The organism is Amycolatopsis sp. lyj-23, from assembly GCF_046549135.1.
Lineage (GTDB): Bacteria > Actinomycetota > Actinomycetes > Mycobacteriales > Pseudonocardiaceae > Amycolatopsis.
The window spans coordinates 57,672-173,014 of sequence record NZ_JAJPWN010000019.1; the positions used below are offsets into that span (position 1 = coordinate 57,672).

The 115,343-nt window shown below is 72.4% G+C and carries 61 protein-coding genes and 3 pseudogenes (2 of these 64 cut by a window edge); 50 read left to right on the forward strand and 14 right to left on the reverse strand.

The window, feature by feature from the left end; genetic code table 11:
- Positions 1 to 491, forward strand: the 3' portion of a protein-coding gene (rplA, locus tag ACLJPY_RS38650) for a 50S ribosomal protein L1 (protein ID WP_103351772.1). Its footprint begins 229 nt before the window's first position; only the last 491 of its 720 coding nucleotides appear in the window; the start codon falls outside the window, past its left edge; the stop codon is at positions 489 to 491.
- Between the two features lie 70 nt (positions 492 to 561).
- Positions 562 to 1,335, forward strand: a complete 774-nt coding sequence (locus ACLJPY_RS38655; protein WP_410595950.1) for an alpha/beta fold hydrolase — start codon at positions 562 to 564, stop codon at positions 1,333 to 1,335.
- Here the strand turns inward: ACLJPY_RS38655 and ACLJPY_RS38660 are convergent.
- Positions 1,332 to 2,192, reverse strand: a complete 861-nt coding sequence (locus ACLJPY_RS38660; RefSeq protein ID WP_410595951.1) for a hypothetical protein — start codon at positions 2,190 to 2,192, stop codon at positions 1,332 to 1,334. The two genes, ACLJPY_RS38655 and ACLJPY_RS38660, sit on opposite strands and share 4 nt — an antisense overlap.
- A gap of 312 nt (positions 2,193 to 2,504) precedes the next feature.
- On the opposite strand from ACLJPY_RS38660, the gene rplJ reads away from it, so the two are divergent.
- The 35 genes and pseudogenes from rplJ (at position 2,505) to ACLJPY_RS38835 (ending at position 81,891) form a co-directional block, all read left to right on the forward strand.
- Positions 2,505 to 3,059: a 50S ribosomal protein L10 gene (gene rplJ / locus ACLJPY_RS38665; protein WP_354821090.1), complete on the forward strand. Its 555-nt coding sequence runs from the start codon at positions 2,505 to 2,507 to the stop codon at positions 3,057 to 3,059.
- Between the two features lie 50 nt (positions 3,060 to 3,109).
- Entirely contained in the window at positions 3,110 to 3,496 is a 387-nt protein-coding gene (gene rplL, locus ACLJPY_RS38670) for a 50S ribosomal protein L7/L12 (protein WP_361082004.1), read from the forward strand.
- A gap of 411 nt (positions 3,497 to 3,907) precedes the next feature.
- Complete coding sequence (locus ACLJPY_RS38675) at positions 3,908 to 5,080, forward strand: ABC transporter ATP-binding protein (protein WP_410595952.1); 1,173 nt, start codon at positions 3,908 to 3,910, stop codon at positions 5,078 to 5,080.
- Positions 5,081 to 5,118: 38 nt separating this feature from the next.
- A complete protein-coding gene (locus ACLJPY_RS38680; RefSeq protein ID WP_003060268.1) occupies positions 5,119 to 5,871 on the forward strand; it encodes an MlaE family ABC transporter permease in 753 nt (250 codons plus the stop codon).
- A gap of 4 nt (positions 5,872 to 5,875) precedes the next feature.
- Positions 5,876 to 6,712 (forward strand): MlaE family ABC transporter permease, encoded by an 837-nt coding sequence (locus tag ACLJPY_RS38685; RefSeq protein WP_072474798.1) that lies wholly within the window; start codon positions 5,876 to 5,878, stop codon positions 6,710 to 6,712.
- Positions 6,709 to 8,034 (forward strand): MCE family protein, encoded by a 1,326-nt coding sequence (locus ACLJPY_RS38690; protein WP_410595953.1) that lies wholly within the window; start codon positions 6,709 to 6,711, stop codon positions 8,032 to 8,034. The genes ACLJPY_RS38685 and ACLJPY_RS38690 overlap by 4 nt, the downstream gene beginning before the upstream one ends.
- Positions 8,031 to 9,059 (forward strand): MCE family protein, encoded by a 1,029-nt coding sequence (locus ACLJPY_RS38695; protein ID WP_410595954.1) that lies wholly within the window; start codon positions 8,031 to 8,033, stop codon positions 9,057 to 9,059. Before ACLJPY_RS38690 ends, ACLJPY_RS38695 begins: the two co-directional genes overlap by 4 nt.
- On the forward strand, positions 9,056 to 10,042 hold the full coding sequence (locus ACLJPY_RS38700; protein ID WP_410595955.1) for an MCE family protein: 987 nt from the start codon (positions 9,056 to 9,058) through the stop codon (positions 10,040 to 10,042). The genes ACLJPY_RS38695 and ACLJPY_RS38700 overlap by 4 nt, the downstream gene beginning before the upstream one ends.
- The gene (locus tag ACLJPY_RS38705; RefSeq protein ID WP_410595956.1) at positions 10,039 to 11,238 is read left to right on the forward strand and encodes an MCE family protein; all 1,200 of its coding nucleotides are present in this window, start codon (positions 10,039 to 10,041) and stop codon (positions 11,236 to 11,238) included. Before ACLJPY_RS38700 ends, ACLJPY_RS38705 begins: the two co-directional genes overlap by 4 nt.
- Positions 11,235 to 12,413, forward strand: a complete 1,179-nt coding sequence (locus tag ACLJPY_RS38710) for an MCE family protein (protein ID WP_410595957.1) — start codon at positions 11,235 to 11,237, stop codon at positions 12,411 to 12,413. The genes ACLJPY_RS38705 and ACLJPY_RS38710 overlap by 4 nt, the downstream gene beginning before the upstream one ends.
- A complete protein-coding gene (locus ACLJPY_RS38715) occupies positions 12,413 to 13,678 on the forward strand; it encodes an MCE family protein (protein WP_410595958.1) in 1,266 nt (421 codons plus the stop codon). The genes ACLJPY_RS38710 and ACLJPY_RS38715 overlap by 1 nt, the downstream gene beginning before the upstream one ends.
- Positions 13,679 to 13,714: 36 nt before the next feature.
- Positions 13,715 to 14,293, forward strand: coding sequence for a hypothetical protein (locus tag ACLJPY_RS38720; RefSeq protein ID WP_410595959.1), 579 nt, complete (start codon positions 13,715 to 13,717; stop codon positions 14,291 to 14,293).
- A gap of 78 nt (positions 14,294 to 14,371) precedes the next feature.
- Entirely contained in the window at positions 14,372 to 15,364 is a 993-nt protein-coding gene (locus ACLJPY_RS38725; protein ID WP_410596062.1) for a hypothetical protein, read from the forward strand.
- 74 nt (positions 15,365 to 15,438) lie between these two features.
- Entirely contained in the window at positions 15,439 to 16,431 is a 993-nt protein-coding gene (locus ACLJPY_RS38730) for a Gfo/Idh/MocA family protein (protein WP_410595960.1), read from the forward strand.
- On the forward strand, positions 16,428 to 17,207 hold the full coding sequence (locus ACLJPY_RS38735; protein WP_410595961.1) for a Gfo/Idh/MocA family protein: 780 nt from the start codon (positions 16,428 to 16,430) through the stop codon (positions 17,205 to 17,207). The genes ACLJPY_RS38730 and ACLJPY_RS38735 overlap by 4 nt, the downstream gene beginning before the upstream one ends.
- Positions 17,208 to 17,397: 190 nt before the next feature.
- The gene (locus tag ACLJPY_RS38740; RefSeq protein WP_410595962.1) at positions 17,398 to 17,613 is read left to right on the forward strand and encodes a DUF5988 family protein; all 216 of its coding nucleotides are present in this window, start codon (positions 17,398 to 17,400) and stop codon (positions 17,611 to 17,613) included.
- 32 nt (positions 17,614 to 17,645) lie between these two features.
- Complete coding sequence (locus ACLJPY_RS38745; protein WP_410595963.1) at positions 17,646 to 18,836, forward strand: cytochrome P450; 1,191 nt, start codon at positions 17,646 to 17,648, stop codon at positions 18,834 to 18,836.
- A gap of 41 nt (positions 18,837 to 18,877) precedes the next feature.
- Positions 18,878 to 33,070, forward strand: coding sequence for a type I polyketide synthase (locus ACLJPY_RS38750; RefSeq protein WP_410595964.1), 14,193 nt, complete (start codon positions 18,878 to 18,880; stop codon positions 33,068 to 33,070).
- 33 nt (positions 33,071 to 33,103) lie between these two features.
- Complete coding sequence (locus ACLJPY_RS38755; protein WP_410595965.1) at positions 33,104 to 48,190, forward strand: SDR family NAD(P)-dependent oxidoreductase; 15,087 nt, start codon at positions 33,104 to 33,106, stop codon at positions 48,188 to 48,190.
- A 10-nt stretch (positions 48,191 to 48,200) separates the two neighbouring features.
- Positions 48,201 to 53,456, forward strand: a complete 5,256-nt coding sequence (locus ACLJPY_RS38760) for a beta-ketoacyl synthase N-terminal-like domain-containing protein (protein ID WP_410595966.1) — start codon at positions 48,201 to 48,203, stop codon at positions 53,454 to 53,456.
- Between the two features lie 38 nt (positions 53,457 to 53,494).
- Entirely contained in the window at positions 53,495 to 58,594 is a 5,100-nt protein-coding gene (locus ACLJPY_RS38765; RefSeq protein ID WP_410595967.1) for an acyltransferase domain-containing protein, read from the forward strand.
- 49 nt (positions 58,595 to 58,643) lie between these two features.
- Positions 58,644 to 68,897 (forward strand): annotated as a pseudogene (locus ACLJPY_RS38770) (beta-ketoacyl synthase N-terminal-like domain-containing protein); the annotation flags it as partial.
- A gap of 10 nt (positions 68,898 to 68,907) precedes the next feature.
- Complete coding sequence (locus tag ACLJPY_RS38775; RefSeq protein WP_410595968.1) at positions 68,908 to 69,690, forward strand: arylamine N-acetyltransferase; 783 nt, start codon at positions 68,908 to 68,910, stop codon at positions 69,688 to 69,690.
- 21 nt (positions 69,691 to 69,711) lie between these two features.
- Positions 69,712 to 69,900, forward strand: coding sequence for a hypothetical protein (locus tag ACLJPY_RS38780; RefSeq protein WP_410595969.1), 189 nt, complete (start codon positions 69,712 to 69,714; stop codon positions 69,898 to 69,900).
- Positions 69,897 to 70,952: a 3-dehydroquinate synthase family protein gene (locus ACLJPY_RS38785; RefSeq protein WP_410595970.1), complete on the forward strand. Its 1,056-nt coding sequence runs from the start codon at positions 69,897 to 69,899 to the stop codon at positions 70,950 to 70,952. Before ACLJPY_RS38780 ends, ACLJPY_RS38785 begins: the two co-directional genes overlap by 4 nt.
- Positions 70,949 to 72,271 carry a 3-deoxy-7-phosphoheptulonate synthase gene (locus ACLJPY_RS38790; protein WP_410595971.1) on the forward strand — a complete coding sequence of 441 codons (1,323 nt, stop codon included), beginning with the start codon at positions 70,949 to 70,951 and terminating at the stop codon, positions 72,269 to 72,271. Before ACLJPY_RS38785 ends, ACLJPY_RS38790 begins: the two co-directional genes overlap by 4 nt.
- 19 nt (positions 72,272 to 72,290) lie before the next feature.
- On the forward strand, positions 72,291 to 73,082 hold the full coding sequence (locus ACLJPY_RS38795) for a shikimate dehydrogenase family protein (RefSeq protein ID WP_410595972.1): 792 nt from the start codon (positions 72,291 to 72,293) through the stop codon (positions 73,080 to 73,082).
- Positions 73,083 to 73,221: 139 nt separating this feature from the next.
- Positions 73,222 to 74,388 (forward strand): 3-amino-5-hydroxybenzoate synthase, encoded by a 1,167-nt coding sequence (gene rifK, locus ACLJPY_RS38800; protein ID WP_410595973.1) that lies wholly within the window; start codon positions 73,222 to 73,224, stop codon positions 74,386 to 74,388.
- On the forward strand, positions 74,385 to 75,455 hold the full coding sequence (locus ACLJPY_RS38805) for a Gfo/Idh/MocA family protein (RefSeq protein ID WP_410595974.1): 1,071 nt from the start codon (positions 74,385 to 74,387) through the stop codon (positions 75,453 to 75,455). The genes rifK and ACLJPY_RS38805 overlap by 4 nt, the downstream gene beginning before the upstream one ends.
- A 12-nt stretch (positions 75,456 to 75,467) precedes the next feature.
- The gene (locus tag ACLJPY_RS38810; RefSeq protein WP_410595975.1) at positions 75,468 to 76,166 is read left to right on the forward strand and encodes an HAD-IA family hydrolase; all 699 of its coding nucleotides are present in this window, start codon (positions 75,468 to 75,470) and stop codon (positions 76,164 to 76,166) included.
- A 4-nt stretch (positions 76,167 to 76,170) separates the two neighbouring features.
- Complete coding sequence (rifN, locus tag ACLJPY_RS38815) at positions 76,171 to 77,070, forward strand: kanosamine kinase (RefSeq protein ID WP_410595976.1); 900 nt, start codon at positions 76,171 to 76,173, stop codon at positions 77,068 to 77,070.
- Positions 77,071 to 77,696: 626 nt separating this feature from the next.
- Entirely contained in the window at positions 77,697 to 78,461 is a 765-nt protein-coding gene (locus ACLJPY_RS38820; protein ID WP_410595977.1) for a PIG-L deacetylase family protein, read from the forward strand.
- Positions 78,462 to 78,549: 88 nt separating this feature from the next.
- Positions 78,550 to 79,482 (forward strand): alpha/beta hydrolase, encoded by a 933-nt coding sequence (locus ACLJPY_RS38825; protein ID WP_410595978.1) that lies wholly within the window; start codon positions 78,550 to 78,552, stop codon positions 79,480 to 79,482.
- Positions 79,483 to 79,583: 101 nt separating this feature from the next.
- The gene (locus tag ACLJPY_RS38830) at positions 79,584 to 81,089 is read left to right on the forward strand and encodes an MFS transporter (RefSeq protein ID WP_410596063.1); all 1,506 of its coding nucleotides are present in this window, start codon (positions 79,584 to 79,586) and stop codon (positions 81,087 to 81,089) included.
- 73 nt (positions 81,090 to 81,162) lie between these two features.
- Positions 81,163 to 81,891, forward strand: a complete 729-nt coding sequence (locus ACLJPY_RS38835) for a TetR/AcrR family transcriptional regulator (RefSeq protein ID WP_410595979.1) — start codon at positions 81,163 to 81,165, stop codon at positions 81,889 to 81,891.
- Positions 81,892 to 81,948: 57 nt separating this feature from the next.
- Here ACLJPY_RS38835 and ACLJPY_RS38840 read toward each other — a convergent pair whose 3' ends face one another.
- Genes ACLJPY_RS38840 through rfbH form a run of 3 tightly spaced genes read right to left on the reverse strand, consistent with a single transcriptional unit; the run spans position 81,949 to position 85,823 of the window.
- On the reverse strand, positions 81,949 to 83,160 hold the full coding sequence (locus ACLJPY_RS38840) for a cytochrome P450 (RefSeq protein ID WP_410595980.1): 1,212 nt from the start codon (positions 83,158 to 83,160) through the stop codon (positions 81,949 to 81,951).
- Positions 83,161 to 83,190: 30 nt separating this feature from the next.
- Positions 83,191 to 84,456 carry a cytochrome P450 family protein gene (locus ACLJPY_RS38845; protein ID WP_410595981.1) on the reverse strand — a complete coding sequence of 422 codons (1,266 nt, stop codon included), beginning with the start codon at positions 84,454 to 84,456 and terminating at the stop codon, positions 83,191 to 83,193.
- Positions 84,457 to 84,515: 59 nt separating this feature from the next.
- On the reverse strand, positions 84,516 to 85,823 hold the full coding sequence (rfbH, locus tag ACLJPY_RS38850; RefSeq protein ID WP_410595982.1) for a lipopolysaccharide biosynthesis protein RfbH: 1,308 nt from the start codon (positions 85,821 to 85,823) through the stop codon (positions 84,516 to 84,518).
- Positions 85,824 to 86,021: 198 nt separating this feature from the next.
- Between rfbH and ACLJPY_RS38855 the strand changes: the two genes are divergently transcribed.
- Together ACLJPY_RS38855 and ACLJPY_RS38860 are read left to right on the forward strand one after the other, a co-directional pair.
- Complete coding sequence (locus ACLJPY_RS38855) at positions 86,022 to 87,167, forward strand: glycosyltransferase (protein WP_410595983.1); 1,146 nt, start codon at positions 86,022 to 86,024, stop codon at positions 87,165 to 87,167.
- A 30-nt stretch (positions 87,168 to 87,197) separates the two neighbouring features.
- Positions 87,198 to 87,821 carry a dTDP-4-dehydrorhamnose 3,5-epimerase family protein gene (locus ACLJPY_RS38860; protein WP_410596064.1) on the forward strand — a complete coding sequence of 208 codons (624 nt, stop codon included), beginning with the start codon at positions 87,198 to 87,200 and terminating at the stop codon, positions 87,819 to 87,821.
- A 171-nt stretch (positions 87,822 to 87,992) separates the two neighbouring features.
- On the opposite strand, the pseudogene ACLJPY_RS38865 reads toward ACLJPY_RS38860, so the two are convergent.
- From ACLJPY_RS38865 to ACLJPY_RS38875, 3 genes and pseudogenes are all read right to left on the reverse strand, one after another.
- A pseudogene (locus ACLJPY_RS38865) lies at positions 87,993 to 88,096 on the reverse strand (IS5/IS1182 family transposase); the annotation flags it as partial.
- A gap of 80 nt (positions 88,097 to 88,176) precedes the next feature.
- The gene (locus tag ACLJPY_RS38870) at positions 88,177 to 89,472 is read right to left on the reverse strand and encodes an aspartate aminotransferase family protein (RefSeq protein ID WP_410596065.1); all 1,296 of its coding nucleotides are present in this window, start codon (positions 89,470 to 89,472) and stop codon (positions 88,177 to 88,179) included.
- 2 nt (positions 89,473 to 89,474) lie between these two features.
- Complete coding sequence (locus ACLJPY_RS38875; RefSeq protein WP_410595984.1) at positions 89,475 to 90,476, reverse strand: Gfo/Idh/MocA family protein; 1,002 nt, start codon at positions 90,474 to 90,476, stop codon at positions 89,475 to 89,477.
- Between the two features lie 265 nt (positions 90,477 to 90,741).
- Here ACLJPY_RS38875 and ACLJPY_RS38880 point away from each other — a divergent pair, with 265 nt between their 5' ends.
- Complete coding sequence (locus ACLJPY_RS38880) at positions 90,742 to 92,109, forward strand: NDP-hexose 2,3-dehydratase family protein (RefSeq protein ID WP_410595985.1); 1,368 nt, start codon at positions 90,742 to 90,744, stop codon at positions 92,107 to 92,109.
- Positions 92,110 to 92,163: 54 nt separating this feature from the next.
- Here the strand turns inward: ACLJPY_RS38880 and ACLJPY_RS38885 are convergent, their stop codons facing one another.
- From ACLJPY_RS38885 to ACLJPY_RS38900, 4 genes are read right to left on the reverse strand one after another with little or no spacing between them, the layout of a single operon-like run.
- On the reverse strand, positions 92,164 to 93,666 hold the full coding sequence (locus ACLJPY_RS38885; protein WP_410595986.1) for a bifunctional 3-(3-hydroxy-phenyl)propionate/3-hydroxycinnamic acid hydroxylase: 1,503 nt from the start codon (positions 93,664 to 93,666) through the stop codon (positions 92,164 to 92,166).
- 7 nt (positions 93,667 to 93,673) lie between these two features.
- A complete protein-coding gene (locus ACLJPY_RS38890; RefSeq protein WP_410595987.1) occupies positions 93,674 to 94,879 on the reverse strand; it encodes a phthiocerol/phthiodiolone dimycocerosyl transferase family protein in 1,206 nt (401 codons plus the stop codon).
- Positions 94,876 to 95,628, reverse strand: coding sequence for a thioesterase II family protein (locus tag ACLJPY_RS38895; protein WP_410596066.1), 753 nt, complete (start codon positions 95,626 to 95,628; stop codon positions 94,876 to 94,878). The genes ACLJPY_RS38890 and ACLJPY_RS38895 overlap by 4 nt, the downstream gene beginning before the upstream one ends.
- Before the next feature lie 50 nt (positions 95,629 to 95,678).
- Entirely contained in the window at positions 95,679 to 96,947 is a 1,269-nt protein-coding gene (locus ACLJPY_RS38900) for a cytochrome P450 family protein (protein ID WP_410595988.1), read from the reverse strand.
- Between the two features lie 268 nt (positions 96,948 to 97,215).
- On the opposite strand from ACLJPY_RS38900, the gene ACLJPY_RS38905 reads away from it, so the two are divergent.
- The 3 genes from ACLJPY_RS38905 to ACLJPY_RS38915 are packed head-to-tail and all read left to right on the forward strand — an operon-like array spanning position 97,216 to position 99,661.
- Positions 97,216 to 98,034 (forward strand): 27-O-demethylrifamycin SV methyltransferase, encoded by an 819-nt coding sequence (locus ACLJPY_RS38905; RefSeq protein ID WP_410595989.1) that lies wholly within the window; start codon positions 97,216 to 97,218, stop codon positions 98,032 to 98,034.
- A 14-nt stretch (positions 98,035 to 98,048) separates the two neighbouring features.
- Entirely contained in the window at positions 98,049 to 98,753 is a 705-nt protein-coding gene (locus ACLJPY_RS38910; protein WP_410595990.1) for a thiamine pyrophosphate-dependent enzyme, read from the forward strand.
- Positions 98,750 to 99,661 carry a transketolase family protein gene (locus ACLJPY_RS38915; protein ID WP_410595991.1) on the forward strand — a complete coding sequence of 304 codons (912 nt, stop codon included), beginning with the start codon at positions 98,750 to 98,752 and terminating at the stop codon, positions 99,659 to 99,661. Before ACLJPY_RS38910 ends, ACLJPY_RS38915 begins: the two co-directional genes overlap by 4 nt.
- Positions 99,662 to 100,025: 364 nt before the next feature.
- On the opposite strand, the gene ACLJPY_RS38920 is transcribed toward ACLJPY_RS38915, so the two are convergent.
- A complete protein-coding gene (locus ACLJPY_RS38920) occupies positions 100,026 to 101,288 on the reverse strand; it encodes a cytochrome P450 (protein WP_410595992.1) in 1,263 nt (420 codons plus the stop codon).
- 188 nt (positions 101,289 to 101,476) lie between these two features.
- On the opposite strand from ACLJPY_RS38920, the gene ACLJPY_RS38925 reads away from it, so the two are divergent.
- The 4 genes from ACLJPY_RS38925 to ACLJPY_RS38940 all read left to right on the forward strand — a co-directional run bounded on the left by ACLJPY_RS38925 (position 101,477) and on the right by ACLJPY_RS38940 (position 111,984).
- Positions 101,477 to 101,932: a type II 3-dehydroquinate dehydratase gene (locus ACLJPY_RS38925; RefSeq protein ID WP_410595993.1), complete on the forward strand. Its 456-nt coding sequence runs from the start codon at positions 101,477 to 101,479 to the stop codon at positions 101,930 to 101,932.
- 574 nt (positions 101,933 to 102,506) lie between these two features.
- On the forward strand, positions 102,507 to 103,760 hold the full coding sequence (locus ACLJPY_RS38930) for a helix-turn-helix transcriptional regulator (RefSeq protein WP_410595994.1): 1,254 nt from the start codon (positions 102,507 to 102,509) through the stop codon (positions 103,758 to 103,760).
- A gap of 720 nt (positions 103,761 to 104,480) precedes the next feature.
- Positions 104,481 to 107,984: a DNA-directed RNA polymerase subunit beta gene (locus ACLJPY_RS38935; RefSeq protein WP_410595995.1), complete on the forward strand. Its 3,504-nt coding sequence runs from the start codon at positions 104,481 to 104,483 to the stop codon at positions 107,982 to 107,984.
- An 88-nt stretch (positions 107,985 to 108,072) separates the two neighbouring features.
- A complete protein-coding gene (locus ACLJPY_RS38940) occupies positions 108,073 to 111,984 on the forward strand; it encodes a DNA-directed RNA polymerase subunit beta' (RefSeq protein WP_410595996.1) in 3,912 nt (1,303 codons plus the stop codon).
- A 143-nt stretch (positions 111,985 to 112,127) separates the two neighbouring features.
- Here the strand turns inward: ACLJPY_RS38940 and ACLJPY_RS38945 are convergent, their stop codons facing one another.
- On the reverse strand, positions 112,128 to 112,316 hold the full coding sequence (locus ACLJPY_RS38945) for a hypothetical protein (RefSeq protein ID WP_410595997.1): 189 nt from the start codon (positions 112,314 to 112,316) through the stop codon (positions 112,128 to 112,130).
- Between the two features lie 85 nt (positions 112,317 to 112,401).
- Here ACLJPY_RS38945 and ACLJPY_RS38950 point away from each other — a divergent pair, with 85 nt between their 5' ends.
- A complete protein-coding gene (locus tag ACLJPY_RS38950) occupies positions 112,402 to 113,907 on the forward strand; it encodes a hypothetical protein (protein ID WP_410595998.1) in 1,506 nt (501 codons plus the stop codon).
- Positions 113,908 to 113,977: 70 nt separating this feature from the next.
- On the opposite strand, the pseudogene ACLJPY_RS38955 reads toward ACLJPY_RS38950, so the two are convergent.
- A pseudogene (locus ACLJPY_RS38955) lies at positions 113,978 to 114,076 on the reverse strand (Lrp/AsnC family transcriptional regulator); the annotation flags it as partial.
- A gap of 98 nt (positions 114,077 to 114,174) precedes the next feature.
- On the opposite strand from ACLJPY_RS38955, the gene ACLJPY_RS38960 reads away from it, so the two are divergent.
- Together ACLJPY_RS38960 and ACLJPY_RS38965 are read left to right on the forward strand one after the other, a co-directional pair.
- Positions 114,175 to 114,816 carry a zinc ribbon domain-containing protein gene (locus tag ACLJPY_RS38960; RefSeq protein WP_410595999.1) on the forward strand — a complete coding sequence of 214 codons (642 nt, stop codon included), beginning with the start codon at positions 114,175 to 114,177 and terminating at the stop codon, positions 114,814 to 114,816.
- Between the two features lie 308 nt (positions 114,817 to 115,124).
- Positions 115,125 to 115,343: the beginning of a hypothetical protein gene (locus ACLJPY_RS38965; protein WP_410596000.1), read on the forward strand. It continues 1,629 nt past the right edge of the window; the window shows 219 of its 1,848 coding nt (coding positions 1–219); it begins with the start codon at positions 115,125 to 115,127; its stop codon lies beyond the right edge, outside the window.

The window sequence follows — 115,343 nt, forward strand, 5'->3', positions numbered from 1 at the left end:
TCTTCGCTGTCGGCGACAAGGCCGCCGAGGCCGAAGCCGCCGGCGCGGACGCGGTCGGCACCGACGAACTGATCGAGCGCATCCAGGGTGGCTGGCTCGACTTCGACGCCGCGATCGCGACGCCGGACCAGATGGCCAAGGTGGGCCGCATCGCCCGCATCCTCGGCCCGCGCGGCCTGATGCCGAACCCGAAGACCGGCACGGTGACCCCCGCGGTCGCGAAGGCCGTGCAGGACATCAAGGGCGGTAAGATCAACTTCCGCGTCGACAAGCAGGCCAACCTGCACCTGGTGATCGGCAAGGCTTCCTTCGACACCGAGAAGCTGGTCGAGAACTACGCGGCGGCGCTGGACGAGATCCTCCGCGCCAAGCCGTCGTCGGCGAAGGGCCGCTACCTGAAGAAGGTCACCTTCACCACCACGATGGGCCCGGGCATCCCGGTCGACCCGCTGCGGACCCGCAACCTCCTCTCCGAGGAAGCTGCGGTCTGAGTTAGAGATCACCAGAAAGGGCGTCCCCGCGTGCTGCGGGGGCGCCCTTTCTTCGTGTCTCATGGACGGCATGCCGACTTTCGCGTCGTTCGACGGGCTCCGGTTGAACTACACGGTGTGGGAGGGCGACGGCGCCCACCGCCCGGTGCTGCTGCAGCACGGGTTCGCCGCGGACACGAACGCGAACTGGATCGCCACCGGCGTCGTCGCGGCGTTGCGGTCGGCCGGCTTCACGGTGATTTCGCTGGACGCGCGCGGCCACGGCCGGTCCGAGAAGCCGCACGACGAGTCCCGCTACACGTCGGACACCATGGCGCAGGATGTGTCGGCCCTGCTGGACGAGCTCGGCCTGGACGAGGTGTCGATGGTCGGCTACTCGATGGGCGCGATCATCGCCCTGACGGCGACGGCGGCGGACAAGCGCATCCGCTGCCTGGCCACCGGCGGCGTGGGCTCGGGCATCGTCGACTTCGGCGGCGTCGACCTGCGCGTGGTGAAGCCGGCGGACATCGCTTCGGCCCTGCTGGCGGAGGACCCATCGACGGTCCCGCCGTCGGGAGTCCCGTTCCGCCTGCTGGCGGACGCGGTGGGCGGCGACCGCAAGGCCCTGGCGGCGGTGGCGCTGGCTTCGCGGGAAGGCCGCTTGAACCTGTCGTCGATCGGCGTGCCGACGCTGGTGCTGGCGGGGGAGCAGGACCAGCTGGCGGCGGAGCCGGAGAGGCTGGCGGCGGCGATCGCGGGGGCGCGGTTGGTGCGGATCCCGGGCGACCACATGACGGCGGTGGTGTCACCGGCGTTCGCGGAGGCCCTGGTGTCGTTCCTGTCGGCGCCGCACCCGCGTTAGCGGCTGGTCGGCGTCGGCGGCGGGCAGGGGGTCGGCTCGTTGGTGTGCGCCGTGATGAGCCACTGGCTCTTCTCGACCTTCTGCACGGTGAAGGCGCCGAGCGCGGGGCCGCCGTGGATGCCGAACCGGCACGAGCTGATCGTGAAGGTGTCGCCCGGGATCGGCTCCGAGACGTACGACGGCATCGATTCGGCGTAGTCGTTCTTGTTCTTGACCTGCCGGTTGAGCTCGTGGACCGCCACCTGGCAATCCGCATAACCGAGGTCCTGGGCGAACTTCTGCTGGACGTCTTCGCGCATCCGCCCGCACGCCTGCGGGACGAGGTTCTGCGCGACGGCGTCGTAGACCTCGCGGACCGCCTCGTACGGGCTGGTCGAGAGGATGTGGTTCGTGTGGTAGGTCCCGCCGCCCTCCTGGGCGAGCTGCGCGGAGCTCTTGCCGGAGTCGCTGGGGAAGAAGTGGTTGTACAGCCAGGTACCCGCGAGGCCGAGGATCACCAGGGCGAGCGCCCAGGCGATGACCTTCTTGCCCAGCCACGCCAGCCACCGGGGCGCCCGACGGCGCTCGACCGGGACCAGCTGGTAGCCCTCGGGGATCATCGGCGGCCGGCCACCTTGCTGCGGGACCGGCTGCGATGGCGGAGCCTGGACGACGCCCGCGTCGGGTGCCGGGGCCGGCTGGTTGCCCTGCTGGGCCTGGGTGAAGCGCAGGTAGTCCTGGAACTGCTGGAACTGGCGGAACTGCTCCACCTGCGCCGGGTCCACCGGGGGCTGAGGAGGAGGCGCGGCGGCGGGCGGGTTCGGGCCCGCCGGTTCGAGTTCCGAGCCCGGCTTTCCGTCATCGCGCTGCTCCGCCACGTCACCATGATGCCCTCCGGAGCACGGGAACGAACCCCCGGACGCCCTAAACGCAGGTCAGGACCGGACCCCGAGAAAGCCTTGACAACCGAAGGGGTATAGTTGACGACAGTTCTACCGAAGACCGCTGGTTTTCCCCGTCAACCCGGGGAACGAAGGTCCCGCATCACGCCGGGCGGCCCGCGCAGGAGGAACGAGGCCGGGCACCCAGGTGCCCGATGACGCCCCGCGCCTGTCTGCGCGTGGGCGTTTTGTCGTTTCGCAGGGCCCCTCGAACGCCAGTGGAAACACTAGCCAAGAGAGGAGGCGACCATGGCGAAGCCCGACAAGGTGGCGGCCGTCGCCGAGATCGCGGAGAGCTTCCGCACCAGCTCGGCCACCGTCGTTACCCAGTACACCGGCCTCTCCGTGTCCCAGCTGTCCCAGCTGCGCCGCGCTCTCGGCACCAGTGCCAAGTACCGGGTCGCGAAGAACACCCTGGTCAAGCGGGCGGCCGAGGACGCCGGCATCCAGGGTCTCGAGAACCTGTTCGTCGGCGCGACCGCCATCGCCTTCGTCGAGGGTGAAGCTGTCGACGCCGCCAAGGCGCTTCGCGACTTCGCGAAGGACAACAACGCGCTTGTGATCAAGGGCGGCTACATGGACGGCCGTGCGCTGTCCGTGGACGAGATCAACCGGATCGCCGATCTCGACAGCCGTGAGGTCCTGCTCGCCAAGGCGGCGGGCGCGTTCAAGGCGAAGCTGTCCCAGGCCGCCGCGCTCTTCCAGGCGCCGGCGTCCCAGGTCGCCCGCCTGGCTGCGGCGCTGGAGGAGAAGCAGCGCGAAGCCGCCGGTACCGAAGCAGCCGAAGCACCCGCCGAGAGCTGAACCACCCCCCACCCCGAACGTCTCGTTCGTTTTTCTGAGAGGAAGCCATCATGGCGAAGCTGAGCACCGCCGAGCTGATCGACGCCTTCAAGGAGCTGACCCTCCTCGAGCTGTCCGAGTTCGTCAAGGAGTTCGAAGAGGTCTTCGACGTGACCGCCGCCGCGCCGGTCGCCGTCGCCGCTGCCGCTCCGGGTGCCGCCCCGGCCGCCGCCGCCGAGGAGCAGGATGAGTTCGACGTCATCCTCGAGGGCGCCGGCGACAAGAAGATCCAGGTCATCAAGGTCGTCCGCGAGGTCGTCTCGGGCCTGGGCCTGAAGGAGGCCAAGGAGCTGGTCGAGGCCGCTCCCAAGGCCCTCCTGGAGAAGGTCGACAAGGAGGCCGCCGAGGCCGCCAAGGAGAAGCTCGAGGCTGCGGGCGCCAAGATCTCCATCAAGTGATCTCCGGCGCGCAAGCGCCACAGCATCACAGCACCACCTCGAGAAAGGGCGGGCATCCACTGCGGATGCCCGCCCTTTCCGTGTCTACGACTTCCTGAGCTGCGCCCGGGCCGCACCCCCTAGGAGCGGTGTCCGGATCTCCCCAGGGTCCCTAAATCGTGGCTCCGGGGCTGCTCGGACCTGCGTTGTTGGCCCGAATGGGCTACCGTGCTGGCCATTGGCGATCACGGCGGGATGACGATGGACCTGGGGCTGGCCAGAAAAGAAAACTGGTGAGTAACCTGTTCGCACTCGGCTCGTTGCACCTGGTTGACGCGGGTTCGTGGGCGCCACCGGCCCGCATCCGCCGCCGGCGTGGGTGGCAGGGTGTGGCAGCGGGCGCAATGACGCGGAACAGCTCCTGGAGGTGCGATGGGTGCCGAGGTGGTCATCGAAGGTCTGACGAAGTCCTTCGGTAAGCAGGCCATCTGGCGGGACGTCACGTTGACGCTCCCCCCGGGCGAAGTGTCGGCCATGCTCGGCCCGTCGGGGACCGGCAAGTCGGTCTTCCTCAAGTCGATGATCGGGCTGCTGAAGCCCGACCGCGGCCGCTGCGTGATCAACGGCGTCGACATCGTCACCTGTTCCGAGCACAAGCTCTACGAAATCCGGAAGCTCTTCGGCGTCCTGTTCCAGGACGGCGCGTTGTTCGGCTCGATGAACCTCTACGACAACGTCGCGTTCCCGCTGCGCGAGCACACGAAGAAGTCCGAGACGGAAATCCGCCGGATCGTCCTCGAAAAGCTCGACATGACCGGGTTGAACGGCGCCGACAAGAAGCTTCCGGGCGAGATCTCCGGCGGGATGCGCAAGCGCGCCGGCCTGGCCCGCGCGCTGGTGCTCGACCCCGAGATCATCCTGGTCGACGAGCCGGACTCGGGCCTCGACCCGGTCCGCACCACCTACATCTCGCAGCTGTTCCTCGACGTCAACGCGCAGATCGACGCGACCTTCCTGATCGTCACGCACAACATCAACCTGGCCCGCACGGTGCCGGACAACCTCGGCATGCTCTTCCGCAAGGAACTGGTCATGTTCGGCCCGCGCGAAGTGCTGCTGACCAGCGAAGAGCCGGTCGTCAAGCAGTTCCTCAACGGCAAGATGCAGGGCCCGATCGGCATGTCCGAGGAGAAGGACAGCGCCCAGATGGCCGCCGAGCAGGCGATGTTCGAAGCCGGCCACCACGCCGGCGGGGTCGAGGACATCAGCGGCGTCCCGCCGCAGATGCAGCCGACGCCGGGCGTGCCGGCCCGGATGGGGGCCGTCCGCCGGAAGGACCGCGTCATGGAGGTCCTGCACCGGCTCCCGCCGGCCGCGCAGGAGAGCATCATCGAGTCGCTGAGCCCCGAGGAGCAGCGCCACTACGGCGTGCGGCCGCACCGCGGGCAGCCGCAGCAGGTCGGGGCGCGCCCGCAGGGTGACGGCGTCCCGAACCAGCACCACGGCCAGCTGCCCGCCGACCAGGTCGCGCGCATCCCGGGCGGCCAGCCGCCGAGAACCGGCACGCACCGGATGCCACCGAACAACGGGCCAGGTGGCCGGTGAGCTCTCCCGCAACACAGGCGAAGATCCCCGGGATCGGGATGCTCCGAGAGACCGGGAACCTGTTCGCTCTCGGCCTGGACATCGTCCGCGGCCTGTTCCAGCGCCCGTTCCAGCTGCGGGAGTTCATCCAGCAGTCGTGGTTCATCGCGAGCGTGACCATCCTGCCGACGGCCCTGGTGGCCATCCCGTTCGGCGCGGTCATCTCGCTGCAGTTCGGTTCGCTCGCCCGCCAGCTGGGCGCGCAGTCCTACACCGGCGCGGGCTCCGTGCTCGCCACCGTGCAGCAGGCCAGCCCGCTGGTCACCGCGCTGCTGGTGGCGGGCGCGGGCGGCTCCGCCGTCTGTGCCGACATCGGCGCGCGGACCATCCGCGAAGAGATCGCCGCGATGGAGGTGCTCGGCGTCTCCGCGGTCCAGCGGCTGATCGTGCCGCGGACCCTCGCCATGATGCTGGTCGCGCTGCTGCTCAACGGCATGGTCAGCGTGATCGGCGTGCTCGGCGGCTACTTCTTCAACGTCGTGCTGCAGGGCGGGACGCCGGGTGCGTACCTGGCGAGCTTCTCCGCCCTCGCGCAGCTGCCCGACCTCTGGGTCGGCGAGATCAAGGCGCTGATCTTCGGGTTCATCGCCGCCGTCGTCGCGTCCTACCGGGGTCTGAACCCCTCCGGCGGCCCGAAGGGCGTCGGGGACGCGGTGAACCAGTCGGTGGTCATCACGTTCCTGCTGCTGTTCGTCGTGAACTTCGTGATCACCCTGATCTACCTGCAGATCGTGCCCGGAAAGCTGGACTAGCGCCATGACGTTCCTCCAGGGCGCCAAGCGCGTCGCCAACCGTCCTCTGCAGACGCTGGACACCCTCGGTGACCAGATGTCGTTCTACGGCCGGGCACTGCTGTGGACGCCGCGGACCATCCGCCGCTACACCAAGGAAGTCCTCCGGCTGCTGGCCGAGGTGAGCTTCGGTTCCGGCTCGCTGGCGGTCATCGGCGGCACGGTCGGTGTGATGGTCGGCCTGACGCTCTTCACCGGTGTCCTCGTCGGCCTGCAGGGCTACTCAGCGCTGAACTCGATCGGGACGTCGGCCTTCACCGGCTTCCTGACCGCGTTCTTCAACACGCGCGAGATCGCGCCGCTGGTCGCCGGGCTCGCGCTGTCCGCGACCGTCGGGGCCGGCTTCACCGCCCAGCTGGGCGCGATGCGCATTTCCGAGGAGATCGACGCCCTTGAAGTCATGGGCGTGCCGAGCCTGCCGTACCTGGTCACCACCCGGATCATCGCCGGGTTCGTCGCGGTCATCCCGCTCTACATCATCGGCCTGCTGAGCTCCTACCTCGCGTCACGACTGGTCGTCATCTACATCTACGGCCAATCCGCGGGCACGTACGACCACTACTTCGACCTCTTCCTGCCACCGCAGGACGTGCTCTATTCGTTCATCAAGGTGCTGCTGTTCAGCGTCCTGATCATCCTGTCGCACTGCTACTTCGGGTACCGGGCCACCGGTGGCCCGGCCGGTGTCGGCGTCGCGGTCGGCAAGGCCGTGCGGCTGTCCATCGTCACGGTGTCGATCATGAACTTCTTCATCGGGTTCGCCATCTGGGGAACCGACGTCACGGTAAGGATCGCGGGATGAGGACGCTCCGACGCAGGCTGCTCGGCCTGCTGCTCGTCGCCGTGATGGTCGGCGGGGTGGCGCTGTCCATCGCGCTCTACGACAAGGCGTTCACGCCGGTCGTCACGGTCAAGCTGGAGGCCGACAAGATCGGCAACCAGCTGATCAAGCAGTCCGACGTCAAGGTGCGCGGGCTGATCGTCGGCTCGGTGCAGGACATCGTCGCCACCGACCACGGCGCCGAGCTCACCCTGGCGCTCCAGCCGGACTCGGCGAAGCTGATCCCGGAGAACGTCTCGGCGCGGTTCCTGCCCAAGACGCTCTTCGGCGAGCGGTTCGTCTCGCTGGAGCTCCCGAAGGACCCCTCGGCGAAGACGTTGAGCAACGGCGACGTCATCCCGCAGGACCGCACGTCGAGCGCGGTCGAGCTGGAGCAGGCGTTCTCCCACCTGATGCCGGTGCTGCAGGCGGTCCAGCCGCAGAAGCTGTCGGCGACGCTCACCGCGATCTCGACGGCGCTGTCCGGCCGCGGCGACCAGCTCGGCGACACGCTTTCCCAGCTGGGCACCTACATCGGCGAGCTGAACCCGCACGAGCCGGAGCTGCAGCACAACCTCAAGGCGCTCGCGGAGTTCTCCGACCACCTCAAGGACGCGGCCCCGGACCTGGTGCAGAGCCTGGACAACCTGAGCACGACGACCCGGACCGTGGTCGACGAGCGGCAGAACCTGAGCACCCTCTACGGCAGCCTCACCCAGGCCTCGGTGGACCTGCAGACGTTCCTGCAGAACAACAAGGACAACATCATCTCGCTCGTCGACACCGCCCGGCCGACGGCCGAACTGCTGGCGAAGTACGCGCCGGAGTACCCGTGCGTGATCTCCCAGATGGCGAAGAACGTGCCGCTGATCGACCAGGCGCTCGGCAAGGGCACCAACCAGCCCGGCCTGCACGCGACGATCGAGATCATCGTGCCGCGCGCGCCCTACCAAGCCGGCAAGGAAGAGCCGCGGTTCGACGACAAGCGCGGCCCGCGCTGCTACGACATCAAGGACATCCCGAAGCCGTTCCCGTCCGAGCCGCCGGACGGCGCGTTCAAGGACGGCACCATCCACCAGGCCGCGCCGAAGAGCGCCGGCGACGGCCTCAACCCGGCCAAGTTCAAGGCCGACGCGGCCGGCAACGGCGGGTCCGGTGGTGATCTGGCGTATTCGACGGCGGAGCAGGGCTTCCTGGCCGACCTGCTCGGCCCGCAGCTGGGCATGACCGCGGCCGACGTCCCCAGCTGGAGCGCGCTGCTCGTCGGCCCGCTGTACCGGGGTGCGGAGGTGACGGTCAAGTGAGGGGCCTGCTCGCACCGCTGATCAAGCTCGGCATCTTCGTGGTCGTCACCGTGCTGTTCACCACGATCCTCGGCATCAGCATCGCCAACATCAACACCACCAGCACCAACGCCTACAAGGCGCGCTTCACCGACGCGACGCTGCTGCTGCCCAACGACGACGTCCGCATCGCCGGCGTCCGGGTCGGGCAGGTCAAGGACGTGCACATCGTCGACAAGCGGCAGGCCGAGGTCGAGTTCGAGGTCGACGCCGGGCGGACGCTGCCGGCCGGGGTCACCGCGCAGATCAAGTTCCGCAACCTGGTCGGCCAGCGGTACGTCTCGCTCGGCGAGGGCGCCGACACCTCCGGCAAGACCCTGCAGCCGGGCGGCACCATCCCGCTGGAACGGACCACGCCGGCGCTGGACCTGACCGAGCTGTTCAACGGCTTCAAGCCGCTGTTCACCGCGCTCAACCCCGAGGACGTCAACAAGCTGTCCTACGAGGTCATCCAGGTCCTGCAGGGCGAGGGCGGCACCGTCGAGAGCCTGCTGTCGCACACGGCGTCGCTGGCCACCACGATCGCCGACAAGGACCAGGTGATCGGCGAGGTCATCGACAACCTCAACTCGGTGCTCGACACGGTCAACGCGCACACCCCGCAGCTCAACGACCTGATCGTGAAGCTGCAGCAGCTGGTGTCCGGGCTGGCCGCCGACCGCAAGCCGATCGGCGACGCGATCGAGAGCCTCGGCAACCTGGCCCAGACGACGTCCGGGCTGCTCGGCGAGGTGCGGGAGCCGCTGAAGAACGACATCAGCGCGCTCGGCAACCTCACCCAGCAACTCAACAAGAACGAGCCGGAGCTGGAGCACTTCATCCAGTTCCTGCCGACCAAGGTGAGCACGCTGACCCGCACCGCGGACTACGGCTCCTGGTTCAACTTCTACGCCTGTGAGTTCTCCGGGAGCGTGAGCTTGCCGCCACTGATCAACGACGTCGCCCTGCCCCTGATCCCGGCGAACCGGGCGAGGTGCTCGGGATGAAGTCGTTCCAGAAGCGCAACCCCGTGCCGATCGCGCTGGTCGGGATCGTCGTGCTGGCGCTGGCGTTCACCGCCGCGCTCAACTCCGACGACCTGCCGGTGATCGGCGGCGGCACCACCTACAGCGCCGAGTTCAGCGAGGCCTCCGGGCTGCAGAAGGACAACGACGTCCGGATCGCCGGCGTCAAGGTCGGCAAGGTCAGCGACATCGAGCTCGACGGCGCGTCGGTGAAGGTGTCGTTCAAGGTCAAGGACGCCTGGCTGGGCGACCGGACCAGCGCCGCGATCAAGATCAAGACGCTGCTCGGGCAGAAGTACCTGTCGCTGGACCCGCAGGGCGAGAACGCGCTGAACCCGGGCACCGGCATCCCGCGGGACCGCACGATGGCGCCCTACGACGTGCTCGACGCCTTCCGCGGGCTGTCCCAGACGGTCGACAACATCGACACCAAGCAGCTGGCCCAGAGCTTCGACACGATCTCGCAGACCTTCGCCAACACCCCGCAGGACGTGCGGGGCGCGCTGTCGGGGCTGTCGAAGCTGTCGGACACGATCGCCTCGCGCGACCAGCAGCTGTCGAACCTGCTGGCCAACACCCGCGAGGTGTCGCAGACGCTGGTCGACCGCGACGCCGAGGTGCAGAAGCTGCTCACCGACGGCAACAAGCTGCTCGACGAGCTGTCCCGGCGCGAGGACGCGATCACCGCGCTGCTCAACGGCTCCCGCGAGCTGGCCACCCAGCTGCAGGGCTTGATCGACGACAACGGCAAGCAGCTCGACCCGGTGCTGACCCAGCTCGACCAGCTGACGTCGATGCTGCAGCGCAACCAGGACTCGCTGGCCGAGGGGCTCCAGAAGTTCGCGCCCTTCATCCGCGTCTTCACCAACACCATCGGCAACGGCCGCTGGTTCGACAACTACATCTGCGGCCTGCTCCTGCCGTCGATGGGCCCGATCAACGAAGAGGGGTGCTACACGAAATGAGTGACACCCGCTCCAGTGCCAGTCCCTTCGGGCAAGCCCTGACCAGGGGCTTCACCATCGCCGTCGTGCTCGCGCTCGTCGTCGCCGGCGGGATCTGGTGGACCCTCAAGGACGCCGGCCGCAACCACCTGACCGCGTACTTCGCCGGCGCCGTCGGCCTGTACGAGGGCAACAGCGTGCGGATGCTCGGCGTCGACATGGGCACGGTCACCAAGATCACGCCGATGGGCAACCAGGTGAAGGTCGACTTCGAGTACGACCGCTCGGTCGCCGTCCCGGCCGACGCCAAGGCGCTCATCGTGGCGCCGTCGCTGGTGTCGGACCGGTACGTGCAGCTCGCTCCGGCCTACACCGGCGGCCCGCGCATCTCCGACGGCGCGGTCATCGGCCTCGACCGCACCGAGGTGCCCCTCGAAGTCGACCAGCTCGCCTCGAGCCTGGCCCGGGTCAGCGAGACCCTCGGCCCGAACGGCGCCAACAAGACCGGGTCGCTGTCGAACCTGCTCAACACCGCGGCCGCCAACGTCGACGGCAACGGCCAGGCCCTGCACGACACGATCACCAAGCTCGGCCAGGCGGCCGGGACGCTGGCCGGCAACAAGGACGACCTGTTCACCACCGTCCAGAACCTCGGCCGGTTCTCGCAGACGCTGGCCGACTCCGACAAGCAGGTCCGCAGCTTCGAGAGCCAGCTCGCCGACGTCAGCGGCTACCTGGCGTCCGAAAAGGACAACCTGGCCGCGACCGTGCAGCAGCTGGGCACGACGCTCACGGCGGTGCAGTCGTTCATCGACCAGAACCACGACCGGCTCAAGTCCAATGTGGACAAGCTGGCCGGCATCACGAAGGTCCTCGTCGACCAGCGCAGCTCGCTCGCCGAGATCCTCGACGTCGCCCCGGTCGGCCTGAGCAACCTGGTCAACACCTACAACGGCGCGGCAGGCACGCTCGACGCCCGGCCGAACCTCAACGAGCTGACCCAGCCGCCGCTGGTGATGATCTGCCGCCTCCTCAAGCAGGTCGGCACCAAGGGCATCCCGGACGTGCTCGGCAACGCCTGCGAGAGCATCGCCGGCGTCGTCGACAAGGTGATCCCGCTGCCGTCCGTGGCGCAGACCGTGCAGGCCCTGCAGTCCGGTCAGCTGCCGCCGCTGCCGCTGCCCATCGCCGGGCAGCTCTACGGAGGTGGCCAGTGAAGAAGCTCCTGACCGTCGGGGTGCTGGTGACGGCGTCCGCGCTCGCGGTGTCCGGCTGCTCCTTCAAGGGCATCTACGACCTGCCGCTGCCCGGTGGCGCCGACCTCGGCGACCACCCGTACACGGTGAACGTCGAGTTCAAGGACGTGACCGACCTGACCCCGCAGGCCGGGGTGAAGGTCGACGAGGTACCGGTCGGCCGGGTCGAGAACGTCGGGCTGACCAAGGACGGCTGGCACGCGCTGGTGACGCTGAAGGTCAACGGCGACATCAAGCTGCCGGCCAACGCGCTCGCCAACGTCAAGCAGTCCAGCCTGCTCGGCGAGAAGTACGTCGAGCTGGCCTCGCCCGGTGCCGACCAGGCGCACGGCAAGCTCACCGACAACGCGACCATCCCGCTGGCCCGGACCAACCGCAGCGTCGAGGTCGAGGAACTGCTCGGGGCGCTGTCCCTGCTGCTCAACGGCGGTGGGGTCGACCAGCTCAACACGATCACCAAGGAGCTCAACAAGGCCACCTCCGGCCGCGAACCGGACATCAAGGCGCTGCTGGACAACGCGAACCTGCTGGTCACGAACCTCGACCGGCAGTCGCAGAACATCACCCGGGCCATCGACGGGCTGAACCGGCTCTCCTCGACCCTCAACGACCAGAAGGACAAGCTGGTCGGCGCGGTCGACCACCTCGGGCCCGGGCTCGGCGTGCTGGAGCAGCAGCGCGGCCAGCTGGTGACCATGCTGCAGGCGCTCGACAACCTCTCCGGCGTCGCCACCGACACGGTGAACAAGTCGCAGAAGGACCTCGTCGCCGACCTGAAGGCGCTGACGCCGACGCTGCAGAAGCTCGGCGAGGCGGGCAACGACCTGCCGAAGGCCCTGGAGCTGCTGCTGACGTTCCCGTTCACCGACCAGGCGGTCAACGGCGTCAAGGGCGACTACTTCAACCTGTTCGCGAAGGTGGACCTGAACCTGAAGACCATCGTCGAGAACCTGGGCAACAGCAGGCAGAACGCGCTGTCCGGGCAGCTGCCGCTGGCCGGCCTGACCGGCGGGGTCCAGGGCACGCCGGCCAACCAGCCGCCGCCGCTGCCGATCCCCGGCGCCGGGCAGCAGCCCGCGCAGTCGAAACCGGGCCTGGGCAACCTCTTCGGGCTCCTGCCGGGAGGTGCGGGCTGATGCTGATCCGCCGGACGAAGATCCAGCTGATCGCCTTCGTGGTGATCTCGGTCGTCGCGATCGTCTACGCCCTGGTCCGGTTCGCCGGGCTCGGCACGGTGTTCGGGAACAGCGGCTACACGGTGAAGCTGCAGCTCAACGAATCGGGCGGCATCTTCACCAACGCCGAAGTCACCTACCGCGGCTACAACATCGGCCGGGTCGGGGAGATGCGGCTCACCCAGACCGGGCTCGAGGCCGACCTGAACATCGACCCGTCGGCGCCGAAGGTGCCCGCGGACCTCGACGCCGTGGTCGCCAACCGGTCGGCGGTCGGCGAGCAGTACGTCGACCTCAAGCCGAAGGCCGACCAGGGCCCGTACCTGGCGGCCGGCTCGGTCATCCCGGCGAACCGGACGACCACGCCGGTCAGCACCGACCGGCTGGTCGGCGACCTCGACTCGCTCGCCGCGTCGGTCCCGGTCGACTCGCTGCGCACGGTCGTCGACGAGTCCTACGACGCCTTCCGCGGCACCGGCGGCGACCTGCAGAAGCTGCTGGACACCGCCCGCAGCTTCACCACGACCGCGCAGCAGTACCTGCCGCAGACGATTCAGCTGCTCGACGCCGGCGGCCAGGTGCTCGACACGCAGAACGCCGAGGCGGCGAACTTCGCCTCGTTCAGCAAGAACCTCAACGAGCTCACCGGCACGCTGAAGAACTCCGACGGCGATCTGCGCAAGCTCATCGGGATCACCCCGCAGGTGGCGTCGCAGATCAGCCAGGTGCTGGCCGAGTCGGGCCCGGGCCTGGGCGCGCTGACGGCGAACCTGCTGACCACGGCCAACCTGACCGTGACCCGCCTCGACGGGATCGAGCAGGGCCTGGTCACCTACCCGGCGCTGGCCGGGGCGGCGAGCAGCGTCGCCCCCGGCGACGGCACCGCCCACCTCGGCCTGGTGCTGAACCTGTTCAACCCGCCGGCCTGCACGAAGGGGTACATCCCGTACTCGCAGTTCCGCACCGGGAACGACCTCACGCCGCGGCCCGCGGCCGAGAACGCGTACTGTGCCGAACCGAAGGGCAGCCCGATCAACGTCCGCGGGGCGCAGAACGCGCCGTACGGCGGGGTGCCGGTCGCGCCGTCGGACAGCGACGTCGCGGCCAACGCGAACCGGCCCGCCGAAGAGCTGGCCGAGGAGCGGAACACCCGGGGCGTTCCGGGCATCGTCGGCAGCCCCGGCGTCAGCCTGAACAGCCTGGGCTCGCTGCTCGGCCTGTCCTGACGGGGATTTGATGACCGTTACCTACTCTGGAGTGTCATGAGCACGGACGAGCCGGCCGCCACGGCGGTGGAGGACGAGCAGTCCTCGCCGACGCCGCCGAAGGACCCCTCGCGGACCCTGGTCCTCGGTGCCGGGGCGCTGGCGCTGGCCGCCCTGATCGCCGCGGCGTTCTTCGGCATCCAGTGGTGGGCGGCGGCGGCCGACGACAACGCCGGGCTGGCGGCTTCGCGCGAGGCCGTCGTCAAGGCGGGCACGAACGCGCTGAAGGCCTACACCGAGGTCGACTACACCGACCTCGACGGCTTCTTCGCCCGGCAGAAGGCCGTGTCGGACGACAAGATGGCCCAGCAGATCGACCAGTCCGCGCCGACGTTCCGCAAGGCGCTGTCGGACGCCAAGACGAAGGTCACCACGGACGTCCAGGACATCGCCGTCGAGGAGTTGGACGACCACGAAGGCAAGGCCAGCTTCCTCGCCGCCATCGCCACGACCGTTACCCAGGGGGACAAGAGCAGCGCGAAGCCGCTGCGCCTCGAAGTCTCGATGACCCGGGTGGGCGAAGAGTGGAAGCTGTCCGGCATCGACAGCGTCCCGCTCGTCGCGGCCGGCCAGTAGTACAGAAGGAGCCTCGTAGTGCCCCCCTCCCGCCGCCAGCCGCCGCGCACCACCCCGACGCCGTCGCGGCGTCCCCGCGTGGCCGGGCTGCGCAAGCCTTCGGTGGACGAGTCCGCCGCCGAGCGGACCGGCCAGCTGCCCGCCGTCCCGCCCGCCGAGCCGCGGAAGCCGCGGCCCCGGCCGGCCCCGCGTCCGGTGCCCCGGCCGGCCGCCGAGCCCGAGCCGTACGAAGCCGACTCCGGGCGGCTCGACTCGGCACCGGCCGAGGACACGCAGGTGTTCGCGGCGGTCGAGTCCGACGCCGGTGTCGAAGCAGACGCCGGTGCCGAAGCCGAGCCGCAGGTCGACGCCCTCACGGGCGAGCCGGCGGCCGAGGAAGCCCCGGCGCGGCCGGCCCCGCGGCGCAAGAAGCGGGACAGCGGGATCGCGAAGCCGACGGAGGAGTCCGAAGTCCCGGTCGCCGACGCGGCGGCGGAGAAGCCCGCGGGTGCGAAGGTGCCGAAGCCGTACCTGGTGGCGGGTGCGCTGGTGCTGGTCGCGCTGGTCCTCGGCGGCCTGGCGTTCTGGTTCCACAGCAAGGCCCAGGAGATCACCTCGGCGACGAGCAACACGGCGCTGCTGGACGTCGCCAAGACGGCCCAGGTCAAGGACGCGGTGTCGAAGGCGGCCGAGTCGCTGTTCTCCTACGACTTCAACAACATCAAGAAGACCGAGGACGCGGCGAACGACCTGCTGGCCAACGACGACGTCAAGGCCAAGTACAACTCGCTGATGGGCGAGGTGAAACGGCTGGCGCCGCAGCAGAAGATGATCGTGACGTGCAAGGTGACGCGCGCGGCGGTGATCATGCTCAACGGCGACCTGGCGAAGGTGATGGTCTTCGTCGACCAGACCTCCACCCGCACGGACACGAAGAAGACGACGGCGGGCACGGCCCAGCTCCACCTGAACGCCCAGCTGCAGGGCGACAAGTGGAAGATCACCGACATGGACACCTACAACGCCCCGAAGGTCCCGTCGGCGTCGACGGCACCCTCGTCGGCGCCGGCGTCCCCGTCGCCCTCGAAGTAGCTCCGACCAGGGCGGTTCCCGAACTACCCACGTTGGTAATGGCTCCTGCCGCACGCGTGGGCGAGTCTCGGTACGTGACGACGTTGCGGCAGCCCGAGGTGGCTCTGATCGGTGCGGGGCTGATCGCCCGCCTGCACCTGGAAGCGTGGCTCGGCGCGGGGGCCGCCGTGCGGGTGTACTCCGACGACGGCCGGGGCGGCGAGCTCGCGGCGGAGTTCGGCGCGACGGCCGTGGGGTCCTTGCCCGAGGCGCTGGACGGCGCCGACGCGGTCGACATCTGCACGCCGACGGCGAGCCACCGCGAGATCGCCCTGACCGCCATCGCCGCCGGCGTCGGCGTCGTGTGCGAGAAGCCGCTCGCGGCCAGCGCCGAAGAGGCCGAAGAGATCGTGGCCGCCGCCGAGGAAGCGGGAGTGCGGCTCTACGCCGCCCACGACGTGCGGTTCGCCGCGCCGTACGCCCGGCTGCACGAACTCGTCGCGAGCGGGAAGCTCGGCGAAGGCGCGATCGGCCGGTTCTCCTTCTCCGCCTACCACCCGCGGCCCTGGACCGGGACCGCGTCCGCGCGGTCGGGCGGCATCCTGACCGACCAGCTGCTGCACGGCGCCGACCTCGCCCACTGGGTCTTCGGGGACGTCGTCCGCGTGCACGCCTGCTACCAGGGCGACATCGCCACCCCGGCGCCCGAGGGGGCCGTCGCGACCGGAACCGCCGTGCTGACCCACGCCAGTGGCGCCATCAGCCAGGTCGTGAGCCGGTGGACCGCCACCCCGCGCCCGCCGGTGCGGGTCGCCTTCCACGTATCCGGCACCGGTGGGACGGTGAGCTACGACTCCGAGTGGCCGCAGGAGGTCCGGGTGGTCGACGGCGTGGCCGAGAACTTCGCCTACGGCGGGCCATCGGTGTTCGCCACCGAAATGCGGGAGTTCGCCACGGCCTTCGCCGGCGGTCCCGAGCCGCGCATCGGGGCGGCGGACGCGCTGGCCGCCGTGCGGATCATCCACGCCGCCGCCGAGTCCGCGTGGACCGGGCGGGCCGTCGAACTTCCGGTGAGGGGAGCAGCGTGAAGGTCGCCATCCTGTCGTCCACGCCCGGGCACCACGCCAAGGCGGTTCGCGGCCTGCCGGACGTCGAAGTCGTCGCCGCGGAAACGTGGGACGCGGTCGAGCCGGTCCGGCGGGCGGCCGAAGCCGGCGCGCGCGTGCTGTGCGAATACCCGTCCGCGGCCAAGGAAGCGGACCTCAAGGCCGTCGTGGACGCCGGGGGCGACCGGCTCGCCTTCGCGTCCCCGGCCTGCCACGGCGAGGCGTTCGCCGTGGTGCGCCGGGGAATCGCCGGCGGCGGCATCGGCGAGCTCACGACCGTCCTCGGCTCGGTGACGACGAGAGCGGACGCGGTGCTGGGTGCCGCCGCGCCGTACCTGCTGGACCTGGCGGACGCCGTCCTCGGCGGCGAGCCCGCGCAGCAGGTGTACGCCCAGACCAACACCATCCTCAATGGACGGAACGCGGAAAGCGCGGCGGTGCTGACCGTCCGGTACCGCAGCGGGAAAGTGGCCTCGTTCGACTGCCGCCGCAGCGCGTCGGGGACGGGACGGCCCGCCGTCACCTTCATCGGGGACAAGGCGAGCGTGCAGTACGACGCCGGTCCGCGGCTGCTCGACGGCGAGCGCCCGGAACTCGGCGGCGAAGACCTGAATGCGTTGCTGCTCAAGGACTTCGTCGGCTCTGGAGAATGGCCAGGACCGGACGGCCAGGCCGCACTGAGGACGTTCCGGATCATCCAGGCGGCCTACGAATCGGCGCACACCGGGCAGCCCGTGGACCTGCCTCCCGGCGGCTGACACGGCTTCTTTTCGACGGGGCTTTCTCCTGCGTGGCAGGGGAAAGCCCCGTTTTCGTGCGGCCGCGGCGGGGCACCGGATGGCTCTACCAGAGTGAGGGATGTCGCCTTCCGGCGGCTCGCCTAGCCTGAATCGAGAACGAAAAGACTGCTCTGTGCCGGGAGATTCGGCGAAACAGGTGGAGGCCGCGATGAGTGTTACGCAGGTGAAAATCGCGTTGAGCGGTGGACCGGCCGAACTGGCACTGGCGCACCGCAGCGTCGACGCCGCCGCACTGGAGAACACGCTCAAGATCCGCCACGGCGCCGGTTACGAGCACTTCGTGCACGGCGGGGAGTTCCAGGCCGTCGACGGCTGCGAGATCGCGGTCTTCCGGTGGTCGCACCGCACGAAGATCGCCGAATAAGCACCAGCGGATCTCCCCCGGGAAAGGTTTCCATGACCGACGCAATTTCGTTCGAGGTTCCGTGGGCGCGGACCGACAAGTTCGACCCGCCCGCGGTGTTCGACTCGCTGCGCGAAGAGCGTCCGCTCGCGAAGATGGTCTACCCGGACGGGCACATCGGCTGGATCGTTTCCAGCTACGAACTGGTCCGCGAAGTCCTCAGCGACCCGCGGTTCAGCCACAGCTGCGAAATCGGCCACTTCCCGGTGACGCACCAGGGCCAGGTCATCCCGACCCACCCGCTCATCCCCGGCATGTTCATCCACATGGACCCGCCCGAGCACACGCGGTACCGCAAACTGCTGACCGGTGAGTTCACCGTCCGCCGCACCAGCAGGCTGATCCCGCGCGTCGAGGCCGTGGCCGCCGAGCAGATCGAGGTCATGCGGGCCAAGGGTGCCCCGGCCGACATCGTCACGGACTTCGCCAAGCCGCTCGTCCTGCGGATGCTGGGCGAGCTCGTCGGACTGCCGTACGAAGAACGCGACCGGTACGTGCCGGCGGTGACGCTCCTGCACGACGCGGAGGCGGATCCGGCCGAGGCCGCGGCCGCCTACGAGGTGGCCGGGAAGTTCTTCGACGAGGTCATCCAGCGGCGGCGCGAGCAGCCCGCCGACGACCTCATCAGCTCGCTGGTCGGCGAGGACCTGACCCAGGAAGAACTGCGCAACATCGTCACCCTGCTGCTGTTCGCCGGGTACGAGACCACGGAAGGCGCGCTGGCCACCGGCGTCTTCGCGCTGCTGCACCACACCGACCAGCTCGCGAAGCTGCGGGCCGAGCCGGAGAAGCTCGACGCCGCGATCGAGGAGCTGCTGCGCTACCTGACCGTCAACCAGTACCACACCTACCGCACCGCGCTGGAGGACGTGAAGCTGGACGGCGAGCTGGTCAAGAAGGGCGACACGATCACGGTGTCGCTGCCCGCGGCCAACCGCGACCCGGCCAAGTTCGGCTGCCCGGCCGAGCTGGACATCGAGCGCGACACCTCCGGCCACGTCGCCTTCGGCTTCGGCATCCACCAGTGCCTGGGCCAGAACCTGGCGCGCATCGAGCTGCGGGCCGGGTTCACGGCGCTGCTGCGGGCGTTCCCCGAGCTGCGGCTGGCCGTCGGCGCCGACGAGGTGCCGTTGCGGCTGAAGGGTTCCGTCTTCTCGGTGAAGCAGCTCCCCGTCTCCTGGTGAGCGGCCCTTCCCCCCGATTCACCGAAAGGATCTGCGGCACAGTGCGCACCGATCTCATCAAGCCACTTCACGTCGCACTCCTGGAGAACGCGACCCGGTTCCCCGGCAAGGTCGCCTTCGCCGACGACCACCGGGCGCTCACCTACGACGACCTCGAGGCGCGGACGCGCCGGCTGGCCGGCCACCTGGCCGCCCTCGGCGTCCGGCACGGGGACCGGGTGGCGATCTGCCTCGGCAACCGCGTGTCCACTGTGGAGAGCTACTACGCGGTCCTGCGCGCGGGTGCGGTCGGCGTGCCGCTCAACCCCGGCTCGGCGACGGCCGAGCTGGCGCACCCGCTGACCGACAGCGGCGCCACGGTGGTCATCACCGACACCGCGCAGGCGGCCCGGCTGCCGGTCGCGCCGGCCGTGCGGCTGCTGGTGACCGGCGACGACGTCCCGGCGGGCGCGCACTCCTACGACGAACTCGCCCGCCGCGAACCCGGCCGGCCCGCGCCGGACGACCTCGAGCTCGACGAGCCGGCCTGGATGTTCTACACGTCGGGGACGACCGGGCGCCCCAAGGGCGTGGTGTCGACGCAGCGCAACGGCCTGTGGTCGGTCGCGTCCTGCTACGTGCCGTTCCCCGGGCTGAGCGACCGGGACCGGGTGCTCTGGCCGCTGCCGCTGTTCCACAGCCTGTCCCACATCGCCTGCGTGCTCTCGGCCACCGTGGTCGGCGCGACCGTCCGGATCGCGGACGGCAGCTCCGCCGACGACGTGATGCGGCTGCTGCAGGTGGAGGACTCGACGTTCCTGGCCGGCGTGCCCACGACCTACCACCACCTGGTGCGGGCCGCCCGGCAGCGCGGGTTCTCCGCGCCGAGCCTGCGGATCGGCCTGGCCGGGGGCGCGGTCCTCGGCGCCGGGCTCCGCCGCGAGTTCGAAGAGACCTTCGGCGTCCCGCTGATCGACGCCTACGGCAGCACCGAGACGTGCGGGGCCATCACCATGAACCCGCCGGACGGCGCCCGCGTCGAGGGCTCGTGCGGCCGGCCCGTGCCGGGCGTCGGCGTGCGGCTCGTCGACCCCGAAACCGGGCTCGACGTCCCGGCCGGCCAGGAGGGCGAGGTCTGGGTCAAGGGGCCCAACGTCATGCTCGGCTACCACAACAGCCCGGAAGCGACCGCCGCGGCGATGCGGGACGGCTGGTTCCGGACCGGTGACCTGGCCCGCCGCGACGACGACGGCTACTTCACCATCCGCGGCCGGATCAAGGAGCTCGTCATCCGGGGCGGGGCGAACATCCACCCCGGCGAAGTCGAGGCGGTCCTGCGCACGGCCGACGGCGTCGCCGACGCGGCGGTCGGCGGGGCACCGCACGACACGCTCGGCGAGGTGCCGGTCGCCTACGTGATCCCCGGGCCGTCGGGGTTCGACCCCGCCGCCCTGATCGGCAAGTGCCGCGAGCAGCTGTCCGCCTACAAGGTGCCCGAGCGGATCGTCGAAGTCGCCCGCATCCCGCGGACGGCGTCGGGCAAGATCCGGCGCGGCCTGCTGGCCGACGAGCCGGGCGAGCTGCGGTACACCGCGGCCGAACACGCGGAGGAGTCCCGGCAGGCCGACGCGGCCGTCGCGGCGGCGCTGCGGACGCGACTGTCTGCTTTGGACGAGCGCGCCCAGGCCGGGCTGCTGGAAGAGCTCGTCCGCACCCAGGCCGCCGAGGTGCTGGGACAGCCCGTCCCGGCCGGACGCGCGTTCCGCGACCTCGGCTTCACCTCGCTGGCCATCGTCGAGCTGCGCAATCGGCTGACGGAAGCCACGGGGATGTGGCTGCCCGCCAGCGCCGTCTTCGACCACCCGACGCCGTCGGCGCTCGCCGCCCGCGTCCGGGACGAGCTGCTCGGGATCACCCGAGCCGTCCCCGAGCCCGTGGTGGCGGCCGACCCCGGCGAGCCGATCGCCGTCGTCGGCATGGCCTGCCGGCTGCCGGGCGGCGTGGCTTCGCCCGAGGACCTGTGGCGGCTGGTGGCCGAGCGCGTCGACGCCGTCTCGGAGTTCCCCGGCGACCGGGGCTGGGACCTGGACAGCCTGCTCGACCCGGCCCGCGAACGCGCCGGGACGTCGTACGTCGGCCAGGGCGGGTTCCTGCACGACGCGGGGGACTTCGACGCCGGCTTCTTCGGGATCTCGCCGCGGGAAGCCCTGGCGATGGACCCGCAGCAGCGGCTGCTGCTGGAGACGTCGTGGGAGGCCCTGGAAAACGCCGGGGTCGACCCGATCGCCCTGAAGGGCACCGACACCGGCGTGTTCTCCGGCCTGATGGGCCAGGGGTACGGGACCGGGGGCGCGGTGGCGCCCGAACTCGAAGGCTTCGTCACCACCGGTGTCGCGTCGAGCGTGGCGTCCGGGCGGGTGTCGTACGTGCTGGGCCTGGAAGGCCCGGCGGTCACCGTCGACACGGCGTGTTCGTCGTCGCTGGTCGCGATGCACCTGGCCGCGCAGGCCCTGCGGCAGGGCGAGTGCTCGATGGCCCTCGCCGGCGGGGTCACGGTGATGGCGACGCCGGGTTCGTTCGTGGAGTTCTCCCGCCAGCGCGCGCTGGCGCCCGACGGCCGGTGCAAGCCCTTCGCGGCGGCCGCCGACGGCACCGGCTGGGCCGAGGGCGTCGGCGTGGTCGTGCTGGAGCGGCTGTCGGTGGCCCGGGAGCGCGGGCACCGCGTGCTGGCCGTGCTGCGCGGCAGCGCGGTCAACCAGGACGGCGCTTCCAACGGCCTGACCGCGCCGAACGGCCTCTCGCAGCAGCGGGTCATCCGCCGCGCGCTGGCCGCGGCCGGGCTGGTCCCGTCCGAGGTGGACGTCGTCGAGGCGCACGGAACCGGCACGACCCTGGGTGACCCGATCGAGGCGCAGGCCCTGCTGGCGACCTACGGCCAGGAGCGGGAGCAGCCGCTGTGGCTCGGCTCGCTCAAGTCGAACATCGGGCACGCGCAGGCGGCCGCGGGGGTCGCGGGCGTGATCAAGATGATCCAGGCCCTGCGGCACGAGGTCCTGCCGCCGACGCTGCACGTCGACAAGCCGACTGCCGAGGTGGATTGGTCGGCCGGTGCGGTCTCGTTGCTGACGGAAGCGCAGGAGTGGCCGCGCACCGGACGGCCGCGCCGGGCCGGAGTCTCGTCCTTCGGCGTCAGCGGGACGAATGCGCACCTGATCATCGAGGAAGCACCCGCCGAAGAGCCGGTGCCGACCCCGGAAGCGCCCGTGGTGCCGCTGGTGGTGTCGGCGCGCAGCACGGCGGCGCTGTCCGGGCAGGCCGAGCGGCTGGCGGCGTTCCTCGAAGGGGACGTCTCGCTGACCGAGGTGGCCGCCGCGCTGGTGTCGCGGCGTGCGGTGCTGGACGAACGCGCGGTCGTCGTGGCCGGTTCGCGCGAAGAAGCCGTGGCCGGGCTGCGGGCGCTGAACCCGGCCGGTTCACCGGCGCCGGGCAAGGTCGTGTGGGTCTTCCCGGGTCAGGGGACGCAGTGGGCCGGGATGGGCCGTGAGCTGCTGGAAGAGTCCCCGGTGTTCGCCGCGCGGATCGCCGAGTGCGCGACGGCGTTGGAGCCGTGGATCGACTGGTCGCTGGTCGACGTCCTGCGGGGCGAGGGCGAGCTGGACCGCGTGGACGTGCTGCAGCCCGCGTGTTTCGCGGTGATGGTCGGGCTGGCTGCCGTCTGGGAGTCCGTGGGTGTGCGGCCGGACGCCGTCGTCGGGCACTCGCAGGGCGAGATCGCCGCGGCCTGCGTGTCGGGCGCGCTGTCGCTGGAAGACGCGGCGAAGGTGGTGGCCCTGCGCAGCCAGGCCATCGCGGCGGAACTCTCCGGCCGGGGCGGGATGGCGTCGGTCGCCATGGGCGAGGACGACGTCGTCCCGCGGCTGGCGGACGGGGTCGAGGTCGCCGCCGTCAACGGCCCGTCGTCGGTGGTGATCGCCGGGGACGCTCAGGCCCTCGACACGACCCTCGAAACCCTGTCCGCAGAAGGCATCCGGGTTCGGCGGGTGGCGGTGGACTACGCGTCCCACACCCGGCACGTCGAAGACATCGAGGACACCCTCGCGGAGACCTTGGCCGGGATCGGCGCGCAGGCGCCGGCCGTGCCGTTCTACTCCACCGTCACCGGCGAGTGGGTGCGCGAAGCCGGGGTCCTGGACGGCGGCTACTGGTACCGGAACCTGCGCAACCAGGTCCGGTTCGGGGCGGCCGCGACGGCTTTGCTCGAGCAGGGCCACCAGGTGTTCGTCGAGGTCAGTGCGCACCCGGTGCTGGTGCAGCCGATCAGCGAACTCACCGACGCGGTCGTCGGGACGCTCCGGCGTGCCGACGGTGGCCTGCGCCGGCTCCTGACCTCGATGGGCGAGCTGTTCGTCCGCGGCATCGACGTGGACTGGACGGCGGTGGTGCCCGCCGCCGGGTGGGTCGAGCTGCCGACCTACGCCTTCGACCACCGGCACTACTGGCTCGAACCGGCCGAACCGACGGCGGCCGGGGACCCGCTCCTGGGCACGATCGTCGGCACGCCCGGCTCCGACTGCCGCACCGCCGTGGCGCGGTGGACGCGCCGCGCGCTCCCGTGGGCGGCGGACGGCCTGGTGCCGAACGCGGCGCTGGTCGAGGCGGCCATCCGGCTCGGCGACCTGGCCGCCACCCCCTTCCTCGCCGACCTGACCGTCGACGTGCCGGTGGTGCTGCCGCCGCGCGGTGGCCGGGACGTCCAGCTGCTCGTCGGCGAGCCCGGCGAGCAGGGACGCCGGCCGATCGAGGTCTTCTCCCGCGAGGCGGACGAACCGTGGACGCGGCACGCCCACGGCACGCTTGCTCCCGCCGTCGCCGAGGTGACGGACCCGGCGACGGCGGGAGACGCCACCGACGTCACCGTCGAAGGACTCCGAGACGCCGACCGCTACGGCATCCACCCCGCGCTGTTCGACGCCGCCGTCCGCACGGTCGTCGGCGACGACCTGCTCCCGTCCGCCTGGACCGGCGTGTCGCTGCTGGCCGCCGGGGCCACGACGGCGACCGTGACGCCGACGGCGACCGGCCTGCGGCTGACCGACCCGGCCGGACAGCCGGTCCTGACCGTCGAATCCGTGCGCGGCACGCCGTTCGCCGCCGCGCAGCAGAGCACCGACTCGCTCTTCCGCGTCGAGTGGCCGGAGATCCCGCTGCCCGCCGCGGCCGAAGCCGACGTCGTCACCCTCGAAGCCACCTCGGTCGAGGAGACGCTTTCCGCGCTCCAGACCTGGTTGGCGGACCCCGCGGAGACCCCGCTGGCCGTGCTCACCGGCGACTGCGCCGAGCCCGGGGCCGCCGCGATCTGGGGCCTGGTGCGCTCGGCGCAGTCCGAGCACCCGGGCCGGATCATCCTGGCCGACCTCGACGACCACGCCGTCCTGCCCGCCGTCGTGGCGAGCGGCGAACCGCAGGTGCGGGTGCGCGGCGGCGTCGCTTCGGTGCCGCGGCTGGCCCGGGTTTCGCTTGGTCAGGACGCGCGCCCGCTCGACCCGGACGGCACCGTCCTGATCACCGGCGGCACCGGCACGCTCGGCGCGCTGACCGCCCGGCACCTCGTCACCGCCCACGGCGTCCGGCACCTCGTGCTGGTCAGCCGCCGCGGCGAGGCGCCCGGACTCCGCGACGAACTCACCGCGCTCGGCGCGACCGTCACCATCGCCGCCTGCGACGCGGCCGATCGCGCGCAGCTCGAAGCCGTGCTGGCGGCGATTCCGGCCGAGCACCCGCTCACCGCCGTGATCCACACCGCCGGCGTCCTGGCCGACGGCGTCGTCTCCGAGCTCACCCCGGAGCAGCTGGAGACCGCGCAGCGGCCGAAGGCGGCCGCCGCCCGGCTCCTGGACGAGCTGACCCGGGACGCCGACCTCGCCGCGTTCGTGCTGTTCTCCTCCGCGGCGGGCGTGCTGGGCAACCCCGGCCAGGCCGGCTACGCGGCGGCCAACGCCGAGCTGGACGCGTTGGCGCGCAAGCGGAACAGCGAAGGCCGGCCCGCGGTCTCCATCGCCTGGGGTTACTGGGCGGCGGTCAGCGGGATGACCGAGCACCTCGGCGCCGCCGACCTGCGGCGCAACCAGCGGATCGGGATGTCCGGCCTCCCCGACGGCGAAGGCATGGCCCTGCTGGACGCGGCCATCGGCACCGGCGGCGCGCTCGTGGCGGCCAAGTTCGACGTCGCCGCCTTGCGGGCGACGGCGAAGTCCGGTGGCGCGGTGCCGCCGCTGCTGCGCGGCCTGGCCCCGCTGCCGCGCCGGACGGCGGCCAAGACGGCGTCGCTGACCGAACGGCTCGCCGGGCTGGACGAGGCCGGGCGGACCGCGGCCCTGCTCGACCTGGTGCGGCGGCACGCCGCCGAGGTGCTCGGCCACCCCGGTACCGACGCCGTCCACATCGGACGGACGTTCAAGGACGCCGGGTTCGACTCGCTGACCGCGGTGGAGCTGCGGAACCGGCTCGCCGCCGCGACCGGGCTCACCCTGTCCCCGGCGATGATCTTCGACTACCCGAAGCCCCCGGCGCTCGCGGACCACCTGCGCGGCAAGCTGTTCGGGACGGCCACCGCCCGGCCGGCCGAGATCGGGACCGCGGCGACCGAGGAGCCGATCGCGATCGTCGCGATGGCCTGCCGCTTCCCCGGCGGCGTCCACAGCCCGGAGGACCTCTGGCGGCTGGTCGCCGACGGCGGCGACGCCGTCACCGAGTTCCCCGCCGACCGCGGCTGGGACACCGAGCGGCGCTACCACGAAGACCCCGACCACGAAGGCACCACGTACGTCCGGCACGGCGCCTTCCTCGACGACGCCGCCGGGTTCGACGCCGCCTTCTTCGGCATCTCGCCCAACGAGGCCCTCGCCATGGACCCGCAGCAGCGGCTGCTGCTCGAGACGTCCTGGGAGCTGTTCGAACGGGCCGCGATCGACCCGACCACCCTGGCCGGGCAGGACATCGGCGTCTTCGCCGGCGTCAACAGCCACGATTACAGCGTGCGGCTGCACCAGGCCACCGGCGTCGAGGGCTTCCGGCTCACCGGCGGCTCGGCGAGCGTCCTGTCCGGCCGCGTCGCCTACCACTACGGCGTCGAAGGCCCGGCCGTCACCGTCGACACCGCTTGCTCGTCTTCGCTGGTGGCCCTGCACCTGGCGGTCCAGGCGCTGCAGCGCGGCGAGTGCTCGATGGCGCTGGCCGGCGGCGTGATGGTGATGGGCACGGTCGAGACCTTCGTCGAGTTCTCGCGGCAGCGCGGGCTGGCGCCGGACGGCCGCTGCAAGGCGTTCGCCGACGCCGCGGACGGCACCGGCTGGTCCGAAGGTGTCGGGCTGCTCCTGGTGGAGCGGCTGTCCGAGGCGCGGCGCAAGGGCCACCAGGTCCTGGCCGTGGTCCGCGGTTCGGCGGTCAACTCCGACGGCGCGTCGAACGGCTTGACCGCGCCGAACGGCCCGTCCCAGCAGCGCGTGATCCGCAAGGCGCTGGCGGCTGCCGGTCTGTCCACTTCGGACGTCGATGCGGTGGAGGCGCACGGCACCGGCACCACGCTCGGCGATCCGATCGAGGCCGAGGCGCTGCTCGCCACCTACGGCCAGGACCGCGCGCAGCCGCTGTGGCTCGGGTCGGTGAAGTCGAACCTCGGGCACACGCAGGCCGCCGCCGGGGTCGCGGGCGTGATCAAGATGGTCATGGCCATGCGCCACGGCGTCCTGCCGAAGACGCTGCACGTCGACCGCCCGTCGTCCCACGTGGACTGGTCGGCGGGTGCGGTGGAACTGCTGACCGAAGCCCGGGACTGGCCGAGCACCGGCCACCCGCGCCGGGCGGGCGTGTCGTCCTTCGGGATCGGCGGGACGAACGCGCACGTCGTCATCGAAGAAGTCCCGCAGCCGGTCGTGACGCCGGAACCGGCGCCCGCCGAGTTCCTGGTGCCGGTGCTCCTTTCCGCGCGTTCGGCCGCCGGGCTACGCGGGCAGGCCGCGCGGCTCGCCGGGTTCCTCGGCGCTGACGTGCGCGTCCCCGACGTCGCCCACGCCCTGGCCACGACCCGGGCCCAGCTCGACCACCGGGCCGTCGTCCTGGCCTCCGACCGGGACCAGCTCCGCAGCGACCTCGCCGCCTTCGGGCCCGGCGTCGTGACCGGGACGCCGGTCGACGGCAAGCTGGCTGTCCTGTTCACCGGTCAGGGCAGCCAGTGGGCCGGGATGGGCCGTGAGCTGTCCGAAGCTTTCCCGGTCTTCCGCGAGGCCTTCGAGGCCGCGTGCGAAGCCGTGGACGCGCACCTGAACGAGCGTCCGCTGCGCGAGGTCGTGTTCGCCGACAGCGCCCTGCTCGACCGGACGATGTACACCCAGGGCGCGCTGTTCGCCGTCGAAACCGCGTTGTTCCGGCTCTTCGAGTCCTGGGGCGTGCGGCCGGACCTGCTGGCGGGTCACTCGATCGGCGAGCTCGCCGCCGCGCACGTGTCCGGGGTGCTGGACCTCGCCGAGGCGGGGAAACTGGTCGCCGCGCGCGGCCGGCTGATGCAGGCCCTGCCCGCGGGCGGCGCGATGGTCGCCGTCCAGGCGACCGAGGACGAGGTCGCGCCGCTGCTCGGTGCCGCCGTCTGCGTCGCCGCGGTCAACGGCCCGGACTCGGTGGTGCTCTCCGGCGCCGAGGACGCTGTGCTCGCCGCCGCGGCCGAACTGGCGGGCCGTGGCCGCAAGACCCGGCGGCTGACGGTCAGCCACGCCTTCCACTCGCCGCTGATGGACCCGATGCTCGAGGAGTTCCGCGCGGTCGCCGAAAGCCTGACCTACCGGGCGGGTTCGATCCCCGTCGTCTCGACGCTGACCGGCGAAGTCGCCGCGCTCGACACCCCGGAGTACTGGGTCGGCCAGGTGCGCAACGCGGTGCGCTTCAGCGACGCCGTCACCAAGCTGAACGCCGAAGGCGCGACGACGTACCTCGAGCTCGGTCCCGGTGGGGCCTTGGCCGCGATGGCGCTCGGCACGCTCGGCGGCCCGGAGCAGAGCTGCGTCGCGACGCTGCGCAAGAACGGCGCCGAGGTGCCCGACGTCCTCACCGCGCTCGCGGAACTGCACGTCCGCGGGGTGGCCGTGAACTGGACCGAGGTCATCGACCGGCCGGGGACGGCGGTCGGGACCGTGCTGCCCACCTACGCCTTCCAGCACGAGCGGTATTGGGTCGGCACCGACGAGACCCGGGAAGTTGCCCCGGCCGCCGAGCCGATCGCCGCCCGGCCGGTGGCGGACGTGCTCGACCTGGTCCGGGAGAGCGCCGCGGTGGTGCTCGGGCACCGGGACACGAGCGCGTTCGACGTCGACCGGTCCTTCAAGGACCTGGGCTTCGACTCCCTCAGCGCGATCAAGCTGCGCAACCGCCTGCGCGACTTCACCGGCGTCGAGCTGCCCAGCACACTGATCTTCGACTACCCGAACGCGGCCGTCCTGGCCGAGCACCTGCAGGCCGAGCTCCGCGGTGAGCGCCCGGCGGCACCGGTCGTCGTGACGCGGGACGTCTCCGACGAGCCGATCGCGATCGTCGGCATGAGCACCCGGCTGCCGGGTGGCGCGGACAGCCCCGAAGAGCTGTGGAAGCTCGTCGCGGAAGGCCGGGACGCGATCTCCGGCTTCCCGGTCGACCGCGGCTGGGACCTTGACGGCCTCTACCACCCGGACCCCGCCCACGCCGGCACGAGCTACACCCGTTCGGGCGGCTTTCTGCACGACGCGGCCCAGTTCGACGCCGGGCTCTTCGGCATCTCGCCGCGGGAAGCCCTGGCCATGGACCCGCAGCAGCGGCTGCTGCTGGAGACGTCCTGGGAGGCCCTCGAACGCGCTGGTGTCGACCCGCTTTCGGCGCGCGGCAGCGACGTCGGCGTCTTCATCGGGATCGTCCACCACGACTACGTGACGCGGCTGCGCGAAGTGCCCGAAGACGTCCAGGGCTACACGATGACCGGCACGGCTTCGAGCGTCGCGTCCGGCCGGGTGGCTTACGTCTTCGGCTTCGAGGGCCCGGCGGTCACCGTCGACACGGCGTGCTCGTCGTCGCTGGTGGCCATCCACCTGGCGGCCCAGGCGCTGCGGCAGGGCGAGTGCTCGATGGCGCTGGCCGGCGGCGCGACCGTGATGGCCAGCCCGGACGCCTTCCTGGAGTTCTCGCGCCAGCGTGGCCTGTCCGCCGACGGCCGCTGCAAGGCGTACGCCGAAGGTGCGGACGGCACGGGCTGGGCCGAGGGCGTCGGCGTGGTCGTCCTCGAACGGCTTTCGGTGGCCCGGGAACGCGGCCACCGCGTCCTGGCCGTGCTGCGCGGCAGCGCGGTCAACCAGGACGGTGCTTCCAACGGCCTGACCGCGCCCAACGGGCCGTCGCAGCAGCGGGTGATCCGCGGCGCGCTGGCCAGCGCCGGGCTGGCACCGTCCGAAGTGGACGTCGTCGAAGGGCACGGGACCGGGACCGCGCTGGGTGACCCCATCGAGGTCCAGGCGCTGCTGGCGACCTACGGGCAGGAGCGGGAGACGCCGCTGTGGCTGGGCTCGCTGAAGTCCAACATCGGGCACACGCAGGCGGCCGCGGGGGTCGTCGGGGTGATCAAGATGGTCATGGCCATGCGGAACGGTGTCATGCCGGCCACCCTGCACGCCGACGAGCGCACGAGCCAGGTCGACTGGTCCGCGGGCGCGCTCGAGGTTCTCAGCGAGGCCCGGGAGTGGCCGCGGAACGGCCGCCCGCGCCGCGCGGGCGTCTCCTCCTTCGGCGCCAGCGGCACGAACGCGCACCTGATCATCGAGGAAGGCCCCGCCGAGGAACCTGCCGCGGAAGCGGCGGCGTCCGTGGTGCCGCTCGTGGTGTCCGCGCGCAGCACCGGTTCCCTGGCGGGCCAGGCCGCCCGGCTGGCGACGTTCCTCGAAGGTGACGTCTCGCCGGCGGCCGTCTCCCGTGCCCTGGTCTCGGGCCGGGCGACGCTGAACGAGCGCGCGGTCGTCATCGCGGGCTCGGCGAGCGAGGCGCAGGACGGCTTGCAGGCACTGGCCCGCGGGGAGAACGCGCCCGGTGTCGTGACCGGGACCGCGGGCAAGCCCGGCAAGCTCGTCTGGGTCTTCCCCGGCCAGGGGTCGCAGTGGACGGGCATGGGCCGGGAGCTGCTGGACTCCTCGCCGGTGTTCGCCGAGCGGATCGGCGAGTGCGCGGCCGCTCTCGAGCCGTGGATCGACTGGTCGCTGCTGGACGTCCTGCGCGGCGACGCGGACCTGCTGGACCGCGTCGACGTCGTGCAGCCCGCCAGCTTCGCGATGATGGTCGGCCTCGCCGCGGTGTGGTCGTCGCTCGGGGTCGTTCCGGACGCCGTGCTGGGCCACTCGCAGGGCGAGATCGCCGCCGCCTGCGTGTCCGGGGCGCTGTCGCTGGACGACGCGGCGAAGGTGGTCGCGTTGCGCAGCCAGGCGATCGCCGCGGAACTGGCCGGCCGCGGCGGGATGGCCTCGGTCGCGCTGAGCGAGGAAGACGCGGTCGCGCGGCTGGCGCCGTGGGTCGACCGGGTCGAGGTGGCCGCGGTCAACAGCCCGTCCTCGGTCGTCGTCGCGGGGGACGCGCAGGCGCTCGACGAGGCACTGGACGCGCTGGCGGGCGACGGCGTCCGCGTGCGGCGGGTCGCGGTGGACTACGCCAGCCACACCCGGCACGTCGAGGCCATCGAAGAAACCCTGGACCAGGCCCTGGCCGGGATCACCGCGCAGGCGCCGGAAATCCCGTTCTACTCCACCGCCCTGGGCGAGTGGATCGAAGACGCGGTCGTCGACGGCGGCTACTGGTACCGGAACCTGCGGCAGCAGGTGCGGTTCGGGCCGTCGGCCGCGGACCTCGCCGGGCGCGGGCACACGACGTTCCTGGAGATCAGCGCCCACCCGGTGCTCGTCCAGCCGCTGAGCGAGCTGAGCGACGACACCGTCGTGACCGGGACGCTGCGCCGCGACGACGGTGGCCTGCGCCGCCTGCTGGCGTCGGCGGCCGAGCTCTTCGTCCGCGGCGTGGCCGTGGACTGGACCGCGGCGCTGCCCGCGGCCGGCTGGGTCGACCTGCCGACGTACGCCTTCGACCGGCGGCACTTCTGGCTGCACGAAGCCGAAGCAGCGGAGGCCGCCGAGGGCGCGGACGGCGAGTTCTGGACCGCGATCGAACAGTCCGATATGGACAGCCTGGCCGAGCTGCTCGACCTGGTGCCCGAGCAGCGCGGGGCGCTGTCCACCGTGGTGCCCGTGCTCGCGGAGTGGCGCGACCGGCGTCGCGAGCGCTCGACCGCGGAGAAGCTGCGGTACCAGGTCACCTGGCAGCCGCTGGAGCGCGAAGCCACCGGCGTCCCGGGCGGGCGCTGGCTGGCCGTCGTCCCGGCGGGCACGCCCGACGCGCTGCTGACCGAGCTGACCGGCCAGGGCCTCGACCTCGTCCGGCTGGAGGTCGAGGAAGCTTCGCGGGAGCGGCTCGCCGAGCGGCTGCGGGCGGTTCTGGCGGACAACGACCTCACCGGCGTGCTGTCGCTGCTCGCGCTCGACGGCGGCCCCGCGGACGCCACCGAGGTCACCGCCTCGACGCTCGCCCTGGTCCAGGCCCTGGGCGACACGAACACGTCCGCGCCGCTGTGGTGCCTGACTTCCGGCGCGGTGAACATCGGCATCCAGGACGCCGTGACGGCACCGGCTCAGGCGGCCGTGTGGGGCCTCGGCCGCGCGGTCGCGCTGGAGCGCCTCGACCGGTGGGGCGGTCTCGTCGACCTGCCCGCCGCGATCGACGCGCGCACGGCGCAGGCCCTGCTCGGTGTCCTCAACGGCGCCGGCGGGGAAGACCAGCTCGCGGTCCGGCGCTCCGGCGTCTACCGCAGGCGGCTGGTCCGCAAGCCCGTGCCGGAGTCCGCGGCGAGCAAGTGGGCCCCCCGGGGCACGGTCCTGGTGACCGGCGGCGCCGAAGGGCTCGGCAGGCACGCGTCGGTCTGGCTCGCGCAGTCCGGCGCCGACCGGCTCATCGTCACCGGCCGGGACGGCGGCGAAGAACTGAAGGCCGAGCTGGCCGGGTTCGGCACCGCGGTCGACTTCTGCGCCGACACCGACCGGGACGCGATCGCGCGGCTCGTGGCGGAGTCGGAGGTCACCGCCGTGGTGCACGCGGCCGACATCGCGCAGACCAGCTCCGTCGACGACACCGGGCGCGCCGACCTCGACGAGGTCTTCACCGCCAAGGTGACCACCGCGGTGTGGCTGGACCAGCTCTTCGAGGACACCCCGCTCGACGCCTTCGTCGTGTTCTCCTCCATCGCCGGCATCTGGGGCGGCGGTGGCCAGGGCCCGGCGGGTGCGGCGAACGCCGTCCTCGACGCGCTGGTCGAGTGGCGCCGGGCCCGCGGCCTCAAGGCGACGTCGATCGCCTGGGGTGCCCTGGACCAGATCGGCATCGGCATGGACGAGGCCGCCCTCGCCCAGCTGCGCCGCCGCGGTGTCCTCCCGATGCCGCCGCCGCTGGCGGTCACCGCGATGGTGCAGGCGGTCGCCGGCAACGAGAAGGCCGTGGCCGTGGCCGACATGGACTGGGCCGCGTTCATCCCGGCGTTCACCTCGGTCCGGCCCAGCCCGCTGTTCGCGGACCTGCCGGAAGCGAAGGCGATCCTCCAGGCCACGCAGGACGACGGCGAAGACGGCGACACGGCGTCGTCGCTCGCGGACTCCCTGCGGGCGGTCCCGGACGCCGAGCAGAACCGGATCCTGCTGAAGCTGGTCCGCGGGCACGCCTCGACCGTGCTCGGCCACAGCGGCGCCGAAGGCATCGGCCCGCGGCAGGCGTTCCAGGAGGTCGGCTTCGACTCGCTGGCCGCGGTCAACCTCCGCAACAGCCTGCACGCGGCCACCGGGCTCAAGCTGCCCGCGACGCTGATCTTCGACTACCCGACCCCGGAGGCACTGGTCGGCTACCTGCGGGTCGAGCTCCTCCGCGAGGCCGACGACGGCCTGGCGGGCCGGGAAGACGACCTGCGGCGGGTCCTCGCCTCCGTGCCGCTCGCCCGGTTCAAGGAGGCGGGCGTGCTCGACACCCTGCTCGGCCTGGCCGACACCGGCACCGGCACCGACACGGCGGCGGAGACCCCCGAACCGGCCGCCGGCGACGCAGAACTGATCGACGCACTGGACATCTCCGGTCTCGTGCAACGGGCCCTCGGGCAGACGAGCTGACCGCCGATGGCGAACGAATCGTGGAGGAAGAACATGTCCGCGCCGAACGAGCAGATCGTTGACGCACTGCGCGCCTCGCTGAAGGAGAACGTCCGCCTCCAGCAGGAGAACGCCGCGCTCGCCGCGGCCGCGGCGGAGCCCATCGCGATCGTCTCCATGGCCTGCCGCTACGCCGGCGGGATCCGCGGCCCGGAGGACTTCTGGAAGGTCGTGTCCGAAGGCGCCGACGTCTACACCGGCTTCCCGGCCGACCGCGGCTGGGACGTCGAGGGCCTCTACCACCCGGACCCCGACAACCCCGGCACGACGTACGTGCGGGAAGGCGCCTTCCTGCACGACGCCGCCCAGTTCGACGCGGGCTTCTTCGGCATCTCGCCGCGCGAGGCGCTGGCCATGGACCCGCAGCAGCGGCAGCTCCTGGAAGTGTCCTGGGAGACCCTCGAACGCGCGGGCATCGACCCGCATTCGGTGCGGGGCAGCGACATCGGCGTCTACGCCGGGGTCGTGCACCAGGACTACGCCCCCGACCTCAGCGGGTTCGAGGGCTTCATGAGCCTGGAGCGCGCGCTGGGCACCGCGGGCGGCGTCGCGTCCGGCCGGGTCGCCTACACGCTCGGCCTCGAAGGCCCCGCCGTCACCGTCGACACGATGTGCTCGTCGTCGCTGGTGGCGATTCACCTTGCTTCACAAGCACTTCGCCGTGGCGAATGCTCGATGGCCCTCGCGGGTGGCTCGACCGTGATGGCGACGCCGGGCGGGTTCGTCGGCTTCGCGCGCCAGCGGGCGCTGGCCTTCGACGGGCGCTGCAAGTCCTACGCCGCGGCCGCCGACGGCTCCGGCTGGGCCGAAGGTGTCGGCGTTGTCCTGCTGGAACGGCTGTCGGTGGCGCGCGAGCGCGGGCACCAGGTCCTCGCCGTCATCCGCGGCAGCGCGGTCAACCAGGACGGCGCGTCCAACGGCCTGACCGCCCCGAACGGTCCCGCTCAGCAGCGGGTCATCCGCAAGGCACTGGCCAGCGCCGGGCTGTCACCGTCCGATGTGGACACCGTCGAGGGCCACGGCACCGGCACGGTCCTCGGCGACCCGATCGAAGTCCAGGCGCTGCTGGCCACCTACGGCCAGGGCCGCGACCCGCGGCAGCCGCTCCTGCTCGGCTCGGTGAAGTCGATCGTCGGGCACACGCAGGGCGCGTCCGGCGTGGCCGGCGTGATCAAGATGGTGCAGTCGCTGCGGCACGGGAAGCTGCCGGCGACCCTGCACGTGGACGCGCCGACCCCGCAGGTCGACTGGTCGGCCGGGGCCATCGAGCTGCTGACCGAGACCCGGGAATGGCCGCGCGGGGACCACCCGCGCCGCGGCGGCATCTCGTCGTTCGGCGCCAGCGGCACCAACGCGCACCTGATCCTGGAAGAGGCGCCCGAGGAAGAGCCGGTGACGCACGAGCCGGCGGCGGGAGTGGTGCCGCTGGTCGTGTCGGCCGCGACCGCCGCTTCGCTGGCCGCGCAGGCCGGTCGGCTGGCGGAGTTCGTCTCCGACGAGGTGCCGCTGGCCGATGTGGCCGGGACGCTGGTGTCCGGCCGCGCGGTGCTGAGCGAGCGCGCGGTCGTCGTGGCCGGGTCGGCCGAAGAGGCCGTCACCGGGCTGCAGGCGCTGTCCCGCGGCGAAAGCGCGCCCGGCGTGCTCGCCGGCCGCGGCTCGGGTGCGCCGGGCAAGGTCGTCTGGGTGTTCCCCGGCCAGGGGACGCAGTGGGCCGGGATGGGCCGCGAGTTGCTCGACGCCTCGCCGGTGTTCGCCGCCCGGATCGCCGAGTGCGAGACCGCGCTCGGCCGGTGGGTCGACTGGTCGCTGACCGACGTCCTGCGCGGCGACGCCGACCTGCTGGACCGGGTCGACGTCGTGCAGCCGGCGAGCTTCGCCGTGATGGTCGGGCTCGCGGCGGTGTGGGCTTCGCTCGGCGTCGAGCCCGAGGCCGTCGTCGGTCACTCGCAGGGCGAGATCGCGGCCGCGTGCGTGTCCGGCGCGCTGTCGCTGGACGACGCCGCGAAGGTGGTCGCCCTGCGCAGCCAGGCGATCGCCGCCCAGCTGGCCGGCCGCGGCGGCATGGCTTCGGTGGCGCTGAGCGAAGAAGACGCGGCCGCGCGGATCGAGCCGTGGGCGGGCCGCGTCGAGGTCGCGGCGGTCAACGGGCCCCGGTCCGTGGTGATCGCCGGCGACGCCGAGGCCCTCGACGAAGCCCTCGACGCGCTCGACGACCAGGGCGTCCGGATCCGGCGGGTCGCGGTGGACTACGCCTCCCACACCCGGCACGTCGAAGCCGCGCGTGACGCCTTGGCCGAGATGCTCGGCGGGATCCGCGCGCAGGCCCCGCAGGTGCCGTTCTACTCGACCGTCACCGGCGGCTGGGTCGAAGACGCCGACGTGCTCGACGGCGGTTACTGGTACCGCAACCTCCGCCGCCAGGTGCGGTTCGGCCCGGCGGTGGCCGAGCTGGTCGAGCAGGGCCACCGGGTGTTCGTCGAGGTCAGCGCGCACCCCGTGCTGGTCCAGCCGATCAACGAACTCGTCGACGACGGCGAAGCCGTGGTCACCGGGACGCTGCGGCGCGAGGACGGCGGCCTCCGGCGCCTGCTGGCCTCGGCGGCCGAGCTCTTCGTGCGGGGCGTGACCGTGGACTGGGCCGGCGTCCTGCCGCCGTTCCGGCGCGCCGACCTGCCGACGTACGCCTTCGACCACCAGCACTACTGGCTGCGGATGGGCGATTCGGCGACCGACGCGGTGTCGCTCGGCCTGGCCGGCGCCGACCACCCGCTGCTGGGCGCGGTCGTGCCGCTGCCGCAGTCCGACGGGCTGGTCTTCACCTCGCGGCTGTCGCTGCAGTCGCACCCGTGGCTCGCCGGGCACGCGATCGGCGGGGTCGTGCTGATCCCCGGCACGGTCTACGTCGACCTCGCGCTGCGCGCCGGTGACGAACTCGGCTTCGGCGTCCTGGAAGAGCTGGTCATCGAGGCGCCGCTGGTGCTGGCCGAGCGCGGCGGGGTCCGCGTGCAGGTCGCGGTGAGCGGCCCGAACGAGACCGGCTCGCGCGCGGTGGACGTCTTCTCCGTGCGGGAAGACGGTGACGACTGGACCCGGCACGCGACCGGCCTCCTCGGCGCGTCCACGGCCCGGGAACCGGAGCGCTTCGACTTCGCCGCCTGGCCGCCCGCCGGCGCGGAACCGGTCGACGTCGAGAACTTCTACTCCGATCTGGTCGAACGCGGGTACGCCTACAGCGGCGCGTTCCAGGGCATGCGGGCGGTCTGGCGCCGCGGTGGCGAGGTCTTCGCCGAGGTCGCGCTGCCCGAGGACCACCGCGAGGACGCCGGCAAGTTCGGCCTGCACCCCGCGCTGCTCGACGCCGCCCTGCACACGAACGCCTTCGCCAACCCGGATGACGACCGCAGCGTCCTGCCGTTCGCGTGGAACGGCCTGGTCCTGCACGCCGTCGGGGCGTCGGCCCTGCGGGTGCGGGTCGCGCCGGGCGGGCCGGACGCGCTGACGTTCCAGGCCGCCGACGAGACCGGTGGCCTGGTCGTCACCATGGATTCGCTGGTGTCCCGCGAGGTGTCGGCCGCGCAGCTGGAGACGGCGGCGGGCGAAGAGCGCGACACGTTGTTCCAGCTCGACTGGGTCGACGTGCCCGCGGCCGAAAGCGTGGCCACGGACCACGTCGAGGTGCTCGAAGCCGCCGGCGGCGAGCCCCTGGACCTGACCAGCCGGGTGCTGGCGGCCGTGCAGACGTGGCTCGAAGGCGCGGCGGACGACGCGCGGCTGGTCGTGGTGACCCGCGGTGCCGTCCGCGAGGTGACCGACCCCGCCGGTGCCGCCGTGTGGGGTCTGGTCCGGGCTGCCCAGGCCGAAAACCCCGGCCGGATCATCCTGGTGGACACCGACGGCGAGGTGCCGCTCGGTGCGGTGCTGGCCACCGGTGAGCCGCAGATCGCGGTGCGCGGTGGCACTTTCTCCGTCCCGCGGCTGTCCCGGGCCGCCGGTGAGGTGCCGGAGGCGCCCGCGGTGTTCCGTCCGGACGGGACGGTGCTGCTCACCGGCGGCACCGGCTCGCTGGGTGCGCTCGTGGCCAAGCACCTGGTCGAGCGGCACGGCGTCCGGCGGCTCGTGCTCGCCAGTCGCCGGGGCGTGGCCGCGGAAGACCTCCTCACCGAGCTGACCGAGCAGGGCGCGGAAGTGGCCGTGGTCGCGTGCGACGTCGCCGACTGCGACCAGGTGGCCGCGCTGCTGGCCGAGCACCGCCCGACCGCCGTCGTGCACCTGGCCGGTCTGCTCGACGACGGCGTCATCGCGGCCCTGAACCGGGAGCGGCTGGCCGGGGTGTTCGCGCCCAAGGTCGACGCCGTCCAGCACCTCGACGAACTGACCCGCGACACCGACCTCGACGCCTTCGTCGTGTTCTCCTCCGCGGCCGCGCTCATGGGCTCGGCCGGCCAGGGCAACTACGCGGCGGCCAACGCCTTCCTCGACGGCCTGATGGCCGGGCGCCGCGCGGCGGGCCTGCCGGGCGTCTCGCTGGCGTGGGGCCTGTGGGAGCAGGCCGACGGCCTGACCGCCCACCTCAGCGCGACCGACCAGGCCCGGATGAGCCGCGGCGGCGTGCTGGCCATGACCCCCGCCGAGGCCCTGGACATCTTCGACATCGGCCTGGCCGCCGAGCAGGCGCTGCTGGTGCCGATCAAGCTCGACCTGAAGACCCTGCGCAACGGCGGGGAGGTCCCGCACCTGCTGCGCGGCCTGGTCCGCGCGAGCCGCCGGGTGACGCGGACGGCCGCCGCGAGCGGCGGTGGCGGGCTGGTCCAGAAGCTCGCCGGACGCCCCGCCGAGGAGCAGGAAGCGGTGCTGCTGGGCATCGTCCAGGCCGAGGCGGCCGCGGTGCTCGGCTTCGCTGCGCCCGAACTGGCCCAAGGCACCAAGGGTTTCAGCGACCTCGGCTTCGACTCGCTGACCGCGGTCGAGCTGCGCAACCGGCTGAGCGCGGCGACGAGCGTCAAGCTGCCCGCCACGCTCGTCTTCGACTACCCGACGCCGGTGGCGCTCGCCCGGCACCTGCGCGAAGAACTGGGCGAGACGGTCGCGGGCGCCCCGGCCACGCCGGTGACGACCACCGCGGACGCGGGAGAGCCGATCGCCATCGTCGGCATGGCCTGTCGCCTGCCGGGTGGGGTCATGAGCCCCGACGACCTCTGGCGGATGGTCGCCGAAGGCCGCGACGGCATGTCGGCCTTCCCCGAAGACCGCGGCTGGGACCTGGAAGGCCTGTTCGACTCCGACCCGGAGCGCCCCGGCACGGCGTACATCCGCCAGGGCGGCTTCCTGCACGAGGCCGCGCACTTCGACCCGGGCTTCTTCGGGATTTCGCCGCGTGAGGCGCTCGCCATGGACCCCCAGCAGCGGCTGCTGTTGGAGGCGTCCTGGGAAGCCCTGGAACGCGCGGGCATCGACCCGACGAAGGCCCGCGGCGACGCCGTCGGCGTCTTCTCCGGCGTCTCCATCCACGACTACCTCGAGTCCCTGAGCAACATGCCCGCCGAACTCGAAGGGTTCGTCACCACGGCCACCGCGGGCAGCGTCGCCTCGGGCCGCGTCTCCTACACCTTCGGGTTCGAGGGCCCGGCGGTCACGGTCGACACCGCGTGCTCGTCGTCGCTGGTCGCGATCCACCTCGCCGCGCAGGCGCTGCGGGCGGGGGAGTGCTCGATGGCCCTGGCCGGCGGCGTCGCCGTGATGGGTTCGCCGATCGGCGTCATCGGCATGTCGCGGCAGCGCGGCATGGCCGAGGACGGCCGGGTCAAGGCGTTCGCCGACGGCGCCGACGGCACGGTGCTCTCCGAAGGTGTCGGCATCGTCGTCCTCGAACGGCTTTCGGTGGCCCGCGAGCGCGGCCACCGCGTGCTGGCGGTCCTGCGCGGCAGCGCGGTCAACCAGGACGGCGCTTCGAACGGCCTGACCGCCCCGAACGGGCCGTCGCAGCAGCGGGTGATCCGCAGCGCGCTGGCCACGGCCGGCCTGCAACCGTCCGAAGTGGACGTCGTCGAGGCGCACGGCACCGGCACCGCGCTCGGTGACCCGATCGAGGCGCAGGCCCTGCTGGCCACCTACGGCAAGAACCGCGAGACGCCGTTGTGGCTCGGGTCGCTGAAGTCGAACATCGGCCACACCCAGGCCGCCGCGGGCGTCGCCGCCGTCATCAAGATGGTCCAGGCGCTGCGGCACGACGCGCTGCCGCCGACCCTGCACGTGCAGGAGCCCACCAAGCAGGTGGACTGGTCCGCGGGCGCGGTCGAGCTGCTGACCGAGGGCCGCGAGTGGGCCCGCAACGGCCACCCGCGCCGGGCCGGCGTCTCGTCGTTCGGCATCAGCGGCACCAATGCGCACCTCATCCTCGAAGAGGCCCCCGCCGAGGACACCGCCGAGGCGGACGCGCCCGACGGCGTGGTACCCGTGGTCGTTTCGGCGCGCAGCACCGGATCCCTGGCGGGCCAGGCCGCGCGGCTGGCGGAATTCCTCGACGGGGACGTCTCGCTGACCCGCGTGGCCGGTGCGCTGCTGGCGACCCGCGCGACGCTGACCGACCGGGCCGTCGTCGTGGCGGGCTCGGCCGAGGAGGCCCGGACGGGCCTGACCGCGCTCGCCCGCGGCGAGAGCACGGCGAACCTGGTGACCGGCACCGCCGGGATGCCCGGCCGGACCGTCTGGGTGTTCCCCGGCCAGGGGACGCAGTGGGCCGGGATGGGCCGGGAGCTCCTGGAAGTGTCCCCGGTCTTCGCCGAGCGGATCGAGGAGTGCGCGGCTGCGCTGGAGCCGTGGACCGACTGGTCCCTGCTGGACGTCCTGCGCGGCGAAGGCGACCTGGATCGGGTCGATGTGCTGCAGCCCGCGTGTTTCGCGGTGATGGTGGGGCTGGCTGCCGTGTGGGCGTCGGTGGGTGTCGTGCCCGACGCCGTGCTGGGGCACTCCCAGGGCGAGATCGCCGCGGCCTGCGTTTCGGGTGCACTGTCCCTTGAGGACGCCGCGAAGGTGGTCGCCCTGCGCAGCCAGGCGATCGCGGCGGAGCTGTCCGGCCGCGGGGGCATGGCGTCGGTCCAGCTGGGCCACGACGAGGTGGCCGCCCGGCTGGCGCCGTGGGAGGGCCGCGTCGAGATCGCCGCGGTCAACGGCCCGGCCTCGGTGGTCATCGCCGGGGACGCCGAAGCGCTCACCGAGGCCGTCGAGGCCCTCGGCGGACGGCGGGTGGCGGTGGACTACGCGTCCCACACCCGGCACGTCGAGGACATCCGCGACACCCTCGCCGAGGCACTGGCCGGGATCACCGCGCAGGCGCCGGTCGTGCCGTTCTACTCGACCGTCACCGGCGAGTGGATCACCGAATCCGGCGTCGTCGACGGCGGCTACTGGTACCGGAACCTGCGCAACCAGGTCGGCTTCGGCCCGGCCGTCGCCGCGCTGATCGAGCAGGGCCACGGCGTCTTCGTCGAGGTCAGTGCCCACCCGGTGCTGGTCCAGCCGATCAGCGGCATCAGCGACGAGGCCGTGGTCACCGGGACGCTCCGGCGCCAGGACGGTGGCCTGCGGCGGCTCCTGACCTCGATGGCCGAGCTGTTCGTCCGCGGTGTCCCGGTCGACTGGGCCACGACGGCGCCGCCCGCGCGCGTCGAGCTGCCGACGTACGCCTTCGACCACCAGCACTTCTGGCTCAACCCGCCCGCCGCGGCCGATGCGCCCGCACTGGGCCTGGCCGGGGCCGAGCACCCGCTGCTGGGCGCGGTGCTCCCGCTCCCGCAGTCCGACGGCCTGGTCTTCACCGCGCGCCTTTCGGTGCGGTCGCACCCGTGGCTGGCCGACGGCGTCCCGAGCACTGCCCTGGTCGAGCTGGCCGTGCGAGCCGGTGACGAAGCCGGGTGCCCGGTCCTCGACGACCTGATCGTCGAAAAGCCGTTGGAGCTGCCCGAAAGCGGTGGCTTGCGTGTGCAGGTCGTGGTGAGCGGCGAGCGCACGGTCGAGGTGTATTCGCAGCGCGAAGGGGACGAGGACTGGACCCGGAACGCCACCGGGCACCTGTCCGCCACGGCTCCGGCGCACGAGCCGTTCGACTTCACCGCCTGGCCCCCGGCCGGCGCCCAGCAGGTCGACGGCGGCTGGCGGCGCGGCGAGGAGATCTTCGCCGAGGTCACCGTGCCGGAGGACACCGGCGCGTTCGGTATCCACCCGATGCTGCTGGACGCGGCCGTGCGTCCGCTCCTCGCGGACGAGGAGCAACCGGCGGAGTGGCACGGCTTGGTCCTGCACGCCGCGGGCGCCTCGGCCCTGCGGGTGCGGCTCGTGCCCGGCGGTGCCCTCCAGGCGGCGGACGAGACCGGCGGCCTGGTCCTCACCGCGGATGCGGTGACAGGCCGGGACCTCTCGGCCGGGAAAACCCGCGCCGGATCGCTGTACCGGGTCGACTGGACCGAAGTGTCCATTGCGGACAGTGCGGTGCCCGACGGGGTCGAGGTGGTCGAAGCCTTCGGTGAGGAGCCCCTCGAACTGACCAGCCGCGTGCTGGAAGCCGTGCAGGCGTTCCTCGCCGACGCGGCGGAGGAAGCCCGGCTGGTCGTGGTGACCCGCGGTGCGGTCCGCGACGTGACCGATCCCGCCGGTGCCGCCGTGTGGGGCCTGGTGCGGGCCGCGCAGGCGGAGAACCCGGACCGGATCGTGCTGCTCGACACCGACGGCGAGGTGCCGCTCGGCGCGGTCCTCGCCTCCGGCGAGCCCCAGCTCGCCCTGCGTGGCGGGAAGTACTTCGTGCCCCGCATCGCCCGCGCGGACCAGAGCGAGGACGCGGTGTTCCGTCCGGACGGGACGGTCCTGATCTCGGGTGCCGGTGCGCTCGGTGCCCTGGTGGCCCGGCGCCTGGTCGAACGGCACGGCGTGCGGAAGCTGGTGCTGGCGTCCCGGCGCGGCCCGGACGCTGACGGCGTGGCGGAGCTGGTCGCCGAGCTGGCCGCGGACGTCTCCGTGGTCGCCTGCGATGTCTCCGACCGCGCCCAGGTGGCCGCGCTGCTCGACGAGCACCGCCCGACCGCCGTGGTGCACACCGCCGGTGTCCTCGACGCCGGCGTCATCGAGACCCTCGACCGCGAGCGGCTGGCCCGGGTGTTCGCGCCCAAGGTCGACGCCGTCCGGCACCTCGACGAGCTGACTCGCGACCGCGACCTCGACGCCTTCGTCGTCTACTCCTCGGTTTCCGCGGTGTTCATGGGCGCGGGCAGCGGCAGCTACGCCGCCGCCAACGCCTTCCTGGACGGCCTGATGGCGAACCGCCGGGCGGCGGGCCTGCCCGGGCTGTCGCTGGCGTGGGGCCTGTGGGACCAGAGCACCGGCATGGCGGCGAACACCGACGAGGCCACCCGCGCCCGGATGAGCCGCCGCGGCGGCCTGCAGATCATGACGCAGGCCGAAGGCATGGACCTGTTCGACGCCGCCCTCGGCTCGGCCGAGCCGCTGCTGGTGCCGGCCAAGCTGGACCTGCGCGGGGTGCGTGCCGACGCCGCCGCGGGCGGTGCCGTGCCCCACATGCTGCGCGGCCTGGTCCGCGCGGGCCGTCAGCAGGCCCGCACCGCGTCCACTGTGGACGGCGGACTGGCCGGCCGGCTGGCCGGGCTCACCCCGGCCGACCAGCTCACCCTGCTCCTGGACGTGGTCCGGGCGCAGGTGGCGGCCGTGCTCGGGCACGCCGACGCGAGCGCCGTCCGCGTCGACACGGCGTTCAAGGACGCCGGGTTCGACTCGCTGACCGCGGTCGAGCTGCGCAACCGGATGCGGACCGCCACCGGGCTCAAGCTGCCCGCCACGCTGGTCTTCGACTACCCGAACCCCCAGGCGCTCGCCCGTCACCTGCGCGAGGAACTCGGTGGCGCGGCGGAGACGCCGGTCGTCACGGCGGCCGCGAAGGCCGACCTCGACGAGCCGATCGCCATCGTCGGGATGGCGTGCCGCCTGCCGGGCGGGGTCGCCGGGCCCGAAGACCTCTGGCGGCTGGTCGCCGAGGGCCGGGACGCGGTCTCGGAGTTCCCCACCGACCGCGGCTGGGACACCGACGGCCTCTACGACCCGGACCCGGCCCGCCCGGGCAAGACCTACACCCGGAACGGCGGCTTCCTGCACGAAGCCGGCCTCTTCGACGCGGGCTTCTTCGGGATCTCGCCGCGCGAGGCCGTCGCCATGGACCCGCAGCAGCGGCTGCTGCTGGAGACGTCCTGGGAGGCCATGGAAGACGCCGGGGTCGACCCGCTGTCTCTGACGGGCAACGACGTCGGCGTGTTCACCGGCATGTTCGGCCAGGGTTACGTCGCCCCGGGGGACAGCGTCGTCACCCCGGAGCTGGAGGGCTTCGCGGGCACCGGCGGGTCGTCGAGCGTGGCTTCGGGCCGCGTGTCGTACGTGTTCGGGTTCGAAGGCCCGGCGGTGACGATCGACTCGGCGTGCTCCTCTTCGCTGGTCGCGATGCACCTCGCCGCCCAGTCGCTGCGCCAGGGCGAGTGCTCGATGGCACTGGCCGGCGGGGCGACGGTGATGGCGAACCCCGGCGCGTTCGTGGAGTTCTCCCGCCAGCGCGGCCTGGCCGTCGACGGGCGCTGCAAGGCGTTCGCCGCCGCGGCCGACGGCACTGGCTGGGCCGAAGGTGTCGGCGTCGTCGTGCTGGAACGGCTGTCGGTGGCGCGGGAACGCGGTCACCGGATCCTGGCCGTGCTGAGCGGCAGCGCCGTCAACCAGGACGGTGCGTCGAACGGCCTGACCGCGCCGAACGGTCCCTCGCAGCAGCGGGTGATCCGCCGGGCGCTGGTGAGCGCCGGGCTGGCACCGTCCGATGTGGACGTCGTCGAGGCGCACGGCACCGGGACCACCCTGGGTGACCCGATCGAGGCGCAGGCCCTGCTGGCCACCTACGGCCAGAACCGTGAGACGCCGTTGTGGCTCGGGTCGCTGAAGTCGAACATCGGGCACGCGCAGGCGGCCGCCGGGGTCGCGGGCGTGATCAAGATGGTCCAGGCGCTGCGGCACGAGGTCCTGCCGCCGACGCTGCACGTCGACGAGCCGACCCCCGAGGTGGACTGGTCGGCCGGGGCGGTCGAGCTGCTTACCGAGGCTCGCGAGTGGCCGCGCAACGGCCGCCCGCGCCGGGCCGGGGTGTCCGCGTTCGGCGTCAGCGGCACGAACGCGCACCTGATCCTGGAGGAGGCGCCCGCGGAAGAGCCGGTGCCCGAGGTGTCCAAGCTGCCCGAGGTGCCCGTGGTGCCGGTCGTGGTTTCCGCCCGCAGCACTCCTTCGCTGGCCGGGCAGGCCGGACGGCTCGCTTCGCTCCTCGACGGTGACGTGCCGACGGCGGGCGTGGCCCGGGCGCTGGTGACGAACCGGGCCGTGCTGACCGAGCGAGCGGTCGTCGTCGCGGGTTCCCGCGAAGAAGCCGTGACGGGCTTGGAGGCGCTGGCCCGCGGGGAGGACACCGCCGCGGTGGTCACCGGGCGGGCCGGTTCGCCGGGCAAGCTGGTGTGGGTGTTCCCGGGCCAGGGTTCGCAGTGGGCCGGGATGGGCCGGGAGCTGCTGGACTCCTCGCCGGTGTTCGCCGAGCGGGTCGCCGAGTGCGCGGCCGCGCTGGAGCCGTGGATCGACTGGTCGCTGCTCGACGTCCTGCGCGGCGACGCCGACCTGCTGGACCGCGTCGACGTCGTGCAGCCCGCGAGCTTCGCGATGATGGTCGGCCTCGCCGCGGTGTGGGAGTCCGTGGGCGTCCGGCCGGACGCCGTGGTCGGGCACTCGCAGGGCGAGATCGCCGCGGCCTGCGTGTCCGGGGCGCTGTCGCTGCCGGACGCAGCCAAGGTCGTGGCCCTGCGCAGCCAGGCGATCGCCACCCGGCTGGCCGGCCGCGGCGGCATGGCCTCGGTCGCGCTGAGCGAAGAAGACGCGACCGCGTGGCTGGCGCCGTGGGCCGACCGGGTCCAGGTGGCCGCGGTCAACAGCCCCACGTCCGTGGTGATCGCGGGCGAAGCCGGGGCCCTCGACGAGGTCGTCGAAGCGTTGTCCGCTCGGGACGTCCGCGTCCGGCGGGTGGCCGTGGACTACGGCTCGCACACCAACCAGGTCGAAGCCATCGAGGACCTCCTCGCCGAGGCACTGGCCGGGATCGCGGCGCAGGCCCCGAAGGTGCCGTTCTTCTCCACGCTCACCGGTGCCTGGATCACCGAGGCCGGGGTCGTCGACGGCGGCTACTGGTACCGGAACCTGCGCAACCAGGTCGGGTTCGGCCCGGCAGTGGCCGAGCTCGTGCGCCAGGGCCACGGCGTGTTCGTCGAAGTCAGCGCGCACCCGGTGCTGGTCCAGCCGCTCAGCGAACTCAGCGACGACGCCGTGGTCACCGGATCGCTGCGGCGCGAGGACGGCGGTCTGCGGAGGCTGCTGACGTCGATGGCCGAGCTGTTCGTGCGGGGAGTCGCGCTCGACTGGACCGCGGTCCTGCCGAGCACGGCCGCGCGCGTCGACCTGCCCAAGTACGCCTTCGACCACCGGCACTACTGGCTGCGGCCCGCCGAGTCCGCGACCGACGCGGCCTCGCTGGGCCAGGCGGCCGCCGACCACCCGCTGCTGGGCGCGGTCGTCGAGCTGCCGCAGTCCGACGGGCTGGTGTTCACCTCGCGGCTGTCGGTGCGGACGCACCCGTGGCTGGCCGGCCACGCGGTCGGCGGCGTGGTGATCCTGCCGGGCTCCGGGCTGGCCGAGCTGGCCGTGCGGGCCGGTGACGAGGCCGGGTGCACCGCCCTCGACGAGTTGATCATCGAGGCGCCGCTGGTCGTGCCCGCCGAGGGCGCGGTCCGCGTCCAGGTCGCGCTGAGCGGCCCGGACGAGACCGGCGCACGCACGGTCGACATCTACTCCCGGCGCGACGGCGGCACCGGGAGCTGGACGCGGCACGCCACCGGTGCGTTGTCGTCGGCTCCCGCCCAGGACCCGGGGTTCGACTTCGGGGTCTGGCCGCCCGCGGACGCCGAGCGCGTCGACGTCGAGACCTTCTACACCGACCTCGCCGAGCGCGGGTACGGCTATGGGCCGGCGTTCCAGGGCCTGCGGGCGGTGTGGCGGCGCGACGGCGATGTCTTCGCCGAGGTCGCCCTGCCCGAAGACCTGCGCAAGGACGCGGGCCGCTTCGGCGTCCACCCGGCACTGCTCGACGCGGCCCTGCAGGCCGCGACGGTCGGCGGCTCGGACGAGCCCGGCGAGCCGGTGCTCGCCTTCGCGTGGAACGGCCTGGTCCTGCACGCCGCCGGTGCGTCGGCCCTGCGCGTTCGGCTTTCGCCGAGTGGCCCGGACGCGCTGTCGGTCGCGGCCGCCGACGAAACCGGCGGCCTGGTCCTGACCATGGAGTCGCTGGTGTCCCGGCCGGTTTCGGCCGCGCAGCTGGGCGCCGCGGCCGACGCGGGCCACGACGCGCTGTTCCGCGTCGACTGGACCGAGCTCCCCGTGGGCCGGTCGACCACCACAGAGGACGCCGAAGTCCTGGAGGTCGCCGGGGGCGAGTCCGCATTGGCGGCGACCACCCGCGTGCTGGAGAAGCTCCAGGCGTGGCTGGCCGGACCCGAAGCGGAACGCCTGGTCGTCGTCACGCGCGGGGCCGTGCCCGCCGGGGGCGACCACACGCTGACCGACCCCGCCGCGGCGGCGGTGTGGGGCCTGGTCCGCTCCGCCCAGGCGGAACACCCGGACCGGATCGTCCTGCTGGACACCGACGGCGAACTCCCCTTGGCCGCCGTCCTGGCCTCGGGCGAGCCGCAGCTCGCGGTCCGCGGCACGACCCTCCTGGTGCCCCGGCTGGCCCGCGCCACCCGGATCGCGGACACGCCCGCCGCGTTCGACCCGGACGGGACGGTGCTGGTCTCGGGCGCCGGATCGCTGGGCACGCTGGTCGCCCGGCACCTGGTGACCCGGCACGGCGTGCGGAAACTCGTCCTGGCGAGCCGGCAGGGCCTGGACGCCGACGGCGCGAAGGACCTGATCAGCGACCTGCCCGACGCGGACGTGTCCTTCGTGGCCTGCGACGTTTCGGATCGTGACCAGGTGGCCGCCCTGCTGGCGGACCTGCCGGAGCTGACCGGGGTGGTGCACACCGCCGGCGTCTTCGAGGACGGCGTGATCGAGGCGCTGACCCCCGAGCAGCTGGCGAACGTCTACGCGGCGAAGGTCGATGCGGTGACGCACCTCGACGAGCTGACCCGCGACCGGGACCTCGGCGCGTTCGTCGTGTTCTCCTCCGTCGCCGGTGTCATGGGCGGCGGTGGCCAGGGCCCGTACGCGGCGGCGAACGCCTACCTGGACGCGGCGATGGTCCGTCGCCGGGCGGCGGGCCGGCCCGGCCTGTCCCTCGCGTGGGGCCTCTGGGAACGCAGTGGCGGCATGGCCGCCCACCTCAGCGACGTCGACCACGCACGGGCGAGCCGCAACGGCGTCCTGGAACTGACCCGGGCCGAGGGCCTGGCGCTGTTCGACCTCGGCCTGCGGACGGCCGAGCCGCTGCTCGTGCCGATCAAGCTCGACCTCGCCGCGATGCGGGCGGGCACGGTGCCGGTGCTGTTCCGCGGCCTGGTGCGGCCGAGCCGGACCCAGGCCCGTACGACGTCCACTGTGGACCCCGGGCTGGCCGGGCTCGCCCCGGCCGAGCGGGAGGCGCGGCTCGTCGACCTGGTGCGCGGGCAGGTCGCGGTCGTGCTCGGGTACGACGGGCCGGACGCGGTCCGCGCGGACACGGCGTTCAAGGACACCGGGTTCGACTCGCTGACGTCGGTGGAACTGCGCAACCGGCTGCGCGAGGCGACCGGGCTGAAACTGCCCGCGACGCTGGTCTTCGACTACCCGAACCCCTTGGCCGTCGCCCGCTACCTCAGCGCGCGGCTGGTCCCGGAAAGCAACGGGCACAACGGGCACGGGAACGGGCACGACGACGACCGGCTGCGGCACGTACTGGCGTCCGCCACGACCGAGGAACCGTCGATCGCCGAGCTCGGCGTCGACGACCTCGTCCAACTGGCTTTCGGCGACGAGTGATGGGGAGCAAGTGGTGAGTGCGTCGTATGAAAAGGTCGTCGAGGCGCTGCGGAAGTCCCTCGGCGAGGTCGGCACGCTGAAGAAGCAGGTCGACGCCGCCCGTGAGCCGATCGCGATCGTCGGCATGGCCTGCCGGCTGCCCGGTGGCATCACCGGCCCGGACGAGCTCTGGCGGCTGGTGGCCGAAGGCCGCGACGCCGTGTCCGGGTTCCCCGACGACCGCGGCTGGGACCTGGAGAACCTGTTCGACCCGGACCCCGAACACGCGGGGACGTCGTACACCGACCGGGGCGGCTTCCTGCACGACGCGGCCCTGTTCGACCCGGCCTTCTTCGGCATCTCGCCGCGCGAGGCCCTGGCCATGGACCCCCAGCAGCGGCTGCTGCTGGAAGCGTCCTGGGAAGCCCTCGAAAGCGTCGGCCTCGACCCGACGTCGTTGCAGGGCACCGACGTCGGCGTGTTCACCGGCGCCGGCGGCTCGGGCTACGGCGGCGGCCTGACCGCGCCGGAGATGGAAAGCTTCGCGGGCACCGGGCTGGCCTCGAGCGTGGCGTCGGGCCGGGTGTCCTACGTCTTCGGGTTCGAGGGCCCGGCGGTCACGATCGACACGGCGTGCTCGTCGTCGCTGGTCGCCATGCACCTCGCCGCGCAGGCGCTGCGCCAGGGCGACTGCTCGATGGCACTGGCCAGTGGCGCGATGGTGATGTCCGGCCCCGACTCCTTCGTCGTGTTCTCCCGGCAGCGCGGCCTGGCCTCCGACGGCCGCTGCAAGGCGTTCGCCTCGGGCGCCGACGGCATGGTGCTCGCCGAGGGCATCAGCGTCGTCGTCCTCGAACGGCTGTCGGTGGCCCGCGAGCGCGGGCACCACGTCCTGGCCGTGCTGCGCGGCAGCGCGGTCAACCAGGACGGCGCGTCCAACGGCCTGACCGCGCCGAACGGCCCTTCGCAGCAGCGCGTGATCCGGGCCGCGCTGGCGAACGCCGGGCTCGGACCGTCCGATGTGGACCTCGTCGAGGCCCACGGGACCGCGACGAGCCTGGGAGACCCCATCGAGGCGCAGGCGCTGCTGGCCACCTACGGCCAGGACCGTGAGACGCCGTTGTGGCTCGGGTCGCTGAAGTCGAACATCGGGCACACGCAGGCGGCCGCGGGCGTGGCGAGCGTGCTCAAGGTCGTGCAGGCGCTGCGGCACGGCGTCATGCCGCCGACCCTGCACGTCGACGAGCCGACCGCGCAGGTGGACTGGACCGAAGGCGCGGTCGAGCTGCTGACGGAGGGCCGGGACTGGCCGCGCGGCGACCGGCCGCGCCGGGCCGGGGTGTCGTCCTTCGGCGTCAGCGGCACGAACGTGCACCTGATCATCGAGGAAGCACCCGAAGAACCCGCGGCCCCGGAGCCGGTGGCCGCGGACGTCGTGCCGCTGGTGGTTTCCGCGCGCAGCACGGCTTCCCTGGCCGGGCAGGCCGCCCGGCTGACCGGCGTGGACCTGCCGCTCGGGACGCTCGCCGGTGCCCTGGTGTCCGGTCGGGCGCTGCTCGAAGAGCGCGCGGTCGTCGTGGCCGGTTCGGCCGGGGAAGCCCGCGCGGGGCTGGGCGCGCTGGCCCGCGGCGAGGCCGCGCCCGGTGTCGTGACCGGCAGCGCGGGCAAGCCGGGCAAGGTCGTGTGGGTGTTCCCCGGCCAGGGGACGCAGTGGGCCGGGATGGGCCGTGAGCTGCTCGAATCCTCGCCGGTGTTCGCCGGGCGGATCAAGGAGTGCGCGGCCGCGCTGGATCCCTGGACCGGCTGGTCGCTGCTCGACGTCCTGCACGGCGAGGGCGACCTCGACCGGGTCGACGTGCTGCAGCCCGCGTGCTTCGCGGTGATGGTGGGCCTGGCCGCGGTGTGGGAGTCCGTCGGGGTCCGGCCGGACGCCGTGGTCGGGCACTCGCAGGGCGAGATCGCGGCCGCGTGCGTGTCGGGCGCCTTGACGCTGGACGACGCCGCGAAGGTGGTGGCCCTGCGCAGCCAGGCGATCGCGGCGAAGCTGTCCGGCCGCGGCGGGATGGCCTCGGTCGCGCTGGGCGAAGCCGAGGCGAACGCGCGGCTGGCGCTGTGGGACGGACGCATCGAGGTGGCCGCGGTCAACGGACCTGCGTCGGTCGTGATCGCCGGGGACGCCCAGGCCCTGAACGAAGCTCTGGAAGTGCTGGCCGGGGACGGCGTCCGCGTCCGGCAGGTCGCCGTGGACTACGCGTCGCACACCCGGCACGTCGAAGACATCCGCGACACCCTCGCCGAGGCACTGGCCGGGATCACCGCGCAGGCGCCGGTCGTGCCGTTCTTCTCGACCGTCACCGGCGAGTGGATCGCCGAAGCCGGAGTCCTGGACGGCGGGTACTGGTACCGGAACCTGCGCAACCAGGTCGGGTTCGGCCCGGCCGTGGCCGCGCTGATCGGGCAGGGCCACGGCGTGTTCGTCGAGGTCAGTGCCCACCCGGTGCTCGTGCAACCGATCAGCGAACTCGCGGACGTCGTCGTCACCGGGACCCTGCGGCGCGACGACGGCGGTTCGCGGCGGCTCCTGACGTCGGTGGCCGAGCTGTTCGTGCGCGGTGTGCCGGTCGACTGGGCCGCACTGGTGCCGCCCGCCCGCGCCGCCCTCCCGACGTACGCCTTCGACCACCGGCACTTCTGGCTCCGGCCGGCCGAGCAGGCCGACGCCGTCTCGCTCGGCCAGGCCCCGGCCGGGCACCCGCTGCTCGGCGCGCTCGTCGAGGTGCCGCGGACCGGCGGCCTGGTGTTCACCTCGCGGCTGTCGCTGCGGACGCACCCCTGGCTGGCCGACCACACGATCGGCGGGGTGGTGCTCTTCCCCGGTACCGGGCTGGTCGAGCTGGCCGTGCGGGCCGGTGACGAAGCCGGCTGCCCGGTGCTGGACGAACTCGTCACGGAGGCGCCGCTCGTCGTGCCCCCGCAGGGCGGGGTGAACGTCCAGGTCACGGTGAGCGGCCCGGACCAGAACGGCTCGCGCACGGTGGAAGTCCATTCCCGGCGCGACGAAGAGTGGACGCGGCACGCGACCGGCGTCGTCTCGGCGACGCCGGGTCGCACCGACGGGTTCGACTTCAGCGCGTGGCCGCCGGCGGGCGCGCAGCGCGTCGAAATCGGCGGCTTCTACGACGACCTCGCCGAGCGCGGGTACGCGTACGGGCCGCTGTTCCAGGGCGTGCAGGCCGTCTGGCAGCGCGGGGACGAGGTGTTCGCCGAGATCGCCCTGCCCGCGGACCGGCGGGAGGACGCCGCCCGGTTCGGCCTGCACCCGGCGTTGCTCGACGCCGCCCTGCAGACCGGCACGATCGCCGCGGCCGCGTCCGGCCGGCCCGGCAAGTCCGTCATGCCGTTCTCGTGGAACCGGCTGGCGCTGCACGCTGTGGGCGCCGCGGGCCTGCGGGTCCGGGTCGCGCCCGGCGGGCCGGACGCGCTGACCGTCGAGGCCGCCGACGAGACCGGCGCCCCGGTCCTGACCATGGACTCGCTGATCCTGCGCGAGGTCGCGCTCGACCAGCTCGACACGACCCGCACCAGCTCGCTGTACCGGGTCGACTGGACCGAACTGGCCACTGTGGACGGTGCGGGGCCGTCGGGCCCGGCCGAGGTGCTCGAAGCCTCCGGCGGGGAACCCCTGGACCTGACCGCGCGGGTGCTGGAAGCCGTGCAGGCGTTCCTCACCGACGCGGCGGAAGAAGCCCGGCTGGTCGTGGTGACCCGCGGCGCCGTGCGCGAGGTGACCGATCCCGCCGGGGCCGCGGTGTGGGGCCTGGTCCGCGCCGCCCAGTCGGAGAACCCGGACCGGATCGTCCTGCTCGACACCGACGGCGAGGTGCCGCTGGACGCGGTGCTGGCGACCGGCGAGCCGCAGCTCGCGTTGCGCGGCAACACCTTCTCGGTGCCCCGGCTCGCCCGTGCCACCGAAGCGGCCGAAGCGCCCCTGACGTTCCGTCCGGAAGGGACGGTCCTCGTCTCCGGCGGCGGGACGCTGGGTGCGCTGGCCGCCCGCGCTCTGGTCACCCGGCACGGCGTCCGGCGCCTGGTCCTGGCCAGCCGGCGCGGGCGGGACGCCGAGGGCGTCGAAGACCTCGTCACCGAGCTGACCGGGCAGGGCGCGTCGGTTTCCGTGGTGGCCTGTGACGTTTCCGACCGGGACCAGGTGGCGGCGCTGCTCGAGGCGCACCCGATCACCGCGGTCGTGCACACGGCGGGCGTGTTCGACGCCGGTGTCACCGGGGCACTGACCCGGGAGCGGCTGGCCAAGGTCTTCGCCCCCAAGGTCGATGCCGTTCGGCACCTCGACGAGCTGACCCGCGAGCTGGACCTCGACGCGTTCATCGCCTACTCGTCCGCCTCCTCGATCTTCATGGGCGCGGGCAGCGGCGGGTACGCGGCGGCGAACGCCTTCCTCGACGGCCTGATGACCGCCCGCCGCGCGGCGGGCCGGCCCGGGCTGTCCCTGGCCTGGGGTCCGTGGGAGCAGCTCACCGGCATGGCGGACACCATCGACGACCTCACGCTGTCCCGGATGAGCCGGCGCGAGGGCCGCGGCGGTGTCCGGGCGCTCGGGTCGGCCGAGGGCATGGAGCTGTTCGACGCCGCCCTGTCCGCCGGGCAGGCGCTGCTGGTGCCGATCGAGCTCGACCTGCGCGAGGTGCGGGCCGACGCGGCCGGCGGCGGCACCGTGCCGCACTTGCTGCGCGGCCTGGTCCGCGTGGCCCGGCAGGCGGCCCGCACGGCGTCCGGCGAGCACGGCGGCCTGGCCGCCAAGCTGGCCGGGCTGACGGTGGCCGAACAGGAAGCACTGCTGCTCGACCTCGTCCGCGGCCAGGTCGCGGTCGTGCTCGGGCACGCCGACAGCTCCGGCGTCCGCGCCGACGCCGCCTTCAAGGACGCCGGGTTCGACTCGCTGACGTCGGTGGAACTGCGCAACCGGCTGCGCGAGGCGACCGGCCTGAAACTGCCCGCGACGCTCGTCTTCGACCACCCGAACCCGCTGGTGCTGGCCCGGCACCTGCGGACGGAACTCGCCGTCGAGGAAGCGTCACCGGCCGACGCGGTGCTGGCCGGGCTCGCCGGGCTGGAGGCGGCCATCGCGGCCGCCGGCGCCTCGGACGGCGACCGGATCGCCGTCCGGCTGCGCGAACTGCTCAAGGCCGCCGAGGCCCGTCCGAGCACCGACGATCTCGACACGGCCAGCGACGAGGAGCTGTTCGCCCTCGTCGACGGGCTCGACTGAAAAGCAAGCACACGTGAGACTTCTGGGAGTTGAGTTCAGTGGCTGACGAGGGACAGCTCCGCGATTACCTCAAGCGGGCCATCGCCGACGCCCGCGACGCCCGCACCCGGCTGCGCGAGGCCGAGGAGCAGGCGCGGGAGCCGATCGCCATCGTCGCCATGGCGTGCCGGTACCCGGGCGGGGTGTCCTCGCCCGAGGACCTGTGGCGGCTGGTGGCCGACGGGACCGACGCCGTCACCGGGTTTCCCGGCAACCGCGGCTGGGACGTCGACGGGCTCGTCGACCCGGACCCCGACCGCCCGGGCACGACGTACACCGACCAGGGCGGGTTCCTGCACGACGCCGATCTGTTCGACGCCGGGTTCTTCGGGATCTCGCCGCGCGAGGCCGTCGCCATGGACCCGCAGCAGCGGCTGCTGCTGGAGACGTCCTGGGAGGCCATCGAGCGCACCGGCACGGACCCGCTTTCGCTGAAGGGCAGCGACATCGGCGTGTTCACCGGGGTCGCGAGCATGGGCTACGGCGCCGGCGGCGGCGTGGTCGCGCCGGAACTGGAAGGCTTCGTCGGTACCGGCGCGGCACCGTGCATCGCCTCCGGCCGCGTGTCCTACGTCCTCGGCCTCGAGGGCCCGGCGGTCACCGTCGACACCGGGTGTTCGTCGTCGCTGGTGGCGATGCACCTGGCCGCGCAGGCCCTGCGGCGCGGCGAGTGCTCGATGGCGCTGGCCGGCGGCGCGATGGTGATGGCCCAGCCCGGTTCGTTCGTGTCCTTCTCCCGCCAGCGCGGGCTCGCCCGGGACGGGCGCTGCAAGGCCTTCGCGGACCGCGCCGACGGCATGGGCCTGGCCGAAGGCGTCGGCGTCATCGCGCTGGAACGGCTGTCGGTCGCCCGCGAGCGCGGGCACCGGGTGCTGGCCGTGCTGCGCGGCATCGCGGTCAACCAGGACGGCGCTTCGAATGGCCTCACCGCCCCGAACGGCCCCTCTCAGCAGCGGGTGATTCGCGCGGCGCTGGCCGAAGCCGGGCTGACACCGTCCGATGTGGACGTCGTGGAGGGCCACGGCACCGGTACGACGCTGGGCGACCCGATCGAGGCGCAGGCGTTGCTGGCCACCTACGGCAAGGGCCGTGAGAAGCCGTTGTGGCTCGGTTCGATCAAGTCGAACATCGGGCACACGCAGGCGGCCGCGGGCGTGGCCAGCGTGATCAAGATGGTGGAAGCGCTGCGCCACGGCGTGCTGCCCCCGACGCTGCACGTCGACGAGCCGTCCACCGAGGTCGACTGGTCGGCCGGAGCGGTCTCGCTGCTGACCGAGGCACGGGAGTGGCCGCGCGAAGACCGGCCGCGCCGGGCCGGGGTGTCCTCCTTCGGCATCAGCGGCACGAACGCGCACCTCATCCTCGAGGAAGCACCCGAGGAGGAGACGCCTCCCGCCGTAACGCCTGTCGAAGGCGTGGTGCCCGTGGTGGTGTCGGCTCGCGGTGCCCTGGCAGGCCAGGCCGAGCGGCTGGCCGCGTTCCTCGGCGAGACGGACGTGCCCCTCGCCGAGGTCGCCGGGGCGCTGGTTTCCAGCCGTTCCGTGTTCGGCGACCGGGCCGTCGTGGTGGCCGGTTCTCGCGAGGAGGCGTCGGACGGGCTGAACGCGTTGGCCCGCGGCGAAAGCGCGCCCGACGTCGTGACCGGCACGGTGGCCGCTTCCGGCGGACCGGGCAAGGTCGTGTGGGTGTTCCCGGGCCAGGGCTCGCAGTGGATCGGGATGGGCCGCGAGCTCCTTGACGCGTCGCCGGTGTTCGCCGAGCGGATCGGCGAGTGCGCGGCCGCTCTCGAACCGTGGATCGACTGGTCCCTGCTCGATGTCCTCCGCGGCGAAGGCGACCTCGAGCGGGTCGATGTGCTGCAGCCCGCCTGTTTTGCGGTGATGGTCGGCTTGGCCGCGGTGTGGCAGTCGGTCGGGGTCCGGCCCGATGCCGTGGTGGGTCACTCGCAGGGCGAGATCGCCGCCGCCTGCGTGTCGGGCGCGCTGTCGTTGCAGGACGCGGCGAAGGTGGTCGCGTTGCGCAGCCAGGCCATCGCGGCGAAGCTGGCCGGCCGCGGCGGCATGGCGTCCGTCGCGCTGAGCGAGGAAGACGCCCTCGTCCAGCTGAAGCCGTGGGCGGACCGGGTCGAGGTGGCCGCGGTCAACAGCCCGTCGTCAACGGTGATCGCGGGCGACGCCGAGGCACTGGACCAGGTCCTCGAAGCCTTGTCCGCTCAGGACATCCGGGTCCGGCGGGTGGCCGTGGACTACGCGTCGCACACCCGGCACGTCGAGGACATCCAGGAGCCGCTCGCCGAGGCGCTGGCCGGGATCGAAGCCCAGGCGCCGTCGCTGCCGTTCTTCTCCACGCTCACCGGTGACTGGATCCGCGACGCCGGTGTGGTCGACGGCGATTACTGGTACCGCAACCTGCGCAACCAGGTCGGGTTCGGCCCGGCGGTGGCCGAGCTGATCGGCGCGGGCCACCGGGTGTTCGTCGAGGTCAGCGCGCACCCGGTGCTGGTACAGGCGATCAGCGAAATCGCCGACGACGCGGTCGTGACCGGCTCGCTGCGGCGGGACGACGGCGGCCTGCGGCGGCTGCTGACCTCGATGGCCGAGCTGTTCGTCCGCGGGGTCGACGTCGACTGGGCGACGCTGGTGCCGCCCGCCCGGGTGGACCTGCCCACCTACGCCTTCGACCACCAGCACTATTGGCTGCAGTACGTCGAGACCGCGACCGATGCCGTGGGCCCGGTGGTGCGGCTGCCCGGAACCGGCGGCTTGGTCTTCACCTCGCGGTGGTCGCTGAAGTCCCAGCCGTGGCTGGCCGGGCACACCCTCGACGACGTCGTGATCGTCCCCGGCGCGGCCCTGGCCGAGCTGGCGGTCCGGGCCGGCGACGAAGCCGGGACCCCGGTGCTGGACGAACTCGTCATCGAGACGCCGCCGGTGGTCCCGGACCGCGGCGCGATCCGCGTGCAGGTCACCGTGTCCGGCCCGGACGACGACGGCGTCCGAGTTCTGGAGGTCCACGCCCAGCCCGACGACGCCACCGACGAGTGGACCCGGCACGCCACCGGCACGCTCTCGGCGACGCCGCCCCCGCCGGGCGCACGGCAGGCCGGCGACGAGGTCGTCGCCGAAGTGTCCCTGCCCGACGGCGTGGACGCCGGTGCGTTCGCCATCCACCCGGCGCTCCTGGACGCGGCCCTGTCCGGCGAAGACGGCCGGACGCAGCCCATGGAGTGGCGCGGCCTGACGCTGCACGCCGCGGGAGCGTCGACACTGCGGGTCCGGCTGCTGCCCGGCGGGGCCCTGGAAGCGGTCGATGGCGCCGGCAACCTGGTCGTCACCGCGAACGAAGTGGTGCTGCGGCCGGTGTCCGTCGGACAGCCGAGCACCACCCGGGACGCGCTGTTCCAGGTGAACTGGCTCGAACTCCCCGATGGGGGAACGGCGGAAGCCGACGACGTCGAGGTGCTGGAAGTCCCCGCGGGCGACTCCCCGCTGGCCGCGACCTCCCGCGTCCTGGAGAAGCTCCAGACCTGGCTGACCGAGCCCGAAGCGGACCGCCTGGTCGTCGTCACGCGCGGCGCGGTCCCCGCCGGGGACACCCCGGTGACCGACCCCGCCGCGGCCGCGGTCTGGGGGCTCGTCCGGTCCGCGCAGGCGGAGAACCCGGACCGGATCGTGCTGGTGGACACCGACGGCGAGCTCCCGCTGGGTGCGGTGCTGGCCGCTGGTGAGCCGCAGGTCGCCGTGCGCGGGACCGCCCTCTTCGTGCCGCGCCTGGCCCGCGCCGACGCCACCGCCGGTGACGGTCTACAAGGGACGGTCCTCGTCTCCGGTGCCGGAGTGCTCGGCGAGATCGTCGCCCGGCACCTGGTCACCCACCACGGCGTGCGGAACCTGGTCCTGGCCAGCCGCCGCGGCCTGGCCGCCGACGGCGCGAAGGACCTGGTCACCGACCTCACCGGCGAGGGCGCCGACATCTCCGTCGTCGCCTGTGACCTCGCCGACCGCGAGCAGGTGGCCGCCCTGCTGGACGAACACCGCCCGGCGAGCGTCATCCACACCGCGGGCGTCCTCGACGACGGCGTCATCGGGACGCTCACCCCCGAGCGGCTGGCCGAGGTCTTCGCGCCCAAGGTCGACGCGGTCCGCCACCTCGACGAGCTCACCCGCGACCGGGACCTCGACAGTTTCGTCGTGTTCTCCTCCGGCTCCGGCGTGTTCGGCTCGCCCGGGCAGGGCAACTACGCGGCCGCGAACGCCTTCCTGGACGCGGCGATGGCGAGCCGCCGGGCGGCGGGGCTCCCGGGCCTGTCGCTGGCGTGGGGCCTGTGGGAGCAGGCCACCGGCATGACCGCGCACCTCGGCGGCACCGACCAGGCCCGGATGAGCCGCGGCGGCGTGCGCCCGATCACGGCCGAGGAGGGCATGACCCTGTTCGACACGGCACTGGGCGCGCAGCTCCCGCTGCTCGTTCCGGTCAAGCTCGACCTGGCGGAGGTGCGGGCCGGCGGGACCGTGCCGCACCTGCTGCGCGGCCTGGTCCGCCCCGGACGGCGGCAGGCCCAAGCCGCGTCCACAGTGGACGAATCGCTTCAGCGGCGGCTGGCCGGGCTGGCCGCGCCCGAGCGGGAGGCGCTGCTCGTCGACCTCGTGCGCAGCCAGGTCGCGGCGGTGCTCGGGCACGCCGGGCCGGACGCGGTCCGCGCGGACACGGCGTTCAAGGACGCCGGGTTCGACTCGCTGACCTCGGTGGACCTGCGCAACCGGCTGCGGGAGAGCACCGGGCTGAAGCTGCCCGCCACGCTCGCCTTCGACTACCCGACCCCGCTGGTCCTCGCCCGGCACCTGCGCGACGAACTCGGGGCCGGCGACGACGCGCTGTCGGTCGTGCACGCCCGGCTCGAAGACGTCGAGGCGCTGCTCGGCGACCTGCGGCTCGACGAATCCACGAAGACCGGCCTGACGCTCCGGCTGCAGGGCCTGGTGGCCCGGTGCAACGGCGTGCTCGGGGAAGCGGACGGCGAAACCCTGGCGGACCGGCTCGAGTCCGCCTCCGCCGACGAAGTCCTCGACTTCATCGACGAGGAGCTGGGCCTCACCTGATCCCGGTCCGAGACCCACGCTCCCAGCAAACCTTTGTGAGGACACAGGAATGGCCACGGACGAGAAACTCCTCAAGTACCTCAAGCGCGTCACGGCGGAGCTGCACAGCCTGCGCAAGCAGGGGTCCCGGCACGCCGACGAACCGCTCGCCGTCGTCGGGATGGCCTGCCGGTTCCCCGGGGGCGTGGCCTCGCCCGAAGACCTGTGGCGGCTCGTGGCCGGCGGCGTCGACGCCCTCTCGGACTTCCCCGACGACCGGGGCTGGGACCTCGACGGCCTGTTCGACCCGGACCCGGACAACCCGGGGACGTCGTACACCAGCCAGGGCGGGTTCCTGCGCGGTGCCGGGCAGTTCGACGCGGGCCTGTTCGGCATCTCGCCGCGCGAGGCCCTCGTCATGGACCCGCAGCAGCGGGTGCTGCTGGAGACGTCGTGGGAGGCACTCGAAGACGCCGGGGTCGACCCGCTTTCGCTGAAGGGCAGCGACGTCGGCGTGTTCTCCGGCGTGTTCACCCAGGGCTACGGCGCCGGGGCGATCACGCCGGACCTCGAAGCCTTCGCGGGCATCGGCGCGGCGTCGAGCGTGGCCTCGGGCCGGGTGTCCTACGTCTTCGGGCTGGAAGGTCCCGCGGTCACCATCGACACCGCGTGCTCGTCGTCGCTGGTCGCCATCCACCTCGCCGCCCAGGCGCTGCGCGCGGGCGAGTGCTCGATGGCGCTGGCAGGCGGCGCGACGGTGATGCCGACCCCGGGCACCTTCGTGGCGTTCTCGCGGCAGCGGGTGCTGGCCGCCGACGGCCGGTCCAAGGCCTTCTCCTCGACCGCGGACGGCACCGGCTGGTCCGAAGGCGCCGGCGTGCTGGTGCTCGAACGGCTTTCGGTGGCGCAGGAACGCGGGCACCGGATCCTGGCCGTCCTGCGCGGCAGCGCGGTCAACCAGGACGGCGCTTCCAACGGCCTGACCGCGCCGAACGGGCCGTCGCAGCAGCGGGTGATCCGCAAGGCACTGGCCGGGGCCGGGCTGGTCGCGTCCGATGTGGACGTCGTCGAGGCGCACGGGACCGGCACCGCGCTCGGCGACCCGATCGAAGCGCAGGCGCTGCTGGCCACCTACGGCCAGGGCCGCGAGCCGGAGAAGCCGTTGTGGCTCGGGTCGATCAAGTCGAACATCGGGCACACGCAGGCAGCCGCCGGGGTCGCCGGCGTGATCAAGATGGTCCAGGCGCTGCGGCACCGCGCCCTGCCGCCGACCCTGCACGTGGCCGAGCCGACGCCGGAGGTCGACTGGTCGGCCGGCGCGGTCGAGCTGCTGACCGAGCCCCGCGAGTGGCCCGGCGCCGACCGGCCGCGCCGGGCCGGGGTGTCGGCGTTCGGCATCAGCGGGACGAACGCCCACCTGATCCTGGAAGAGGCCCCGCCGGCCGACGCCGTTCCGGCGGAAACGCCGGTCGAGGGACCGGTGCCGCTGGTTGTTTCCGCGGGCAGTCCCGCGTCACTGGCCGCCCAGGCCGGTCGCCTCGCGGACGTCCTGGAGTCCGGTGCCGCGTCCCGGGCGCGGCTGGCGAGCGCCCTGCTGACGAGCCGGGCCCGGCTCGGTGACCGCGCGGTCGTGGTCGCGGGCACGGACGAGGACGCCGTGGCCGGGCTGCGCGCGGTGGCGCGCGGGGAAGCCGCACCCGGCGTGGTGACCGGTTCGGCCGGCCCGGGCAAGCTCGCCTACGTCTTCCCCGGCCAGGGTTCCCAGCGGATCGGGATGGGCCGGGAGCTGTACGAGCGGTACCCGGTGTTCGCGACGGCGTTCGACGAGGCCTGCGCGCAGCTGGACCGCTGCCTGGCCGGGCGAGCGGGTCACGGCGTGCGGGACGTCGTCCTCGGTGCCGTGCCCGCGGAGACCGGGCTGCTGGACCAGACCGTTTTCACCCAGGCCGGGCTGTTCGCGGTCGAGAGCGCGCTGTTCCGGCTCGCCGAGTCCTGGGGTGTCCGGCCGGACGTGGTCATCGGCCACTCCGTCGGGGAAATCGCCGCCGCGTACGCCGCGGGCGTGTTTTCGCTGGCCGACGCGGCCCGGATCGTCGCCGCGCGTGGCCGGCTGATGCAGGCCCTCGCGCCGGGCGGGGCGATGGCCGCCGTCGCCGCGTCCGAGGCGGAGGTCGCCGAGCTGCTCGGCGAGGGCGTGGAACTCGCCGCCGTCAACGGCCCCGCGGCCGTGGTCCTCTCCGGCGACGAAGACGCGGTCCTCGCGGCCGCCGACCGCATGCGCGAGCGCGGGCACAAGACCAAGCAGCTCAAGGTGTCCCACGCGTTCCACTCCGCGCGGATGGAGCCGATGCTCGCGGAGTTCGCCGCCGAACTGGCCGGTGTGACGTGGCACGAGCCGGAGATCCCGGTCGTCTCCAACGTGACCGGCCGGCTCGCCGGGCCCGGCGAGCTCACCGAGCCGGCCTACTGGGCCGGGCACGTGCGGCAGCCGGTGCGGTTCGCCGACGGCGTCGCGGCCGCGGCGGAGTTCGGCGCGTCCCGGTTCGTGGAGCTCGGGCCGGGGACGGCGCTGACCGCACTGGTCGAGGAGACGGCCGAGGTCACGTGCGTCCCGGCGCTGCGGGACGACCGGCCGGAAGGCACCGCGCTGCTCACCGCGGTCGCCGGGCTGTTCGTCCGCGGCGCCACCGTCGACTGGTCCGCCCTGCTGCCGCCGGTCACCGGCTGGGTCGACCTGCCGAAGTACGCCTTCGACCAGCAGCACTACTGGCTGCACCCGGCCGCGCAGGCCACCGACGCGGCTTCGCTCGGGCAGGTCGCGGCCGACCACCCGCTGCTCGGCGCGGTGGTCCGGCTGCCGCAGTCGGACGGCCTGGTCTTCACCTCGCGGCTGTCGCTGAAGTCGCACCCGTGGCTGGCCGACCACGTCATCGGCGGGGTGGTGCTCGTCGCGGGCACCGGGCTCGTCGAGCTGGCGGTCCGGGCCGGCGACGAGGCCGGCTGCCCGGTGCTCGAGGAACTCGTCATCGAGGCCCCGCTGGTCGTCCCCGGCCACGGCGGGGTCCGGATCCACGTCGTCGTCGGCGCGCCGGGGGAGACCGGCTCGCGCGCGGTCGAGGTGTACTCGCTGCGCGAGGACGCCGGTGCGGAGGTCTGGACGCGGCACGCGACCGGCTTCCTGACCGCCACGCCGCCGGCGGCACAACCGTTCGACTTCACGGCTTGGCCGCCGCCCGGCGTCGAGCGCGTCGACGTCGAAGACTTCTACGACGGCCTTGTCGAGCGCGGGTACGCGTACGGGCCGTCCTTCCGCGGCCTGCGGGCCGTGTGGCGTCGCGGCGACGAGGTCTTCGCCGAGGTCGCCCTGGCCGAGGACGACCGCGCGGACGCGGCCCGGTTCGGCATCCACCCGGGTCTGCTCGACGCCGCCCTGCACGCGGGGATGGCCGCACCGGCCGCCACGGCGGAAGAGCCGGGGCGGCCGGTGCTGCCGTTCGCCTGGAACGGCCTGGTCCTGCACGCGGCCGGGGCGTCCGCGCTGCGGGTCCGGCTCGCCCCGAGCGGTCCGGACGCGCTGTCGGTCGAGGCCGCGGACGAGGCCGGCGGGCTCGTCGTGACGGCGGACTCCCTGGTCTCCCGGCCGGTGTCGGCCGAGCAGCTGGGCGCGGCGGCGAACCGGGACGACCTGTTCCGCTTGGCGTGGACCGAGGTTTCCGCGACCGAGGACGCGCCCGCGGACGGCGTCGAGGTGCTCGAAGCGTCCGGCGGGGACCCCCTCGAACTGACCGGCCGGGTGCTGGAAGCCGTGCAGACCTGGCTCGCCGAGGCGGCTGACGACACGCGCCTGGTCGTGGTGACCCGCGGCGCGGTCCCCGCCGGTGACGGGCTCGTCCGCGAGCCCGCCGGGGCGGCCGTCTGGGGCCTGCTGCGGGCCGCGCAGGCGGAGAACCCGGACCGGATCGTCCTGCTCGACACCGACGGCGAAGTGCCGCTGGGCCGGGTCCTGGCCGCCGGCGAACCGCAGGTCGCCGTCCGCGGCACCACGCTCACCGCCCCCCGGCTGGCACGCGCCGAAGCCGCGGAGGCGCCGGTCGTGTCCGGCGGGACGGTCCTGATTTCGGGGGCCGGCTCGCTCGGCGTGCTCACCGCCCGGCACCTGGTGGCCCGGCACGGCGTCCGGCGGCTGGTGCTGGTCAGCCGGCGCGGCCCGGCCGCCGACGGCATGACCGAGCTGACCGCGGAACTGACCGCCCAGGGCGCCGAGGTCACCGTGGTCGCGGCCGACCTGGCCGAGCGGGACCAGGTCGCGGCGCTGCTGGCCGAGCACCGGCCCACCGCGGTCGTGCACACCGCCGGCGTCCTCGACGACGGCGTCTTCGAGGCGCAGACGCGCGAGCGGCTGGCCAAGGTCTTCGCGCCGAAGGTCGACGCCGTCCGCCACCTCGACGAGCTCACCCGCGACCTGGACCTCGACAGTTTCGTCGTCTTCTCGTCCGCGTCCGGGGTCTTCGGCTCGGCCGGGCAGGCCAACTACGCCGCCGCCAACGCCTACCTGGACGCCGTAGTGGCGAACCGCCGGGCCGCGGGCCTGCCCGGGACGTCGCTCGCCTGGGGCCTCTGGGCGCAGACCGACGGCATGACCGCGCACCTCGGCGGCGCCGACCAGGCGCGGGCGGACCGCGGCGGCGTCCTCGCCATCTCACCCGCCGAGGGCATGGACCTCTTCGACGCCGCGCCGGACGGGCTCGTCGTCCCGGTCAAGCTGGACCTGCGCAAGACGCGGGCCGGCGGGACGGTGCCGCACCTGCTGCGCGGCCTGGTCCGCCCGGGCAGGCAGCAGGCGCGCGCGGCGTCCACTGTGGACAAGGGGCTGGCCGGCCGGCTCGCCGGGCTCGCCCCGGCCGAGCAGGAGGCGCTGCTGCTCGACGTCGTCCGCACGCAGGTCGCGCTGGTGCTCGGGCACGCCGGGCCGGCCGCCGTCCGCCCGGACACGGCGTTCAAGGACGCCGGGTTCGACTCGCTGACCTCGGTGGAACTGCGCAACCGGCTGCGCGAGGCGAGCGGGCTGAAGCTGCCCGCGACGCTGGTCTTCGACTACCCGACGCCGGTCGCGCTGGCCCGCTACCTGCGTGCCGAACTCGGCGACACGGTGGCCACGACGCCGTCGGTCACCACGACCGCCGCGGACGCCGGGGAGCCGATCGCCATCGTCGGCATGGCGTGCCGCCTGCCGGGCGGGGTCACCGATCCCGACGGCCTGTGGCGCCTGGTGCGCGACGGTCTCGAAGGGCTGTCCCCGTTCCCCGAGGACCGGGGCTGGGACCTGGAAAACCTGTTCGACGACGACCCCGACCGCTCCGGCACGACATACACCAGCCAGGGCGGATTCCTCGACGGCGCCGCCCTGTTCGACGCGGGCTTCTTCGGGATCTCGCCGCGGGAGGCCCTCGCGATGGACCCGCAGCAGCGGCTGCTGTTGGAGGCGTCCTGGGAAGCGCTCGAAGGCGCCGGGGTCGACCCGGGTTCGCTGAAGGGCGCCGACGTCGGCGTGTTCGCCGGGGTGTCCAACCAGGGCTACGGGATGGGCGCCGACCCGGCCGAGCTGGAGGGGTACGCGAGCACGGCGGGCGCGTCCAGCGTCGTGTCCGGCCGGGTGTCCTACGTCTTCGGCTTCGAAGGCCCGGCCGTCACGATCGACACGGCGTGCTCGTCGTCGCTGGTCGCGATGCACCTGGCCGGGCAGGCCCTGCGGCAGGGCGAGTGCTCGATGGCGCTGGCCGGTGGCGTCACCGTGATGGGGACGCCCGGCACCTTCGTGGAGTTCGCGAAGCAGCGTGGCCTGGCCGGTGACGGCCGGTGCAAGGCCTACGCGGAGGGCGCCGACGGGACCGGCTGGGCCGAGGGCGTCGGGGTCGTCGTGCTGGAGCGGCTGTCCGTGGCGCGCGAACGCGGCCACCGCGTCCTGGCCGTCCTGCGCGGCAGCGCGGTGAACTCCGACGGCGCGTCCAACGGCTTGACCGCCCCCAATGGGCCGTCGCAGCAGCGCGTGATCCGCCGGGCCCTCTCCGGCGCCGGGCTGGCACCGTCCGATGTGGACGTTGTGGAGGGCCACGGCACCGGGACGGCGCTCGGCGACCCGATCGAGGCGCAGGCCCTGCTGGCGACCTACGGCCGGGACCGGGACCCGGAAACGCCGTTGTGGCTGGGTTCGGTGAAGTCGAACTTCGGGCACACGCAGTCGGCCGCCGGCGTCGCGGGCGTGATCAAGATGGTGCAGGCGCTGCGGCACGGCGTCCTGCCGCCGACCCTGCACGTCGAGCAGCCCACCAGCCAGGTCGACTGGTCCGCGGGCGCGGTCTCGCTGCTGACGGAGGCGCGCGAGTGGCCGCGCACCGGCCGTCCGCGCCGGGCCGGGGTGTCCTCGTTCGGGATCAGCGGCACGAACGCCCACCTGATCATCGAAGAAGCGCCGGTCGAGCCCGAGCCGGTCGCCGGCGAGTCGCCGGCGGGCGGGGTCGTGCCGCTGGTGGTGTCGGCCCGCAGCGCCGGTGCTTTGCGCGGCCAGGCCGGCCGGCTCGCCGCGTTCCTCGAGGACGCGCCCCTTGCCGAGGTCGCCGGGGCTCTGCCGGGGCGCGCCCGGTTCGGCGAGCGGGCGGTCGTGGTCGCGGAGTCGGCCGAGGAGGCCCGCGAAGGCCTGGGTGCGCTCGCCCGTGGCGAGGACGCGCCGGGCCTGGTCAGCGGCCGGGTGCCCGCGTCCGGCGGGCCGGGCAAGCTCGTCTGGGTGTTCCCCGGGCAGGGGACGCAGTGGGCGGGCATGGGCCGCGAGCTGCTCGGATCCTCGCCGGTGTTCGCGGCGCGGATCGCCGAGTGCGCGGCCGCGCTGGAGCCGTGGATCGACTGGTCGCTGCTCGACGTCCTGCGCGGCGACGACCCCGGCCTGCTGGACCGGGTCGACGTCCTCCAGCCCGCGAGCTGGGCGATGATGGTCGGCCTGGCCGCGGTCTGGTCCGCGGCCGGGGTGGTCCCCGACGCCGTGCTCGGCCACTCCCAGGGCGAGATCGCCGCGGCGTGCGTCTCGGGAGCCCTGTCGCTGGAGGACGCGGCCAAGGTCGTCGCGCTGCGCAGCCAGGCCATCGCCGCGAAGCTCTCCGGCCGCGGCGGCATGGCCTCGGTCGCGCTGAGCGAGGAAGACGCCGTCACACGCTTGGCGCCGTGGGCCGAGCGGGTCGAGGTGGCCGCGGTCAACAGCCCGGCGTCGACGGTGATCGCCGGCGACGCCGAAGCGCTCGGCGAAGCGCTCGAAGCGCTGTCCGGCCAGGGCGTCCGCGTCCGGCGGGTCGCGGTGGACTACGCCTCGCACACCCGGCACGTCGAAGACATCGAGGAGACGCTGGCCGAAGCGCTGGCCGGCCTCGACGCCCGGGCGCCGCTCGTGCCGTTCCTCTCCACCCTGACCGGCGACTGGATCCGTGACGAGGGGGTCGTCGACGGCGGCTACTGGTACCGGAACCTGCGCGGCCGGGTGCGGTTCGGCCCGGCCGTGGAAACGCTGCTCGGGCAGGGGCACGGCGTGTTCGTCGAAATCAGCGCCCACCCGGTGCTGGTCCAGCCGATCACCGAGCGCACCGACCAGCTCGTCACCGGGTCGCTGCGGCGCGACGACGGCGGTCTGCGCAGGCTGCTGACGTCGATGGCCGAGCTGTTCGTGCGCGGAGTCGACCTGGACTGGACCACGCTGGTGTCTCCTGCCCGGGTGGACCTGCCGACGTACGCCTTCGACCACGAGCACTACTGGCTCCGCCCGGCCGGCACCGCGTCCGACGCCGTCTCGCTGGGCCTGGCCGGCGCCGACCACCCGCTGCTCGGCGCCGTCGTGCCGCTGCCGCAGTCCGACGGGCTCGTGTGCACCTCGCGGCTGTCGCTGCGGTCGCACCCCTGGCTGGCCGACCACGCGGTCCGGGACGTCGTGATCGTCCCCGGCACCGGGCTGGTCGAGCTGGCCGTGCGGGCCGGCGACGAGGCCGGCTGCCCGGTGCTCGACGAGCTGGTGATCGAAGCGCCGCTGGTGGTGCCCCGCCGCGGCGGCGTCCGCGTGCAGGTCGCGGTCGGCGGCCCGGGCCAGGACGGCTCCCGCACGGTGGACATCCACTCCCTGCGCGAGGACTCCGACAGCTGGGTCCGGCACGCCACCGGCGTCCTGGCCCCGGACGACCGGCCGCGCGGGACAGCCGAGTTCGACTTCGCCGCCTGGCCGCCGTCCGGCGCCGAACCGGTCGACATCACCGGCGCCTACGACGTGCTCGCGGACGTCGGCTACGGCTACGGGCCCACGTTCCGGGCCGTGCGGGCGGTGTGGCGGCGCGGCCGCGGGGACACCGCCGAGACCTTCGCCGAGATCGCCCTGCCCGAAGAGGCGAACGCCGGTGCGTTCGGCATCCACCCGGCGCTGCTGGACGCGGCCCTGCACTCGACGATGGTCAGCGCCGCGGCGGACACCGAGTCCTACGGGGACGAGGTGCGGCTGCCCTTCGCGTGGAACGGCCTGCGGCTGCACGCGGCCGGGGCCTCGACGCTGCGGGTCCGCGTCGGCAAGCCCGAGCGGGACAGCATGTCGCTGGAGGCTGTGGACGAGACCGGCGGCCTGGTCGTCACGCTGGAGTCGCTGGTCGGCCGCCCGGTGTCGAACGACCAGCTCACGACGGCGGCGGGCCCGGCGGGCGCCGGCTCGCTGTTCCGGGTGGACTGGACGCCGCTGTCCTCCGTGGACCGCACCCGGCCGGTGCCCTCCTGGGTGCCGGTGGCCACCGCGGAACAGGTGGCGACCCTGGCCGACGACGTGCTGACCGGCGCGGCGGACGCCCCGGCGGTGGCCGTCGCGGAAGCCGTCTCCGGCGGGGACGACGTGCTGGCGCTCACGGTCCGGGTGCTCGACGTCGTCCAGTGCTGGCTGGCCGGCGGCGGGCTGGAGGGGACGAAGCTCGCGGTCGTCACCCGCGGTGCCGTGCCCGCCGGCGACGGCGCGGTGCACGACCCGGCCGCGGCCGCGGTCTGGGGACTGGTCCGGGCCGCGCAGGCGGAGAACCCGGACCGGATCGTCCTGCTGGACGTCGAGCCCGGCGCCGAAGTGCCGCCGCTGCTGGCTTCGGTGCTCGCCGACGGCGAGCCCCAGGTCGCGATCCGCGGCACGACGCTGTCCATCCCGCGGCTCGCCCGCGCCGCCCGGCCCGACGCGCCCGCCGGGTTCAAGACCGAGGGGCCGGTCCTGATCACCGGCGGGACCGGGTCGCTCGGCGGCCTGGCCGCCCGGCACCTGGTCGAGCGGCACGGCGTCCGGCAGCTGGTGCTGGCCAGCCGCCGTGGACTGGACGCCGAAGGCGCGAAGGACCTGGTCACCGACCTCACCGGGCTGGGCGCCGACGTCTCCGTCGCCGCCTGCGACGTCTCGGACCGGGACCAGGTGGCCGCCCTGCTGGCCGAGCACCGGCCGACCGCCGTGGTCCACACGGCCGGGATCGCCGACGCCGGGGTGATCGGAACGGTGACCCCGGACCGGCTGGCCGAAGTGTTCGCGCCGAAGGTCGACGCGGTCCGCCACCTCGACGAGCTGACCCGGGACACCGACCTCGACGCGTTCGTCGTCTACTCCTCGGTGTCCGCGGTGTTCATGGGCGCGGGCAGCGGCGGTTACGCCGCGGCGAACGCGTACCTGGACGGCCTGATCGCCCACCGCCGGGCGGCGGGCTTGCCGGGCCAGTCGCTGGCGTGGGGCCTGTGGGACCAGGCCACCGGCGGCATGGCGGCCGGGACCGACGAAGCCGGCCGGGCCCGGATGACCCGGCGCGGCGGGCTGGTCGCCATGAAACCCGCGGAGGGCATGGACCTCTTCGACGCCGCCATCGGGTCGGGGGAGCCACTGCTGGTGCCCGCCCAGCTCGACCTGCGGGGCCTGCGCGCCGAAGCGGCGGGCGGCGCCGAAGTGCCGCACCTGCTGCGCGGCCTGGTCCGCGCGGGACGGCAGCAGGCCCGCGCCGCGTCCACTGTGGACGAGAAGTGGACCGGCTCGCTGGCCGGGCTCGGGCCGGCCGAGCGGGCGAAGGTCCTGCTCGAGCTGGTCCGCGGCCAGGTGGCCGGCGTGCTCGGCTACCGCGCCGCCCACCAGGTCGACCCGGACCAGGGGCTGTTCGAGATCGGCTTCGACTCGCTGACCGCGATCGAGCTCCGCAACCGGCTGCGGGCCCGCACCGAACGGAAGCTCGCGCCGAGCGTCGTCTTCGACCACCCGACGCCGGCCCTGCTCGCCGCGCACCTGAACGAGCTGCTCTGAAAGAAGGTTGGTGAACGTGTTCGACGTGGAGACCTACCTCCAGCGGATCGGCTGCGGCGGGGAAACCGGCGTGGACGTCGAGACGCTGGCGAAGCTGCAGAAGAACCACCTGATGGCGATCCCGTACAACAGCCTCGCCTACGAACTGCGCGACGCGGTGAACGTCGTCGACCTCGACGAGGACGCCGTCTTCGTGACCAGCATCGCCGAGGGCAAGGGCGGCGCCTGCTACCACCTGAACCGGCTGTTCCACCGGCTACTGGCCGAACTCGGCTACGACGTCACGCCGCTGGCCGGCAGCACCACCGAAGGCCGGGAGACCTTCGGGACCGACGTCGAGCACATGTTCAACCTGGTCACCCTCGACGGCGACGACTGGCTCGTGGACGTCGGCTACCCCGGCCCGACCTACGTCGAGCCGCTGCCGGTGTCGCCCGCGGTGCGGACCCAGTACGGGAGCCAGTTCCGGCTGGTGGACCGGGAATCCGGGTACGAGCTGCAGCGCCGCGGCGCGGTCACCCGCTGGAGCGGGATCTACACGTTCACGACGCAGCCCCGCGAGTGGAGCGACTGGAAGGAACTGGAGGACAACTTCCGCGCACTGGTGGGCGACACCACCCGCACCGACTCCCAGGAGACGCTGTGCGGCCGCGCGTTCGGCAACGGCCAGGTCTTCCTGCGGCAGCGCCGGTACCTGACGGTGACCGACGGCCGCGAGCAGGTGCGCACCATCACCGACGACGACGAGCACCGGGCGCTGGTGGCCCGCGTGCTCTCCGGCGACCTCGGCTGAACCCCGGCGAAAGGCACGACGATGAGGCAAAAAGAGGGTCTGCTGGCGAGGTTCGCCGGCTTCTGCAGGATCGCCTACCGGCAGCACTACGTCCCGTACCTCGACTTCTTCTACGGCGGCGAGTACCTCCACCACGGCAGCGAGCCGGTGTCCCGGATCGCCGACCTGCCCTACGTGACGGTCCCGGAGCCGAGGGAGCCGTCGCCGTGAAGACGACGATCCCGGTCCGCCTGAGCGAGCGTTCCTACGACGTGCTCGTCGGTCCCGGCGTGCGGACGGCGCTGCCCGAGGTCGTCCGCCGCGTGGGCGCGCGGCGGGCCGTGGTCGTGTCGGCCCGGCCGGCCGACTGGGTGCCGGACACCGGGGTGCCCACCCTGCTGCTGCCGGCCCGCGACGGCGAGCGCGCCAAGCGGCTGTCCACAGTGGAGGAACTGTGCGGTGAGTTCGCGCGGTTCGGGCTCACCCGCTCCGACGTCGTCGTCTCCTGCGGCGGCGGCACGACCACGGACGTCGTCGGGCTCGCGGCCGCGCTGTACCACCGGGGGGTCGCCGTGGTGCACCTGCCGACGTCCCTGCTCGCGCAGGTCGACGCCAGCGTCGGCGGGAAGACGGCGGTGAACCTGCCGGACGGCAAGAACCTCGTCGGCGCGTACTGGCAGCCCAGCGCGGTGCTGTGCGACACCGAATACCTGACGACGCTGCCGCGGCGGGAGGTGCTGAACGGCCTCGGCGAGATCGCACGCTGCCACTTCATCGGCGCACCCGACCTGCGCGGCCGGACGCTGCCCGAGCAGATCGCCGCCAGCGTCACCCTGAAGGCCGGGATCGTGGCGCAGGACGAGCGGGACACCGGGCTGCGGCACCTGCTCAACTACGGCCACACGCTGGGGCACGCACTGGAGATCGCGACCGGGTTCGCGCTGCGCCACGGCGAGGCGGTGGCCATCGGCACGGTCTTCGCGGGCCGGCTGGCGGGCGCGCTGGGCCGCCTCGACCGGTCCGGAGTGGACGAACACCTCGAGGTCGTCCGGCACTACGGCCTGCCGGCCGCGCTGCCCGAGGACGTCGACCCGGCGGTGCTCGTGCGCCAGATGCACCGGGACAAGAAGGCGATCACCGGGCTCGCGTTCGTGCTGGCCGGGCCGCGCGGCGCGGAGCTGGTGACCGACGTGCCACCGCGGGTCGTCACCGACGTCCTGGCCGGAATGCCGCGGGACAGCCTGGAGAACCTGGTCGGCGCGACGGAAGCGGCGGCGACGTGAACCGGCTGCCGTACCGCGCGGCCCACGGCCGGGCGGTCGACCGGGTGCTGGCCGGGCGGCTGAGCGCGGCGCTGGCCCGGCCGGCCGCGCAGCAGCCGTGCTGGCCGGACGCCGCGCGCGCGGAGGCGGTGGTCGAGCTGCTGCACGACGCCGAGCCGATCGTGACGCCGGCGGAAACCGCCCGGCTGAGCGCGCGGCTCGCGTCGGTCGCCCGCGGCGAGGCGTTCCTCCTGCAGGGCGGGGACTGCGCGGAGACGTTCGCCGGCAACACCGAACCGCACCTGCGGGCCAACCTGGCGGTGCTCGAGCGGATGGCCGGCGTGCTGGCCGGCGCGGCCGGCCTGCCGGTGGTCAAGATCGCCCGGATGGCCGGGCAGTTCGCCAAGCCGCGGTCCAAGGCCGTCGACGCGCTGGGGCTCCCGGTCTACCGGGGCGACATCGTGAACTCGCCGGAGTGCACCGCCGCCGCCCGGACCCCGGACCCGCACCGGATGCTGATGGCCTACGCCCACGCGGCGGGCACGATGGACGTCGTCCGCAAGCTGTGCGCCGAGGGCCTCGAAGAACCGCTGGTGGCGCAGGCCGTGCTCGCCGGCGCCCGCCGCGCGTCCTCGGCCGGGCTGCCCTTCGCGGACGGCGGCCGCCCACCGCGGCCGGCCGAGTTCTACGTCAGCCACGAGCTGCTCCTGCTCGACTACGAGCGCGCCGTGCTGTGGGCGGACTCCGGCGGCCCGGAACCGCGGCTGTCCAGCGGCCTGGCGCACTTCCTGTGGATCGGGGAGCGCACCCGGCAGCTCGACGGCGCCCACCTCGCGTTCGCCGAGCTGCTGGCCAACCCGATCGGCCTCAAGCTGGGGCCGGCCACCACCCCGGAGGAGGCCGTCGAGTACGTGCGGCGCCTCGACCCGCACCGCACGCCGGGCCGGCTGACGCTGGTCAGCCGGATGGGGCACGCGCAGGTCCGCGAGCTGCTGCCGCCGATCGTGGAGAAGGTGACCGCGTCCGGGCACGAGGTGATCTGGCAGTGCGACCCGATGCACGGCAACACCCGGACGTCCGGCAACGGCTACAAGACCCGCCACTTCGGCGACGTCGCGGACGAGCTGGCCGGGTTCTTCGAGGTGCACCGGCAGCTCGGCACCCACCCCGGCGGGATCCACGTCGAGGTGACCGGCGACGACGTCACGGAATGCCTCGGGGGCACCGCGGGCATCGCCGAGGCCGACCTGCCCGACCGCTACCTGACCGCCTGCGACCCACGCCTCAACGCGAGCCAGTCGGTCGAACTCGCTTTCGCGATCGCGAAGCTGCTGCGCTAGCCGCAGCGGGAAGGCCGAAATGGACATCAGCGGCACCACCCGCCTGTACGTCGTGCTGGGCGATCCGGTCGCCCAGGTCCGGTCGCCCGGGCTGCTGAACCCGCTCTTCGCGGCGCGGGGCGTCGACGCGGTGCTCGTCCCGGTGCACGCGCCCGAGGCGGACCTCGCGGCGATCGTCGCCGGGCTGAAGGCCGTCGCCAACCTCGACGGCATCTTCGTCACCGTGCCGCACAAGTTCGCCGCGGCCGGGCTCGCCGACCGGCGCAGCCCGGCGGTCGAGATCACCGGCAGCGCCAACGCCCTGCGCCGCGAAGCCGACGGCCGGTGGTACGCCGAGAACTTCGACGGCACCGGCTTCGTGGCCGGGCTGGTCGAAGCCGGGCACGACCCGAAGGCCCGGGTGGTGTCCCTCGCCGGCGCCGGTGGCGCGGGCAGCGCCATCGCGGCCGCCCTGCTGGCGGCCGGCGCCGACCGGCTCGCGGTGTGCGACCCGGACACCGGGAAACTGGCCGCCCTCAAGGCCCGCCTCGACACGCACTGGGCGGGCCGGACCTCGGTGTCGGCCGAGCCGGACACCGCGGGCGCCGAGATCGTCGTCAACGCGACCCCGCTCGGGCTGCGGCCCGAGGACCCGCTGCCGTTCCGGCCGGACCGGCTGGCCCCGGGCAGCGTGGTCGCCGACATCGTCATGAAGCCCCGCGAAACCCGCCTCCTCCGCGAAGCGGCGGCGCTGGGCCACCCCGTCCATTACGGCAGCCACATGCTCGACGGGCAATTGGACTCCTATCGCGAATTCTTCGGTCTGGGTTGACGAAACGGCCACTACCAAGCCGAGGGATGTAAGCGGCCCGGGGCCGGACCTAGCCTGGTGGGGACGCTGATTCCGACGCATTCCGGACACGGCACGGGCTTTTTTTTCCATTCGAACCCCAGCGGAGATTCGGAGAACCATGAACGCGCGAAAGGCACCGGAATTCCCCGCGTGGCCGCAGTACGACGACGCCGAGCGGAACGGACTGGTCCGCGCGCTCGAACAGGGTCAGTGGTGGCGCATGGGCGGGGACGAGGTGAACTCCTTCGAGCGCGAGTTCGCCGAGCACCACGGCGCCGCGCACGCGCTGGCCGTCACGAACGGCACGCACGCGCTGGAGCTGGCCCTGCAGGTCATGGGCGTCGGCCCGGGCACCGAGGTGATCGTGCCCGCCTTCACCTTCATCTCCTCGTCGCAGGCGGCCCAGCGGCTCGGCGCGGTCACCGTCCCGGTCGACGTCGACGCGGCCACCTACAACATCGACCCGGAAGCGGTCGTCGCCGCCGTCACCCCGCGCACCAAGGTGATCATGCCGGTGCACATGGCCGGGCTGATGGCCGACATGGACGCGCTGGCGAAGATCTCCGCCGACACCGGCGTCCCGCTGCTGCAGGACGCCGCGCACGCGCACGGCGCGCGCTGGCAGGGCAGGCGCGTCGGCGAGCTGGACAGCATCGCCACCTTCAGCTTCCAGAACGGCAAGCTGATGACGGCGGGCGAGGGCGGCGCGGTCGTCTTCCCCGAGGGCGAGACCGAGAAGTACGAGACGGCGTTCCTCCGGCACAGCTGCGGCCGTCCGCGTGACGACCGCCGCTACTTCCACAAGATCGCCGGCTCCAACATGCGGCTCAACGAGTTCTCCGCGTCCGTGCTGCGCGCCCAGCTGGCCCGCCTCGACGAGCAGATCGCCGTGCGCGACGAGCGCTGGGCCCTGCTGGCCCGGCTGCTCGGCGAGATCGACGGCGTCGTGCCGCAGGGTGGCGACGTGCGCGCCGACCGCAACTCCCACTACATGGCCATGTTCCGCGTCCCGGGGCTCACCGAGGACCGGCGCAACGCCCTGGTCGACCGGCTCGTCGAAGCCGGGCTGCCCGCCTTCGCGGCGTTCCGCGCGATCTACCGCACCGACGCCTTCTGGGAGCTCGGCGCCCCCGGCGAGAGCGTGGAGACGCTCGCGCAGCGGTGCCCCAACACCGACGCGATCAGCCGGGACTGCGTCTGGCTGCACCACCGGGTCCTGCTCGCCGGCGAGCCGGCGCTGCACGCGACCGCGGAAATCATCGCCGACGCGGTGGCCGGGGCATGAACGTCCGGGCCGCGGTGGTCGGGCTCGGCTGGGCCGGCCGCGAGCTGTGGCTGCCCCTGCTGCGCGAGCACGCGGACTTCGAGGTGGTCGCCGCCGTGGACGCCGACCCGGCGTCGCGGCAGGCGTTCACCAAGGCCACCGGCATCCCCACGCACGCCGCGGTGTCGGCGCTGACCGCGCGCGACGTCGACCTCGCCGTCGTCGCGGTGCCGAACTACCTGCACACCGAGGTGGCGGGCGCGCTGCTGGCCACCGGGATCTCCGTCTTCCTCGAGAAGCCGGTGTGCCTGACCTCCGCCGAGATCGACGTCCTCGCGGCGGCCGAACGCAGCGGCGGGATGCTGCTGGCCGGCAGCGCCGCGCGGTACCGCGGCGACGTCGGGGCGCTGCGCGACCTCCTGCCCGAGCTGGGCGAGATCCGGCACGTCGCCATGGGCTGGATCCGGGCCAGGGGCGTCCCGCGGGCCGGCGGCTGGTTCACCCAGCGCGAGAAGGCCGGCGGGGGCGCGCTGTACGACCTCGGCTGGCACCTGCTCGACACGCTCGCCTTCCTGCTCGGCCCGGCCGCGTTCACCCAGGTCATCGGCGTGACCTCGGACGACTTCGTCAACGCCGGCGCCTGGCGCGCGGCGTGGCGGCAGGACCAGCTGGGCGCCGACGCCGCCGACGTCGAGGACACCGCGCGGGGCTTCCTGGTCCGCGACGACGGCGTCTCGGTCTCGCTGCGGGCGAGCTGGGCGTCGCACCAGGCGCGGGACGTCTCGGTGATCCACGTCGAGGGCACGGCCGGCACCGCGGACCTGCGGTGCACCTTCGGCTTCAGCCCCAACCGCGAGCCGGAACCCGTGCTGTCGGTGACCCGCGAGGGCACCACGACCCGGCTGCCGGTGCCGCCCGAGCGGATCGGCGTCGAATACACGCGCCAGGTGGGCGACCTCGCCGCGATGCTGGCCGATCCCGGCAACCGCGGGCGGGCCGTCGCCGAAGCGCGGCCGATCGTCCAGATGATCGAGAACTTCTACGCCTCCGCGGGCTCGGCGCGCGGCGCGGTCCCGGCGTACCAGTAGAGAGGGCGCTCCATGACATTCCCGATCGTCGACCGGCCGGACACCGGGGCCGATCCCTCGGCACCGGCCCGGCACGCGGTCATCTTCGACCTCGACGGCGTCGTCGTCGACAGCTTCGCGGTGATGAGCGAGGCCTTCGCCATCGCCTACGCCGAAGTAGTCGGGGACGGGCCGGCGCCCTTCGCGGAGTATCGGCGCCACCTCGGCCGTTATTTTCCCGATATCATGCGGATCATGGACCTTCCGCCGGCAATGGAAGAACCCTTCGTCCGGGAGAGCTACCGCCTCGCGGACCAGGTGCAGGTCTTCGACGGGGTCACCGAGCTGCTGCTGACGCTGCGGGCCCGTGGCCTGCGGCTGGCCATCGCCACCGGCAAGAGCGGGCCGCGGGCCCGGTCGCTGCTGCAGAACCTGGGGCTGCTCCCGTTCTTCGAGCACGTCATCGGCTCGGACGAGGTCGCCCGCCCGAAGCCGGCGCCCGACATCGTGCGGCACGCGCTGAGCCTGCTGGACGTCCCGCCGGAGCAGGCCATGATGATCGGCGACGCCCCGACCGACCTGCAGAGCGCGCGCGGCGCCGGTGTCGCCTCGGCGGCGGCGTTGTGGGCGCCGCCGGACGACATCGGCGAGCTGCTCGCCGCCGGTCCCGACGTGGTGCTGCGGCAGCCGGCCGACCTGCTCGCGCTCTGCCCGTCGCTGCCTGGCCGCTGACGAAGTGTTCCACCTCGGTATCGACGTCGGCGGCACGAAGGTCGCCTTCCGCGTCGAGAAGGACTCCGTGTGCGTCGAGGAGACGTCGTTCTCCTGGGGCGCCCGGCGCAGCGCGGAGGACGACCTGGCCCAGCTGACCGCCCACGTGGCCGGCCTGCGCGAACGCCTCGGCGAGCCGGCGGCGGTCGGCGTCGCGATGCCCGGCACGGTCGGCTCGGACGGCCGGGTCAAGACCTGGCCCAGCCGCCCAGAGTGGACCGGCGTGGACCTGGGGACGACGTTGCGCTCACTGTTCCCCGAAGCGGCGGTCGCCTGGGCGGACGACGGCGACCTGGGCGCACTGGCGGAGGCCAGGGCATCGGGCTGCGAGAACCTCCTGTACATCGGGGTGGGAACGGGCATCGGCGGCGGCCTGGTCCTGGGCGGCGTGCCGTGCCCGGGCCTCGGCCGCGGTTCGTTCGAGATCGGCCACGTGATCGTCGAGATGGGCGGGGTCCGGTGCGTCTGCGGCCGCCGCGGCTGCCTCCAGGCGCTGGCCTCCGGCCCGGCGACCCTCCGCCGCGCGTCGTTGTTGCGCGGAGCGGACGTCAGTTATTACGGGCTGCAGCGAGCGTTGCGCAGCGGAGAGCCGTGGGCGGCCGACGCGCTCGAGGGGACGACCCGGGCGTTGGCCGCGGCGGTGACGGGGGTCCAGGAGCTGGTCCACCCGGACCGCGTCCTGATCGGCGGCGGCTTCGCGGCGGGGATCCCGGAGATCGTGCCGTCGGTGTCGGGGTTCCTCGCGGACCTGGTGCGCCAAGGCCAGGCCCCGCTGCAGGTGGAGCCGGCGGCGCTGGGCGGGTTGTCGTCACTGCGGGGAGCGGTGGCCTTGGCCGGGTTGGTGGCGGCGGGGGAGCTGCCGTGAGCGTCGACTTCGCGGCTTGCGGTGGTCGGCTCGCTGGCTCAGCGCGCCCGGATCGGGCCGCGCTGCCGGAGCGGGCCGCGCTGCCGGGCCGAGCCGCATTGCCGGGCTGGGCCGGGCCTAGCCGCGCTGCCGGAGCGGGCCGCGTCGGTTGACGCGGTCACCCTCGGCGCTCGGCCGGGCGGGTAGAGATGCTGCGAGCCTCCCGGAGGTCGCGGTGCGCGGTACGGGCCTCCCGTGGCGCGCAGGGGCCAGGCGTCGCGACCGGTCAGAGCGGGCCGCGATGCCCTGCACCGTGGCCCTCGCCGGTTTGCTGGCGGCGGGGGAGCTGCCCTGAGCGCTCACTTCGCGGCTTGCGGTGGCCGGCTCGCCGGCTCGGCGCGCCTGGTCGTGGCCCTGCTGTCGGGTCGGGCCGCGTTGCCGGATCGGGTTGCGCTGCCGGGCCGGGTTGCGCTGCCGGGTCGGGCCCGCTGCGGGGCCGGGTCGAACTACCGGTTCTGGCCCCGCTGCTGGACCGGGTCGCACTGCCCAGCGCTGTGGCCCTCGCCGGTTCGATCGCGGCCGAAGCGCTGCCGTGACTGCTCACCTGCGGGATCCCGCGCGCCGCTCGCGTGCGTAGGTTCGGCGCCATGGGCACTCTGGTTTCCTTCCACGCACACCCCAACGACGACACCACCACCTGCGGCGGCGTCCTGCGCAAGGCCCACGAGGACGGCCACCGCGTCGTGCTCGTGCTGGCCACCCGCGGGGAACTCGGGTACAACCCGGACGGCCTGCTCGCCGAGGGCGAGACCCTGGGCGACCGCCGGGCCGTCGAAGCGCGGGCGGCCGCCGACGTGCTCGGCGTGGACCGGCTCGAGTTCCTCGGCTACACCGACTCCGGGATGGTCGCCGCCGGCGAAGGCAGCACCTTCCAGACCGCCGACGTCGAGGAAGCCGCGCAGAAGCTCGCCGCGATCCTGCGCGAAGAGCACGCCGACGTGCTGACCGTCTACGACGAGAAGGGCACCTACGGCGACCCCGACCACATCCAGGTCCACCGCGTCGGCACGCGGGCGGCGGAACTCGCCGGCACGGCGAAGGTCTTCCAGTCCACCATCAACCGCGAGCAGATCAAGGCGAACCAGCACGCCCTCGCCGAGCAGGCCGGCGTCGAACTGCCCGCCGGGCCGGACTTCGGCACGCCCGAAGCCGAGCTCACCTGCCGCGTCGACGTCTCCGCCTACACCGAGTACAAGCGCAAGGCGCTGCTCGCCCACGCCAGCCAGATCACCCCGCAGTCCACGCTGTTCACGGACCTGCCGGAAGACACGTTCCGGACCATGTTCGGCACCGAGTGGTTCATCCGCGCCGGCCAGGGCCCCGGGATCACCGAAACCGACCTCATGGCGTAGGCACCGCCGTTCCCACCTTCCGGGCCGCACCGCACGGGCACCCGCCCGCGCCGTGCGGCCCGCGTCGTCGAAATTCACTGGAGGCCCTGTGGTTTATGCGTTCGACCCCGAGCTCGCCACCGCCGTCCCGGCGCTGCCGATCACCGACCTCGGCGACCTCGCCACGGCACGGGCGGCGGTCACCGAGCTCAAAGACCGGCTGCCCGTGCCGGACACCGCGGGCCTGCGGATCGACGACGTCCGGGTGCCCGGTGACGGGCACGAGGTGGCGTTGCGCGTCTACCGCCCGGTCCGGCCGGTGACCCCGGCCGCGCTCTACTTCGTCCACGGCGGCGGGTTCGTGGTGGGCGACCTCGACGTCGCCCAGGTGCCGTGCGTCGAGCTGGCCCAGGCGCTGGGGATCGTGGTCGTGTCGGTGGAGTACCGCCTGGCCCCGGAGACGCCCTACCCCGGCCCGCTCGAGGACGTCTACACCGGCTTGTGCTGGCTCGCCGCCCACGCGGCCGAGCTGGGCGTGGACCCGGCCCGGATCACCACGTACGGCATCAGCTCGGGCGGGTGCCTGAGCGGCGGACTGGCGCTGCTGGCCCGCGACCGCGGCGGCCCGCCGATCGCCTACCAGTTCCTCGACGCGCCGGTCCTGGACGACCGGCTCGAGACGCCGAGCATGCGCGCCTTCGTCGACACGCCGTTGTGGAACCGGCCCCAGGCCGAGCTCAGCTGGGACGCCTACCTCGGCCCGGGCGTCCGCGCCACGGAGGCGGTCCCGCCGTACGCGGCCCCCGCCCGCGCGACCGACCTGAGCGGGCTGCCGCCGGCGTATGTCGCGGTGAAGCAGTTCGACCCCCTGCGCGACGAGGGGATCGCCTACGCGGTGGCGATGCAGGCGGCCGGCGTCAACGTGGAGCTGCACCTGTTCCCGGGCACCTTCCACGGCTCGGCCCGGTGCACGGACGCGGCGATCAGCCGGCGTGAGCAAGCGGAACAGCTCGCCGTCCTGCGGCACGTGACCACCCGCTGATCCTGGGAAAAGCGGCCCTTGCGCGCCACGGAAAAGTCCTTATATGGTGTATAAGAACTTGTCGGACGCAATTCGCTACCGGGGGAGCCCTCTTGCGCGAAATGCACGCCACGGTGACGGAGACCGAAACCCGGAATCCACGGCGGTGGGTGATCCTGGCCGTCATCTGCATGGCCCAGCTGGTCGTCCTGCTGGACAACACGATCCTGAACCTGGCGATCCCCAAGCTCACCGAGGAACTCGGCGCGACCACCGTCGACATCCAGTGGATGATCAACGCCTACGCGCTGGTGCAGTCCGGGCTGCTGCTCACCGCGGGCAGCCTCAGCGACCGGTACGGCCGGAAACGCGCGCTGGTGATCGGTCTGCTGTTGTTCGGGTTCGGCTCGCTGGCCGCGGCGTTCAGCCAGTCGTCCGGTCAGCTGATCGCCGCCCGGGCCGGCATGGGGATCGGGGGCGCGCTGCTGCTGACGACCACGCTGGCCGTCGTCATGCAGGTCTTCGACGGCGGGGAACTGCCGAAGGCGATCGGGCTGTGGAGCGCGGTCAGTTCGTTCGGCTACGCCAGCGGCCCGCTGATCGGCGGGGTGCTGCTCGCCCACTTCTGGTGGGGTTCGATCTTCCTCATCAACATCCCGGTGGCGCTGCTCGGCTGCCTCGCCGTGGCGAAGCTCGTGCCGGAGTCGAAGAACCCGGAGGGCGAACGCCCCGACCTCCTCGGCGCGGTCCTCTCGACGATCGGCATGGCCGGCGTCGTCTACGCGATCATCTCCGGTCCCGAGCACGGCTGGACGTCCACCGGCGTGCTGCTCGCCGCCGGGGTGGGCGTGGCCGGGCTGGCCGCCTTCGTGCGGTGGGAGCTGCACGTGCCGAACCCCATGCTGGACATGGGGTTCTTCCGCAACCGCCGGTTCGTCGGCGCGATCTCCGGCGGCCTGCTGGTCGCCTTCGGGATGGGTGGCTCGGTCTTCCTGCTCACGCAGCAGCTCCAGCTCGTCCTGGGCTACGGCCCGCTGGACGCGGGGTTGCGGACGGCGCCACTGGCGCTCGTGGTCGTCGCGCTGAACGTGGCCGGCATCGGCGCGAAGATCCTCGAAAAACTGGGCACCGCGCGCACGATCACCATCGGGATGACGCTCAACGCGGGCGGGCTCGCCGCCGTCGCGCTGCTGGGCACGCCCGTGCGCGGGTACGAGTGGATGCTGGCCGGCCTGCTGCTCATGGGCGCCGGCATCGCGTTGGCCATGCCGGCCATGGCCAACGCCATCATGAGCTCGATCCCGCCGGCGAAGGCGGGGTCGGGAGCGGGTGTGCAGGGCACGGTGAACGAATTCGGCAGCGGGCTCGGCGTCGCCATCCTCGGCGCCGTGCTCAACTCCCGGTTCGCCGCGCTGCTGCCCGCCGGCCTCGGCGCCGGTGCGGCGGGTTCGCTGCACCAGGCGCTGCTCGCCGCTCCGACGCCCGAGCTGCGGACGCAGGTGCACGCGGCCTTCGCCGACGGCCTGCGCGCGAGCGAGCTGATCGGGGCGCTGGCCGTCGTCCTCGGCGGCCTGGTCGCCGGTCTGCTGCTGCGCCGGGCCGCCCGGTCGGCGACGGCGTCCCCCTGATCGGGCAGGGTGCGTGGCGCCACGCACCCTGCCCCCCTTACCGTGGGACCTCCGGCGGGAAGGGAGGGCGACGATGGCCAAACGGGCCTCGCAACCACGCGAAAGCGTGTGGCTTTCCCCGCGGCCGGCCCGCAAGCACCGGGCCGGCGAATCCGAGCTCGACCGCGAGAAGATCGTCGCCACCGCGGTCCGCGTGCTCGACGCCGAGGGCGACGCCAAGTTCTCGATGCGGCTGCTGGCCGAGGAACTCCACGTCACGCCGATGTCGGTGTACTGGTACGTCGCGAACAAGGACGACCTGCTCGAACTGGCCCTCGACGCGGTGGCGGGCGAGATCGAGCTCCCGTCGATCGACGAGGGCAACGACTGGCGCGAGGACCTGCGTGCCATGGCCCGCGCGTGGCGCCGCACGATGGTGGCCCACCCGTGGGCGATCCGCTGCTACGGCGAGTACCTGAACATCGGCCCGAGCAGCCTGCGGTTCACCGAGTGCGCCCAGGCGGTGATGGCCCGTTCGCCGCTGCCGCTGAAGGACCGCTCGGCCGCGCTGAACGTGGTCTTCCAGTACGTCTACGGCTTCACGGCGACGGAAAGCCGCTGGCTGGAGCACCTCGCCGAGACGGGCCGGACGGCCGAGGAGTTCGCCGCCGAGGTGAGGGGCAGCATGGCGGCGATGTCGTCGGCCCTGGAGCGGGGTGGTCTGTTGGAGCGCGATGGCGGGGAGTCGGTGGAGGAAGCGCGGGACCGGGACTTCGACCGCGGGTTGGACTGGCTGTTCACCGGGATGATCTCCGGCGCGTAACCCGGGCAAAAAGCTTCGGCCGGCCGGGAAACCCGGCCGGCCGAAGCGAGGAACGCGCTACCAGGTGACGGGCAGTTCGGCCAGTCCCTGGAACGCGTCTCCCGGCTTGACCCGGACTTCGTCGGCCGGGACAGCCAGGCGCAGGTCCGGCAGCCGGTCGATCAGCCGCCGGAAAGCGATTTCCATGATGGCGCGCGCGTGGTTCATGCCCGCGCACTGGTGCGTCCCGAACCCGTAGGTCAGGTGGTCGCGGAACGCCGGGCGGTGCCAGTCCAGCCGGTCGCCGTCGTCGTAGGCTTCCTCGTCCCGGTTGATGAGCGAGAACAGGAAGAACACGCCGTCACCCTTGCGGATGGTGGTGTCCGCGTCGACCTCGATGTCGTCCGCCGCCACCCGCTGCAGGCCGTCGGGGACGACCACGAACCGGGTCAGCTCGTCCACCGCCGCCGGCATCAGCGACGGGTCGGCCCGCAGCTCGGCCAGGCGCTCCGGGTGCTGCAGCAGCGTGAAGGCACCCAGCCCGATCGAGCTCGACGTCGTGTCGTGCCCGGTGACCAGCACGATGAGGAACATCTGCAGGATTTCCTCGTGGTCGATGTCGCTCGCCGGGTCGCGCTCGGCGAGCAGGTCCTGCAGGAAGCCCTCTTCGCCGGGGTTCTGCTGGGCCTTGTCGATGAGCTTGGTCAGGTACGCCATCAGCTCGTCGTAGGCCCCGCCGGCGTCCGGCCCGAACAGGATCTGGTGCGCCTTCTTCTCGAAGTAGTCCTGGTCCTCGTGCGGGATGCCGAGCAGATCGCACAACGCCATCAGCGGCACCGGCGAAGCGAACTTCTTGAGCAGGTCCGCGGGCGCGCCTTCGGCGATCATCTCGTCGATCTGCCGGTCGACGATCTCCTGGATCCGCGGCCGCAGTGAGTCGATCCGCTTGACCGTGAACCCGGCCTGCACCAGCTTGCGCCGCGCCCGGTGGGCCGGGCCGTCGACGCCCACCAGCGCGGTGAGCAGCTTGATGACCTTCTGCTGGACGTCGGTGAACTCGACGGCCGCGGCCGCGCTGACCATCGGCCACGCGGGGTTGGTCCGGTCACTGGAGATGCGCGGGTCGAGCAGGAGCTTGCGGGCCAGTTCGTGCCCGGTGACCGCCCAGGCCTTGCGGCCGTCGTAGAGGGTGACCTCGGCGATCGGGCGCCGGTCGGCCAGCGGCTCGTAGCCCGGCGCCGGCTGGTACGGGCAGGTGCGGTCTTGCGGGAAGGCGACGGTCTCGGTCAAGGGAAAACCTCCTCGGACGTACAGGTGGCCTCAGGACGCCGGGGCGGCCAGGCGCACCGGCAGGTCCTTGGTCCGGGTGAAGCCGGGCCGCAGGATCCACGGGATCTGGTCGCGCGGCACCGCGAGCGTCATGTCCGGGAACCGCGTGTACAGCCCGCGCAGCGCCACTTCCGCCTCCAGGTAGGCGACGTGCTGGCCGAGGCAGCGGTGGATGCCCTTGCCGAAGCCGAGGTGGCTCTCGCTGCCGACGGCGAGCCGGTCGATCTTCAGCTTCTCCGGCTCCGGGAACTTCCGCGGGTCGCTGTTGGCCGCCATGATCAGCGGCACGATCGGCATCCCGCGCGGGATCACCGTGCCGCCCACCTCGATGTCCTCGGTGGCGAACCGCGGCTGCCCGAACTGGATCGGGCCCAGGCGCTGCAGTTCGCGCACGGCCTGCGGCCACAGCGTCGGGTCCGCCTTCAGCCGGGCGAGCTGGTCCGGGTGCTCGTGCAGGGCCAGCACCGAGTTGCCGATCAGGTAGGTCGTCGTCTGGTGCCCGGCGGTGACCAGGCTGAACAGGATGCCGACCAGCTCGTCGTCGGTGGCGATGCCCGGGTTCTTCGCCTGCGCCTCGACGAGCGCGGTGACCATGTCGTCCTTGGGCTCGGCGCGCCGGCGCTCGATCATGCCGCGGGCGGCGATGAGGGTCTTGCGGACCTCCTCGGGCAGCCGCTTGCCGTCCAGGGTGGCCATCGCGTCGCTCCACGCGCGCCACTGGGGGCGGTCTTCGGCGTCGACGCCGACCAGCTCGCAGATCACCGTGACCGGCAGCGGGTAGCAGTACGACTCGACGAGGTCGATCGGCGTGCCGTCACCGCCTTCGGCTTCGAGCTTGTCGAGCAGCTCCGAGGTCAGTGCCTCGACGCGGGGGCGGAACTTGCCGACCCGGTGCGCGGTGAGCGCGTAGGAGACCAGCTTGCGCAGCCGGGCGTGCTCTTCGCCGTCGGAGGCGTTGATCAGGTTCTTCAGCCAGGGGATCAGCTCCTCCGGCATGTCCAGGTGCCGGAAGACGCCGTTGCGGATGTCCTCGGCGGGGGAGTCGGCCAGCGGGTTGCACTGGAACCGCTGGTCCATCAGGACCTGGCGCACGTCTTCGTAGCGGGCGGCCAGGTACATCGGCGGCCCGCCCATGAACCCGCCGATCTGCAGCGTCGGCGCCTCGCGCACCGCCGCGTGCGCTCCCCACGGGTCGGCGACCACTTCCGGGGAGAACAGGTCGACCGGTTCGGCCGAAGTCTCGGCAGTGGTGGTCATGGATTCTTCCTTTCCTGTTGGATCCGGCCGCACACAGTCCACAATGGACGCCTGCGCGGTCAGTGCGTGGCGACGAACTCCTTGAGCGAGCCGATCACGTACTCGATCATCTCCGTGGTGATCCCCGGGTAGACGCCGATCCAGAACGTCCGCTCGGTGACGGTGTCGCTGTTGGTCAGCGGGCCGGCGACGCGCTGCGGCTTGCCGATGTAGGCGGGGTGGCGGGTCAGGTTGCCCGCGAACAGCCGCCGGGTGCGGATGTTGCGCGCCTCGAGGAAGTCGACGACCTCCGGGACGTCGAAGCCCGCGTCCGGCTCCACCGTGATGATGAACCCGAACCAGCTCGGGTCGCTGCCCGGCGTCGGCTCCGGCAGGATCAGCCCGGGCAGGCCGTCGAGGCCTTCGCGCAGCTGGCGCCAGTTGCGCTTGCGGGCCTCGATGAAGTCCGGCAGCTTCGCCAGCTGGCTCAGCCCGAGCGCGGCGTGGATGTCGGTGCTCTTGAGGTTGTAGCCGACCTCGGAGAAGACGTACTTGTGGTCGTAGGCCTCCGGCAGCGTGCCCAGGTGCAGGTCGAACCGCTTGAGGCAGCGGTCGTCCTCGCCCGGCTCGCACCAGCAGTCGCGGCCCCAGTCGCGGAACGACTTCGCCAGCTTGGCCAGCTTGATGTCCGAGGACAGCAGCATGCCGCCCTCGCCCATGGTCAGGTGGTGGGCGGGGTAGAAGGACACCGTCGAGAACCGGCCGAAGGTGCCGGTCAGCTGCCCGTTGTACGTCGAGCCGACGGCGTCGCAGTTGTCCTCGATGAGGTGCAGGCCGTGGCGCTCGGCGATTTCGGCGACTTCCGCGACGGGGAACGGGTTTCCCAGCGTGTGCGCGATCATGATGGCGCGCGTGCGCGGCGAGATCGCCGCTTCGACCCGCTCGGCCGTCGTGTTGTACGTGCGGAGCTCGATGTCGACGAACACCGGGATCATGCCGTTCTGCAGGATCGGGTTCACCGTGGTCGGGAAGCCGGCGGCGACCGTGACGACCTCGTCGCCCGGCTTGAGCTGTTCGTCGCCGAGCGTCGGTGACGTCAGCGTGCTCAGCGCCAGCAGGTTCGCCGACGAACCGGAGTTCGTCAGGACCGCCTTGCGCCGCTTGAGCTTCCGGGCGAAGGCGGACTCGAACTTCGTCGCGGTCGTGCCGGAGGCGATGCGCAGGTCGAGCGCGGCGGCCACCAGGGCCTCGCGGTCGGCGGCGTCCAGCACCGCCCCGGACGACAGGATCGGTGTCTGCCCCGGGATGAACGGCGCCGTCCCGGGGGACTGGGCGTCGTGGTAGTCGCGGACCTGCGCCAGCAGGTCCGATCGGGCTGAGTCGACCATGTCGTATCGATCCCCTGCTCGTCGATTGCGGACCCAACGCTTTGAAATCACGCTAGAAGCGCGGAAAGGAGGGGACATCCCTCAACGTGGTAGGCCGCGGCGGGCAACCGGCCGAGACTACCCGCGTTGGTGATGGCCTGCGCCGGTGTCGTGGGCAAGCTGGAGCCGACCACGAGCCACCCCTGGGAGGACGATCTTGTGAAGGTTCTTAATCTCGCCGGGGTCGCCCCGTCGACGGTGTTCAGCCACGTCCCGCTCGCGAACGCCCTGCGCAACGCCGGGCACCAGGTGATGACCACGGCGTCGGTCGACGAGATGGTCGACACCGTCGCCGGCGTCGGGCTGTCCGCGGTGCGGACCACGGCCCCGGGCGTCTCCCCGCGGCAGGTCATCGCCGACAGCGGCCTGACGCACGTGCCCGAGGACCCCCGCGAACGCGAAATCATGGCGGGCCGCTGGTACGCGCACATGGAGTACGTGACACTGGACGCCCTGCTGGCGTTCAGCAAGGACTGGCGCCCGGACGTCATCATCAGCGGCGTCACCTCCTACTCCGGCCCGCTGCTCGCCGCCCACCTCGGCGTGCCGTACGTGCGCCACGCCTGGGACATCCACAGCCCGAGGCTGATGGACCAGGGCGCCGAAGACCAGCTGCGCGACCAGCTGAAGGAACTCGGCCTCGACGGCCTGCCCGAGCCCGCGATGACCATCGAAATCGCGCCGCCGAGCCTGCTGCCGGAAGACCTCGCGGGCGGGCAGCCGATGCGGTGGATCCCGGGCAACTCGCAGGCCGTGCTGGAACCGTGGATGTACGCGAAGGGCGCGGGTACCCGGATCGGCGTCACCATCGGCACCGGTGTCGCGAACTACAACCAGTACGACTTCCTGCAGGCCGTCGTCGAGCAGGTCGCCACGCTGGACGCCGAAGTCGTCGTCGCCGTCACCGAGGACGCCGCGCCGGAGCTGCGCGAGCGGCTGGAGAACGTGCGGGCGGGCTGGATCCCGCTGGACGTCGTCGCGCCCACCTGCGACGTCCTGGTGCACCAGACCGGCGGCAGCACCATGATGACGGGGCTGAGCTTCGGCGTGCCCCAGGTGCTGCTCCCCGACCCCAACCTCTACCGCGCGAACGAGATGGCCCGGCGCCTCGCCGAGACCGGCGCCGCGGTCGTGCTCTCGCCGGAGGAAGCCACCAGCGAGGTCATCGCGAAGACGTGCGGCGAGCTGGTCGCCGACCCGGCCTTCAAGGCGGCCGCGGACGGGCTCGCCCGGGAGATCGCCGCCCTGCCGTCGCCGAACGAAGTGGCGTCGCTCGTCGAGCGGCTCGTCCGGGAAGCGTCCTAAAAGGACATGGGTGGCATCAGCACCCGCAGCATGTCCGTGCGCCCGCTGGCCATCGACGGCGCCCACCTGGTCACGTCCACGCCCTTCGGCGACGAACGCGGCGACTTCTTCGAGGTCTACCGCGAGGACGTGCTCACCGAGGCGCTCGGCTACCGGCCGCGGCTCCTGCAGACGAACGTCTCGACGTCCTGCCGCAACGTCGTGCGCGGCGTGCACGGGGCGACCACCCCGCCCGGCCTGGCCAAGTTCGTGACGTGCCTGCGGGGTTCGCTGCTCGACTTCGTCGTCGACGTGCGGACCGGCTCGCCGACGTACGGGCAGTGGGACATGATCGTGCTCAACTCCCGCGGCGGCACGGCGGTGTACGTGGAGGAGGGCCTCGGCCACGCGTTCGTGGCCATGGAGGACGACACGTGCGTCCAGTACCTGCTGTCCGACCTCTACCGGCCGGCGGAGGTCCTCACCGTGCACCCGCTGGACCCGGAAATCGGCCTTCCGCTGCACCTGCCGGGCGAGCCGATCCTGTCCGAGCGCGACGCGGCGGCCCCGACGCTGGCCGAGGCCGGCGAGCGCGGGCTGCTGCCGCGGTACGAGGAGTGCCTGGCCTTGCGGGCCGCCCGGGTGCGGCTGACCGAGGTGGCCACCGCTTCTTGAACCGGCACAGGGGAAAGGCCCGGGACCGCGGTCCCGGGCCTTTCCCCTGTTCGGTCTAAAGGGGTCAATTCAGAATGACTTTGCGGAGGCAGACCACAGAGCAGGCCAGGCTGATGACGGTTTGATGGACGTCGGAGCGTCGTTCGGTGCGGATGCGCAAGCGACCAGGCGGCGGTACTTGTCGTGGTCGTAGCCGCGATCGGCGTAGAGCCGACGTGCTCGGCGTCGAGGCTGCCGACCGTGCCGCGGATCGGCGGGATGGCGGTGCGGCGCGGTCATCGGCACGCTTGCCGGCCCGGGTAGCGGAACCGCCGCGGGTGCGCCGGAAGCAGCGGCTCGAGCCGCTCCCACAACCCTAGAGCTGGTCCAGTGCCGAGCTCAGCGTCTCGCCGAGGAAGTCCAGGTCGGCGTCCGTGGCGTTCAGCGGCGGAGCCACCAGCAGGCCTTCGCCCGTGCGGTCGGGCCGGAAGCCGACGTACGGGTACAGCAGGAGCCCCTTGCTCCGGGTGATCCGCATGACGTCGCCGAGGGTGCCCGGGGCCAGCTCGATGCCGTGGAAGTAGCCCAGCCCGTGCACGTCCGTCACCGCGGACCGGCCCCGGACCGCGTCGGCCACCAAGCGGCCCAGTGCCGCACCGCGGACTTCGTCGCGGTCGAGCGCGCCCAGGTCGTCCAGCACCGACAGCACCGCCAGCCCGGCCCGGCCCTGCAGCGGCGTCGCCGACATGGTGCCCATCAGCGGCAGCCACTTGCCGCTGGTCATGATGTCCTCGGCCAGGTCCGGCGAGATCATTGTGGCGGCCAGCGGCACGTACCCCGCGCCGAGGCCCTTCGACAGCGTGACGATGTCCGCCGCCGAGCCCGGCGTGTGGTGGGAGGCCAGCGGCAGCCCGGTGCGGCCCAGTCCGGTGAGGACCTCGTCGTGGATCACCAGGACGCCGAACTCGTCGCAGACCTCGCGCAGCGCCTTGAGGTACCCGGCCGGCGGCACGTACCCGCCGCCGGTGGTGCCGTTGACCGGTTCCATCAGCACCGCGGCGACCGTCTCCGGCCCGGCCGCGACGATCGCGTCGCGCACCGCCCGCACGCACTCGACGCGGCAGGCGGGGAACGGGCAGCCGAGGTGCTGGCCGGGGTAGGGCGGGTTGAACGCGGGGGCGAGGCCGAAGCTGTCGTCCTCGTGCGGCCGCCGCGAGCGGTGGCCCGACAACGCGAGCACGAACGCGCTGTTGCCGTGGTAGCCCAGCGTCGAGGTCAGGATCTTGTGCCGTCCCTCTTCGCCGCGGGCCCGCTGCACCAGCCGGGCCAGCGCGATGGCGGACTCCGTCGCGTGCGTGCCGGTGGGGGTGAACATCACCCGGTCGTCCGGCCGGTGCACCGCCCGCGCGGTGGCCGCGGCCAGCTGCTCCATGAGGTCGGGCGCGAACGTGCCGGGGCTGGCGTAGGTGCAGATCCCGACCTGGTCGCGCAGCGCCTCGACCACCGTGGGGTGGGCGTGGCCGATGTTCACGTTGACGATCCCGCTGGCGCCGTCGAGGTACCGCGTGCCGTCCGAGGCGTACACCCAGGACCCGGCGGCGTGGCTGTAGGGGATCGGGGGGATCTGCAGCCGGGCCGCCAGCAGCTGGGACGGCGCTTTCTGCACGGTCATCGTCACGGTCGAATTCCTCCTGGCTCGGTGGCGTGATCGGCGTGGACCCTCGCCTTGGTGCGGATGTCGTCGACGAGCACGGCCTGCCGCAGCACGTCGTCGTTGCCGGGGAGCCGTCCCGAACGGACGGCGGCCGCGAACGCGTCCAGGGTGTTGGCCACCTGGTCGTCGGGCGGCAGCGGGATTTCCTCGACGCCCGAACGCCGTTCCAGGCGCAGCACCGGAACGTGGCCGGCGGGCGGGGTGAAGGCGTGGTCGAGGACGAGCCGGCCTTCGCTGCCCCAGAGTTCGTAGCCGGACCGGTAGGCGTGGTCGATCCCGAAGGTCGCGGACGCGCCCACGCCGTCGGCGGTGCACAGCAGCGCCTGCCCGGCGGACTCGACGGGGTGGCCGTGGCGCCGGGTGAGCACCGCCGCGACGACGTCGATTTCGCTGCCCAGGAAGGACATCGCGGCGCGCACCGGGTAGACGCCGGTGTCCAGCAGGGCACCGCCGCCGAGGTCGGCGCGGTGGCGGATGTCGCCGGGCGGCCGGGCCGGCACGGCGAACGCGGCGTGGAACGCGCGCAGGTCCCCGATGGCGCCGTCGGCCAGCAGCTTCCGGACCGCCACGTGCTGGCTGTGGTGGAGGAACATGACGTTCTCCATCAGCACGAGCCCGGCCGACCGCGCGGCGGCGATCAGCTCGCGGGTCCGCGACACGCTGGTGGTCAACGGCTTCTCGGCGAGCACGTGCTTGCCGGCGGCCAGCGCCCGCTCGATCCACCCGGCGTGCGCGGTGTTCGGCAGCGGGAGGTAGACGGCTTCGACGTCGTCGAGGTCGAGCAGCGCCGGATAGCCTTTGACCGCCCGGCAGCCGTAGGTGCGGGCGGCGTCCGCGGCCTTGCCGGCGTTCCGGCTGGCGATCGCCGCGATTTCGGTGCCGGGCAGGGCCGCCATCGCCGGGAGCAGCTTCCGGAGGGCGATGCTCGCGCACCCCATGATCCCGATGCGCAGTGGGGCCACAGGATCTCCTTCGGCGCAGGCGGTTTCCGGCACTGAACGGCCCTCACGCTAGGACGGGCGCGCAGTGCCGGGCATCCCTCGTCCTGATAGCGGTCGCGCCGGAAACCGGCCGGACGACTTCGCTGCCGCTGAGCGGCGGTCCTATCAGGTCGGGGGATGCCCGCCGCGCGGTGCCCGGCTTAGGCTCGCCGCAGCCGAGGAAGGGAGTGACGTGGTCCACAGCGCGATACACGAGGACACGGCACGGGACGGACGTTCCGACGCCGTGGCCGACGACGCCGTGATGTCCATGGCGGACTTCCACTCCTGGTTCAACGCGCGAGCGCGCGCCAACAGCTTCCAGGTGGACCGGATCCCGTTCGCGGACCTGTCCGGCTGGGACTTCGAGCCGGACACCGGCAACCTGGTGCACGCCAGCGGCCGGTTCTTCTCGGTCGAGGGCCTGCGCGTGCGCACCGACCGGCCCTGGGTGGGCGAATGGGCCCAGCCGATCATCGTGCAGCCGGAAATCGGCGTGCTCGGCATCCTCGTCAAGCGGTTCGGCGGGGTCCCGCACTGCCTGATGCAGGCGAAGATGGAGCCGGGCAACATCAACGGCCTGCAGATTTCACCGACCGTGCAGGCGACCCGCAGCAACTACATGAAGGTCCACGGCGGCGCGGCCACGAAGTACATGGAGTACTTCCGGCCCGGCTCCCGTGGCCGCGTGCTGTTCGACGGGCTGCAGTCGGAGCAGGGCTCGTGGTTCCTGCACAAGCGCAACCGCAACATCGTCGTCGAGACCGACGACGACGTGCCGCTGGACGAAGACTTCTGCTGGCTCACCCTCGACCAGATCCGGCGCCTGCTGCGGCTGGACCACATGGTGAACATGGACTCGCGGACAGTCCTCGCGTGCGTCCCGCCCGCGCTGGCGCGGCCGGACGGCCGGACGGCGGGCGACGGCTCGTTCGTCGAAGCGGTCCACCGCTCGCTCTCGGGCCGCGGCCGGGCCGTGCACGAGCCGGGCCACGTCCTCAGCTGGCTCACCGAGGTGCGGGCGCGCCAGGAGCTGGTGCAGCGCCGGGTGCCGCTGAAGGAGATCGCCGAGGACGGCTGGCGCCTCGGCCACGACGTCATCGACCACTGCGACGGCAAGTACTTCGACGTCGTCGCGGTGTCGGTGGAAGCGAGCAACCGCGAGGTCACCGCGTGGACCCAGCCGCTGGTGGCGCCGCGGCAGTCCGGCCTGCTGGCGTTGCTGGTCAAGCGGATCGGCGGCACGCTGCACGCGCTGGTGCAGGCCCGCAGCGACGCCGGCACGCTCAACATCGCCGAGCTGACCGCCACCGTGCACTGCCAGCCCGGCAACTACGCCGACGCGCCCGCGGAGCACCGTCCGCCCTACCTCGACTACGCGCTGGCCGCGCCCACCGGCCGGGTCCGGCTGGACGTCGTGCATTCCGAGGAAGGCGGCCGGTTCTACCACGCGCAGAACCGCTACCTGGTGATCGAGGTCGAGGACGACTTCGCCGCCGAGCCCGACGACCGCTACCTCTGGACGACGCTGAGCCAGCTGATGTCCCTGCTGTCGCACAGCAACTACCTGACGGTCGAGCTGCGCAGCCTGATGGCGGGCATGCGCAGCTTCTGACGCAACGGTAAAGGGCCGGTCCCCGCGGGGACCGGCCCTTTCCTCGTGCGCGCCTCAGGCGGTGGCGACCGGGGTGCGCAGGCGGTGCTGCAGGGCGTCGACCAGGGTGGCGAGGCCGCCGGGGCCGGCGGTGCCGAAGACGTGGTAGTCCGGGCGCACCAGCACCGAGGCCGCCCCGAAGCGGGCCAGGAACGGCCGGTAGACGTCGTCGACGTCCACGCTGTCGTCGAGGCGGACCACGTGCGTCCCGAGCTCGGCCAGGAAGCCCGTGGGCGCGGCTTCGGTGGTCAGGAGCACGAACCCCCGGCCCACGACGTCGTCGAAGAGCCCGGTGGTGCCGCCCACCCGCACGCGGCCCTGCGGTACGACCACGCCCGCACCCGGGCTTTCGTGCCGCAGGCCGCCGGTGAGCGGTTTCGCCGGTTCCGGACGGCCCGCGGGCTTGCCGCGGCGGTTGGCCAGCACGGTCGCGTCCCGCTCGGCCGCGGCTTCCGGGTCGGTCACGCAGATCACCCGGCCCAGCTGCACCGACGCGAGGATGGCTTCCCGGGCCTGTTCCCGGCGTTCCTCGCCGTAACTGTCCAAAAGGGACTCGGGTGCCAGGCCGCGGAGCGTGAGGTCGAGCTTCCACGCCAGGTTGGTGACGTCGCGGATGCCGGAGCACATGCCCTGCCCGGCGAACGGCGGCATGAGGTGCGCCGCGTCGCCGGCGAGCAGGACGTGCCCGGCCCGCCACCGGTCGGCCCACCGGGCCTGGAAGATGTAGGTGGTGCTGCGCAGCAGGGTCGCGGTTTCCGGGGTGACGCCGAAGGGCGCCATCAGCCGCCACGCCGTCTCGTCCCGATTCAGCTCGGCCGCGTTTTCGCCCGGCAGCCGCATGAACTCCCAGCGGCGGCGGCCGGGGCCGCTGCCCACCAGCGTCGTGGGCCGGGCCGGGTCGCAGATCTGGACGTTCGTCGGCACGAACTCGCGCGGCTCGGCCAGCTGGACGTCGCAGAGCAGCCATTCGTAGGAGAAGCCGAGGTCGGTCACCGGCACGTCGAGGTGCTCGCGCACGAAGCTGTTGGCGCCGTCGCAGCCCACGACCCACCGCGCCGAGATCGTCCGCGTCACCTCGTCGGGGTCGGTGGCGCTCACCCGGACGTGCTCGCCGTCGGTGATGGCCACGACCTCGTGCCCGCGCAGCACGGTGATCCCCGGCAGCTGCTGCGCCCGGGCCGCGATGAGCTCCTCCAGCGCCGGCTGGTGCATGGTGTTCGCGTCCGGCCAGCCGTACGGGCCCTCGGTGGTGAAGCCGATGTCCAGCAGCGTTTCGCCGCCGGCGGTCTGCCACTGGTAGCCGTTGGCCGGCGCGGTGATCCGCCCGAGGTCCGGGCCGATGCCGGTGGCGGCCAGCAGCCGGGCCGTCTCGCCGTCGAAGCTCGTCGCGCGCGGCAGCTTGTACGGCCGGGGCCGGCGCTCCAGCACGGTCACCCGCCAGCCGCGCTGGGCCAGCAGCACCGAGAGGGTGGCGCCGACGGGACCGTTGCCGACGATGACGACGTCCGTGTCCGTCAAAGAAACCTCACAGGGTCAGGCGGGCCAGCTGTGCACGCACGCCGTCGAGACGCTGCGGCAGCGACGGGTCACCTTCGGGCCAGCCCAGGTCGATGCCCACGCGGCCGCCGAAGCTGGTCAGCACGTAGCCGCCGAGCGCGATGGTCTCCCGCATCCGGGACGCCGAGTGCAGGTTGGTCAGCCGCAGGCCCTCCGGCGTGCGCAGCGGCGGGGCGACGCCCCAGTTCATGACGCTGACCACGGCGAGGGCGAGCTTCGGGTCCCACGGCTTCGCGGCGGCCGGCCTGCTGAACATGTCGAGGATGCTGCGCTGCACCGAACCGTCGGCGAGGCCGGCGCGCAGCTGCGCGCCGATGGCCCGGCCGATCGCGACGGCGTCGTGCGGGAGCTCCTCCGCCACCTTGAAGCCGACGCCGCCGAGCACGTTCGTGCCCTCGGTCGCGCCGACCGGCGGGGTCAGCCTGCTGCGCAGGTTCACCGAATACCGGTGGACGAGGTCGGTCAGCGGCATGTCGCGGAGTTCGGCCTCGGCCAGCAGGACCGCGCCCGACACCAGGCCGTTGATCGTGACCTTCTCGCGGTGGCCGAGGTTCACCAGCGCCGTCGTTTCGGCTTCGGTCAGCCGGTGCTGGACGACGTGGCGGACGACCGGGTCCGGCCGCGACGCCGTCGGGGCGGCCGGCGGCGGCGCCACCGGGACGGCCGGGGCGCTCGCGTGGATGCCGCGCTCGGCCAGCAGGTCCTCCAGCGACCGCGGGTACGGGTGCGTGCCCAGGTCGAGGGGGACGCCCTCGACGACGTCGGTGTAGGCGGACCACAGCGTCTCGAGGACCGCGGTGGCGTGGTGGGCGTCGGCGACGCTGTGCTGGATCGCCAGGCACACACTGGCCTCGTCGCCGTCGCGGACGACGTTCAGCGCGCTCAGCGACCGGCCCTGGTCGAGGTCCAGCCCGGCCAGCGGCCGGTCGGGGTCGCCGTCGGCGAACCGGACCTCCGGGCGCGCGCCGGACTCCGCGAGCACCGCGCCCTCGCCGGTGAACTCCACCCGGGCCGAGAGGTGGGGGTAGGCGCGGTGGACCGCTTCGAACGCCGTGGTCAGCGCATCCGGGTCGAGCCGGCCCGCCGCGCGCACGGTGTACCCGATGTAGGCCTCTTTGGCGGCGTGGATGCTTTCGCTGGGCGCCAGCGCCCGCCGGACCGCGGCTCGCGTCACGAAGCCCTCCTCGTGGACCCGGTCAGCGCGGGGCCGGCCAGTTTTTCCGTCATCGTCGCGATCATCGGGGCCGCCTGGTCGACCAGGAAGAAGTGCCCGCCCGGCAGCACCCGCAGTTCGGACGGCCCGGTCGTGTGCTCTTCCCAGGCGCGGGCCTCCTCGACCGACACCCGGGGATCGCGGTCGCCGGTGAACACCGTGACCGGGCAGTCCAGCCGCCGTCCGGGTGCGTGCCGGTAGCTCTCAACCGCGCGGTAGTCGCTGCGGATGGCGGGCAGGACCATGGCCAGCAGTTCGGGGTCGGCGAGCATGGCCGCGTCGGACCCGCCGAGCTTCCGCAGCTCGGCGACGAGCCGCTCGTCCGAGACCCCGCGGAAGTCGTCGTCGCGGTAGCGCGACGGCGCCCGGCGCCCGGAGGCGAACAGGTGCGCGGGCGCGGGCAGCCCGGCTTCGGGCATCCGCAGCGCGACTTCGTAGCCGATGATCGCGCCCATGCTGTGCCCGAACAGCGCCAGCGGCCGGTCGCCGAACGGGCGCAGGACTTCCAGCAGCCGGTTCGTCAGCCCGCCGATGCTGTCGATCGGCGGTTCGTGGCGGCGGTCCTGGCGGCCCGGGTACTGGACCGCCAGTACCTCCACCGCGGGAGCGAGGGCCTTGGCCAGCGGGTAGAAGAAGCTGGCCGAGCCGCCGGCGTGGGGCAGGCACACGAGCCGGGCCCGTGCGTCCGGTGCCCGCTCGAAACGGCGCAACCACTTTTCGGCGTCCGGTCGGTGCACGGCGGACTCCCTTCGGATGGGGCTCAAGCGAGTTTCAGGGGGAGTGTCTTGGTCCGGGTGAACGCCGGGCGCAGGATCCACGGGATCTCCTCGCGCGGCACGGCCAGCGCCAGGTCCGGGAACCGGGTGAACAGGCCGTGCAGCGCCACCTCGGCCTCCTGGTAGGCGAGGTGCTGGCCCAGGCAGCGGTGGATACCCTTGCCGAAGGACAGGTGCATCTCGTTGGCGACGCTCAGCCGGTCGACGATCAGCTTGTCCGGCTCCGGGAACTTGCGCGGGTCGGTGTTGGCCGCCAGCAGCAGCGGCGCGACCGGCGTCCCGCGCGGGATCGTGACCCCGCCCAGCTCGACGTCCTCGGACGGGAAGCGGGCCTGGGTGAACTGGAGCGGGCCCAGGCGCTGCAGCTCGCGCACGGCCTGCGCCCACAGCGCCGGCTCGGCCTTCAGCCGGGCGAGCTGGTCCGGGTGCTCGAGCAGGAACAGCACCGAGTTGCCGATCAGGTAGGTCGTCGTCTGGTGCCCGGCCGTGACGAGGCTGAACAGGATCCCGACGATCTCGTCGTCGGAGACCCGGCCCGGGTCCTCGGCCTGGGCCTGCACCAGCGCGGTGACCAGGTCGTCCTTCGGCTCGACGCGGCGGCGGGCCATCAGCTCCCGCGAGAGCGCGATGCACTTGCGCAGCGCGGGCGGGATGCTCGGGCCGTCCATCGTCGCCATCGCGTTGCCCCAGGCGTGCCAGGCCGCGCGGTCCTCCTCGTCGATGCCGACCAGTTCGCAGATGACCGTGACCGGCAGCGGGAAGCAGAACTCTTCGACGATGTCGACCGGCGAGCCGTCCGCGCCCAGCTCGGCCATGTGGTCGAGCAGGTCTTCGGTGATCTTCTCGACGCGTGGCCGCAGCGCGTTGACGCGGCGGCCGGTCAGCGCGTAGGAGACCAGCTTGCGCAGCCGCGTGTGGTCCTCGCCGTCGGCGGTGTTGAGCTTGTTGGCCATCCAGGGGATGAGGTCCTCGGGGAAGTTCATCGCCTTGAACACGCCGTCGCGGATGTCGGCCAGCGGCGAGTCCGACGGCGGGTTGGTGAGGAACCGCGGGTCGGTGAGGACCGTGAGCACGTCTTCGTAGCGGGTGGCCAGCCACATGTCCGGCCCGCCCATCATGGTGCCGATGTTCAGCGTCCCGGTCCCCGGTGACGGCTCCTCGCGCAGCCGCGCGTACCAGCCGAACGGGTCGGCGACCACTTCCGGTGAGAACAGGTCGACCGGCTTGGCCGGCGGCTTGGCGGTGGCGGTCATGGCCGTCCCCTTCCTGTCGGTCACGCGGGCGGTCCCGCTCGCGTGGGCGGGCACGCCGCGGCCCCCGCGTTCGGACGCTAGGGAAGGAGCGCGCGGCGGGGCATCCCCCAACCTGACAGTGCTGGCCGTTGTGTCCTATGTGGACGTTCGGAGCGCTATCAGAACGAGGGATGCCCGCGGCGGCGGCCCTGACTTAATGTCGCCGGAGACCTTGCAGGCCAGGCGTTGATCGACACGCGGTCACGCGAAACGATGCTTAGGGGTACTGGTGACGAAGCCGACTCCGAACGAGATTGGTAAGGGCTACGACGCTTTCGCGGACCTGCTCGACCAGCTCTGGGGCGAAAATCTGCACCACGGGTACTGGGACGACGAGTCCGCGACGCTCGAAGAGGCCACCACGCGGCTGACCGACCGGCTGGCGGGCATGCTGCCGCTGCACGCGGGCGACCGGCTGCTCGACATCGGGTGCGGCAACGGTGAGCCGGCGATCCGGATGGCGACCGCCAACGACGTCATGGTCACCGGCATCTCGATCAGCGAGAAGCAGGTGGAGCGCGCGAACGACCGCGCGTACAAGGCCGACGTCGACGACCGGGTCGTCTTCGAGTACGCCGACGCGATGGAGCTGCCGTACGAGGACGGCTCGTTCGACGTCGTCTGGGCGCTGGAGTCGCTGCACCACATGCCGGACCGCTGGCACGTGATCCGCCAGGCGGCCCGCGTGCTGCGGCCGGGCGGCCGGCTGGCGCTCGGCGACTTCCTGCTCGTCCCGAGCCCGGCCGGGCTCGAAGCGGACGCCGAGCGCGTCCGCGAGGTCGGCAAGGGCGTGGTGGCGGTCGTCCCGCTCGAGGAGTACCAGGCCCACCTGCGTGAGGCCGGTCTCGAGCCCGAGCACGCCGAAGACGTCAGCGAGTACACCCGGCCGTCGTGGGCCAAGGCGGCGGAGCGGTTCGAAGGGCTGCGGGAACAGGCCCTGCAGCACATCGAGGCCGCGCAGTTCGAGGTCACGCTGGGCCGGTTCCGCGCGTTCAGCGACGAACCGTCGCTCGGCTACGTCCTCCTGACCGCGCGCAAGCCCGAGTGAGGAAGCCCGAGACCATGGCCGGAACCACGCAGATGACCGAAGAGAACCTCCGCGGCCTGTTCGCCCGGATGACCGGGGACGAGAAGCACGGCTGGGCCGCGGCGTCGACGCTGCACGCGATCTGGGTGCTCTACGAACGCGTGCTCAACGTGTCGCCGTCGAACATCGACGACCCCGACCGCGACCGCTTCTACCTTTCCAAGGGACACGGCCCGATGGCCTACTACGCGGTCCTCGCTGCGAAGGGGTTCATGGCGCCGGAGACGCTGGACACCTGGCGGCAGTGGGGTTCGCCGCTGGGCATGCACCCGGACCGCACCCTGGCCCCCGGCGTCGAGATCAGCGCCGGTTCGCTGGGGCACGGGCTGCCGCTGGGCGTCGGCACCGCGCTCGGGCTGCGCGCCCAGGGCCGCGACGCCCGCGTGTTCGTCCTGATGGGCGACGGCGAGTTCGACGAAGGCAGCAACCACGAGACGATGTCGATCGCCGGCCGCCTCGGCCTCGACCGCCTCACCGCGATCGTCATCGACAACAAGACCGCCAGCCTCGGCTGGCCGGGCGGCATCGCCGGGCGCTTCGAGCAGGAGGGCTGGGCCGCGACCACGGTCGACGGCCGCGACCACGACGCGCTGGAGAAGGCGCTGACCGGGGAGACCGACGGGCGGCCGCGGGCCGTCGTCGCGGAGATCCTCCCGATCGAGGAAGGGGCGGGCGCATGACCGCGCAGGTGACGAGGAAGCAGATGCGGACCGTCTTCGCCGAGACGGTGATCGAGTCGCTGGCCACGGACCCGCGGGTGGTCATGCTGACCGCCGACATCTCGTCGTGGTTCTTCTGGGACGTGAAGAAGGAGTTCCCGGACCGCGTGCACAACTTCGGCATCCGCGAGCAGGCGATGATCGACATCGCCGGCGGCTTCGCGCTGGCCGGGCAGCGGCCGGTGGTGCACACCTACGCGCCGTTCCTGGTCGAGCGGCCGTTCGAGCAGATCAAGATCGGCCTCGGCCACCAGGACGTCGGCGCGGTGCTGGTCAGCGTGGGTGCCTCCTACGACGACCCGTCGTGGGGCCGCACCCACCAGGCGCCCGGTGACGTGGCGCTGCTGGACACGCTGCCGGGCTGGACGATCCACGTGCCGGGGCACGAGGACGAGGTCGCGCCGCTGCTGAGCCAGGCGATCGCGGGCGACAACCGCGTCTACGTCCGGCTGTCCGAACGCGCGAACAGCGAGCCGGTGCCGGTGTCGGACGGGTTCACCGTGCTGCGCCGGGGCCGCGCGGGCGTGGTGGTCGCGGTCGGCCCGGTGCTGGACCAGGTCCTGGCCGCCACGGCCACGGCGGACGTGACGGTGCTGTACGCGTCGACGATCCGCCCGTTCGACCACGCGGGCCTCCGGGCCGCGGTGGACGCGTCGGCGCCGAACGTGGTGCTGGTCGAGCCGTACCTGCGCGGCACGTCGGCGTTCGAGGTCACCGAGGCGCTGGCGGACGTCCCGCACCGCCTCCGCTCCTTCGGCACCTGGCGCGACCGCGAAGCCCGCGTCTACGGCACGCCCGAGGAGCACGACCGCCTGTTCGGCCTGGACGCCGAGTCGCTGGCGGACGCGATCACCCGTTTCGTCGCCTGACGACGAGCGGAACCCGGCCGGCTCCCCACCCCACCGTTCACCCCCAGTCGGTGAGGCGAGGAGCCGGCTTCCGCATGCCCACCCACCCCCGAGTCCCGCCCCCAATCACACGAGTCACGGCCCCAGTCACGCGAGTCCCGCCCCCAGTCACGCGAGTCCCGCCCCCAGTCACGCGAGATACCCCTCCAATCACGCGAGATGCCCGCTCAAGCACGCGAGATGCCCCTCCAGTCACGCGTGCTGCCTCTTCCGTCACGCCGTGAGCGAGCCGCCCGGTGGCGCCATCCGCTCCCAAGCGCATCCCGGACACAAGAAAAGGCCCGGACCGCCGTTCTCCTGCGGTCCGGGCCTTTCTCTCCATGTCCTAGGGAGCGTCCCAGGCGATCGGCAGCGAGTGCACGCCGTAGGTCAGCATGTCGTTGCGCAGCGGGACCTCCTCCGGCGGCACCGCCAGCCGGAGGTTCGGCAGCCGGCGCAGCAGCTCCGCGTACCCCGCCTGCATCTCCATCCGGGCCAGCTGCTGGCCGAGGCACTGGTGCACGCCGTGGCCGAAGGCCAGGTGGGGGCCGCGGGGGCGGGTCAGGTCGAGGTCCGGGTCCGGCCACTGCCGCTCGTCGCGGTTGGTGGCGACCACCGAAACGACCACGGTCGAACCCGCCGGGATGTGCTCGCCCGCGAACTCCAGGTCCTCCTTGGCGAACCGGAAGATCCCGGGGTTCACCACGGACAGGTACCGCAGCAGCTCCTCGACGGCGTCGGCGATGCGGTCCGGGTTGTCGCGCAGCGTGGCGAGCTGTTGGGGGCGCTGCAGCAGCACGAAGATGCCCAGCCCCAGCATGCTCGCGGTCGTGTCGTAGCCGGCGATGAGCAGCAGGTTGCCGATGTTGATCAGCTCGTCGTCGGTGAGCGCGGGGTCCGCGCCGGCGTGGTGGATCAGGCCGGAAATGAGGTCGCCCGCCGGGTTCTTCCGCTTGTCCGTGACGAGCTCCTGCATGAACGCGCGCAGGGCGTCGGCGTTCTTGACCGCCTCCGCGACCGGTGCGTTCATCTGCAGCAGGGCCGCCGCGCGCTGCTGGAACTCCGCCCGGTCCTCGTAGCGGACCCCGAGCAGCTCGCAGATCATCAGCGACGGCGCGGGGAACGCGAACTCCGTCATCAGGTCGGCGGTGGTTCCGCCGGCCAGCATGGCGTCCACGCGCCCGGCGACGATCTCGTCGATCCGGGCCCCGAGTTCGCGGATCCGGCGGACGGTGAACTGCCCGGTGAGCAGTTTCCGGTACCGGGTGTGCTCGGGCGGGTCCATGTTGATGAACGACCCGGCCCGCGCCTTGTCGTCGCGCAGGCGCTCCCGGAATTCGGCCGACAGTTCCTTGAACCGCGGGTGGTACTGGAACCGGTCGGAGGAAAAGCGCGGGTCCGACAGCACCGCGCGCGCTTCCTCGTAGCCGGAAACCAGCCAGAACGGGTCGCCGGCGGCGAGCGTCGCGCGGGCGACGGGCCCCCGTTCCGCGACGGCCACCAGCGCGGGCGGCACGTGGAACGGATCTTCGCGCCGGACGAACTCCAGGGGAAGCGGTGAGCGCAGCGATTCGTTGCTGGGCGCGTTTTCGGTCACGTTGGTCGTCACTGCGGAGGAACTCCATTCCCGGATCGCCGGACAAGCCTCAGCGCGGAGCCTAAGTTCCGCGCGGCCGGGCGGGCATCCCCCGGCTTGATAGGTCACCGGGCGCAACTATCAACGTAGGGGTGGTGCCCCGGCGGCGGCGTTCCCCAGCATGGGGTGGTCCTCACCCCCTGCCGAACGAGGTGTGTCCCGTGCCCGACGTCCTGCTGCTGAACGGCCCCAACCTGGGCATCCTCGGCCGCCGCGAGCCCGAGATCTACGGCACCGACACGCTGGCCGACATCGAGAAAGCGGTCGCCGAGGAGGTCCGGCCCCGCGGCTGGACCGTCGTCTCGGTCCAACGCGACGGCGAGGGGGAGCTGGTCGGCGCGATCCACGCGCACCGCGACACCACGGTCGGTGCGATCGTCAACCCCGGTGCGCTGATGATCGCCGGCTGGAGCCTGCGTGACGCGCTGGCCAGCTACGAGCCGCCGTGGGTCGAGGTCCACCTGAGCAACGTCTGGGCGCGCGAGCAGTTCCGGCACGAGTCGGTCATCGCGCCGCTGGCGAGCGGGGTGGTGGTGGGCCTCGGCGCGTTCGGCTACCGCCTGGCCGCGCGGGCCCTGCTGCACCTGTCCGCCGAACCGGGGAACGGGCTGAGCTGAACGCCGCAGCCGCCGCGTGGTGGTTTTCGCCGCGGCGGTGATCAAGTATTCCGGGACGGGCCGCCGTGACCTGGTGGTCCGGTCCAGCGTTACCGCGAACCTCGGCCGACCGTATGGTTTGTTGACTACTAACCGTTTGCCCGCTAGTCCATCGGGTTGATTCGGTCTGGGCCTTATCCAAGAATCTTCCTGTGTGGCAAGGAAAAGCGCCTCGTTCAGCATTCTGAAAGGTTGTGACCGCCGTCACATCGCCGGTGACGGGCAGTCGACCCGAAGCTACTGTGGGCCAAGCAAGCTGTTAATCTTTAACGTGTCAACCTGGGGAGGTTGCAGTGACGCGCCCGCCGCGCCTTGCGCGGGGCCCGTCACGCACTGGCTGAAACAAATCTGCGCTCCGCGCCAACACCTGTTCAACGCGGGGCGCTCTACATTGGGGGGAACGGCCCCTACGGGGCGTGCCGTTCAAGCTCGGTGTCGGGAGAAATCCCCTGAAGCGCGGCGCGCCAAGAAATCGAATCCGCTTCGTCTACCACTGGGGGATAGCCGATCGATGTTGGACGTACAAAACTTGCAAATGCCCCAGAATCCGTTCGCCGGGTTCGGTGACGATTTGATGCAGCGGTCCTGCGACACCGCTGGGTTCCTCCGCCGCTCCGCCTCGTCGTGGTTCAACGGGCGGCTCGACGCGGGCTTGCACTGCGCCAGGGCAGCGGCCGCGGGCAGCAACCGGGAGTCGGGCGAACTGACGCAGCTCGCCCAGTTCTGGTACGTCGGATTGCTGATCAAGGCCCGCGACCTCGATGCGGGCCGCCGGGTGCTCGCGTCGGTCGAGTCGGGCCGGGGCGGCGCGGCCTCCGACCGCATGACCGCCGTCGAGCACAACGTCCGGGGCAGCCTGCTGTTCGCCAAGGGCGACGTCGACGACGCGATGGCGGAGATCAGCACCGGCCTGCGGATCGCCGAAGGGTGCGGCGACCGGTCCCTGCGGCCGCCGAGCTACGTGGTGCTGGCGCTGGGTGCGCTGCGCCGGGCGGACATGCGGGCGTGCCGCCACTTCGTCGACAAGCTGGCGGACGAAGCGCTGCTCGGTTACTTCGGGCAGGCGCCGGGTGCGTGGGTGGCCGCGCAGGCCGTGGAAGCCCGCAGCGGCGTCGAGAGCGCGTCGAGCCTGATCGCCGGCATCGTCACGAACCCGGTCGTGCTCCGGCAGCTGCTGGTCTCGGAACCGGCGGCGGCGTCCTGGCTGGTCCGCGCCTGCGGCAAGCTGGGCGCGCACGAGCTGGCGCGGGATTCGGTGGAGGCGGCCGCCGCGATGGCGGCCGAGCAGCCGGAGTTCAGCGTGATCCGCGGCTCGGCCCTGCACGCGGCGGGCCTGCTGGAGCAGGACCCGGCCAAGCTGCACGAGGCGGCCGACATCCACCCGGACCGCTGGTGCGCGGCGTCGGCGCGCGAGGACCTGGCCACGCTGCTGGCGGCCCGGTGCTCCGAGCGCGACCGGACCATCCGCATCCTCGAGTCGGTCCTGGACGCGTACACGGCGGTGAGCGCGACCCGCGACTCCGCGCGGGTGGTGAACAAGCTCCGCGAGTACGGCATCCGCCGCGGCACGACCCGGACGGTGGAGTGCGACGGCCTCGTGCCGCACGGGCTGACGAACACGGAGTTCGCGGTCGCGGAGCTGGTGAGCCAGGGCCACACGAACAACGAGGTGGGCAGGCAGCTGTTCATCTCCCGGCACACGGTGGCGTTCCACCTGAAGAAGGTGTTCCAGAAGATGAACATCACCTCGAGGGTCGAGCTGGCCGCGGCGTGGAAGGTGTTCTCGTAGGTGGCCGGGTCCCGTGCGGTTGGGTGCCGTGACGGGATCGGGTGACCGAGCGGACGCGCAACGTGGTCACGCCGCGGTGGAGGGCGGCGCGGGCTTCGGGTCTCAGGAAGAGAGGAGTGAGCCCTCGGCGGCGCCGGGGACGCAGGGGTGGCCACGGCTGCGGGAGCCGTGGCTCCGGGGGTGGCGCGCGCGGTCGCCCGCCGCCCGTGAGCGCCCCCCCGACACGCCCCGCCGAACCCGTGGTCCGGGAATCTCCGCGCCGCCTCCGTGGCCTTCGCCATAGCCGCCGCGGCCCGGTGAAACCGCAGGTAGAGCCGCCAAGGTGGCGTTACCGGCCGGTAGCTGGAATGATATTCGACCGCTCACGCTCCGCTGAACCTCTTCCACGCTGCGCCAACCGGCGGGACCCCCGTGTGGCATCTTGACTGGAAGCGCCGGTGGGGTCACGCTTACTCCCGACGGCGAAACCGGGGCCCTTGCGGGAGGGACCACCGGGTCGCCCGGAGGCATACCTGAAGACGTTGCGAAGCAGGCTGGGCCCCATCTGGAGAGCCCCCTGGACAGGCCGCGACGTTCGGGCTAGACTGTCTCTTTGCGCTGCCCTCTTTCAGGCTGCCCGGAGCCGGTAGTTAGGATAGTGGGCACACGGCACCCTTGACAGTCGCTGATAGCTGTTGCTATGGCGGCCGTCACCGCTCATTGTCCCCGGAAGGACGCATCTTGGCAGTCTCTCCCGCGAACCAGGCCACTGCTGCGACCACCTCGGCTGAATCTCGCTCGGAGGCCACGGGTATCCCCGGCGCGCCCAAGCGGGTTTCCTTCGCAAAGATTCGCGAACCCCTGAACACCCCCAACCTGCTCGACGTCCAGATCCAGTCGTTCCAGTGGTTCACCGGGGACGAAGCGTGGTTCCAGCGCCGTGTCGAGGAAGGTGAGGAGAACCCGGTCGGCGGCCTCGAAGAGGTCCTCAACGAGATCTCGCCGATCGAAGACTTCTCCGGTTCGATGTCCCTGTCCTTCTCCGCCCCGCGCTTCGACGAGGTCAAGGCCTCGATCGAGGAGTGCAAGGACAAGGACATGACGTACGCGGCCCCGCTGTTCGTCACGGCGGAGTTCGTCAACAACAACACGGGCGAGATCAAGAGCCAGACGGTCTTCCTGGGCGACTTCCCGGTGATGACCGACAAGGGCACCTTCGTCATCAACGGCACCGAGCGTGTCGTGGTGTCCCAGCTGGTCCGCTCGCCGGGTGTCTACTACTCGAAGGACATCGACAAGACCTCCGACAAGGACGTCTTCAGCGTCCGGGTCATCCCGAGCCGGGGTGCCTGGCTGGAGTTCGACGTCGACAAGCGCGACACCGTCGGCGTCCGCATCGACCGCAAGCGCCGCCAGCCGGTCACCGTGCTGCTGAAGGCGCTCGGCTGGACCACCGAGGCGATCCGCGAGCGCTTCTCCTTCTCGGAGACGCTGCTCGCCACCCTCGAGAAGGACCACACGGCAGGCACCGACGAGGCGCTGCTCGACATCTACCGCAAGCTCCGCCCGGGCGAGCCGCCCACGAAGGAGAGCGCGCAGACCCTGCTGGAGAACCTGTTCTTCAAGGCGAAGCGCTACGACCTGGCCAAGGTCGGCCGGTACAAGGTCAACAAGAAGCTGGGCCTCTCGACCCCGATCGAGAACGGCACGCTGACCGAAGAGGACATCGTCACGATCATCGAGTACCTGGTCCGGCTGCACGCCGGCGAGGACAAGATGACCGCCGCGAACGGGACCGAGATCCCGGTCGAGACCGACGACATCGACCACTTCGGCAACCGCCGCATCCGCACCGTCGGCGAGCTGATCCAGAACCAGATCCGGGTCGGCCTGTCGCGCACCGAGCGCGTCGTCCGCGAGCGCATGACCACGCAGGACGTCGAGGCGATCACCCCGCAGACCCTGATCAACATCCGCCCGATCGGCGCGGCGATCAAGGAGTTCTTCGGCACCTCGCAGCTGTCGCAGTTCATGCAGCAGACGAACCCGATCGACGGCCTGACCCACAAGCGCCGCCTCAACGCGCTGGGCCCGGGTGGTCTGTCGCGTGAGCGCGCCGGCATGGAGGTCCGGGACGTCCACCCGTCGCACTACGGCCGGATGTGCCCGATCGAGACGCCGGAAGGCCCGAACATCGGCCTGATCGGCTCGCTCTGCTCGTACGCGCGGGTCAACCCGTTCGGCTTCATCGAGACGCCGTACCGCAAGGTCGTCGAGGGCCGGGTCACCGACCAGATCGACTACCTGACCGCGGACGAAGAGGACCGGTTCGTCAAGGCACAGGCCAACGCGCCGATCTCGGACGACGGCACCTTCGTCGAAGACCGGGTCATGGCCCGCCGCAAGGGCGGCGAGGTCGAGCTGATCGACCCGCTCGACATCGACTACATGGACGTGTCGCCGCGGCAGATGGTGTCGATCGCGACGGCGATGATCCCGTTCCTCGAGCACGACGACGCGAACCGCGCGCTGATGGGCGCGAACATGCAGCGCCAGGCCGTGCCGCTGCTCCGCAGCCAGGCGCCGTACGTCGGCACCGGCGTGGAGCTGCGCGCCGCGATCGACTCCGGCGACATGCTGGTGGCCGAGCAGTCGGGCGTGGTCGAGGAGCTCTCGGCCGACCTGATCACGGTCATGCACGACGACGGCACGCGGAAGGCCTACAGCCTCTACAAGTTCCGCCGCTCGAACCACGGCACCTGCTTCAACCACCGCCCGATCGTCAACGAGGGCGACCGGGTGGAAGCCGGCCAGGTCATCGCCGACGGCCCGTCCACCGAAAACGGTGAGGTGGCCCTGGGCAAGAACCTGCTGGTCGCGGTCATGCCGTGGGAAGGCCACAACTACGAGGACGCGATCATCCTCTCCGAGCGCCTGGTGCAGGACGACGTGCTGACGTCGATCCACATCGAGGAGCACGAGATCGACGCCCGCGACACGAAGCTGGGCGCCGAGGAGATCACCCGGGACATCCCGAACGTCTCCGAAGAGGTACTGGCCGACCTCGACGAACGCGGCATCATCCGGATCGGTGCCGAGGTCCGCGACGGCGACATCCTGGTCGGCAAGGTCACGCCGAAGGGCGAGACCGAGCTGACCCCGGAGGAGCGCCTGCTCCGCGCGATCTTCGGTGAGAAGGCCCGCGAAGTCCGCGACACCTCGCTGAAGGTGCCGCACGGCGAGACCGGCAAGGTCATCGGCATTCGCGTGTTCTCGCGCGAGGACGACGACGAGCTGCCCCCGGGCGTCAACGAGCTGGTCCGCGTCTACGTGGCCCAGAAGCGCAAGATCCAGCCGGGCGACAAGCTCGCCGGCCGGCACGGCAACAAGGGTGTCATCGGCAAGATCCTGCCGGTCGAGGACATGCCGTTCATGGAGGACGGCACCCCGGTCGACATCATCCTGAACACCCACGGTGTCCCGCGCCGGATGAACATCGGCCAGATCCTCGAGCTGCACCTCGGCTGGCTGGCCTCGCAGGGCTGGACGATCGAGGGCGACCCGGACTGGGCGAAGAACCTGTCGCCCGAGCTCCGCGACGTCGCGCCGGGCACGAACACCGCCACCCCGGTGTTCGACGGCGCGAAGGAGGAGGAGCTCACCGGGCTGCTCAGCGCGACCAAGCCGAACCGCGACGGCGAGCGGATGGTCAAGGAGAACGGGAAGGCCAACCTGTTCGACGGCCGCTCCGGCGAGCCGTACCCGTACCCGGTCGCGGTCGGCTACATGTACATCCTGAAGCTGCACCACCTGGTCGACGACAAGATCCACGCCCGCTCCACCGGTCCGTACTCGATGATCACGCAGCAGCCGCTGGGTGGTAAGGCGCAGTTCGGTGGCCAGCGCTTCGGTGAGATGGAGTGCTGGGCGATGCAGGCGTACGGCGCCGCCTACACGCTGCAGGAGCTGCTGACGATCAAGTCGGACGACGTGGTCGGCCGCGTCAAGGTGTACGAGGCCATCGTCAAGGGCGAGAACATCCCCGAGCCGGGCATCCCGGAGTCGTTCAAGGTGCTCCTCAAGGAGCTCCAGTCGCTGTGCCTCAACGTCGAGGTGCTCTCGAGCGACGGTGCGGCGATCGAGATGCGCGACTCCGACGACGAGGACCTCGAGCGCGCCGCGGCCAACCTCGGCATCAACCTGTCCCGCAACGAGTCGCCCTCGGTGGACGACGTCGTGCACTGATCGCGAGCTGAGCTGGGCCCGGCCTCCCGCAGGGCCCAGCTCGCCCGCCAACCCCCTCTAGCCGAAACAACCCCAAGGGGATCTAGACGTGCTGGACGTCAACTTCTTCGATGAGCTCCGCATTGGTCTCGCCACGGCCGACGACATCCGTCAGTGGTCGTACGGCGAGGTCAAGAAGCCGGAGACCATCAACTACCGGACGCTCAAGCCCGAGAAGGACGGCCTCTTCTGCGAGAAGATCTTCGGCCCGACCCGGGACTGGGAGTGCTACTGCGGCAAGTACAAGCGCGTCCGCTTCAAGGGCATCATCTGTGAGCGCTGCGGCGTCGAGGTGACCCGGGCGAAGGTGCGCCGCGAGCGGATGGGCCACATCGAGCTGGCCGCCCCGGTCACCCACATCTGGTACTTCAAGGGTGTTCCCTCGCGCCTCGGCTACCTGCTGGACCTGGCGCCGAAGGACCTCGAGAAGATCATCTACTTCGCGGCTTACGTCATCACCGGCGTGAACACGGAGCTGCGCCACAACGACCTGCCGACCCTCGAGAACGAGATCGGCGTCGAGCGCAAGAACCTCGAGACCAAGCGCGACGCGGACATCGAAGCCCGCGCGCAGAAGCTCGAAGCCGACCTGGCCGCGCTGGAGGCGGAGGGCGCCAAGTCCGACGTCCGCCGCAAGGTCAAGGAGGGCGGCGAGCGCGAGATGCGCCAGCTGCGCGACCGCGCCGGCCGCGAGCTGGACCGCCTCGAGGAGGTCTGGACGACCTTCACGAAGCTCGACACCCGCCAGCTGATCGCCGACGAGCTGCTCTACCGCGAGCTCGTCGACCGCTACGGCGAGTACTTCACCGGCGGCATGGGCGCGGAGGCCATCCAGAAGCTGGCCACCGAGTTCGACGTCAACGCCGAGGCCGAGAGCCTGCGCGACACCATCCGCAACGGCAAGGGGCAGAAGAAGCTCCGCGCGCTGAAGCGGCTCAAGGTCGTCGCGGCCTTCCAGGCCACCGGCAACGACCCGCGCGGCATGGTGCTCGACGCCGTCCCGGTGATCCCGCCGGACCTGCGCCCGATGGTGCAGCTGGACGGTGGCCGCTTCGCGACGTCGGACCTGAACGACCTGTACCGCCGGGTGATCAACCGGAACAACCGCCTCAAGCGGCTGATCGACCTCGGCGCGCCCGAGATCATCGTCAACAACGAGAAGCGGATGCTGCAGGAGGCCGTCGACGCGCTGTTCGACAACGGCCGCCGCGGGCGTCCGGTCACCGGCCCGGGCAACCGGCCGCTGAAGTCGCTGTCCGACCTCCTCAAGGGCAAGCAGGGCCGGTTCCGCCAGAACCTGCTCGGCAAGCGCGTCGACTACTCGGGCCGTTCGGTCATCATCGTCGGCCCGCAGCTGAAGCTGCACCAGTGCGGCCTGCCGAAGGACATGGCGCTCGAGCTGTTCAAGCCGTTCGTCATGAAGCGGCTGGTCGACCTGAACCACGCGCAGAACATCAAGTCCGCCAAGCGGATGGTGGAGCGCTCGCGGCCGCAGGTGTGGGACGTGCTGGAAGAGGTCATCACCGGCCACCCGGTGATGCTGAACCGCGCGCCGACGCTGCACCGCCTCGGCATCCAGGCCTTCGAGCCGCAGCTGGTCGAGGGCAAGGCCATCCAGCTGCACCCGCTGGTCTGCGAAGCGTTCAACGCGGACTTCGACGGTGACCAGATGGCGGTGCACCTGCCGCTGTCGGCCGAGGCGCAGGCCGAGGCCCGGATCCTGATGCTGTCGGCGAACAACATCCTGTCGCCGGCGTCGGGCCGTCCGCTCGCCATGCCGCGGCTGGACATGGTCACGGGTCTGTTCCACCTGACCCGGCTCACCGAGACGGCCGAGGGCGCGGGCAACGCGTACTCCTCGCCCGCCGAGGCGATCATGGCCTTCGACCGCAAGGCGCTGAGCCTGCACGCCCCGGTCAAGATCCGCATCACCGACCGGCAGCCGGCCAAGGCCGACGAGCCGAAGCTCGCGGAGAAGGGCTGGGAGCCGGGCAAGGCGTGGCTGGCCGAGACCACCCTGGGCCGCGTGCTGTTCAACGAGCTGCTGCCGGCGGACTACCCGTTCATCAACGAGCCGATGCCGAAGAAGCGGCAGGCCGCGATCGTGAACGACCTCGCCGAGCGGTACTCGATGACCCAGGTCGCGCAGACCCTGGACAAGCTGAAGGACGCCGGCTTCTACTGGGCGACCCGCTCGGGCGTCACCGTCGCCATCTCGGACGTGCTCACCCCGGTGGGCAAGAAGGCCATCCTCGACGAGTACGAGGGCAAGGCCTCCCAGGTGGAGAAGCGCTACCAGCGCGGTCAGCTGTCGCACGCCGAGCGCAACAACGAGCTCGTCAAGGTGTGGACGCAGGCCACCGAAGAGGTCCACAAGATCATGGAGACGGCGCTGCCGGACGACAACCCGATCGCCATGATCGTGAAGTCGGGCGCCGCCGGTAACATGACGCAGGTCCGGTCGCTGGCCGGGATGCGTGGTCTGGTGTCGAACCCGAAGGGTGAGTACATCCCGCGTCCGATCAAGGCCAACTTCCGTGAAGGCCTGTCGGTGGCGGAGTACTTCATCGCGACGCACGGTGCGCGGAAGGGCCTGGCGGACACCGCCCTGCGGACCGCCGACTCGGGTTACCTGACCCGGCGTCTGGTGGACGTCTCGCAGGACGTCATCGTCCGCGAGACCGACTGCGGCACCACCCGCGGCATCATGATGCCGATCGGCGAGGACATCGGCGACGGCAAGGTCCTGCGCGACCAGCACGTCGAGACCTCCGTGTACGCGCGGAACCTCGCGACGGACGCGGTGGACGCCAAGGGCAACGTCGTGCTGAACGCCGGCGACGACATCGGCGACCCGGCCATCGACAAGCTGCTCTCCAGCGGCATCTCGAAGGTCAAGGTCCGCTCGGTGCTGACCTGCGAGTCGGTCGTCGGTATCTGCGCGACCTGCTACGGCCGCTCGATGGCGACCGGTCTGCTCGTCGACGTCGGCGAGGCGGTGGGTATCGTCGCGGCCCAGTCGATCGGTGAGCCGGGCACGCAGCTGACGATGCGTACGTTCCACCAGGGTGGTGTGGCCGGTGACGACATCACGACCGGTCTGCCGCGTGTCCAGGAGCTGTTCGAGGCCCGCGTCCCGAAGGGCAAGGCGCCGATCGCCGACGTCGATGGCCGCGTGCGCATCGAGGAGAGCGAGCGGTTCTGGAAGATCACGCTGATCCCGGACGACGGTGGCGAAGAGATCGTCTTCGACAAGCTGTCCAAGCGGCAGCGGCTCGCGAACACCCCGAACGGCCCGCTGGGCGACGGTGACCACGTGCACGTCGGCCAGCAGCTGCTCGAAGGCACGCCGGACCCGCACGAGGTCCTGCGGGTCATGGGGCCGCGCGAGGCGCAGATCCACCTGGTGGACGAGGTCCAGAAGGTGTACCGCGCCCAGGGTGTGTCGATCCACGACAAGCACATCGAGGTCATCGTCCGGCAGATGCTGCGCCGGGTGACGATCATCGACTCCGGGGCCACGGACTTCCTGCCGGGCGAGCTGCCCGAGCGGACCAAGTTCGAGGCGACGAACCGGGCCGCGGTCGCCGAAGGCGGCGAGCCGGCTTCGGGCCGTCCGGTGCTGATGGGGATCACGAAGGCGTCGCTCACCACGGACTCGTGGCTGTCGGCGGCGTCGTTCCAGGAGACCACGCGAGTCCTGACCGACGCGGCGATCAACGGCCGCTCGGACAAGCTCGTGGGCCTCAAGGAGAACGTGATCATCGGTAAGCTGATCCCGGCCGGTACGGGCATCAACAAGTACCGCAACATCCAGGTGCAGCCGACCGAGGAGGCCCGGGTCGCGGCGTACGCGATCCCGTCCTACGACGACGGCTACTACACCCCGGACGTGTTCGGTACGGGTACCGGTGCCGCGGTTCCGCTGGACGACTACGACTTCGGCCGCGATTTCCGCTGAAGCTGATTCGACGAAAGGCCCCTGCCGGATTTCCGGCGGGGGCCTTTTCGTCGTTTCGCAATCGTCACCCCAACGGGCACCCGTTGTCGCTACAGTAACCCGGTTCACGCGGTTCGGGGGCTTTGCGCGTTTCCAACGGGTAATCAGGGGTGACTGTTCGTGAACACATCCAGAAAGGCGCGTTCCGTCGCGCGCGGATTCGCCGCGCTGACGGCAGCGGCGCTGTTGACCAGCGTGTTCGCCGGCCCGGCGGCCGCGGACCCGGCACCGGATTCCTCGGCGCCTGCCACGTCCGAAGCGCCGTCCACAGCGCCGACCACGTCGCCGTCCACGTCGCTTTCGACAGCGCCTTCCGAATCGGAAGCACCGGCGCCGGGCTCCACCCAGCCGGCGCCCGCGCAGCCGCAGGACGACCCCGTGCCGCAGCCGGACCTCGACGTTTCGTTCGACCTCGCCGAGTCGTACCCGACCAATGCGGACGTCCACTTCGCCATCAGGATCCACAACCCGCGCAGTGTGCCGGTCGAGGGCCTGCAGATCGCCCAGTTCTTCGACAGGCCGGACGACGTCGTGGTCCCCTTCATCGACGGGTGGGGGCCGCTCAGCGGGAAGCCCGGCGTGACGCTGCAGCCGGGGGAGACCTTCACGCAGCCGGTCGTCGGGCAGCTCAAGGACATCAGCCAGGACCACGCGGACCTGCGCGGCTTCGTGTTCGACAAGGACGGTCACGGTGTCGCGCCGAGCTTCAACCTGCCGATCAAGCTCGCGAAGACACCCGCGCACCCGACCGGCGTCGTGTACGGCGACGCGAACGGCAACGGCAAGCTCGACGCCGGCGAGGAGCTGACGGGCATCACGCTCACCCTCCGGTACAGCAACCTCACCTACCGGGCCACGAGCGGCGAGGGCGGCCGGTTCGACTTCGGGGAGATCCCGGCGGCCGAGTACTTCCTCGACGGTGATGTCGTCGACGGCTGGCTGTTCCCGTTCCGGAGCGTCCAGGTCGGCCCGGACACCGAGCTCACCGTCCGCGGCGCGCTGCCGCTGAACGGCGCGCTCACGGCGTCGATGAAGTTCACCCAGGACAGCTACAAGGTCGGCGAACCCGCGCACGTCACGGTGACCCTGGCCAACTCCGGGCGGCTCCCGCTCGCCGGCGTCGTGGCCGAGTGCAACCGCATCGGCGACCCCTACATCCTCAGCGGCCGCACCCCGGGCTGGGGCGACCTCGCCGGGGACGGGGTGACGATCCCCGCCGGGGAGACCCGCGTGCTCGACGTCTTCGAGGACGTCCCGCAGGCCGCGTTCAACCGCGGGATCGTCGTGGCCTCCTGCGACTTCGGCTACCGCGAGGTCGACCTCGACAACCACGCGCAAGCCCACGCGCAGGCGGCCGTCCCGGGCGCCAAGGCCGTGGTCGAAGGTGACATCGGCGTCTTCGACGGCCAGGGCCAGGTGAAGCAGGGTCTTGCCGGCGTCAAGGTCGTCCTGGTGTCCGATCAGCACTGCCCCGTCGCCGGCGAGCGCACGACCGACGCGAAGGGCCACTTCGAGTTCCTCGACGTCACACCGGGTCCCCAGTACCAGCTGTACCTCGTGCCACCGGCGGGCTGGAAGGTCAAGTACGAGAACCCGGTGCGGATCGACGTCTGGGGCCCGCCGGAGAACCACCACGTGTGGCGGATCGACGCCGAGGAGGGCGACGCAGCGGCCCCGGCGATCCCGGCCAACCCGGCGGACTGCACCGCGGGCACCCCGGCACCGCCGGCCGCACCCGGCGGCACCGGCGGCGGCCAGAGCAGCGGCTCGGGCCTGGCCAGCACGGGCGTCGACGCGCTCGGCCTCGGCGCGCTCGCCCTGACCGCCCTCGCACTGGGCGGCGCCCTGCTGGCCGGCGCCCGCCGCCGCCGTCGCGCGGCCTGACGTCCGGAGCGCAAGCGCCCCCGGTCCACTGTGGACCGGGGGCGCTTTTTCAGTGCAGGCTGCCGCGCGACACGGGGGCTCCGGCCGCCCGGAGGAAGTCGTCCGGCGCGCGGTACCCGGTGATCACCCCGGTCTCTTCGAGCCGCCGGACCCGCTCGGCGACCGCCGGTCCGACCGGCCGATCCGCCGCTCGTGACGGGCGGTAGCCGGGCCGTTGTCGGCAAATCTCTCGTCCCGGCCGGCGCGGGCAGCCGCACAAGATGGGCCGTGGCTGACTCTGTGCCCTTCACGGACAACTTCTCGGACCTCTCGAACACGCAGGGGTACCAGTTCGAGTTCCGGTGCGAACGCTGCGGCAACGGCTTCCGTTCCGCCTTCCAGCGCGACAACGTCGAGACCGGCCGGAGCGTGCTCCGCGCGGTCGGCTCGTTCTTCGGCGGGACGCTGCGCGACCTGAGCAACTCGGCCGACCAGTGGCGCTACGACCGCGCGACGAACTCGCCGGCCAAGGACAAGGCCCTGGCGGCGGCGGTCCAGGAGATCACCCCGAGCTTCCGCCAGTGCCGCGGCTGCGGTGACTGGATGTGCGAGTCGCAGTGCTGGAACGACGAGATCGGCCAGTGCCTGCGCTGCTCGCCGAGCGTCGCCGAGGAGATCTCCCGCGCCCAGGCGTCCGCCCAGCGCGACCAGATCTGGGACAAGGCCCGCGAGAAGGACTGGACGTCCGGCCTCGACATCGACACCCGCGCGAAGGTGACGTGCCCGGGCTGCGGCCTGAAGGCCGACGGCGGCAAGTTCTGCTCTTCGTGCGGCACTTCGCTGGCCCTGAAGGTCGCCTGCGGCGGCTGTGGGAGCGAAAGCAACAAGCCGGGCGCGCTGTTCTGCTCGGACTGCGGCACCAAGCTCTGAGCGAAGTTCCCGGCACTTCATAACGAATCCATAACTCGCAGCCCCGGCGTTCAGGCGCCGGGGCTGCGCCGTTGTGACCAACCGTGACACCGCCGGTTGGTCTAGCGCACTTGCTCACCCGTTCGGCGCAGCGGGCCGCGTCAAATCGGCCCACTTCGTGGGAGATTAACCCTTTCGGGTCGGTTCCCATTCTTTGATCACGGCTGGACCCTTCGTCCGGTTGGCGCCAGTATCCCGTCCTGGTCGGCTGACGTCAGCTTTCCGTTGTGTCCCAACGGTTTCCGTCCGCGATGAAGAACAGGAGAACCATGCGACCAACTCCGTTGCGCCCGGGCCGGTGGCGAAAGGTGGTGACCGGCGCCGCCGCACTCGCCCTCGCGGCCGGCGCGGTCACGTACACCGGTTCGGCCACCGGCGCCTACGCCGACGTCCAGACCGTCACCGACGCGAAGACCGCGTCCGACGGCAAGCAGTACTGGGTGCAGAACCACCTGGTGACGAAGGACCTCGCGCGTGCGGAAAGCGGC

What these genes read in the sequence shown, in the direction of transcription:
- ACLJPY_RS38655 (WP_410595950.1), top strand. Translation starts at nt 562, where the DNA reads ATGCCGACTTTCGCGTCGTTCGACGGGCTCCGGTTGAACTACACGGTG.
- rplJ (WP_354821090.1), top strand. Translation starts at nt 2,505, where the DNA reads ATGGCGAAGCCCGACAAGGTGGCGGCCGTCGCCGAGATCGCGGAGAGC.
- rplL (WP_361082004.1), top strand. Translation starts at nt 3,110, where the DNA reads ATGGCGAAGCTGAGCACCGCCGAGCTGATCGACGCCTTCAAGGAGCTG.
- ACLJPY_RS38675 (WP_410595952.1), top strand. Translation starts at nt 3,908, where the DNA reads ATGGGTGCCGAGGTGGTCATCGAAGGTCTGACGAAGTCCTTCGGTAAG.
- ACLJPY_RS38680 (WP_003060268.1), top strand. Translation starts at nt 5,119, where the DNA reads ATGCTCCGAGAGACCGGGAACCTGTTCGCTCTCGGCCTGGACATCGTC.
- ACLJPY_RS38685 (WP_072474798.1), top strand. Translation starts at nt 5,876, where the DNA reads ATGACGTTCCTCCAGGGCGCCAAGCGCGTCGCCAACCGTCCTCTGCAG.
- ACLJPY_RS38690 (WP_410595953.1), top strand. Translation starts at nt 6,709, where the DNA reads ATGAGGACGCTCCGACGCAGGCTGCTCGGCCTGCTGCTCGTCGCCGTG.
- ACLJPY_RS38700 (WP_410595955.1), top strand. Translation starts at nt 9,056, where the DNA reads ATGAAGTCGTTCCAGAAGCGCAACCCCGTGCCGATCGCGCTGGTCGGG.
- ACLJPY_RS38705 (WP_410595956.1), top strand. Translation starts at nt 10,039, where the DNA reads ATGAGTGACACCCGCTCCAGTGCCAGTCCCTTCGGGCAAGCCCTGACC.
- ACLJPY_RS38715 (WP_410595958.1), top strand. Translation starts at nt 12,413, where the DNA reads ATGCTGATCCGCCGGACGAAGATCCAGCTGATCGCCTTCGTGGTGATC.
- ACLJPY_RS38720 (WP_410595959.1), top strand. Translation starts at nt 13,715, where the DNA reads ATGAGCACGGACGAGCCGGCCGCCACGGCGGTGGAGGACGAGCAGTCC.
- ACLJPY_RS38740 (WP_410595962.1), top strand. Translation starts at nt 17,398, where the DNA reads ATGAGTGTTACGCAGGTGAAAATCGCGTTGAGCGGTGGACCGGCCGAA.
- ACLJPY_RS38745 (WP_410595963.1), top strand. Translation starts at nt 17,646, where the DNA reads ATGACCGACGCAATTTCGTTCGAGGTTCCGTGGGCGCGGACCGACAAG.
- ACLJPY_RS38755 (WP_410595965.1), top strand. Translation starts at nt 33,104, where the DNA reads ATGTCCGCGCCGAACGAGCAGATCGTTGACGCACTGCGCGCCTCGCTG.
- ACLJPY_RS38780 (WP_410595969.1), top strand. Translation starts at nt 69,712, where the DNA reads ATGAGGCAAAAAGAGGGTCTGCTGGCGAGGTTCGCCGGCTTCTGCAGG.
- ACLJPY_RS38795 (WP_410595972.1), top strand. Translation starts at nt 72,291, where the DNA reads ATGGACATCAGCGGCACCACCCGCCTGTACGTCGTGCTGGGCGATCCG.
- rifK (WP_410595973.1), top strand. Translation starts at nt 73,222, where the DNA reads ATGAACGCGCGAAAGGCACCGGAATTCCCCGCGTGGCCGCAGTACGAC.
- ACLJPY_RS38805 (WP_410595974.1), top strand. Translation starts at nt 74,385, where the DNA reads ATGAACGTCCGGGCCGCGGTGGTCGGGCTCGGCTGGGCCGGCCGCGAG.
- ACLJPY_RS38810 (WP_410595975.1), top strand. Translation starts at nt 75,468, where the DNA reads ATGACATTCCCGATCGTCGACCGGCCGGACACCGGGGCCGATCCCTCG.
- ACLJPY_RS38820 (WP_410595977.1), top strand. Translation starts at nt 77,697, where the DNA reads ATGGGCACTCTGGTTTCCTTCCACGCACACCCCAACGACGACACCACC.
- ACLJPY_RS38830 (WP_410596063.1), top strand. Translation starts at nt 79,584, where the DNA reads ATGCACGCCACGGTGACGGAGACCGAAACCCGGAATCCACGGCGGTGG.
- ACLJPY_RS38835 (WP_410595979.1), top strand. Translation starts at nt 81,163, where the DNA reads ATGGCCAAACGGGCCTCGCAACCACGCGAAAGCGTGTGGCTTTCCCCG.
- ACLJPY_RS38845 (WP_410595981.1), bottom strand. Translation starts at nt 84,456, where the DNA reads ATGACCACCACTGCCGAGACTTCGGCCGAACCGGTCGACCTGTTCTCC.
- rfbH (WP_410595982.1), bottom strand. Translation starts at nt 85,823, where the DNA reads ATGGTCGACTCAGCCCGATCGGACCTGCTGGCGCAGGTCCGCGACTAC.
- ACLJPY_RS38860 (WP_410596064.1), top strand. Translation starts at nt 87,198, where the DNA reads ATGTCCGTGCGCCCGCTGGCCATCGACGGCGCCCACCTGGTCACGTCC.
- ACLJPY_RS38870 (WP_410596065.1), bottom strand. Translation starts at nt 89,472, where the DNA reads ATGACCGTGCAGAAAGCGCCGTCCCAGCTGCTGGCGGCCCGGCTGCAG.
- ACLJPY_RS38900 (WP_410595988.1), bottom strand. Translation starts at nt 96,947, where the DNA reads ATGACCGCCACCGCCAAGCCGCCGGCCAAGCCGGTCGACCTGTTCTCA.
- ACLJPY_RS38910 (WP_410595990.1), top strand. Translation starts at nt 98,049, where the DNA reads ATGGCCGGAACCACGCAGATGACCGAAGAGAACCTCCGCGGCCTGTTC.
- ACLJPY_RS38915 (WP_410595991.1), top strand. Translation starts at nt 98,750, where the DNA reads ATGACCGCGCAGGTGACGAGGAAGCAGATGCGGACCGTCTTCGCCGAG.
- ACLJPY_RS38930 (WP_410595994.1), top strand. Translation starts at nt 102,507, where the DNA reads ATGCCCCAGAATCCGTTCGCCGGGTTCGGTGACGATTTGATGCAGCGG.